The organism is Pseudobutyrivibrio ruminis DSM 9787, assembly GCF_900218035.1.
Lineage (GTDB): Bacteria > Bacillota > Clostridia > Lachnospirales > Lachnospiraceae > Pseudobutyrivibrio > Pseudobutyrivibrio ruminis.
Genome location: NZ_OBMR01000005.1, coordinates 115343 through 230685 on the forward strand (window position 1 = coordinate 115343; position 115343 = coordinate 230685).

Annotated in this window: 110 protein-coding genes and 7 tRNA genes (2 of these 117 running past the window's edge); 16 read left to right on the forward strand and 101 right to left on the reverse strand. The window is 39.7% G+C overall.

From position 1 onward, the window contains the following. The 9 genes from atpG to CRN97_RS05530 form a co-directional block, all read right to left on the reverse strand. Positions 1 to 297: the 5' portion of an ATP synthase F1 subunit gamma gene (gene atpG, locus CRN97_RS05490; RefSeq protein ID WP_044937265.1), read on the reverse strand. 714 nt of this gene lie to the left of the window's left edge; 297 of the gene's 1011 nt are visible here — the first part of the coding sequence; it begins with the start codon at positions 295 to 297; its stop codon lies beyond the left edge, outside the window. 3 nt (positions 298 to 300) lie between these two features. Next, a complete protein-coding gene (gene atpA / locus CRN97_RS05495) occupies positions 301 to 2316 on the reverse strand; it encodes a F0F1 ATP synthase subunit alpha (RefSeq protein ID WP_044937262.1) in 2016 nt (671 codons plus the stop codon). Positions 2317 to 2318: 2 nt separating this feature from the next. Continuing rightward, positions 2319 to 2801, reverse strand: a complete 483-nt coding sequence (gene atpF / locus CRN97_RS05500; protein WP_097076152.1) for a F0F1 ATP synthase subunit B — start codon at positions 2799 to 2801, stop codon at positions 2319 to 2321. A gap of 38 nt (positions 2802 to 2839) precedes the next feature. Continuing rightward, entirely contained in the window at positions 2840 to 3061 is a 222-nt protein-coding gene (gene atpE / locus CRN97_RS05505; protein ID WP_015548814.1) for an ATP synthase F0 subunit C, read from the reverse strand. A gap of 195 nt (positions 3062 to 3256) precedes the next feature. Further along, positions 3257 to 3943: a F0F1 ATP synthase subunit A gene (locus CRN97_RS05510; RefSeq protein ID WP_097076153.1), complete on the reverse strand. Its 687-nt coding sequence runs from the start codon at positions 3941 to 3943 to the stop codon at positions 3257 to 3259. A gap of 213 nt (positions 3944 to 4156) precedes the next feature. Continuing rightward, entirely contained in the window at positions 4157 to 5437 is a 1281-nt protein-coding gene (locus CRN97_RS05515) for an amidohydrolase family protein (protein WP_097076154.1), read from the reverse strand. Positions 5438 to 5463: 26 nt separating this feature from the next. Continuing rightward, positions 5464 to 5730, reverse strand: a complete 267-nt coding sequence (locus CRN97_RS05520; RefSeq protein WP_044937250.1) for a dihydroxyacetone kinase — start codon at positions 5728 to 5730, stop codon at positions 5464 to 5466. Positions 5731 to 5836: 106 nt separating this feature from the next. Beyond that, positions 5837 to 6955: a glucose-1-phosphate adenylyltransferase subunit GlgD gene (gene glgD, locus CRN97_RS05525; RefSeq protein ID WP_097076155.1), complete on the reverse strand. Its 1119-nt coding sequence runs from the start codon at positions 6953 to 6955 to the stop codon at positions 5837 to 5839. 1 nt (position 6956) lies between these two features. Further along, positions 6957 to 8096 (reverse strand): glucose-1-phosphate adenylyltransferase, encoded by a 1140-nt coding sequence (locus CRN97_RS05530; protein ID WP_097076156.1) that lies wholly within the window; start codon positions 8094 to 8096, stop codon positions 6957 to 6959. 271 nt (positions 8097 to 8367) lie between these two features. Between CRN97_RS05530 and CRN97_RS05535 the strand changes: the two genes are divergently transcribed. Further along, positions 8368 to 8439 (forward strand) — tRNA-Glu (locus CRN97_RS05535). Between the two features lie 86 nt (positions 8440 to 8525). Here the strand turns inward: CRN97_RS05535 and xylB are convergent. The 7 genes from xylB to CRN97_RS05570 form a co-directional block, all read right to left on the reverse strand. After that, complete coding sequence (gene xylB, locus CRN97_RS05540) at positions 8526 to 9983, reverse strand: xylulokinase (RefSeq protein ID WP_097076157.1); 1458 nt, start codon at positions 9981 to 9983, stop codon at positions 8526 to 8528. A 172-nt stretch (positions 9984 to 10155) separates the two neighbouring features. Further along, positions 10156 to 11640, reverse strand: a complete 1485-nt coding sequence (locus CRN97_RS05545) for an L-fucose/L-arabinose isomerase family protein (RefSeq protein WP_097076158.1) — start codon at positions 11638 to 11640, stop codon at positions 10156 to 10158. Positions 11641 to 11784: 144 nt separating this feature from the next. After that, the gene (locus CRN97_RS05550; RefSeq protein WP_097076159.1) at positions 11785 to 12405 is read right to left on the reverse strand and encodes a zinc ribbon domain-containing protein; all 621 of its coding nucleotides are present in this window, start codon (positions 12403 to 12405) and stop codon (positions 11785 to 11787) included. 126 nt (positions 12406 to 12531) lie between these two features. Then, complete coding sequence (locus CRN97_RS05555; protein ID WP_097076160.1) at positions 12532 to 13506, reverse strand: ribonuclease H family protein; 975 nt, start codon at positions 13504 to 13506, stop codon at positions 12532 to 12534. Between the two features lie 2 nt (positions 13507 to 13508). Beyond that, positions 13509 to 14339, reverse strand: a complete 831-nt coding sequence (locus CRN97_RS05560) for an AraC family transcriptional regulator (protein WP_033153513.1) — start codon at positions 14337 to 14339, stop codon at positions 13509 to 13511. After that, positions 14339 to 15097: a GNAT family N-acetyltransferase gene (locus CRN97_RS05565; protein ID WP_097076161.1), complete on the reverse strand. Its 759-nt coding sequence runs from the start codon at positions 15095 to 15097 to the stop codon at positions 14339 to 14341. Before CRN97_RS05565 ends, CRN97_RS05560 begins: the two co-directional genes overlap by 1 nt. Positions 15098 to 15107: 10 nt before the next feature. Next, positions 15108 to 16382, reverse strand: a complete 1275-nt coding sequence (locus CRN97_RS05570) for an Ig-like domain-containing protein (RefSeq protein ID WP_097076162.1) — start codon at positions 16380 to 16382, stop codon at positions 15108 to 15110. Between the two features lie 190 nt (positions 16383 to 16572). Here CRN97_RS05570 and CRN97_RS05575 point away from each other — a divergent pair, with 190 nt between their 5' ends. Continuing rightward, on the forward strand, positions 16573 to 17277 hold the full coding sequence (locus CRN97_RS05575; protein ID WP_074788719.1) for a hypothetical protein: 705 nt from the start codon (positions 16573 to 16575) through the stop codon (positions 17275 to 17277). Here CRN97_RS05575 and CRN97_RS05580 read toward each other — a convergent pair. The 4 genes from CRN97_RS05580 to CRN97_RS05595 are packed head-to-tail and all read right to left on the reverse strand — an operon-like array spanning position 17274 to position 20636. Further along, a complete protein-coding gene (locus tag CRN97_RS05580; protein WP_097076163.1) occupies positions 17274 to 17777 on the reverse strand; it encodes a shikimate kinase in 504 nt (167 codons plus the stop codon). The two genes, CRN97_RS05575 and CRN97_RS05580, sit on opposite strands and share 4 nt — an antisense overlap. Positions 17778 to 17811: 34 nt before the next feature. After that, complete coding sequence (locus CRN97_RS05585; protein ID WP_097076164.1) at positions 17812 to 19254, reverse strand: carbohydrate-binding domain-containing protein; 1443 nt, start codon at positions 19252 to 19254, stop codon at positions 17812 to 17814. Positions 19255 to 19266: 12 nt separating this feature from the next. Next, complete coding sequence (locus CRN97_RS05590) at positions 19267 to 19938, reverse strand: DUF4956 domain-containing protein (protein ID WP_074788716.1); 672 nt, start codon at positions 19936 to 19938, stop codon at positions 19267 to 19269. Positions 19939 to 19958: 20 nt separating this feature from the next. Beyond that, a complete protein-coding gene (locus CRN97_RS05595; RefSeq protein WP_097076165.1) occupies positions 19959 to 20636 on the reverse strand; it encodes a polyphosphate polymerase domain-containing protein in 678 nt (225 codons plus the stop codon). Between the two features lie 182 nt (positions 20637 to 20818). Between CRN97_RS05595 and CRN97_RS05600 the strand changes: the two genes are divergently transcribed. After that, a complete protein-coding gene (locus CRN97_RS05600) occupies positions 20819 to 21376 on the forward strand; it encodes an alpha/beta fold hydrolase (RefSeq protein WP_097076166.1) in 558 nt (185 codons plus the stop codon). 49 nt (positions 21377 to 21425) lie between these two features. On the opposite strand, the gene CRN97_RS05605 is transcribed toward CRN97_RS05600, so the two are convergent. The 5 genes from CRN97_RS05605 to CRN97_RS05625 form a co-directional block, all read right to left on the reverse strand. Further along, positions 21426 to 21794, reverse strand: a complete 369-nt coding sequence (locus CRN97_RS05605) for a desulfoferrodoxin family protein (RefSeq protein ID WP_044937227.1) — start codon at positions 21792 to 21794, stop codon at positions 21426 to 21428. A 148-nt stretch (positions 21795 to 21942) separates the two neighbouring features. After that, on the reverse strand, positions 21943 to 22926 hold the full coding sequence (locus tag CRN97_RS05610; protein ID WP_097076167.1) for an ArsR/SmtB family transcription factor: 984 nt from the start codon (positions 22924 to 22926) through the stop codon (positions 21943 to 21945). An 11-nt stretch (positions 22927 to 22937) separates the two neighbouring features. Then, positions 22938 to 23747, reverse strand: a complete 810-nt coding sequence (locus CRN97_RS05615; protein WP_097076168.1) for an ABC transporter permease — start codon at positions 23745 to 23747, stop codon at positions 22938 to 22940. Next, positions 23744 to 24733 (reverse strand): ABC transporter ATP-binding protein, encoded by a 990-nt coding sequence (locus CRN97_RS05620; protein WP_097076169.1) that lies wholly within the window; start codon positions 24731 to 24733, stop codon positions 23744 to 23746. The genes CRN97_RS05615 and CRN97_RS05620 overlap by 4 nt, the downstream gene beginning before the upstream one ends. 8 nt (positions 24734 to 24741) lie before the next feature. Further along, entirely contained in the window at positions 24742 to 25554 is an 813-nt protein-coding gene (locus tag CRN97_RS05625; protein ID WP_097076170.1) for an ABC transporter permease, read from the reverse strand. A 237-nt stretch (positions 25555 to 25791) separates the two neighbouring features. Here CRN97_RS05625 and CRN97_RS05630 point away from each other — a divergent pair, with 237 nt between their 5' ends. Beyond that, positions 25792 to 26826 (forward strand): GGDEF domain-containing protein, encoded by a 1035-nt coding sequence (locus tag CRN97_RS05630; RefSeq protein WP_097076171.1) that lies wholly within the window; start codon positions 25792 to 25794, stop codon positions 26824 to 26826. Between the two features lie 61 nt (positions 26827 to 26887). Here the strand turns inward: CRN97_RS05630 and CRN97_RS05635 are convergent, their stop codons facing one another. The 37 genes from CRN97_RS05635 to CRN97_RS05815 form a co-directional block, all read right to left on the reverse strand. Then, positions 26888 to 27481 (reverse strand): DJ-1/PfpI family protein, encoded by a 594-nt coding sequence (locus CRN97_RS05635; RefSeq protein WP_330400087.1) that lies wholly within the window; start codon positions 27479 to 27481, stop codon positions 26888 to 26890. A gap of 60 nt (positions 27482 to 27541) precedes the next feature. Further along, on the reverse strand, positions 27542 to 27946 hold the full coding sequence (locus tag CRN97_RS05640) for a GNAT family N-acetyltransferase (protein WP_097076172.1): 405 nt from the start codon (positions 27944 to 27946) through the stop codon (positions 27542 to 27544). A gap of 10 nt (positions 27947 to 27956) precedes the next feature. Continuing rightward, a complete protein-coding gene (locus CRN97_RS05645) occupies positions 27957 to 28418 on the reverse strand; it encodes a GNAT family N-acetyltransferase (protein ID WP_097076173.1) in 462 nt (153 codons plus the stop codon). Between the two features lie 226 nt (positions 28419 to 28644). After that, entirely contained in the window at positions 28645 to 28935 is a 291-nt protein-coding gene (locus CRN97_RS05650) for a helix-turn-helix domain-containing protein (protein ID WP_090485539.1), read from the reverse strand. Positions 28936 to 29268: 333 nt separating this feature from the next. Next, positions 29269 to 29571 carry a type II toxin-antitoxin system RelE/ParE family toxin gene (locus tag CRN97_RS05655; RefSeq protein ID WP_097076174.1) on the reverse strand — a complete coding sequence of 101 codons (303 nt, stop codon included), beginning with the start codon at positions 29569 to 29571 and terminating at the stop codon, positions 29269 to 29271. Continuing rightward, positions 29564 to 29827, reverse strand: a complete 264-nt coding sequence (locus tag CRN97_RS05660; protein WP_090394441.1) for a type II toxin-antitoxin system prevent-host-death family antitoxin — start codon at positions 29825 to 29827, stop codon at positions 29564 to 29566. Before CRN97_RS05660 ends, CRN97_RS05655 begins: the two co-directional genes overlap by 8 nt. 186 nt (positions 29828 to 30013) lie before the next feature. Beyond that, positions 30014 to 30086 (reverse strand) — tRNA-Lys (locus CRN97_RS05665). A gap of 52 nt (positions 30087 to 30138) precedes the next feature. Further along, a tRNA-Gln gene (locus CRN97_RS05670) sits at positions 30139 to 30210 on the reverse strand. Positions 30211 to 30256: 46 nt separating this feature from the next. Continuing rightward, a tRNA-His gene (locus CRN97_RS05675) sits at positions 30257 to 30330 on the reverse strand. Between the two features lie 28 nt (positions 30331 to 30358). Further along, positions 30359 to 30432: transfer RNA gene (locus CRN97_RS05680), tRNA-Arg, on the reverse strand. Between the two features lie 25 nt (positions 30433 to 30457). Next, positions 30458 to 30528, reverse strand: a tRNA-Gly gene (locus CRN97_RS05685). Between the two features lie 21 nt (positions 30529 to 30549). Further along, positions 30550 to 30624, reverse strand: a tRNA-Pro gene (locus tag CRN97_RS05690). A gap of 158 nt (positions 30625 to 30782) precedes the next feature. Continuing rightward, entirely contained in the window at positions 30783 to 32054 is a 1272-nt protein-coding gene (locus tag CRN97_RS05695; protein WP_179670689.1) for a metallophosphoesterase family protein, read from the reverse strand. A 252-nt stretch (positions 32055 to 32306) separates the two neighbouring features. Beyond that, a complete protein-coding gene (locus CRN97_RS05700) occupies positions 32307 to 32738 on the reverse strand; it encodes a flavodoxin (RefSeq protein WP_044937196.1) in 432 nt (143 codons plus the stop codon). 35 nt (positions 32739 to 32773) lie between these two features. Beyond that, positions 32774 to 33388: a DUF3793 family protein gene (locus CRN97_RS05705; RefSeq protein ID WP_097076176.1), complete on the reverse strand. Its 615-nt coding sequence runs from the start codon at positions 33386 to 33388 to the stop codon at positions 32774 to 32776. A gap of 193 nt (positions 33389 to 33581) precedes the next feature. Further along, complete coding sequence (locus tag CRN97_RS05710) at positions 33582 to 33938, reverse strand: ArsR/SmtB family transcription factor (protein WP_074788695.1); 357 nt, start codon at positions 33936 to 33938, stop codon at positions 33582 to 33584. An 11-nt stretch (positions 33939 to 33949) separates the two neighbouring features. Beyond that, positions 33950 to 35821 (reverse strand): heavy metal translocating P-type ATPase, encoded by a 1872-nt coding sequence (locus CRN97_RS05715; RefSeq protein WP_097076177.1) that lies wholly within the window; start codon positions 35819 to 35821, stop codon positions 33950 to 33952. Between the two features lie 9 nt (positions 35822 to 35830). Then, positions 35831 to 36049, reverse strand: coding sequence for a cation transporter (locus CRN97_RS05720; RefSeq protein WP_044937188.1), 219 nt, complete (start codon positions 36047 to 36049; stop codon positions 35831 to 35833). Positions 36050 to 36167: 118 nt separating this feature from the next. After that, complete coding sequence (locus tag CRN97_RS05725) at positions 36168 to 36869, reverse strand: GDSL-type esterase/lipase family protein (RefSeq protein ID WP_097076178.1); 702 nt, start codon at positions 36867 to 36869, stop codon at positions 36168 to 36170. A gap of 119 nt (positions 36870 to 36988) precedes the next feature. After that, on the reverse strand, positions 36989 to 38170 hold the full coding sequence (locus CRN97_RS05730; RefSeq protein ID WP_272867639.1) for an ABC transporter permease subunit: 1182 nt from the start codon (positions 38168 to 38170) through the stop codon (positions 36989 to 36991). 18 nt (positions 38171 to 38188) lie between these two features. Continuing rightward, positions 38189 to 39358: a multiple monosaccharide ABC transporter permease gene (gene mmsB, locus CRN97_RS05735; RefSeq protein ID WP_097076179.1), complete on the reverse strand. Its 1170-nt coding sequence runs from the start codon at positions 39356 to 39358 to the stop codon at positions 38189 to 38191. Positions 39359 to 39372: 14 nt separating this feature from the next. After that, positions 39373 to 40878 (reverse strand): multiple monosaccharide ABC transporter ATP-binding protein, encoded by a 1506-nt coding sequence (gene mmsA, locus CRN97_RS05740; protein WP_408633910.1) that lies wholly within the window; start codon positions 40876 to 40878, stop codon positions 39373 to 39375. 219 nt (positions 40879 to 41097) lie between these two features. Continuing rightward, entirely contained in the window at positions 41098 to 42228 is a 1131-nt protein-coding gene (gene chvE / locus CRN97_RS05745) for a multiple monosaccharide ABC transporter substrate-binding protein (RefSeq protein ID WP_097076180.1), read from the reverse strand. Positions 42229 to 42399: 171 nt separating this feature from the next. Next, complete coding sequence (locus tag CRN97_RS05750) at positions 42400 to 43437, reverse strand: sugar ABC transporter substrate-binding protein (protein ID WP_242962005.1); 1038 nt, start codon at positions 43435 to 43437, stop codon at positions 42400 to 42402. Between the two features lie 33 nt (positions 43438 to 43470). Then, positions 43471 to 45063, reverse strand: coding sequence for a response regulator (locus tag CRN97_RS05755; RefSeq protein WP_097076182.1), 1593 nt, complete (start codon positions 45061 to 45063; stop codon positions 43471 to 43473). Positions 45064 to 45068: 5 nt separating this feature from the next. Continuing rightward, complete coding sequence (locus CRN97_RS05760; RefSeq protein ID WP_242962007.1) at positions 45069 to 46559, reverse strand: sensor histidine kinase; 1491 nt, start codon at positions 46557 to 46559, stop codon at positions 45069 to 45071. Further along, on the reverse strand, positions 46552 to 47598 hold the full coding sequence (locus CRN97_RS05765; RefSeq protein ID WP_097076183.1) for a sugar ABC transporter substrate-binding protein: 1047 nt from the start codon (positions 47596 to 47598) through the stop codon (positions 46552 to 46554). Before CRN97_RS05765 ends, CRN97_RS05760 begins: the two co-directional genes overlap by 8 nt. A gap of 42 nt (positions 47599 to 47640) precedes the next feature. Further along, on the reverse strand, positions 47641 to 48651 hold the full coding sequence (locus CRN97_RS05770) for a hypothetical protein (protein ID WP_097076184.1): 1011 nt from the start codon (positions 48649 to 48651) through the stop codon (positions 47641 to 47643). A gap of 129 nt (positions 48652 to 48780) precedes the next feature. After that, entirely contained in the window at positions 48781 to 49650 is an 870-nt protein-coding gene (locus CRN97_RS05775) for a CPBP family intramembrane glutamic endopeptidase (RefSeq protein WP_097076185.1), read from the reverse strand. Between the two features lie 26 nt (positions 49651 to 49676). Next, positions 49677 to 52133, reverse strand: coding sequence for a glycogen/starch/alpha-glucan phosphorylase (locus tag CRN97_RS05780; RefSeq protein WP_097076186.1), 2457 nt, complete (start codon positions 52131 to 52133; stop codon positions 49677 to 49679). Positions 52134 to 52192: 59 nt separating this feature from the next. Then, positions 52193 to 55348, reverse strand: coding sequence for an isoleucine--tRNA ligase (ileS, locus tag CRN97_RS05785; RefSeq protein ID WP_097076187.1), 3156 nt, complete (start codon positions 55346 to 55348; stop codon positions 52193 to 52195). Between the two features lie 98 nt (positions 55349 to 55446). Beyond that, the gene (locus CRN97_RS05790) at positions 55447 to 55998 is read right to left on the reverse strand and encodes a DUF4190 domain-containing protein (RefSeq protein ID WP_097076188.1); all 552 of its coding nucleotides are present in this window, start codon (positions 55996 to 55998) and stop codon (positions 55447 to 55449) included. Between the two features lie 123 nt (positions 55999 to 56121). After that, positions 56122 to 56925, reverse strand: a complete 804-nt coding sequence (locus tag CRN97_RS05795) for an enoyl-CoA hydratase-related protein (protein ID WP_044937166.1) — start codon at positions 56923 to 56925, stop codon at positions 56122 to 56124. 79 nt (positions 56926 to 57004) lie between these two features. After that, positions 57005 to 59587, reverse strand: coding sequence for a bifunctional diguanylate cyclase/phosphodiesterase (locus tag CRN97_RS05800; protein WP_097076189.1), 2583 nt, complete (start codon positions 59585 to 59587; stop codon positions 57005 to 57007). After that, positions 59587 to 60258 carry a DUF6320 domain-containing protein gene (locus CRN97_RS05805; RefSeq protein ID WP_097076190.1) on the reverse strand — a complete coding sequence of 224 codons (672 nt, stop codon included), beginning with the start codon at positions 60256 to 60258 and terminating at the stop codon, positions 59587 to 59589. The genes CRN97_RS05800 and CRN97_RS05805 overlap by 1 nt, the downstream gene beginning before the upstream one ends. Continuing rightward, positions 60258 to 61505, reverse strand: coding sequence for a condensation domain-containing protein (locus tag CRN97_RS05810; RefSeq protein WP_097076191.1), 1248 nt, complete (start codon positions 61503 to 61505; stop codon positions 60258 to 60260). The genes CRN97_RS05805 and CRN97_RS05810 overlap by 1 nt, the downstream gene beginning before the upstream one ends. A gap of 12 nt (positions 61506 to 61517) precedes the next feature. Beyond that, positions 61518 to 62435 (reverse strand): alpha/beta hydrolase, encoded by a 918-nt coding sequence (locus tag CRN97_RS05815; protein ID WP_242962009.1) that lies wholly within the window; start codon positions 62433 to 62435, stop codon positions 61518 to 61520. Positions 62436 to 62646: 211 nt separating this feature from the next. On the opposite strand from CRN97_RS05815, the gene CRN97_RS05820 reads away from it, so the two are divergent. After that, positions 62647 to 62844 (forward strand): YjfB family protein, encoded by a 198-nt coding sequence (locus tag CRN97_RS05820; protein ID WP_033153446.1) that lies wholly within the window; start codon positions 62647 to 62649, stop codon positions 62842 to 62844. A 291-nt stretch (positions 62845 to 63135) separates the two neighbouring features. Here the strand turns inward: CRN97_RS05820 and CRN97_RS05825 are convergent, their stop codons facing one another. From CRN97_RS05825 to CRN97_RS05845, 5 genes are read right to left on the reverse strand one after another with little or no spacing between them, the layout of a single operon-like run. Beyond that, positions 63136 to 64203: a GntR family transcriptional regulator gene (locus CRN97_RS05825; RefSeq protein WP_097076192.1), complete on the reverse strand. Its 1068-nt coding sequence runs from the start codon at positions 64201 to 64203 to the stop codon at positions 63136 to 63138. 2 nt (positions 64204 to 64205) lie between these two features. After that, entirely contained in the window at positions 64206 to 65420 is a 1215-nt protein-coding gene (locus CRN97_RS05830; RefSeq protein ID WP_097076193.1) for an LL-diaminopimelate aminotransferase, read from the reverse strand. 23 nt (positions 65421 to 65443) lie between these two features. Then, on the reverse strand, positions 65444 to 66232 hold the full coding sequence (gene hisA, locus CRN97_RS05835) for a phosphoribosylformimino-5-aminoimidazole carboxamide ribotide isomerase (RefSeq protein WP_097076194.1): 789 nt from the start codon (positions 66230 to 66232) through the stop codon (positions 65444 to 65446). A 48-nt stretch (positions 66233 to 66280) separates the two neighbouring features. Beyond that, the gene (locus CRN97_RS05840) at positions 66281 to 67585 is read right to left on the reverse strand and encodes a M18 family aminopeptidase (protein ID WP_097076195.1); all 1305 of its coding nucleotides are present in this window, start codon (positions 67583 to 67585) and stop codon (positions 66281 to 66283) included. Further along, positions 67582 to 68157, reverse strand: coding sequence for a flavin reductase family protein (locus tag CRN97_RS05845; protein WP_033153436.1), 576 nt, complete (start codon positions 68155 to 68157; stop codon positions 67582 to 67584). The genes CRN97_RS05840 and CRN97_RS05845 overlap by 4 nt, the downstream gene beginning before the upstream one ends. Before the next feature lie 145 nt (positions 68158 to 68302). On the opposite strand from CRN97_RS05845, the gene CRN97_RS05850 reads away from it, so the two are divergent. Beyond that, on the forward strand, positions 68303 to 68953 hold the full coding sequence (locus CRN97_RS05850; protein WP_097076196.1) for a hypothetical protein: 651 nt from the start codon (positions 68303 to 68305) through the stop codon (positions 68951 to 68953). A 41-nt stretch (positions 68954 to 68994) separates the two neighbouring features. Here the strand turns inward: CRN97_RS05850 and CRN97_RS05855 are convergent, their stop codons facing one another. After that, on the reverse strand, positions 68995 to 69885 hold the full coding sequence (locus CRN97_RS05855) for an exonuclease domain-containing protein (RefSeq protein ID WP_179670690.1): 891 nt from the start codon (positions 69883 to 69885) through the stop codon (positions 68995 to 68997). A gap of 316 nt (positions 69886 to 70201) precedes the next feature. Between CRN97_RS05855 and pflB the strand changes: the two genes are divergently transcribed. Next, positions 70202 to 72460, forward strand: a complete 2259-nt coding sequence (gene pflB / locus CRN97_RS05860) for a formate C-acetyltransferase (protein WP_097076198.1) — start codon at positions 70202 to 70204, stop codon at positions 72458 to 72460. A gap of 63 nt (positions 72461 to 72523) precedes the next feature. Beyond that, positions 72524 to 73258 (forward strand): pyruvate formate-lyase-activating protein, encoded by a 735-nt coding sequence (gene pflA / locus CRN97_RS05865; RefSeq protein ID WP_097076199.1) that lies wholly within the window; start codon positions 72524 to 72526, stop codon positions 73256 to 73258. Between the two features lie 13 nt (positions 73259 to 73271). Here the strand turns inward: pflA and CRN97_RS05870 are convergent, their stop codons facing one another. The 11 genes from CRN97_RS05870 to CRN97_RS14120 form a co-directional block, all read right to left on the reverse strand. Further along, positions 73272 to 74894: a glycoside hydrolase family 13 protein gene (locus CRN97_RS05870; protein ID WP_097076200.1), complete on the reverse strand. Its 1623-nt coding sequence runs from the start codon at positions 74892 to 74894 to the stop codon at positions 73272 to 73274. Positions 74895 to 75047: 153 nt separating this feature from the next. After that, on the reverse strand, positions 75048 to 75752 hold the full coding sequence (locus CRN97_RS05875; RefSeq protein WP_097076201.1) for an adaptor protein MecA: 705 nt from the start codon (positions 75750 to 75752) through the stop codon (positions 75048 to 75050). 137 nt (positions 75753 to 75889) lie between these two features. Then, complete coding sequence (locus CRN97_RS05880; RefSeq protein ID WP_097076202.1) at positions 75890 to 76798, reverse strand: dihydroorotate dehydrogenase; 909 nt, start codon at positions 76796 to 76798, stop codon at positions 75890 to 75892. Next, complete coding sequence (locus CRN97_RS05885; protein WP_097076203.1) at positions 76798 to 77562, reverse strand: dihydroorotate dehydrogenase electron transfer subunit; 765 nt, start codon at positions 77560 to 77562, stop codon at positions 76798 to 76800. The genes CRN97_RS05880 and CRN97_RS05885 overlap by 1 nt, the downstream gene beginning before the upstream one ends. Positions 77563 to 77586: 24 nt before the next feature. Beyond that, positions 77587 to 78507, reverse strand: coding sequence for an orotidine-5'-phosphate decarboxylase (gene pyrF, locus CRN97_RS05890; RefSeq protein WP_090479302.1), 921 nt, complete (start codon positions 78505 to 78507; stop codon positions 77587 to 77589). After that, a complete protein-coding gene (locus CRN97_RS05895) occupies positions 78488 to 79774 on the reverse strand; it encodes a dihydroorotase (protein WP_044937113.1) in 1287 nt (428 codons plus the stop codon). The genes pyrF and CRN97_RS05895 overlap by 20 nt, the downstream gene beginning before the upstream one ends. Positions 79775 to 79863: 89 nt before the next feature. Then, positions 79864 to 81186: an aspartate kinase gene (locus CRN97_RS05900; RefSeq protein WP_097076204.1), complete on the reverse strand. Its 1323-nt coding sequence runs from the start codon at positions 81184 to 81186 to the stop codon at positions 79864 to 79866. Positions 81187 to 81269: 83 nt separating this feature from the next. Continuing rightward, on the reverse strand, positions 81270 to 82070 hold the full coding sequence (locus tag CRN97_RS05905) for an ABC transporter ATP-binding protein (protein ID WP_044937108.1): 801 nt from the start codon (positions 82068 to 82070) through the stop codon (positions 81270 to 81272). Then, the gene (locus CRN97_RS05910; protein WP_097076205.1) at positions 82071 to 83015 is read right to left on the reverse strand and encodes an ABC transporter permease; all 945 of its coding nucleotides are present in this window, start codon (positions 83013 to 83015) and stop codon (positions 82071 to 82073) included. It abuts the gene before it with no gap. Next, positions 83015 to 84076 (reverse strand): ABC transporter substrate-binding protein, encoded by a 1062-nt coding sequence (locus CRN97_RS05915; protein ID WP_097076206.1) that lies wholly within the window; start codon positions 84074 to 84076, stop codon positions 83015 to 83017. The genes CRN97_RS05910 and CRN97_RS05915 overlap by 1 nt, the downstream gene beginning before the upstream one ends. Positions 84077 to 84210: 134 nt before the next feature. Beyond that, positions 84211 to 84348 (reverse strand): hypothetical protein, encoded by a 138-nt coding sequence (locus tag CRN97_RS14120; protein WP_167541216.1) that lies wholly within the window; start codon positions 84346 to 84348, stop codon positions 84211 to 84213. Positions 84349 to 84595: 247 nt separating this feature from the next. On the opposite strand from CRN97_RS14120, the gene CRN97_RS05920 reads away from it, so the two are divergent. The 4 genes from CRN97_RS05920 to CRN97_RS05935 all read left to right on the forward strand — a co-directional run bounded on the left by CRN97_RS05920 (position 84596) and on the right by CRN97_RS05935 (position 88010). Continuing rightward, positions 84596 to 86473, forward strand: a complete 1878-nt coding sequence (locus CRN97_RS05920) for an OPT family oligopeptide transporter (protein WP_097076207.1) — start codon at positions 84596 to 84598, stop codon at positions 86471 to 86473. Continuing rightward, positions 86463 to 86807 carry a PqqD family protein gene (locus tag CRN97_RS05925; RefSeq protein WP_097076208.1) on the forward strand — a complete coding sequence of 115 codons (345 nt, stop codon included), beginning with the start codon at positions 86463 to 86465 and terminating at the stop codon, positions 86805 to 86807. The genes CRN97_RS05920 and CRN97_RS05925 overlap by 11 nt, the downstream gene beginning before the upstream one ends. Before the next feature lie 198 nt (positions 86808 to 87005). Then, entirely contained in the window at positions 87006 to 87404 is a 399-nt protein-coding gene (locus tag CRN97_RS05930; RefSeq protein ID WP_074788660.1) for a Fur family transcriptional regulator, read from the forward strand. An 18-nt stretch (positions 87405 to 87422) separates the two neighbouring features. Continuing rightward, a complete protein-coding gene (locus CRN97_RS05935; RefSeq protein ID WP_033153398.1) occupies positions 87423 to 88010 on the forward strand; it encodes an NADH peroxidase in 588 nt (195 codons plus the stop codon). Between the two features lie 159 nt (positions 88011 to 88169). On the opposite strand, the gene CRN97_RS05940 is transcribed toward CRN97_RS05935, so the two are convergent. Next, entirely contained in the window at positions 88170 to 88532 is a 363-nt protein-coding gene (locus CRN97_RS05940) for a hypothetical protein (protein WP_090479276.1), read from the reverse strand. A gap of 226 nt (positions 88533 to 88758) precedes the next feature. On the opposite strand from CRN97_RS05940, the gene CRN97_RS05945 reads away from it, so the two are divergent. Continuing rightward, a complete protein-coding gene (locus CRN97_RS05945) occupies positions 88759 to 90579 on the forward strand; it encodes a methyl-accepting chemotaxis protein (RefSeq protein WP_097076210.1) in 1821 nt (606 codons plus the stop codon). Here the strand turns inward: CRN97_RS05945 and CRN97_RS05950 are convergent. From CRN97_RS05950 to CRN97_RS06005, 12 genes are all read right to left on the reverse strand, one after another. Further along, positions 90527 to 91867 (reverse strand): MATE family efflux transporter, encoded by a 1341-nt coding sequence (locus CRN97_RS05950; RefSeq protein ID WP_044937082.1) that lies wholly within the window; start codon positions 91865 to 91867, stop codon positions 90527 to 90529. The two genes, CRN97_RS05945 and CRN97_RS05950, sit on opposite strands and share 53 nt — an antisense overlap. Continuing rightward, positions 91845 to 92315 carry a J domain-containing protein gene (locus CRN97_RS05955; RefSeq protein WP_097076211.1) on the reverse strand — a complete coding sequence of 157 codons (471 nt, stop codon included), beginning with the start codon at positions 92313 to 92315 and terminating at the stop codon, positions 91845 to 91847. Before CRN97_RS05955 ends, CRN97_RS05950 begins: the two co-directional genes overlap by 23 nt. Before the next feature lie 4 nt (positions 92316 to 92319). Further along, complete coding sequence (locus CRN97_RS05960) at positions 92320 to 93525, reverse strand: bifunctional folylpolyglutamate synthase/dihydrofolate synthase (protein WP_097076212.1); 1206 nt, start codon at positions 93523 to 93525, stop codon at positions 92320 to 92322. 5 nt (positions 93526 to 93530) lie between these two features. Further along, positions 93531 to 94367, reverse strand: a complete 837-nt coding sequence (locus CRN97_RS05965) for a DegV family protein (RefSeq protein WP_074788654.1) — start codon at positions 94365 to 94367, stop codon at positions 93531 to 93533. A 99-nt stretch (positions 94368 to 94466) separates the two neighbouring features. Continuing rightward, positions 94467 to 95672, reverse strand: a complete 1206-nt coding sequence (locus tag CRN97_RS05970; RefSeq protein ID WP_097076213.1) for a transglutaminase domain-containing protein — start codon at positions 95670 to 95672, stop codon at positions 94467 to 94469. A gap of 138 nt (positions 95673 to 95810) precedes the next feature. Beyond that, positions 95811 to 96014, reverse strand: coding sequence for a cold-shock protein (locus CRN97_RS05975; protein WP_028235478.1), 204 nt, complete (start codon positions 96012 to 96014; stop codon positions 95811 to 95813). 171 nt (positions 96015 to 96185) lie between these two features. Then, positions 96186 to 97688, reverse strand: a complete 1503-nt coding sequence (gene clpX / locus CRN97_RS05980) for an ATP-dependent Clp protease ATP-binding subunit ClpX (protein WP_097076214.1) — start codon at positions 97686 to 97688, stop codon at positions 96186 to 96188. 9 nt (positions 97689 to 97697) lie between these two features. Beyond that, complete coding sequence (locus tag CRN97_RS05985) at positions 97698 to 98669, reverse strand: alpha/beta hydrolase (protein WP_097076215.1); 972 nt, start codon at positions 98667 to 98669, stop codon at positions 97698 to 97700. Between the two features lies 1 nt (position 98670). Further along, positions 98671 to 99411 (reverse strand): glycerophosphodiester phosphodiesterase, encoded by a 741-nt coding sequence (locus CRN97_RS05990; RefSeq protein ID WP_074788897.1) that lies wholly within the window; start codon positions 99409 to 99411, stop codon positions 98671 to 98673. A gap of 34 nt (positions 99412 to 99445) precedes the next feature. Then, complete coding sequence (locus CRN97_RS05995; protein WP_097076216.1) at positions 99446 to 100777, reverse strand: MFS transporter; 1332 nt, start codon at positions 100775 to 100777, stop codon at positions 99446 to 99448. A gap of 45 nt (positions 100778 to 100822) precedes the next feature. Further along, positions 100823 to 102112, reverse strand: a complete 1290-nt coding sequence (locus CRN97_RS06000) for an SseB family protein (RefSeq protein WP_097076217.1) — start codon at positions 102110 to 102112, stop codon at positions 100823 to 100825. 112 nt (positions 102113 to 102224) lie between these two features. After that, a complete protein-coding gene (locus CRN97_RS06005) occupies positions 102225 to 103724 on the reverse strand; it encodes a zinc ribbon domain-containing protein (protein ID WP_097076218.1) in 1500 nt (499 codons plus the stop codon). A gap of 234 nt (positions 103725 to 103958) precedes the next feature. On the opposite strand from CRN97_RS06005, the gene mscL reads away from it, so the two are divergent. Beyond that, positions 103959 to 104405 (forward strand): large conductance mechanosensitive channel protein MscL, encoded by a 447-nt coding sequence (gene mscL, locus CRN97_RS06010; RefSeq protein ID WP_044937048.1) that lies wholly within the window; start codon positions 103959 to 103961, stop codon positions 104403 to 104405. Positions 104406 to 104430: 25 nt separating this feature from the next. On the opposite strand, the gene CRN97_RS06015 is transcribed toward mscL, so the two are convergent. Further along, a complete protein-coding gene (locus CRN97_RS06015; RefSeq protein ID WP_097076219.1) occupies positions 104431 to 106158 on the reverse strand; it encodes a GGDEF and EAL domain-containing protein in 1728 nt (575 codons plus the stop codon). Positions 106159 to 106361: 203 nt separating this feature from the next. Between CRN97_RS06015 and CRN97_RS06020 the strand changes: the two genes are divergently transcribed. Together CRN97_RS06020 and CRN97_RS06025 are read left to right on the forward strand one after the other, a co-directional pair. After that, a complete protein-coding gene (locus tag CRN97_RS06020; RefSeq protein ID WP_090394246.1) occupies positions 106362 to 106721 on the forward strand; it encodes a CidA/LrgA family protein in 360 nt (119 codons plus the stop codon). After that, the gene (locus CRN97_RS06025; RefSeq protein ID WP_090394245.1) at positions 106721 to 107413 is read left to right on the forward strand and encodes an LrgB family protein; all 693 of its coding nucleotides are present in this window, start codon (positions 106721 to 106723) and stop codon (positions 107411 to 107413) included. Before CRN97_RS06020 ends, CRN97_RS06025 begins: the two co-directional genes overlap by 1 nt. 41 nt (positions 107414 to 107454) lie before the next feature. Here CRN97_RS06025 and CRN97_RS06030 read toward each other — a convergent pair whose 3' ends face one another. The 8 genes from CRN97_RS06030 to CRN97_RS06060 all read right to left on the reverse strand — a co-directional run. Continuing rightward, on the reverse strand, positions 107455 to 108396 hold the full coding sequence (locus CRN97_RS06030; protein ID WP_097076220.1) for a hypothetical protein: 942 nt from the start codon (positions 108394 to 108396) through the stop codon (positions 107455 to 107457). Between the two features lie 260 nt (positions 108397 to 108656). Then, complete coding sequence (locus tag CRN97_RS14270; RefSeq protein ID WP_242962010.1) at positions 108657 to 109187, reverse strand: hypothetical protein; 531 nt, start codon at positions 109185 to 109187, stop codon at positions 108657 to 108659. A gap of 57 nt (positions 109188 to 109244) precedes the next feature. Continuing rightward, on the reverse strand, positions 109245 to 109592 hold the full coding sequence (locus CRN97_RS14275) for a helix-turn-helix domain-containing protein (RefSeq protein ID WP_242962011.1): 348 nt from the start codon (positions 109590 to 109592) through the stop codon (positions 109245 to 109247). A 28-nt stretch (positions 109593 to 109620) separates the two neighbouring features. Further along, the gene (locus CRN97_RS06040; RefSeq protein WP_143483247.1) at positions 109621 to 110577 is read right to left on the reverse strand and encodes a hypothetical protein; all 957 of its coding nucleotides are present in this window, start codon (positions 110575 to 110577) and stop codon (positions 109621 to 109623) included. A 66-nt stretch (positions 110578 to 110643) separates the two neighbouring features. After that, positions 110644 to 111204 (reverse strand): hypothetical protein, encoded by a 561-nt coding sequence (locus CRN97_RS06045; RefSeq protein ID WP_097076222.1) that lies wholly within the window; start codon positions 111202 to 111204, stop codon positions 110644 to 110646. 245 nt (positions 111205 to 111449) lie between these two features. Then, positions 111450 to 112526 carry an acyltransferase family protein gene (locus CRN97_RS06050; protein WP_097076223.1) on the reverse strand — a complete coding sequence of 359 codons (1077 nt, stop codon included), beginning with the start codon at positions 112524 to 112526 and terminating at the stop codon, positions 111450 to 111452. Positions 112527 to 112677: 151 nt separating this feature from the next. Then, entirely contained in the window at positions 112678 to 114063 is a 1386-nt protein-coding gene (rlmD, locus tag CRN97_RS06055) for a 23S rRNA (uracil(1939)-C(5))-methyltransferase RlmD (protein ID WP_097076224.1), read from the reverse strand. Further along, positions 114060 to 115343, reverse strand: partial view of an ATP-dependent helicase gene (locus CRN97_RS06060; protein ID WP_097076225.1) — the 3' portion only. It continues 1038 nt past the right edge of the window; 1284 of the gene's 2322 nt are visible here — the last part of the coding sequence; the start codon falls outside the window, past its right edge — the gene reads right to left on this strand; it ends in the stop codon at positions 114060 to 114062. The genes rlmD and CRN97_RS06060 overlap by 4 nt, the downstream gene beginning before the upstream one ends.

Consider the following 115343-nt stretch of genomic DNA (forward strand, 5'->3'; position numbering starts at 1 on the left):
GTGGTTGTATGCACCAGCCATACCCTTGTCACCTGTAAATACTACGAATCCACGCTTTTTAATGGTCTCCTGATCATCCTCAACACGGTTATCAAAATAGATGTGTCGGATGTTAGGCATTCTAACAAGATTTTCTGCAATACCTTTCTGGGTTCCTTCAAAGAATGGCAATGTCTCTTCAAGCTTTGACTTTGCCTTACGCAATTTCATTGAAGACATCATGTACATGGCTCTTGTAATCTTCATTGTATCCTGAATACTATTTATTCTATTTAGGATTTCCTTTGTACTTGCCATGGTTTACTCCTGATTCTTTTTGAACTCCTCTGCTGCGTCAACAATAGAAGCCTTAATATCCTCTGACAAATCCTTTGTTGACTCAAGCTGGCTGATAATAGCGCTATGCTCTGTTGCAAAGAACTCAAGCATATCTGCTCTAAACTTCTTAAGCTTTGAAAGCTCAACATCACTAAAGATATGAGCGTTTGCAGCTACAAGAATGATAACCTGCTCTGCCATTGAGAATGGTCTGTTAAGAGGCTGCTTCAATAATTCCATAAGGGCACGACCATGAGCCAACTGCTTCTTTGTTGCATCATCAAGATCTGATGAGAACTGTGTGAAGACTTCCATCTCACGGTACTGAGCCAAATCGATACGAATTGAACCAGCGGCTTTCTTCATAGCCTTTGTCTGGGCAGCACCACCAACACGGGATACTGAAAGACCTACGTTTACGGCTGGTCTCTGACCTGCGTTGAAAAGCTCTGACTCAAGGAATATCTGACCATCAGTAATAGAAATTACGTTTGTAGGAATGTAAGCTGAAAGGTCACCAGCCTGAGTCTCAATAATTGGAAGAGCTGTAATTGAACCGCCACCTGCTTCTGGTGTGATTCTTGCAGAACGCTCCAATAATCTTGAATGTAAGTAGAAAACATCACCAGGATATGCTTCACGTCCAGGTGAACGCTCTAACAACAATGAGATTGCACGGTATGCAACCGCATGCTTTGATAAATCATCATAAACGATAAGTACGTCCTTGCCTGAATACATAAAGTACTCTGCAAGTGCTGTACCAGAATATGGTGCAATATACTGAAGTGGTGCTGGATCAGATGCTGTAGCACTGACGATAATTGTGTAATCCATTGCACCGTTTTCTTTTAATGTGTTAACAAGCTTTGCAATTGTAGATGCCTTCTGACCGATAGCTACGTATACGCAGATAACATCCTTGCCCTTCTGGTTGATGATTGTATCAGTAGCGATAGAAGTCTTACCTGTCTGTCTATCACCAATGATAAGTTCACGCTGTCCTCTACCAATTGGGAACATTGAATCGATTGAAAGAAGACCTGTCTCCATTGGCTGGCTAACAGACTGTCTATCTACGATACTTGGAGCTGGACACTCAACTGGTCTAAATCCATCTGCCTGGATTTCTCCATTTCCATCAAGTGGAGAACCAAGGGCATCAACAATACGTCCAAGGAAGCCGTTACCTACTGGAAGACCTGCCATCTTACCTGTACGAACAACCTTAGAACCTTCTTTGATTTCTGTATCACGGCCGAAGAGGATAACACCTACTTCATCGCGGCGAACATCCTGAACCATACCTCTAACTCCGCAATCGAAAATAACGATTTCGCCGTAGAATGCATGATCAATACCGTCTACGTTGGCAATTCCATCACCTACCCAGTTAACGATACCGACTTCCTTCTGCTCTGCTTCAAGCTTGAAGTCTTCAACGTTTGTTCTGAGGATTGAAAGAATGCTCTCATCAACAGCTGAAACACCAACTGCCTTATTAATCTTTGTAGCGAACTGCTCAATACGGCCCTGCTCGCTCCAGTCATATTCTTTTGTACCCACTGAAAGAATGAAACCACTCTTTAGTGAATCGTCCTGTACTAATTCAAGCTCAATGTCTCCATTGCCTGTTTCCTTAGCAAGGAACTTCTTGATACCTGCAAGCTGCTCATCAGAAGGTGCTGTAACATAGCGAAGCTTCGCTCTGTCAACCTTTTCAGTCTTAGTCTGAAGAGATTCCTTGTATGCAGCTCTAATATCATTAAATAAATCAAAATCTCCGTTATCACATAGCAATTTGAAGAAATTGCGGATTTCATGAGGGAAGATGCTATCAATAACAACATGCTTTTTAGCGATTGCTACTGTAGGATCTGATAATTCCTCTCCAATTGCAGGTACAGCCTCTAGTATAGAAGCGGCAGACTGCAAATGTGCTTCTGCATTATCTATGCTATGTAGGTCACGGGCATAGTTTAAAGATTTCTCTGTCACTTTTATTCACCTGCTTTACCTAAAAATTCATCAAACAGTTTGCTATCGATATCAGCTCCTGTTTTGCTACCAACAACTTTTGTAGTTGCATCAACTACTATATCTGCAATTTCTTTCTTTGCACTAGCGATGATCTGGCTCTTCTCGTGATTAGCCTCTGCAACTGCTGCATCATGAATGTTCTTTGCATCAGTCTTAGCATCGTCTAATATCTTCTGATACTGGCCATCAGCGCTCTTTCTTGCTTCCGCAATAATCTGCTTCTTCTCAGTCTCAGCCTCTGCTACCTTCTGCTCATACTGTGCAGCAAGTTCATTAGCCTCGTTTTCCTTTGCTGTAGCTTTTGCATAAACCTCATCAGCCTCTTCCTGACGCTTAGCAATGATCTTGCCAATTGGCTTAAAGAAGAAGATTCTGAAAGCTACAACCAGGATAAGAAGATTGACTACTGTCCAAAGAATACTCCAAAATTGAATGTTAATCATATCTATTACCTATCCTTTATTATTAATAGAACTTGTTATTACAATACGAACATTATCATAAGAGCGATAACGAAACCGTAAATAGCTGTTGCCTCTGCAAGGGCACAACCTAAGATAAGGTTCTTCTGAATCTTGCTCTCTGCTTCTGGCTGACGTGCAATACCTTCGCAAGCCTTACCTGTTGCGATACCGATACCAATGCCAGCACCAAGACCTGTTACTACTGCAATACCTGCTCCAACTGCGATTAAAGTGTTCATAAAATTTTTCCTCCTAAAGCTCGCCGACATTCACTCTGTGTAAGCTTGTTACGATTACAAGCCTTATAGATTCTCCGCTCGACTACATGTCTCGCTTGAGAATCATAAGAGCTTGATATCTACAAGCTCATTATCTTTTTTGAGTCGGCTCTTCTACTTGATTAAAAATACCATAAAAATTTTCTTTTCGATTCTTTATTCAATAGCTTCCTTTAAATATAAAGAAGTTAAGAATACGAATACATATGCCTGAAGTAATCCATCGAACAAATCAAAGTATAATGAGAATACAGCAGGGATAACTGGTGGAACGACGATTTTGAGAAGTTCCATGATAACAAACGCACCAAGTACATTACCAAAAAGTCGCATACATAACGACAATGGTCTTGTGAATACATCAAGAATGTTAAATGGTGTTACTATAGCAACCGGCTCAACAAATGAATGCAACCATTTCTTTATGCCTTTGTGATAAATACCTGCAGCTTCTACCAAAATAATACTCATAAGAGCAAGTGCTGCTGTAACATTTACATCCTTAGTAGGTGACTTGAAACCAAACAAACCAATGATGTTAGATAAACCAATGTACAAAAGTACTGTGACAAGGTAACCGGTATATGCCTTTCCCTCTTCACCTAAGGTTGCACCAACAATGGCATTTAGTTTCTCGTAAATAAGCTCGGCAAATGCCTGCTTTTTACTGATGTTTTGTGTCTTTAGTCCCGTAGTCAAGAATATGGCTATGAGAATAAGCACGGCCATTACGATCCAGGTAACTACGACTGATTCATAAATCGGAATATCAAATCCTCCGATATGGAGCCTGAATACCTCTTCGCAATTTAGCTCTTCTACAAGCTTTTCTGCTAAAGTCAAGAAAACACCTCCTATTCATTTTTTCTCATGCCACCCATTTTATACCTTTCGCACAAAATTATAAGATACAAATTGAGCAATGTGTATAAAGAAAATGTTTGACACGCAATTTACCGGATATTTACTCCGTATGTTTTCACCATACACCTAAAAAAAGTGTCCAGTCAATGCTGGACACTTTTATTTAACACTTTTTTCAAGACTTTTTAGAAATTAACAATATACCTTTTTGCCTTTGACAAATTTATCCTTAATAATGGCATCGGCATCGTTGTAACACATTCTCTCAATACGCTCTCTGATGGACATATCTCTCATTGAATACATCTTGCTATCATCGATAACAACTGCATCGAATTCGTATCCATCCTTGAATGTACCAACCTTGCCAAAGTACTCTCCGCCACCTGCTGTAGCAAGATAGAAAACCTCTTCAAAAGAAAGTGGCTTAACATCTGTATCAACCAGGCGATAGTACATTTTAGATGCCTGCAATGTAATAAGCATTGTCTTAAGCATATTCATAGATGAACCGGCAGCCACGTCTGTACCAAGACCGACCTTGATGCCTGCATCCAAAAACTTTCTGATTGGAGCGATACCGCTTGTAAGGTTCATATTGGAATCGGCACAATGAGCAATGTAAGCACCATGCTTTTTAAGGATGCTCATTTCCTCCTCGCCTGAGTATACACAGTGTGCCATGATGGTAGGTAATTCAGCCGAACCCATAGTATCGAATAGCTCGTATGCATTTGCATAGGAAGTTGATTCAGGAACCAATTCCTTTACCCAAGCGACCTCTGACTGATTTTCAGAAAGATGAGACTGAATTCTCAAATCTCTTTCAGCAGAAAGCTTTCCCAAGCCTCTCATTAAATCATCTGAACATGATGGGATGAATCGAGGTGTAAGGATAGGCTTTGTGTTCTTATAGCGACCCTCGATGGCTTGAAGCCAATCTATAGTTGCCTGGAGGGATGCTTCGGCGCTTTCCTCCTGAAGACCTTCGCCACCGTTTCTATCCATATTTACCTTACCAACGTATGTGATCACACCAGTATCCTCTAGCTGATCCATGAGGTTGATAGTTGCTTCATTATGCATTGTTCCAAAAACAACAGCACGAGTTGTAAAGCAACGTCTTAAATCCTCTGCAAAATACCCATATGCCTTTTTAGCATATTCCATATCTGAGTACTTTGCTTCCTCTGGGAATGTGTAGGTGGTAAGCCACTCCAATAGCTCCTCATCCATACCAATTCCTCGGAATGTGTACTGAGGTGCATGAACATGCAAATCAGTCATGCCCGGGATGATTAAACGCTCGCCGTAATCATACAGCTGCAATCCCCTGTACTGCTCAGGGAGCTCTGTGAAGGCACCTTTGCAAATGCCATCCACACAAACAAGATAACCTCTATAATATGTAGTTATTCTCTTTTCTGATTCCGAGAAAGCAATGCCTCCTCGTAGTACAAAACTTTCGTTCATATAAATACCTAACAGGAAGATGCAGCCTAGCCCTGTAAACCTCTAGCCTGTCTATCCATATCCTCGACTACGATATCGTAAATCTCGCCAAGTGTTCTGCAGTACTCAAGAACCTTCCATGGCTCATTTGTATGATAGTGAATCTTGATAAGCTCCTCATCACCTACTGCAAGTAAGCTGTCGCCAACAAAATTCTCTGTGATGTAATCGTTGATTGCATCCTCATCAAGGTCCTCACCCTCGATAAGAAGCTGTGTGTCATATCTAAATTCAATTGTCTGTTCTGGTAACATATTTATTTCCTCCAAAATTATCTTTTCGAAAAACTACAGAAATACTTTACCACATCTATAAAAAAAAGGCGAGCCAGTCTGTTAGTTTAGACTGACTCGCTTTTAATTAAAGTTTATCATTACGTTTTACATATGTAGGGGTGACAGATTCTGATACAATCTTCTTGATTTTCTTCACCTCAACCCATTTATCCACTACCGCATTTTCGATATAAACTCCATCTCCAATATCAGCGTAGGAAAGAATAATTGAGTTTCTAACTACTGCCCCTTTTCCAATATGAACATTTCGTCCGATAATGGAATTTTCAACTGTACCTTCTATCAAGCCGGCATTACATACCATTGAATTGGTAACACTTGCTCCGTGGAAATATTGGGTTGGGCAAGCGTCTGTTGTCTTGGTGTAGAATGGCCAATCGCTTGTGAAAAAGTCCATTGCCGTTGCATATTCAAGCATCTCCATATTTGCCCTGTAGTAGTCATCCAAGCTTGTTATTGCTGCAAAGAATCCTTTGTGCTGGTAGCCTCTCACATCCAGTGTCTCGCACGCTAATGCAATCATGTCCGCAAGAGAATATGCTGATGATTCTTTCTTGGCCTTTTTAATCAAATCAACAAATATTTCTTTCGACATTACATAGGTGTCCATGCTGATAAGCTTTTCCTTAGCTGTACCCATGTTGCGTTCCAAAGACTGTACGCCCTTTTGCTTATTCAAGGTAACCACATTACATGCTCTGTAGTATTCCTTCGCCTGGTCTACCTTATGATAAAGCAGGGTAATATCTGTTCCAGATGCCACATGCTCGTCTAAAAGCTTTTGATAATCCTGTTTGTAAATCATGTAGCTAGGAGCCACGATTACATAGTCCTGAGGCATGCGCTCTATCTGCTCCAGGTTTTCCAGATAGGCATTAATATCTGTGTTGTAGATAGAACTGTGACCATTATTCTGTGTAAATAACAACTGGATGTTGCCTCGTTTTGAATTGATATTGTAGTGGCGTCCATCACCGATATGTTCAACAATGGAACGTGGTCTACTGTTCAAATATACGTGTATACGATTTATACCGCTATTGCTCATATTTGAGATAGGAAAATCGATAACTCGAAATCTTCCCAGAAATGAGAAAGCGCCAATTGGTCTGTAGTCATGAAGACCTTCTACTCTGATATAGTTTGCGGCGGAATTAATCACGCCAAATGCTTTGTTTGCCATATTAATCCTCCCCCTTTACATTTTTTGCAACAAGAAGGATTTCCTCGCTCTTCTTATTTCCTACTTTGGCGTTCTTTCCTATTCTAATGTTTTCAGCCACAAGAGCTCTTGTGACAGTGGCTCCTTCTTCAACAATAGCCCCCGGCATAAGCACTGAATCTATTACCTTTGCACCAGGTGCAATCTTCACATTTGAAAAGATAACTGACCTGGATACCTCTCCACCTATGTGAGCACCCTGGTTGATATATGCCCCATCGATTTTTGCCGAAGAAGCAATGTACTGTGGAATGATTCCTGTATCTTCTGTGTAAATCTTCCATGATGTATCATCCAGATTAAGCTCATTGTCGCTATCCAGAAGATCCATATTGGCTTCCCAAAGGGAATCAATAGTTCCAACATCCTTCCAATAACCTGAGAACTCATAGGCATAAAGCTTTTTATCTCCATTTAACATTACCGGAATAATGTCCTTACCAAAATCATGGCTTGAGTCAGGATTCTTCATATCCTCTATCAGAAGCTTTCTCATAGTTTTCCATGTGAAGATATAAATACCCATAGACGCCAGATTGCTCTTTGGTTTCTCTGGCTTTTCCTCAAACTCGATGATTCTTCGGTTGTCATCTGTGTTCATGATGCCAAATCGACTTGCCTCTTTCATTGGCACACCACGAACAGCTATTGTAGCATCTGCCCCCATTTCCTTATGGAAAGAAAGCATCTTATCATAATTCATTTTATAAATATGATCCCCAGATAGTACCAAAATGTACTCTGGATCATAAGCATCGATAAAATCGATATTCTGAGATATGGCATCTGCAGTACCTCTATAAACATCAAGGCCACAGTCTGCCTTCTCTCTAGGTGTAAGGACAAAAACACCACTATCCTTTGTGTCCAATCCCCATCTTCCACCTGCCGCAACATAACTATTTAGCAAAACAGATTCATACTGTGTCAAAACACCTACGATATCAATTCCACTATTAGCACAGTTACTAAGTGGGAAATCGATAATACGATATTTTCCACCGTAAGCAACGGCTGGTTTAGCAACTTTCTTGGTTAACTCATGCAGACGGCTACCACGACCACCTGCTAGAATCATAGCTAGCATACTTGTCTGAGCCATATTATCCCCCCTAACTTTCTTCTTTTATCTCCTTCTGTAAATAAACAACACACTTTATTTATAGATAATATTTTAATAGTTTTGCACAAACAAGGCAATGTTTTGAGCATTTTTTTATGCATTTTTCTGACACTTGTTGGGCGCAACATAATCAAAATATTGTTCTGTATTGTCTTAATTTTCGAATAATTCTGAATTTAAAAAAATTGTGGGTTTTCTCTTGACTTAGGGGCTGGGCCATAGTATTATATGTCTTGTCGTTAGGACATATGGTTCCTTGGTCAAGCGGTTAAGACGTCGCCCTCTCACGGCGAAAACAGCGGTTCGATTCCGCTAGGAACTGCTAAGAGCATCGCAAATGCGATGCTCTTTTTTGTTATATGTCAATATAAATAAAAAGCGCTAGCTCCTATGCTAGCGCCTTATTTATTAGAATAAACTCTTTACTGTAGGATAAAGCTTCTTGAATTCCTGATATCTCTCTTCGTATTTACGAATTAATTCTGGATCAGGCTCTACTGTTGTCTTTACCTTTACAAGCTTATCACAAGCCTCTTCTACAGTAGCGTACTCGCCGCATCCTACTGCTGCAAGGATTGCGCCACCAAGTCCTGGGCCTTCCTCATTCTCCAAAATATCAAGCTTCAGATTCATAACTGATGCAATAATCTGCTGCCATAATGGAGACTTTGCACCGCCACCGCAAATCTTGCTTCGCTCAATAATGATACCCTGGCTGCGTGCAACCTCAAGTGAATCACGAAGGCCAAAAGCTACGCCTTCAAGAACAGCCTGTGTCATATCCTCACGTGTTGTATCCATAGACATGCCGATGAACATAGCACGTGCATCTGGATTGTTGTGAGGGCTACGCTCTCCCATAAGGTATGGAAGATAGAATACACGATTCTCCCCAAGGTTCTTGATACCAGCCTGCTCTGCTGGATAATCCTTTGTCTTGAGGATTTCATCCATCCACCACTTATTGCAAGATGCTGCTGAAAGCATACAGCCCATAAGATGATATCCACCATCTGCATGATCAAATGAGTGAAGTGCATTTGCTGGGTCTACTGTAAAGTTCTTGCTTGAGATAAAGATTGTTCCAGAAGTACCAATTGAAAGATTGCACTTGCCCTCTCCAACTGTACCTGTACCAACAGCAGCGGCAGCGTTGTCACCAGCACCTGCGATAATCTTTACATCATTTGTAAAGCCAAGCTCTGCTGCAACCTCTGGCTTAATTGTGCCAACTACTTCATAGCTCTCATAAAGCTTAGGAAGCTGAGACTCAGAAACATGGCAAATATCCATCATTTCCTTGCTCCAGCATCTATTCTTAACATCAAGTAAAAGCATACCACTGGCATCAGAATAATCTGTGCAGAAGCTTCCAGAAAGCTTGTATGCCAAGTAATCCTTTGGAAGCATAATCTTTGCTACCTTAGCCCAAAGGTCTGGCTCATTTTCCTGCATCCAAAGAATCTTTGGAGCTGTAAATCCAGCAAAAGCAATATTTGCTGTGTAGGCAGAAAGCTTATCTTTTCCAATTACATTGTTGAGATATTCTGTCTCTTTTCCTGTACGTCCGTCATTCCAAAGAATTGCAGGACGAATAACATTGTCATCTGCATCAAGTGTTACAAGACCATGCATCTGACCACCAAAAGAAATACCAGCAACCTTTGTCTTATCAACCTCTGCTGTAAGTTCCTTCAAGCCAGCCATAGACTGAGCCCACCAATCCTCTGGCTTCTGCTCAGACCAACCTGGATGTGGGAAGCTAAGGTCATATTCCTTTGAAACTATTTTTGCAATCGCGCCATCCCCTGACATCAGGAGTAGCTTAACTGCAGATGTTCCTAAATCTACACCTATATAATACATAACTATAATCTCCTTATAAAATAAAATAGTGACTGACTCATAACCTTGGCAAGCGCGAGCAGGGAAGTATCATGCCGGGGAAGGAGGGTGCCCCTTTAGGGGAGTTTCCTTGCCCGAGTATGAGGGGTGCCCTGCGGGAGCACGAAAGACTAAAAGTCAGTCACTGCTTATATTATCTGAATGGATTCTCTGTTGGGTAACGTACGCCTGCTGGCTGGTTGTATCCGATTTCATCTACCTCTACTCCGATGTACTTGAATACTTCGTAGAGAGCCTTTCCATAGTGACCGAATGCAACTGCTCCGTGATGTGGGAATCCCTTTTCGATTAACCAGTGACGATAGAAGCGTCCCATTTCTGGAATAGCAAATACACCGATTGAACCGAATGACTTAGTACGTACATCAAGAACCTCGCCCTGTGCGATGTAAGCACGAAGGATGTTGTCTGCTGTAGACTGAAGTCTGTAGAATGTGATTTCACCTGGAGCGATGTCGCCTTCAAGTGTTCCGTTTGTAACTTCCTCTGGAAGTGTACGAGCCATAATCTTCTGGTTTCTCATCTCACAGAATGCAAGCTTCTTAGAGCATGTATTTCCGCAGTGGAATCCCATGAATGTATCCTGAAGTGTGTAGTTTGTCTTACCCTTGATTTCCTCGTTGTACATATCCTTTGGTACTGAGTTGTTGATATCAAGAAGTGTAACAATGTCTTCTGAAACAACTGTACCGATGAACTCTGAAAGACATCCATAGATATCAACTTCGCAAGATACAGGAATGCCTTCACCTGTTAATCTAGAGTTTACATAGCAAGGAACGAAACCAAACTGTGTCTGGAATGCAGGCCAGCACTTGCCAGCGATTGCTACGTATTTACGATATCCCTTGTGATCTCTTACCCAATCCTTAAGTGTAAGCTCGTACTGAGCAAGCTTTGCAAGAACCTCTGGCTTCTTGTTTCCAGCGCCAAGTTCTTTTTCCATATCTGCAACAACCTCTGGAATACGGCTGTCACCTTCATGCTTATTGAATGCTTCGAAAAGATCAAGCTCTGAGTTCTCCTCGATTTCAACACCAAGGTTGTAAAGCTGCTTGATTGGTGCATTACAAGCAAGGAAGTTAAGTGGACGTGGTCCAAAGCTGATAATCTTAAGATCTGAAAGTGCGATTACAGCACGAGCGATTGGCTCGAACTCATGAATCATATCAGCGCAATCCTCAGCATCACCTACTGGATACTCTGGGATATAAGCCTTGATGTTACGAAGCTGTAAGTTGTAGCTAGCGTTGAGCATACCGCAGTAAGCATCGCCTCTACCATCAAGAAGGCTGTTGCCTGACTCTTCTGCTGCTGCAATAAACATCTTTGGTCCTTCAAAGTGCTTTGCAAGAAGTGTCTCTGAAATCTCAGGACCGAAGTTTCCAAGATATACGCAAAGTGCGTTACATCCTGCTTTCTTAATATCCTCGAGAGCCTGTACCATGTGGATTTCGCTCTCTACTATACAAACTGGACACTCATAGATGTGATCTGCACCGTACTTCTTTGTATAAGCTTCAATAAGTGCCTTTCTTCTGTTTACTGATAAGCTTTCTGGGAAGCAGTCACGAGAAACTGCTACTACACCAATTTTTACATTTGGCATGTTGTTCATTGTAATTACCCTCCTTTAATAACGCGGCTCCTTTTACATAAAAATAAAGCCCCCAAAACGTTTTCGATAATCAAATGATATCAAACAAAACATTTTGGAGACTTTTAAATCTTTACTATGTGATGTCAATTTTTTGACATTTATTTAGTTAACATATACATCGCGTCTGTTGTTGAAGTATGTACGGTTTACAAAAGTCATAACGATAGAAACAATAACTGATGAAACAACTGATGCATCCCCAGCAAATGAAGAAAGGATGATTGAACCTGCAACAACATAAACAAGTGAAAGAACTACCTGTGCAGAATATACTAAACAAACCAATAATCCTGTCTGCTTCTTGCACTTAATGATAGATAAAGCTGCAAATACATTCAAAGCAACTGTACCAAGTAAGCAAACACCATAAAGAATGTTTAACACCTGAAGTCCTGGGAAGTAATCATAAATAAAACTAGCATCGCCATTGTAAATCAAACCAGTGATAAATGAAATACCTGAACCAAGATTTACAAGTGCGCCTGCCCACAAAGCAAAGTATCCAAGGAAGTGTGCCCATTTCAAACCAAGGACTGGCTGTGGTGTGTAATACTGTGTTGAACCATCAAACTGTGGTGCTGGATTAACTGGAGCGCTAGCCTGTGCTGCACTAGCCTCTGCCTGTGTCTGAGCTGTATCATTTGCCTGAGCTACAGGATTACCGCAGTTTGGACAAAATAATGTACCTTCTTCTAACTGTGTACCGCATGAACTACAAAACATATCATTTTCCCTCTTTTCTTTTATTTTAGATCTGAATTCGCCCTTCAAATCTATCTGCTGAAATTATAATATACTATATTGAAATAAATATCAATACCCAACTTTAAAAGTATTTAAAAAATACCATTAATTCCTATAATCCGCTAATCTATCAGAAACTCCATTCAGGAATTCTGCCATTTCAAAGGATACTTTTGGTATATCCTGAGATTCGTAAACAGCCTTTCCTTTAGTAGCTTTTGCCTTATCTTTGTAGGCTGCATGCTCTGATGGCACATAAAGGAAGTTGATTTCCATGCCCTGCTTCAAGTATTGAAGACTGGCATTAATAAATATCTGAAGCATGTAGTCATCCATCTTATGGATTTTCTTGAAAGCTCCAGAGAAATATTTAGCTGGAAGATTGTTATCCTGATAAATGTGGATTTGTTTCAATCCCAGACGAGCTGCTATATACATAGCAAACAATGCAGCAAGCTCCTCTCCTGCCACATTTGATGCTCTAAACAGCCAGTCAAAGTCTGTACCTCTTTCAAGGGCATATCTGTATAAGCTGAATTTAGAATCCTCAGCATTATAGAAAACTACGCCAAAGAGAATTCTAGTGCTTTCGAAATTGGCGCCCACTTTATCGCCACCACCATCTACGAAGGCAATATTTACATCCGATGAAACACTGTTAAAATCACATCCATAGCGGGACATCAAAGTCTTTACATCCTCATTTGCGCTAATATCATCAATAGAAACTGGCGATGCAAATGCAGTCTTGAAGGCTTTTGTAATAAGTGCCACCTTGTCAATGCACTGCTCCTTAATCTGGGAATCCAGAATGCTGTATTTGCCGCCATCCTCTACAGTTACCTTTTGAAGATTCTGGAAAGCATCAGCTGCAGTCACAATATCATTTTTTACAGCTGCAGATTTAGACGCTCCACCACTAACAGAATCCCCCTTCATAAAGGCCTCCGCCTCTGCCATAGATGTAAAGCCCTTAAATACAGGCCCCTTGAAGCCATCAACTTGCGCCTTAGCCTCATCCCATGTGTGATATATTCCAGGCTTTCTACCTACTCTGACTGCATATACTTTCTTTGCCATTATTATTCATTACTCCTTCTGTACTCACTTGGGAGTACTCCGTATTTATCTCTGAATGCATTTGAAAATGCCTTTGAATTTGGGAATCCATTTCCCAGAGCAATATCTACAATCTGGCCATTTGTCTCTTCCAATTCCCGGACTGCATGCTCCAAACGGATGCCAAGCAGATAATCCTTAAAATTGATTCCGGCATGCTTCTGGAACATTCTGGAAAGATATGATGGAGAATAATTAAACTGCTCCGCCATAGATTCCAAAGAAATGCTTTCCGCATAATGGTCCTTCATGTATCTTGTGATATTAGAAAGCTTTTTCAATTGCTTACTGTTTTTAAGTATCTCTTCGTTAACATTAAACTTTCGATATTTTGTAACCAAAATATAAAGAAGCTCATAGTATAAGCTAAGAACCTGAAGCTTGTTTGCTTCCTCTCCATTTGTATAAATAAGATACATCTCCTGCAAAAGCGTAAACACACGATGGTCTGTTTCTCTGTCTCCATGTGAAAACCAGATAAACTGCTCATCTGTAAAATACTCCGCAAATGTATCCTGTGGAATCTGTAATACCACAGTTTTATTAACATCTGGAGCTGCTATACTATGAACCTCGTTGCTATTAACTATAACAAACTCGCCACCGTTAAGAGGAAAACGCTTTTCTTGGAGAGTAAATTCCAATCTGCCCTCCCATACAGCGAAAATCTCGATTGAACGGTGCCAGTGTTTTTCCCTTACATAATTTCCATTCTGACCTTCAAAAGCAAAAAGCTTGAATGGAAGCCCCTCATCAGTCACTACTACTTCATGCTGATAATTCTTTAAATCCATTACAAAATCTCCCTAAAATACCTACAATCTCCATCAGTTTCGTATCCCACAATAACGAAACCGAGTTTTTCTAATAAATGTCTGCTGGCTAAATTTTCCGGATCACATCTAGCAATCAAGCTTGTGAGCCCATATTCATCCCTAGCCAGTTCCATTATCTTTGAGCAAACCTCATAGGCCAGTCCCTGCTTCCATCTGCTGGATGCAATAGCAAAGCCCATTTCCGCCTGGTTTTCTCTATCGCAGGTTTCCCGCACTTCTAAACCTGCTCTACCTATTAATTTACCTGTGAATCTATCGAAAATCAACCACATTCCAAAACCATACAGCTTGTAAATATATTCTATATAATTTTCCTCGTACTGCTTTTCTTCATCGTATTCAAAAAGCGGTTCCATATAGTCGGTCATATGTGGTTCAGAATACAATTCAAAGAGGTCGTCAAGGTCATCCATGCCAAACTCTCTGATGAAGCATCGATTCGTATATGCGATATCCCATGGTATACCAGCGCATCGTCTGTAGATGTTTTCAAAATCGTCGTCTTCTATTTCATCCACATCAATCAGTACCTGGGAGCAGTGGATAGGCTGTGCCCCCTCATCTTCGTATGCCGCCACCGGTATGTGCCTGACTGTGCACTCATCAACAACAGCCTGGCTATTAGTCAGCACCAAAGTGCCAGGCTCATAGTCAGGCTGTAAATCTGTTAAATCGTTTATTATTATTTTTCTTTTAAGGAATCTTTCCTGTGTCACACCTCTACTCCTAGGTCACATCAATACGGCATGTCATGGTATAAGTTTTGCCATTTGATTTCTTCATTCTTACAGTCAATGTTCCAGTTCCTTTTGCAACCGATGTAATCAGTCCATTGGAATCAACAGTGAACACACTGGCATCTGAAGATTTATAAGTAATATTATACTTCTTATCTGTACTATTTAAGTAATCAAGGTCAATTGCAACCTGAGCAGTGCTGCCATTGCTCATAGAATATGCTGCATCATCTGGCAAAGTAATATTTCCTATATTGGTACCATTATTGGCATATTTCTTTGACGAAGTAGCCTTTGCTGTAGATGTGGATGTCGATGCGCTACTAGAGCTATTTGCTGCACTTGTCTGGTTCGATGATGTATTATTGCTTGTAGTATTATTTGATGTTTCTTTTTTAGCCGAGTCTGTTGTAGATTTATTTGTCGACTGGTTATCAGAAGTAACAATAGTATCGCTAGAAGATGTATCTGTATTTCCTTCTGCTTCCGCAGCCTTTTCCTCGTCAGTCTTACCAAGCTTTACGTACATAGCTGGTCTAATTCCATCACCTAAATAGTAATATTTTCTTTCAATAAGCTTCTTTGAGTCGCTGACAAACAATCCCTGAGCTGGATCATCATAAGCATTTGTTCTGAGAGGCCATGTGTTGTTGCTCTCATATTTCATAGTCTCCTTGTACTCTGTATACTCATCAGAAGAAAGGAAGAATATGTAATCAGAAGTTGTACTCTGATTATTGTAAATATTCATATTAAGCGAGTTCTTTACATTTCCTGCAAGGTAGTATGCATCCAAAGTAGTGTCGTGATAAAAATTCATAAGACTTGCCTGAGCAGCTTCTTCTGTAAGAGAAGTCTTTTGAATAGTAGCTTTTTCAGCATCTGTAAAGCACTGATCATAGAAAATCTGATTTAACCAGCCTCTCCAGTAGTTGTCTTCCCATCTAACATATCCAGCACTTGTCTTAGAATCGTTATACATCTTGTTAATAGAATCTCTATATGCAATAACTGAGTTTGAATGAAGAGTCTTTCTTGAGACAATCAATGCAACCTTTGTAGTATCGTCGTATTTGAGGATAGTCCAGTTAATTATGTGCCCATCTAGGGTTCCAAAAGCTATATCATCGCCATCCGCATATGTGCTTGATGACTTCTTTTTAGCAGCGTCTGCCTGCAATGACAAACCAAGAACCGCCACCCCCATAAATACGGCTAGCGAAAATGCCAATATTTTCTTTGAAACGTTGATTGCTCTTCTCATATATTTAATCTCCTAACGCAGAATTTTGTGCATAATTCCCTTTATAGTTTTATAGTAATATCGGCCTTTTTCAAAGTCAAATAAATATTGTAAAATTAACAAATTTATCATCTTTGATAATTGTAAATTTCAATTTCAGTTGCTATACTATCCTTCTGTATAAAGTTATATCGAGTTTTAAGGAGACATAATGACAAAGAAAGAAATGTTTAAAATGTTGCACGATGAAGAACCTGTTCTTCGTGCAGAAATCACTGCATTGTACTCAGTTTTAGATCACAAGCTGGGGCTCCACGGTGCAGAAGTTCCAATCACATTTGGAATGGACGAAAAGGCCCTTGGTTCTTATCTTCCACCTTCATATGATGATGAAGAACAATTCCAGTTTTCACTATTTTTCATCGGCTTCTGCTTAAATGAGCAGCTTTCAAAGTCCGATCGAATCAATTTATATAAGCATGAATATGCACACTACATGACACGTCACATCAGCATCCCAAGCGAATACACATGGCAGCCAGGAGTTCACGGCAGCGCATGGAAATACTGCTGCAGCCTTATCGGCGCCATCCCTGCAGATTACTACGTAGAAGGCCAGAGCCTTAAAAAGGTAGACTATGATTCAGTTTTAAAGCGCCCTACAGTAGACCACAAGCAGGTTCAGATGCTTGATACTTATCGCACACAGCGCGCTTACAAAAATATGGAAAATTCGAAAATACGATATGAAGTAGGCGATGTTGTTTCTCATCCAAAATTTGGAGAGGGAACAGTCAAAGAAATTGAAAAGCAGCCATCATCTGTGAGACTTCACATAGCCTTCGGAGACGAAGTAAAGATTATCGACCAGAAGTGGCTTGTAAAAACTGGCTACAAAAAAGTTTCGGAAACCTAGGTTTCCGAAACTTTTTTCATAACCGCATCAAGTGTTTCCTCGAGGCCGAGGCCGCCCTCATCTACGGTCACATCTGCATATTTTTCATAAAGGGGAATTCTTTCGTCGTAAAGAGACTTAAGATTCTGACCATCTTTTAGCACAACCCCACGGCCCTTTAGGCTGCCGAGGCGACTATCAAGTGTTTCATAATCAAGCTTAAGATAAACTACAGTTCCAATTTCCTTTAGGTGCTCCATTGCCTCTGCACCATAGATAACACTACCACCAGTTGCAATGACTGTTTTTGCGGATGAAATGCTGGCATTCACATCGTTTTCTATTTTAAGAAAACCTTCCACACCCTCTTCAGCAATAATCTCCTTAAGCAAACGCTTTTCACGCTTCTGGATAAGTAAATCCGCATCTACGAATTCAAATCCCAGTTCCTTTGCCAATACAACACCCAAAGTACTTTTGCCAACACCTGGCATACCAATTAGAACTACGTTTTCTTTCATTTTAATTATGTCTCCTAATCATTCACTATAAATGTTAGGGGTATTGTACACGATTTCCTTTTCCAAATCCACCCATTTGGCCCATGCCACCCATTTGGCCCATGCCACCTGCTGTGGCCTCTCCTGCAGTAGTTACCACATCTTCAAGTGTAACTGTCTCGGATTCATCACCTACGCAGATTGTATAAGTTTCACCTACAGTTAAATCCGGACTACTAATATTAATTGAAGAGAAGCTATATGGAACTTCCCATGAAATAATTTCATTTCCATCTGCATCTACAACCGAAACTGTAGTTCCAGCTTCCATAGAAGCGCTAGTTGTGTAAAGTATAGATGCCTGTGTGGATGTACTATCAAAGGATTCTGCCATACCGCTACTTCCAGCAGCAATAATTGTTCCTCCTGTGATTACTGCAACACCACCATTTTCACTTGCGTAGTCAATCGCGTTATTCATTCCGCCATCAGTTAGACTTACAAAGATCGTACCACCTGATATACGAATATCACCGTTAGAATCAATGCCATCTGCGTCATTACCACCTTCATTAAATATTCTTAGTGTTCCACCACTTATACTAATGTATGTTTCTTCATCTTCTGTCGAACCTCCATTAGCATTTATGCCATCATCTGTTGAATAGATAGTGATATCTCCATCTTCTATTTCAACATTGACTGCTTCAATTCCTTCATAGGAATTGCTTATGAGAATTGCGCCTCCGCCAATGTATACACTGGTATCGCAAGTGATGCCGTCATCTTCAACATCAATAGTAATATCTGCATCTGTTATATTCAGAGCATCATTTGCTTTCAAGCCATCACCAGGAGCTGTCACGGTGATTGTTCCACCAGTAATAATCAAATCATCCTTTGAAACAATGCCATGTGAATAGCCGGTTGTAACAGTCAAGCTACCACTTCCATTTATAGTCAAATCATCGTGGGAGAAAATCGCTCCATCTCTATCATCTTCAACTGCTTCTTCGGAATACTCGCTACCTGTCTCAATTGTGTTTTCAGAGCCTTCTGCCAAAGTTAAAAATACCTTATCTGCCTGCTCTACGATAATTCCTGCATCATCTTCGCAGTAAATATCTACCCCATCAAGCATGATCCATACCTTTGAGTAGTCTTCAGCAGCAACAACAATACTTCCATCTGTAAGCTCTCCGCTTACCACGTAATAACCCGACTGTGCAATATACACACTGCCATCATTTACATAAGCTCCTGACCCCGAAACAGTTATGTCGTCTCCTTCTAATGTAATAATTGTCGCCTCGGAGGTATTCCAGTCCCCATCCATGTCATTGGTTGTAAAATATGACGATGTGGTGGTTGTTTCTGAATCCTCATCAACCACCACTGTAAGTCCAAGCTTCTCACCGTTCATAAACAACACTGTAAGGATGATGGCCAGTATCAAGACCACTACGCAGATGATGTCAATTCTTTTATTAGTTGACATAATCTGTCCTCCTTATCCCATGTAATCGCCGTTATAGCTTACAAGTACTGCACTTTCCACTCCTGTCATATCTGATAACTCGTTAATGAAATCTGTGTTATCTTCCTTGAGTCTGATTTCAAGATTCAGTTCGATTTCACCCTTTCTAGCAGTCTTGCTCTTAACCACACACTTAGTTGTCTTCTCGTTTAAATACTGCATTGCCTCCTTCTCTGTAAGAGAATCCTCGCAGCGAAGAACTACAATATATGGATTAACATTTGATTTACGATTCGCAAATACGGTAATCATCACGCCGATGATCACACTACCAAATACTGCAAGTGGAATCATTCCTGCCGCAAGTACAATACCTGCTGCAATTGCCCAGAATAGAAAAGCAATATCAAGAGGCTCCTTGATTGCTGTTCTAAAACGAACGATTGATAAGGCACCGACCATACCTAACGAAAGAACTACGTTACTGGTTACTGCCAAAATAACGAAGGTTGCAATCATTGTAAGAGCTACTAAAGTCACTCCGAAATTTGATGAGTACATAACTCCTGCGTATGTCTTCTTATAAATAAAGAAAATAAATAAACCAATTGCAAATGATAATGCCATAGCTATTACCATATCTAAAACAGTTACACTTGTTACATTGCTTAAAAAGCTTGATTTAAAAATATCGCTAAATGTCATAATCTTCACTCCTTCTATCCTTAACCATAAATCCTACACTGTGCATATTTTGAAAATGCCTGTACTCTAGTTCCTGGGGTTTGAACTGCATCTCTAATGATTGCTGGTAGATATGCATCCCATTTCACTTCCAGAATAATCGGGGCATCTCCTGCTGGAATTGTTACACACTCCGGATTTAAAAAATCCGTCTTATTCAGCCCTGTTCTAATGTCATAATCCAGCGTTACTCTTACATTTCCAGGCCCATAAATAAATGGCTCTCTGGTGTAATCAACAATTGTCATAGGTTTCATTCCCTGATATCTCATCTTGCAATACAGCTCCTGAATAAGGGAATGTGGGGAATCAATCATCCAATCAATATCTCCATCAACAATTTTTTGTGCTTCCTCTGGTGTTAATGGAGCGCTGTATTTGGTTCCCAAACCATTTAATTTACTTTTCTTTTCAAGGTGAATAATTCTTGTGTCGAAGTTGTAATACCTTATGCGAAATTTCTCTCGCATATTCACGCCGTCCACTTTTTCACGAAGAGCCTTGTCATCCAGATTGTCAAAATAAAGACTTCGTATAAGATATTTTCCGTCGATTGTATGTGGATCAGGTGTGGCTATTACCGACATCCTCTGCCGTATGGCAAGTAAGTCAGCATAGGTAATAGCGTGTTTCCATTCATGCCTGTACCTCTTTTCCATAATTCGCTCCTATCTGTTGCTACTTCTGTATCATTTAGCGGTATATTAATCCCGTCAAGTGTGCGCAACATGATTGCAATGTGAACAAATCGGTACAGGTTTTGTGTTTTTTAGGTTTTTCTAAGGACTTTTGATTGCTATAATAGATTCGTAGAATTTTTCTTATTAATGAAAGGAACACTATGGATAAGAATTTAGCTGTAATATTTCCAGGAGTTGGATATCACTCAGATAAGCCACTTTTATACTATTCAAAAAAGCTTGCCAAGAATCATGGCTATGAAATAAAAGAAGTTAAATACACTTTTTCTAAAGATTTGAATTCTATTAAGACAGATGCCTTGCAGGCTGAAGCTGCAATCAATGAAGCTTTGGCGCAGGTTGTGGAGCAATTAAAGGATGTCGACTTTTCTTCCTATGATAATGTAATCTTCATCGGCAAAAGCATCGGTACAGCCATCGCTGCCAAATACGCCTTTGACTACGGCATCGACGCAGAAAGCATAGTTTTCACACCAATCGAAATGACTTTCGCCTATATCAATGCTTGTGAAGGCTTTGTCTTCCACGGAAGCGAGGATCCTCTTTGCGATACTGATATGTGTGTTCAGCTTTGTGATGAGCTTTCCATCACATATGCCGTCATTCCAGATGCAAACCACTCTTTAGAGACCGGTGATGTGGATACAGATATTCAAAACCTTCATAGAATAATGAAAATAGTTGATGGATTGTTTTAATAAAAAAAGAGCTTTGGATTATCTCCAAAGCTCTTTGCTTTTATTAACATTATGATTTCCATAATCCGTGTAAGTTGCAATATGCATAAGCTGCAACCACTGAATCGCCATCTGTAAGAGCGAACTGAGCGCATGGCTTCTGACCTGGCTCGAGGACCTTTCTCTGAGCTCCCTGCTTTGTTTCGATAGCAATCCACTCAATGTAGTGCTCTGGAGCCATTGGATGCTCTACAGAACCAACCTCTACAGTCACCACATTTCCCTCTACCTTGCATACAGGAACATGCTTTTCAACTGCACCATCAGATGTACCAGGAACAAGTTCCTTCATCTTCTGACCACAACATGACATTGGAGCACCGGACTCCTTAATCATACCAACAAAATTGCCGCAAACCTCACATACATAAAATTTCATACCTAGCCTCCTTTTACAAGATACTCCCCAACTGTAGCTTCATTGTAACATATGGGATTCCAATAGTCTTTAACTACACAAAAAACTCACAGATTATTGTGCGAAATATAGTTGTGTTAGTGATTAGGGCTATTATAATCACACATAATCACATCAAGTATTCATATATCCTATAAGTCAAGAAGTCTAATGCCTCCTCGGCTACTGAATAGTACATATAGTTTCCTTTTCTTTGTTTAGTGACTAGTCCACCTGCGCTTAGCACTTTCAATTGTTTTGAAACTGCCGCCTCTGAGATTCCAAGCTTTATGGCAAGATTTTGGGTGGTGTCTGGACGATGCTTTATAATTCTCAGAATCTGTAATCTGGTACCATCAGCAAGACCATTGTATAGCCGCACTAGTTCCTCTGGAGGACATGTCTGCACATTCTCCGCATAAAAATGCTTCACTGTCTGAAGAGATAAATTGTTGTCGCTACCCATAATCAGATGCGGACTTAAAAATACGCTGCCAGTCACGAAAATCTTATTTATCTCATCATATTTAAAGTGAAACTCTCTATTTTTAACAAATACAATCCCACTCTCGTTTACCTTTAATCTCTCATGAATATGTGATAATGATTTTGCAATCCCCTCTGCCTCCCAGGCCTTAAGCATTTTCTTAAGGGCTGTATTCATAAGGGGCTCCAAAATAATTATTTCCTGATAAAAGTAGGATTCATAAAATCGTCTTGATACATTGATGATTTTCTGCTTTTGTGTAGGCGTCACGCTGGTGCCATTATCACTAAAGACCTTTTTCCATTTATTGATTGAATAACCTTCTAGCGTGGTTAGCGCTTCCTCAATATTCATATCCCTCACCGGGTACGTGTCGAATGTGACAAAATCCATAGGTGCAAACCACTGATTTGTACACTCAGACAATTCCCTTATATCAGAAACCAGCTGCTCATCTACTATTTCTTTCACGCGCTCCCACCAATGAAGTCTCGCCGTATGATGTTCAGGATTGCAAATAACATGCATAGCTGCAAACATTTCAAAAAGTGGAGAAAAAAATATTTCTCCACTTTTCATATAAGTATACGAATCTTCAATTCTATCTGTACAGATGCCTATTTTCATATATATTCCTACTAAAACAGTACAACGTTACCTGTCTTTCTCATATGTTTTTCTACAACAACTATTGTAATCAAAGTTGCTGATAAAAGCACCACTATTATTGCAACACACGCAAATATCGTGTTTGAAATAGACGATATGCTTGCGCCATTTAACAGCACCTGTCGCAATGCCTCAAGAACATATGTAAGCGGAAATATTAAGCTTATGATTTTGGCCCATGCCGGGAAAATTGCTATAGGCACCTTCACCCCTGCAAAGATTTCCATAGGCTCTTCTAAAATAGTAAACAGAAAATCTGTATCCCTTGAATATAGAAAACAAGCATTTAAGAATACACCCCACAATAATGCCATTATAATAAAAAGCAAAAGTACTATTGATACACCTATCGTATTTACGTTAATGGAATCGCAATTACTAAATACAATCAAGAGTCCAAATATCAGCATTACTATAGAGCTTTCAAATACAGATGACAGTGCATTCCCCATTAATACTGCCAGTCTATTGGCTGTGGATAAATAAATGTATTCCAAAGTACCACTCTGCCGCTCCCTCGAAAAATTCCAAGCCGACTGAACAACAGATCTAAAAAAGCTCATAGCCATATAGCCTAACATTAAAAATACTAATATGTTCTTACCATTTATGTACGAAACCAGCGTCCCTTCCACGTCAAAAGCACTATAGCTATAATATGCTGATAAAAAGCTAAATAACGGCCAGATAAAAAGGGAAATGTAAATTGTACGATTATTAAAATAGTTTTTATGTTGTTTAACTGCCTCAGCCCACACAACCTTTAGGAAATATCTCATGCTATTTCCTCCTTTTGCATATCTTTGGAAAGTTTTATGACAGCCTGTTCTAAAGAAGGCTCCATCTTATGCAGCTCATTGATAGTCAGCATTTCTTGTATTGCAAACCCTGCCAGTACAGATGACAGTTCCATTTTTGATTCGATTACTGTTTTTCCATTTTCGAAGCTTATTTCTGCCTCGTTATCCACATGGCAAATATGACTTTTCAACTTTTGGTAAATAGCTTCATCCATACCTTTGGTTGAGAACTCATACTGATTACGCAAGAATACAAAATCTGTCAAATCCTTCTTGATCCCCTCAACCACAAGTTCACCGCTATTTACAAGATAAATATAATCGCATAATTCCTCTACCTCAGATAAGTAATGAGAAGTGAGAAGGATTCCCTTTCCATGTTCTTTTGCCAAACTCTTTATTTCACGATGTAGCTCCTGGGTAACCACTGCATCGAGACCTATAGTAGGCTCATCCAGAAAAATATATTTAGGATCATTTATGAGGCCTCTGGCAATCTGCAATCTTTGTTTCATTCCCTTTGAAAATGTTTCTACTGGAAAATTTGCTCTATCCTCTAATCCAACCAGCTTCAAAAGCTTCTCTATACGCTGCTTTAAAACAGCATTATCTATGCCATATAGCTGACCGTAGTACCAAAGATTTTCATATGCTGTAAGCCTCCAATAAATCATTCGCTCTCCGCCAGCAATCATGTTGATTTGCTTCTTAACCTCTGATGGATGTTTGATGGCATCCATTCCATCAAAACTATATGTTCCTGATGTAGGCTCTATAAGTGTTGTAAGCATCTTTATAGTAGTTGTTTTACCGGCTCCGTTTATTCCCAGCAATCCAACAATTTGCCCCGCATCTATTCTCATAGATATATCTTTTACAGCCTCTATTCTCTCTCTATGAGATTTGAAGAGCCCGTCTCTTCTTTTTACATCATATGTCTTTTTTAAATTTCTAACCTCTATCATCCTTTGACCTACCCTTCCATTTTTTCTAACGCTAATCTTTCCGCCTGCTTCATTAGAGGCATTCCGAATGCTATATAAATTGTTCCACTAATCAATGCCATCAAAGCTGTTTGGGTGAATTGACCTTGTCCCATGCCACCAAGCAATGCTGCTCTCATAAGAGAAACGCAATCTGTAACAGGGATCAGCTTTCCTAACAGTCTAAGACCGGTCGGTAAATACTCTATTGGAAATGTAATTCCACAAACCAAAAACATTCCTGTGAATAATGTGTTTTGCGTAATATAAGTATTTCTAGTATAAAGCATCACGCATCCCAGCATCAGTGATACCCCAAAGAAGCAATATAGCGACAGGACCACTGCTATCCCGAATTCTATTATGTTAAACTCATGTATTCTAAGGCCAAAGAATACTCCAATAAGTGTTGCTATTGCTGTTTCTCCAAAAGTGGTGATTGTCTGAAGCAACATATTGCCTAGGAAATATGCCACTCTTCTAAATGGAGCAAGCATCAGGCTTTCCAACGTACCTTCCCACAGTTCAGTCATCAAGGTTCTGCTAACATTCAGACATGTTCTAACAACAAACAGATACATAAGACTACCTACTATAGCGTAGCTCATATAATCACTTGTGCCTGTCAAGCCACTGAAGCTATCCGACAGCTGTCTTCTAAAAAAATAGTGATACATCAACCACGCTCCAAAGGTAGTGTAAAAAGAAGTCAATATACACCCCACCATAAAGCTGATTGGATAGACCCGCAGTCTTACTTGAAACTCCTTTTTAATGGTTGCTTTCAATACTTTTAGTTCCATTAATCCTCCTCTTTGTAATTAACCGTTTGGTTAATCATATTTTGTTTTTCAAAAATATATGGGATTATAAAGATGCAGAATTAGAAAGTCAATAAGAATTTGAGATATTAATGCATATTCCCTACGCTGTTTTTTAACAATTATATGATACTTTTATTTTGGATTGCTGCATGATGTAAGTAAAAAGTATTGTAATTACAATATTCTCATATATATGACATATGGAGGAGTACTGCAATGGTAATGAATTTAAGAAACGTTAAAATCATGGGAAGCATTTTTTCTTTCAATTTCATGGTTATCCATGCTATTTTCCTTTTTATATTTATCAAGTATTCAATTCCACCGATGGCAAAAATAAACGTTATCAGCGTATTGTTTTATTTCTTTTTAATATTTGGCTGTCAATTTGGATGGCTTAGATTATTTACAGTGGGGATATATCTTGAAGTTATTATCCATATGTTTTTTGCTGTAATTTATACTGGATGGGATAGCGGATTCCAATACACTATGCTTGGTATGAATGTAGTTGTTCTTTATTCTGAGTATGTTGGACGAAACTTAAAGATGAAAAACGTTATTCCAATGATGCCATTTGGCTTTTTAGGACTGGCTCTTTATCTTAGTTCATATATTATTGTTTATTTTAATGGCGCACCATATTCTCTGCCAAAAAATATAAACTTTTTCCTAAATATTATTCTAGGTATAGTGGTTGTTTCTATCACCCTGATTGTAGTTCAGATATTTATCCTGATTGTAATTTCTTCAGAAAAAAAACTAGAGTTTCAATTATCTCATGACCACTTGACAGGCCTTCCAAATAGATATTACTTTGCTGACAAAGTTAAAGAAATAAAGGAAGAAGAAGGATTAGAAGGATATTGGTGTGCTATATTTGATATTGATAATTTTAAAAGCATAAACGATACCTATGGTCACAATTGTGGTGACTACGTATTATCTACGCTAGGTGACATGGTCTTAAAAAGCGAAATTGATAATTGCTGCCGCTGGGGTGGCGAAGAGTTTGTGGTACTTGCAAAATTTGATAGTGAAGATGATGCATATGCCTATTTTGATGAGAGGCGAAAAGAGGTTGAAGCCTATGACTTTAAATTCAACGGATTTCCTTTAAAGGTAACAATAACCGTAGGTATGGCTGCTTGTACAACTAGCGACGCCCAGGGAAATGAAACCTGGATTAGCGAAGCAGATGAAAAGCTATACTACGGAAAGAACCATGGAAAAAATCAAGTCGTGAGATAAAAAGAAAAAGCCTCAATCTCCCAAAACGAGAGATTGAGGTCTTTTTTCGTTTAGTAATGAGTTAATAACCCATGCCCTGTTTAATTACATTAACTTTTTCTTCACCTATAAGAAGTTCCATTAACTTAAATGCTACTGTTGGTGCAGTCTGTGGGCAATAAGATGTGATGATATTATTATCAATTACAACCGGCTTATTAATAATGGTTGCTCCAAATTCTGCGAGCTCTTTTTGTCGATAACCATCTAATAAATGGTACGTTGTTGCATTTCTACCAACAAGAGCTCCACTTTTACCTACTGGAAGGGCTCCAACACAAACACTGGCTATTATTTTATTATACTCATTAAACTCTTTTATAAGAGCTAAGAATCTTTCATCGTAAGCCTCTGAGAAGTAACCATATACATAATCACCTCCAGGAATAGCTATAGCATCATAGTCAGCAACTTTTACTTCTGAAATTATCTTATCAGCGGTAATCTCTGCATTCCCAAAGGCACTTTTTATTTTATAATCAAATCCGCATATATCGATTTGCACATCATAATTATATTCACTTTTAGCCCAACCAGCTACATCGTAAAACGGAGCAAATTCCATCATTTCAAATCCATTGCAACAAAATAGTAAAATATTCATATCTGTAGCCACTCAGACTACCCCCTTCATAAATCTAAATTATCATAGAAGTTCCATATTTACAGAAAAAAATTATGTCCACAAGGATGTTATGAACATAGGTGATGCATCCTTACTTTTTTCAAAGCCACAGTTGTTGTAAAAGTTCATTTCATTGTCATATGCAATTACAGCTATTCTAAGATAGCTTTCGTACTTTTCTTTAATCATATCAATCAACGTTCTGCCAATCATTTGATCCTGATATTCAGGATTTACTAGCAAATAATGGACGTATGCATTCATCACACCATCATCCATGGCACATACCATTCCAACAAGTTTATCATTATCATAAGCTGAAAAAACGGTATTAAAATTTTTCATTGCAACACAGAGTTTTTCAGGATAATGACCTGACGACCAATCCACTGATAAAAATAATTCTTCTAGTTCATTTTTATTAAAGTTATGCTTATCTGTATATTTGATGTTCATTGTTGTCTCCTTAAACTAGTTCCATTTCAGATTCCATTTTTACAAAACCATATTTTTCATACAAAGGGCGTCCCATTTCAGTTGCCTCTAATGAAATTTGGTTAATCCCACGTTCTTTTGACACTTTAACAAGCATATCTAATGTTTTATATGCGATACCTTGACGTCTATAATCTGGAGACGTATACATATTCATGATATAAGCCTTCTTGCCGCTAGGGTTATGATAGGTAGGCATCACACTATAAAAACTAACGCCTCCAGCTCCTATGAATTTATCGTTCTCCATGACGAGAATTGCATAATGGGTATTATCCTCCAATGCTTTTTTGTAATAGTTATAGGATTCCTTTTCTACATTTGCCATATCCGTAGAAGCATCTAGCTTATTTGCTGCTCTTAAGACTTCAATACGAGATGTAGTCAATAAATCAAGATCATTCAATGTTGCAACTCTAAATTCCACTTTTATGTCCTCCTATGATTGTTTATGTTTTCAAAAGCATACACTAAGAAGTTGAATAAAACAAATATTTCTTGACTTGTCTTCCAATAAACTGTATAGCCTAACAAAGGATGTAGCCCAATCTGACTACCCCCTTCATAAATCTAAATTATCATAGAAGTTCCATATTTACGGAAATAATTTCATAGGCGCTGGTTAAACCATAGGTTAAACCTAATTTTCAAAACAAAAATCATTGTTTTGCTGTTCGTGGTACAAGTTCTAACTTCAACTGCATACCCAACCCTTCTGCAAGTCTTTTTACCATAGCAAGGCTAGGGTTACGTGTTCCATTCTCAATACGGCTAATATCAGCTTGTGTAATACCTGTTTTAGCTGAAAGATCCTTCTGAGTCATATGCTGATTAATTCGAGCATCAATCATTGCCTGAATTATATCGTACTCTGCTTCAAGTGAATCATACTCCGACTTTACTTCAGGGTCTTTTAATGCTTTTTCTTTATATTCTCTATAACTGCTCATTTACAATACCTCCGCTCATAATCAGCTTTATACTTCTTCGCTAATTCAATTTCTGCCTTTGGAGCCTTTTGAGTCTTCTTCTAGTTATAATATGTCGTATAGAACATATTGTCAAGTTATCCACTTTGCAATTATCCTTACAAATATAATTATAAGATACAGTTGTGTCCGTTTATATATACATGCGAAAAAGACCTTGAAGCAAAAGCTTCAAGGTCTTTCATTGCTGAGGCTGAGGAGGCTCGAACTCATCTCGGTCTCAAAAAATATTGAAAGAAAGGCATTTGTTGCCTCTGCATTTATAAGTTAAACCACAGGTTAAACCTATTATCACTATATATCTCTTCCCTGATACTGCACAGTAACAACCAAAACTCTACCATTACCTTCATCAATTCTAAATATAGCAATATAGTTATCAATAATTAATTGTTTATATCCTTTACCTGCATATCTACCAGTTATTCTATCTTGATGAGATTCAGGCAATGTATCGAGTCCGAGTATAGCTTCCTTTATTCTGTCAATCTGCCCCTTTGCATTTTCAGGAGACAACTTTTCATAAGCAATATACGCATATATTTCTTCTATATCCCTATATGCTCTTGGCATTAATTCTACACTATACTTATTCAAAATACTTTTTCTCCAATTCTGCAAAAGCATCCTTTGCATCTATTGTCTTACCAGTTTCAGCAAACTCCTGCTCCGCCTCAAAAATAGCCTGATCAATGCGATTTTCCCTTGCAAACTTCTCGTATAATTCTGCACTCATAACCACAAGATCACTATATCCATTTTTAGTAATAAAAATAGGTTCTTTTTTTCTATGTGCAATTTCTGATATTTCACTTGTATTTCTTAAATCTCTAATAGGCATAATTGTTGGCATAATAAACACCTCCTTATTTGTCTTTATTGTAGCATAATTATGCTACACTGTATATGTTTTTAATTTCTTAGTTGGTTACAACCTGTAACCAACTCGTGACAAATTGTCACGCTTTGAACTATCCGGATTTTGCGGATAGTTCATAAAACAAAAGCACGTAAGACAATCTTACGTGCTTTTCTTTGCTGAGGCTGAGGAGGCTCGAACTCCCGACAACCTGATTAAAAGTCAGGTGCTCTACCAACTGAGCTACAACCCCATATTAAATTGGTATGCGACTATTTCCAAAAGAAAAAGGCATAGACTAGAAACTGGGCTAGCTGGATTCGAACCAGCGAATGCCAGAATCAAAATCTGGTGCCTTACCGCTTGGCGATAGCCCAACAAAGGACTTAATTGCCCTTATTCAATTTGTTGCTATCGCAACAGGGTGGGTAGAGGGGTTCGAACCCTCGACCTTCGGAACCACAATCCGACGCGCTAACCAGCTGTGCCACACCCACCATACTGATAAAATATAAACCGTATAAATGTGCCAGAAGGGATTCGAACCCCCGACCCACGGCTTAGAAGGCCGTTGCTCTATCCAGCTGAGCTACTGACACATATGCAACATATTAGAAATTAAAAAGCGGGTGATGGGAATCGAACCCACGTATTCAGCTTGGAAGGCTGATGTTCTACCATTGAACCACACCCGCATAAAATGATTAATTTCCAAGTCGGGGTGACAGGATTCGAACCTGCGACCCCCTGGTCCCAAACCAGGTGCTCTAGCCAAACTGAGCCACACCCCGAAATAATTCGTTCTGCGTTTGTTGCGTATCTCTCTCGCGAACAATAGAGAGTATATATGAGAATCAAGGCTTTGTCAACAACTTTTTCAAAATTAAATTGTTAGATTTTATCGCGAAATATCAGATATTCCGACAACTTTTATCTGTGGCATATACCCTTACCATTTGATGGTGTATTCGCTGAAATTTTGCTGTTTTGACGCCTCCATTTCATCTGCTACTACCTGGAAGTATACTGGGACAAAAGAATCAGTTTCCTCCCACTGTTTATTTAACTCAGAATCCCACTGAATAAGATCTGGACGCCCTGCAATATAGTTTACATTAAAATCCGCAAAATACCCCGCCAAATCCGCAGAATTATCCTGTGTCTCCACAAGCTCCATGGCTTGCCTGTATGCATTAGTCCAAAGGAAGCCCTCAGCTGCAACAGACAGTTTTTCATCTGTGATGGTAGGAACCGCTTTATATGTCATTCTGCGCCCATTAAGGCTAATTTCTCCATGATAATTAGGAGCAGTCATAAGTGCCCCTGTCGCTATCTCTACAAAGCCATCATTGGACTCTTTAATGTGTTGTATATGCATATGGCCGGAAAGGTTCATAAGCACATCATATTTCTCATATAAATCTAATAGCTTGTCATTATTAATGAATGTCATTCCTTGGGATGTCAATTCACTGTGCTCAAGAAGAGTTTGATGAGTCACGCCTATTACATAAGCCTTATCTTCTTTTGCCTGTTTCAACTGCTCTTCTACGAAATCTAAGGTTGAATTTGTAAGTATTCCAGACATTCCTGGAACTGTGTTTACATCCACTACAAGAACTCTAAGATTTGGCGCAATCTCTGTTACATAAGAAAGAGATGTATCATCCCTGGCAACAGCGTTACTAAAACCATAATCACTGTATATGTCCAAAAATTCCGATGCATCTATACTATCCACAAGCTCATATGAATCCCCACTGAATTTGGCTGCCCTGCCTACAGTTAAATCATGATTGCCCGGTAGGGCTATAACTGGAATACCTGCATCACTAATAGCCTTAAGCTTATTTGCTAAGGCAATATGGCTGTCACGGGCGCCATTGAAAGTTATATCGCCGGACAAAATCAAAGCCGATGGATGAGCTTCTATTACCTGGCTTATGAACTCATCTGTAATCTCCTCACAGCCATACATATACTTGCCATCTCCTGACTCTACCATACGTTGATAGTACTCGCCGCCGTCTGTAAGATTAGGGTCGATGTAGTGAATATCTGTGGCCAGCCAGATGGAGATATTGTCTAAGTCACTATATTCCTTATATTGCTCTACTTTTGATGAATCTGATGTTTTTCCACCAATTCCAAAGCACACCAAAAGGATAGATATAATAGATGCTATTATAATAATTGTATAAATTAAACTTTTCCTATTCATATTGTAAAATATAATAGCATGCAACCAGAAAATCAAGTTTGAGTTTACAAGGACAGTCGCAGCCATTTAAAATTTGCCTTCGGCAAAGGCTGCTCCAGTATAACTTCAACTCAAATCAAGTTTGAGTTGAAGTTATATATAAATAAATACCTCCAGGCACTGGCATACCTGGAGGCTGTAAAAGGAGTCTAATAACTTCCCCAAGAAACCCGGTTAGAAACTCAGGGAAAGGAAATAAGCTAAAATATGAAATTAAACTGCTGCTAAAGCTTTACCAAGCTCCTGGCATGCAGCTTCTGCTGCTCCGTCTGGAGCGTCCTGGCAAATAACGCCTTCGCCGTTTACTACTGTTGCGCCTGCTGCTGTCATGCGATCAACCCAGTCGCGCATCCACTGACCATCTCCCCAGCCATATGAGCCGAAAAGACCGATTGTCTTACCTGAAACAAAGCCCTCTAAATCTGTAACAAATGGCTCCATCTCGCCTTCCTCAAGAACCTCAGCGCCCATCGCTGGACATCCAAGTGCAAATGCCTTTGCATTCTTGAGCTCATCTATAGAAGCATCACCAACGTATACTACGTTAGCCTCGCCGCCTGCTGCTGTAACACCAGCACCTACAGCGTTTGCCATACTCTCTGTATTACCAGACTGTGACCAAAATACAACATTAACCTTACTCATGACTTTAATCTCCTTTAAAATAAGATATTTTGACGTTAAACTGCCAAGGATATGACAGGCTTTGCATACGTATTTACGATATCTTTTAATGAATATCCTTTAAATACCATGCGAACCATATCATCTTTTACAATGTCAAATTTTTCAAATAACTTCTGTGCCTCAGTCGCATTTTTGTAAACCTTCCAATACCCCGACAGCACAAATCCGTCTCCTCCGTTTTGAATGAAGCCTACTACATCACAAAGCGGATATCCGAGGAACACTCCCATCTCATGAGGAAAATTATCCCTTTTATGAACATAAGAATCATATCGATTCTGGAAATTTCGAAGTGAATACCCAAAGGCATCTGTACGATATCCATAAGAGGAAAGAAATTCCTTTACCTCTGGCTTTGCAAGGTAGCTTATGAGCTTATCCCTATTAAAAACCAAAAAGATAACGCGATGTCTATCGTACACGAGGCGATACCCCAACAAGCCTGAATGCCTAAGAACAAATCTAACCTTATCTTCCTGATCTTTCGGAACAATGAGAAGATTTGAAGTTTTAAGGCCAGCTAATGTGGGAGCACACTGCAATACAACTTGCAACTCTACACATCGCCTGTCCATGGCACATATCATTTCAAATACTTCTTCGCACATAATGTTAGCTTCCTGTTCATATTCTAGTTAGCCCTTGCTAACTGTGGTTATCTTATACTAATAGAAGTTCGAAGTCAATACTTTTTTCACATTTTTTTCTTATTGATAAATTGTTTCGTTACAGCCTAAAAATTCAATAAAAAAGCTTCCTGTTCCTCAATCAAAGAACAGGAAGCCAACAACATTCTATATATTATTCTAAGATGTGATTTAAGCCTTGTGCCATAATGGTAACCACATGCTCATCTGCCAAACTATAATAGATTTGCTTGCCTTCGCGACGGCTCTTTACAAGCTTGTTTGTACGAAGAATCTGCAGCTGATGTGATACAGCTGATTGTGTCATACCAAGAGCTTCTGATATATCACATACGCAAAGCTCTGCCTCGAATAAAGCAATCAGGATTCGTACCCTGGTACTATCACCAAAAACCTTGAAAAGCTCTGCCAAATCGTATAAGACATCCTCATCAGGCAAATCGTTAAGTACATTTGCTACCAATTCTTTATGTACACACTGCTCTTCACAGCATTCTGCATGTTTAACCATTGTCAAACCTCCTAAATGTTCTTCACACGTAATGCGCGGATTGCGTTGAGAACTGCAATAACCATAACACCAACGTCTGCAAAAATAGCATACCACATATTTGCAATACCAAGCGCACCAAGTATCAAACATAATACCTTAACTCCGATGGCAAAGTAAATATTTTCATATACTATACGCATACATTTTTTAGCAATTCCAATTGCCTTTGAAATCTTCATTGGATCGTCGTCCATAAGAACTACATCTGCGGCTTCAATAGCTGCATCACTACCAAGAGCTCCCATGGCAATACCGATATCTGCTCTTGAAAGAACTGGAGCATCATTTATACCATCACCAACGAAAATCAACTGTTCATTCTCTGATTTGGATGCTAATAGCTCCTCTACCTTCTGGACCTTATCCCCAGGCAAAAGCTCTGAGCAAACACTATCAAGTCCTAAATCCTTTGCAACAATATCTGCTACGCTCTTGCTATCTCCAGTAAGCATAACTGTCTGTCTCACACCGACTCGCTTCATGTTTTCGATAGCTGCCTTTGAAGTAGCCTTAATCTGATCAGATATAAGAATGTAACCTTTATACTGTCCATCAATGGCTATGTAAATAACTGTACCTGGCTCATTTGCCTGGTTGAAAGCTGTGCCAACAGAAGCCATAAGCTTCTCATTTCCTGCATTTACAGTCTTTCCAAGAACTGTAGCTCTGATTCCATGTCCAGAGATTTCCTCCACATCAGTAACGTCGTTTGTATCGATAGGCTTTCTGTAAGCCTCCTTCAAGCTACGTGAAATAGGATGATTTGAATATACTTCAGCCATAGCAGCATACATCAAAAGCTCATCCTCAGAAATATCCTTTGGAACAATCTTTGTAACCTTGAATACGCCCTCCGTTAAAGTGCCTGTCTTGTCCATCACAGCGATTTTGGCCTTTGAAAGCATATCAAGGTAGTTTGAACCTTTTACAAGGACACCTTCCTTGCTGGCGCCACCAATACCTGCAAAAAATGTAAGTGGAATGCTGATAACAAGTGCACATGGACAACTGATAACAAGGAATGTAAGGGCTCTATAAATCCACTGGCCCCAGTTAGGATTAACACCGATAATAAGTGAAATCACTGGTGGAAGTACTGCAAGTGCTACCGCTGAATAACAAACAGCTGGTGTGTACACTCTGGCAAATCTTGAAATAAAATTCTCTGGCTTTGATTTCTTTGAAGATGCATTCTCCACCAAATCGAGAATCTTTGATGCTGTAGATTCGCCGAATTCCTTTGTAGTGCGGATAGTGAGAACACCTGACATATTGATACATCCGGAAATAACCTCGTCCCCAGGCTTTGCGCTTCTAGGAACGCTTTCACCTGTAAGGGCTGCAGTATCAAGAGTAGCTGTACCGTCAATAACCACACCATCGATAGGTATCTTTTCACCAGGCTGAACGATGATTTCGCTTCCGATTTCTACTTCGTCAGGATCAACCTGTGTAAGCTGACCATCCACCATTATGTTTGCAAAATCAGGCCTAATATCCATAAGCTGGGAAATGTTACGTCTACTCTTTCCAACAGCATATGACTGGAATAATTCACCAACCTGATAGAAAAGCATAACCGCTACGCCCTCAGTGTATTCCCCAAGTGCCATTGCGCCAATAGTGGCAACAGCCATAAGGAAATTCTCATCAAATACCTGCTTATTTTTAATTCCCTTAAATGCCTTCTTTAAAATGTCATATCCAATAGTAAAATATGGAATCAAAAACAGCACAAAGCGGATCCAACTGCCCTCTTCCAAAGGAAGCAACAACAGAACAGCCATCATCAAAGCTGCTGCAATTATTCTAATTAGTACCTTCTTCTGCTTTTTGTTCATATCAAACTCCTATAAAAAAATCTCGCAATCGTCCTCTACCTTCTTGCAGTTCTTAAGAACTTCTTCCATAACAGCCTTAACATCTGCTCCATCTTCGAACTCAACGTTCATTTTAAGTGCCATAAAATTAACTGTAGCATCAGCAACACCTGCTGTCTCCTTAGCAGCCTGCTCCATCTTGTTTGCACAGTTTGCACAATCTACATCGATTTTGTAAGTTTTCTTCATGATAAATTCCTCCGTCCCCCATTGGGTCTTCTTTAAATTTGAATATATGAATGATTGTTCATATGTTTGATTAAAATATAAACCTGCTAACATAAAATGTCAACAGGTTTATTGAAAATTATTTTAAATTAGAATATACCTCATCAGCTATAAGCTCATATCCCTTAGCATTAAAGTGAATTCCATCAGTATAAAGCTCATCCTGGCCTTCAGTAATTTCATACAAATCAATCACTTCTACCCCAGTCTCAGCCGCAACCTTTTCAACGATTCCACCCAATTCATCAGATACAACTACAGGCTGAATATCATACTCAGCCACATCACTTCCATCCAATGAATAGCAATATGGACTACGCATCAAGTACACTGTAGGCTTAGTATCCAGCTGCTGATATGATTCCACAAGCTCCTTCAGCCCTGTCTCATAGTCTGATGCATTCCAGTTATAAGTCTTTGTATCATTTGTTCCAAGCATAAGCACAACGATATCAGGCTTAGACTTCAGGGACTGCTGATACTCCTCCGACTCCACATAAGGCAAATCCCCAGATGCAGATGCCGTAGCATTACGCAGTCCAAAATTTGAAACAAGATGATCTGTCCCCATCTTTATCTGCAGCTGTGCTGGATATGCATCCGTATCCCTAGTCTTCAGCACTCCACTTCCATAGGTAAGACTATCGCCCACGCATGAAATCTTAATTCGCTCATCCTTGCCCCCAAAGAAGCCCGAATTAAACAGCACAAAAAACACCAGTACAACCGCCGCCAGTAATATAACCATTTTCCTCTGTAAGAATCCTTTTATTATTTCCATACCTAAAATATTAGCACTCTTGGCCTGACAAAGCAAAAGCTCGCGGCCAATGGGAGGTCGCGAGCTTTTAGTTATAATAACATTAAGAGAATATAATGAAGAAAATAAAATCTTATGTATTACTTTGTTGCGCTTTTCTTGTTGTTGAGGATTTCGAAGACTACGGCTCCGAGAAGTACTACGCCCTTAACAACCTTCTGCCAGTTGGCATCGATACCCATGAGGGACATACCAAGGTTGATTACACCGATGAGGGTAGCACCAACAATCATTCCGAATACTGTACCTGATCCACCGTATGCAGATACACCACCTACTACGCAGGCTGAGATGGCATCCATCTCGTAGTTTGTACCAGCTGTTGAGTTTGCAGCCTGGAAACGAGCCATTGTAAGGAATGCAGAAATAACTGTAAGTACAGCCATGTTCAAGTATGCGATAAACATGATTCTCTTTGTATCGATACCTGAAAGTCTTGTTGCCTCTGAGTTACCACCGATTGTGTAGAAGTAACGTCCGATATCTGTCTTTGATGTAATGAAACTGTAGATAAGTACGATTACTGCTACCCAGATGAGTGAGTATGGTACACCACCTGCAAGTGAGAACTTGTATGCAAAGAGCATGATTACAAAGTCGATAAGTACGCACTTAACGATTACTGCTACAAGGCTGTCTGCAACATAGCCCTTCTTAAGCTTGTTTGCACGTGATCTGAAAAGAAGAACTACTACGATGATTGAAGCGATAAGTCCAATTACAATACTTGTCATGTTGTACTGAACACCACCGATTCTTGGACCACCGAAAAGGTCATTCATCTTGCCAGAGAATAATGCACAAAATTCTGGTGGAAGTGGGCTGATGTTTGATGAACCGTTAAGTAATGCAACGCCCCATCCACGAAGTGCAAGGAAACCTGCAAGTGTAGCAATCCATGGTGGAATATTGATGTAAGCAATTACATATCCAAGTAAGCATCCATAGATGATTCCGATGAGGAGCATTACAAGGATTCCAACAGGTGTTGAAGCACCCATGTTTACCATTACTTTTGCTCCGATGATACCTACTAAGCAAACAAATGAACCGCAGGAAAGGTCGATATTGCCACCTGTTAACATACACATCAACATACCTGTTGCAAGAACATATACATATGCGTTCTGTGTAATCAATGCGTTGAACTGGCTTGGCATAAGCATTGTGCCATTAGTTGTAAAGTTAAAGAAGAGAACAACCAGGACCAGAACAATGAGCATTGTGTTTTCTTTTAATATTTTAAAAATCTTGTCTTTCACTTTTTCGCTCCTCCCTTCCTACTTTTTCTCTCTCTTAGACATAACATCAAAGATAACCGCTGCAAGAAGTACTAAACCTTTAACTACCTTCTGATAGTTTGCATCAACACCCATGATCAACATACCCTGGTTGATAACACCCATCAAAAGAGCACCAATGATTGCGCCGAATACTGAACCTGTTCCACCGTATGCAGATGCACCACCGATGAAGCAAGCACCGATTGCATCCATTTCGTAGAACTGACCGTATGTAGGCTGTGCAGAAGCTGCACGTGCAACTGTAAGGATACCAGCGAAAGCTGCTAAGAATCCCATGTTTGTATAAGCGAAGAAGTAAACCTTCTTTGTGTTGATACCTGAAAGCTGTGTAGCTTTTTCGTTACCACCTACTGCATATAAGTAACGTCCGATTGTTGTCTTTGTTGTGATGTAGTTGTAAACAAGGACAATAAGGATAATCCATAATAATGATGTAGGAATTCCTTTGTAACCAGCAAGCTTATATGCTAAGAATAAAATTACAAGTGAAAGAATAACGAGCTTTGCATAGAAGCTAGCTGCGCTTGTTGTAACGTAGCCCTTTCTAGAAGCTGATATTCTGTTTTTAATTGAGAGTAATACATAAACTGCAACTGCAATAAGACCTGCAAGTAAACATGTAATGTTGAGGCTTTCTCCATGGAAGAAATCAGGGATGTAGCAATCAGCACCACCACCAAATACATTAAGGAATGTTGTATTTGAAATAGAAACTGCATAACCATTTAATACTACATTTGATAAACCTCTGAATGCGTACATACCAGCAAGTGTTGCAATGAATGGTGGTACATTTATGTATGCTACCCAGAATGCCTGCCATGCACCAACTAAAACACCAACAAGGAGCATTACAAGAACTGCGAACCATACGTTCATTCCCTTGCTCATCATTACTGCTCCAATACCACCTACGAAGCAGACAACTGAACCAACAGAAAGATCGATGTTACCACCAGTTAAGATACAAAGTAACATACCAGTTGCTAACACAAATACGTATGCGTTCTGTGAAAGCAAGTTGTTTACGTTCTGAGACAGAAGAATTGTTCCGCCTGTTCCAACGTAGAAGATTCCGATAATAATCACCAGGGCGATAACCATGGTGTATTTTTTTAATGTGTCTTTAATATTAACTGAGACCATGTTTTCTCTCCCTTCTATGACTTCAAGATGCAAGACATAATGCTTTCCTGTGAAGCTTCTGCCCCTGCCATTTCGCCAACCATTTTACCTTCGTTCATAACGTATATACGGTCTGACATACCAAGTACTTCTGGAAGCTCTGATGAAATCATTATTACTGATTTTCCTGCTGCAACCAAATCATTGATGATGCAGTAGATTTCGTACTTAGCACCAACGTCAATACCACGTGTAGGCTCATCAAGAATAAGTACATCTGGATCTGCAAACATCCATTTAGCAAGAAGAACCTTCTGCTGGTTACCACCTGAAAGGTTTCCAACGTTCTGCTCAACTGTAGGACATTTTGTCTTGAGCTTATCTCTGTACTCCTCTGCTACCTGATACTCTTTATCCTGATCGATAACACGCTTAGAGCAAAGTGATGAAAGGTTTGAAAGAGTTGTATTAATCTTGATTGGATTTGTAAGAACAAGTCCATTGCCCTTTCTATCTTCTGTTACGTATGCAATCTTATGCTTGATTGCATCCTTGATATTCTTTAAATGAACTTCTTCACCGTTTAAGAAAAGCTGACCTGAAATGTTAGTTCCATAAGCCTTTCCGAAGATACTCATTGCAAGCTCTGTACGTCCAGCACCCATAAGACCAGCGATACCAACTACTTCGCCTTTACGGATATTCATTGATACTCCATCAACAACCTTACGCTCTGAAAACTGTGGATGGTAAACTGTCCAATCCTTAACCTCCATAGCGATGTCACCGATTTCTACACCGTGGCGCTTAGGGAAACGGTCTGTCATTTCACGACCAACCATGCCTTTAATGATTCTATCTTCTGAAATATCATCTACACTCTTATCAAGAGTTTCGATTGTGGAACCATCACGGATAACAGTAATCTTATCTGCTACATAAGAAACTTCGTTTAGCTTATGAGAAATGATGATAGATGTCATTCCTTCCTGCTTGAATTTAAGAAGTAAATCAAGAAGTGCTCTCGAATCTGTTTCATTAAGTGATGATGTTGGCTCATCAAGAATGAGGAGCTTAGCATTCTTTGCTAATGCCTTTGCAATTTCAACAAGCTGCTGTTTACCAACACCTATATCTTTGATTAAAGTACGGCTGCTTTCTGATAAACCAACCATCTTTAAATATTTGTCTGCTTCTGCGTATGTTTTGTCCCAATCAATAGCTGCCTTGCTTCCCTGTTCATTTCCAAGGAACATGTTCTCACCTATAGACATATAAGGGATTAACGCCAATTCCTGATGAATGATAACGATTCCTTTTTCCTCAGAATCCTTGATTTTTTGGAACTGACAAACTTCACCATTGTATACGATGTCTCCAGTGTAAGATCCAAATGGATAAATACCACTTAAAACGTTCATAAGAGTAGATTTACCAGCACCATTCTCGCCTACAAGAGCATGAATTTCGCCTTCCTCTACCTTTAAGTTTACGTTATCAAGGGCTTTTACTCCTGGGAACTCTTTGGTGATTGATTTCATCTCAAGTATTGTTTTTCCCACTTAAGTCTCCCTCCTTAAAATAACTTTTATTTTCTTAAAAACATTCTCTTCTTTAAAATAGGGCGAGCTAGGCTCGCCCTATCTAATTTCCCTTTATTATTTTCGGGAAGAGCAGCTATTATAATTGGGCTTCGCCCAATGTGAGCTGCTCGTGGCAAATCATATTTCCTTCGCCATAGCTAGGAAAATAATTTGCTTTTACTGAAGCTGATCTTCTGTGTAGTAACCAGAATCGATAAGAAGTTCTTTGTAGTTGTCCTTATCAGCGAATACTGGCTCGCAAAGGTATGAAGGAATAACTCCTGTACCATTGTCATATGTCTCAGTATCGTTAACATCTACTTCTGAACCGCTGAGGATCTGACCTACCATCTTAACAACCTGTGAAGCAAGTGTACGTGTATCCTTGAATACTGACATAGACTGCTTTCCAGCGATCATGTTCTTTGTGTTCTCAATATCGCAATCCTGACCTGTGATGATTGGATATTCACCCTTGTAGTTTGCTGCAAGTGCGTTCTCAACACCAAGTGCTGTAGAATCGTTAGAGCAGAGGCAAACATCAAGGTCTTCGTTAGCGTAGTTAGAAGAAAGAATTGTCTCCATACGTGACTGAGCTGTTTCTGTAGCCCATGCTGGAGTAGCAACTTCTGCGAAATCTACCTGACCAGACTTAACAACAAGTGTACCAGCCTCGATGTATGGCTTAAGAAGATCCATAGCACCATCATAGAAGAAACCAGCGTTGTTATCACCTGGGTCACCAGCTGTGATTTCCATTGTGAATGTCTCTGATGTGTTCTCAAGATCAAGCTGATCAATGATGTACTGACCCTGAACCTGACCTACCTTGTAGTTATCGAATGTTGCATAGTATGAAACTGCATCTGAGTTCATAATCAAACGGTCATATGCGATAACTGGAATGTTCTTCTCAGCTGCCATATCCATAGCTTCACCAAGTGATGAACCTTCGATAGCTGCAACTACAAGAACGTTACATCCTGAGTTGATCATGTTTTCAATCTGTGAAACCTGAGTCTGAACATCGTTTGAAGCGTACTGAAGGTCTACTTCGTAGCCAGCTGCTTCAAGCTCTGACTGCATGTTAGCACCATCCTGATTCCATCTCTGGAGATCCTTTGTAGGCATTGCAACACCAACCTTTGTTCCGCCTGCTGTTGTAGCACCACCATCATCTGTTGTCTCTGTAGCTGTATCCCCACCAGCTGCACCTGTGTCTGTTGTCTCTGTGCTAGTTCCGCAACCTACAAACATTGAAGCTGCAAGAGCACCTGTCAAAAGTACACTTAATAACTTTCTCTTCATTCTTTGAAAACCTCCCTTTCATTTAGGTTTGTTTGTTACTATAGATACGATATCATGAAGATGTCTGAAAATGGTTGTCACTTTCTTCACATTTTTGTCTAACTTTATTCACACAATGAAAAATGACTAGCACATTTTTGTGCTAGTCATTTTTTGTCATGCAAAAATTTGCTATTCATTTTCACCGGATTCCTCAGAAACATTCATATAAACGTCCTCTTTTGAATGAAATCCGCTGTCTATAATCACTTCATCGATATTGTCTCTGGTCACTGCCACTGGCTCCGTAGCCACATAAGGGATTTCATACTGCCCGTCACTTATTGTGGAATCCACATCAATATCATCTCCACTGGCAAGCTGTACTGAAAGCTGCGCCGCCTGCTCTGCAAGCTTGCTCACTGGCTTAAACACTGTCATCAGCTGTGTTCCCTCAACAATGTGCTGACACGCAGGTAAATCTGCATCCTGGCCAACCACCGGCTTTACACCTGCCAGCTGGCATACAGCCAAAGCTCTGATTACAGATGTAGCCACATCATCATTGCCACACATTATGGCATCCGCCTGCTTGATAGTGTCCAAATTGTCATAAACATAGGCACCACCTAACTCAGCCTTCCAGCCCTCGCAATAGTATGTGTCCAGGATTTCGATATCGTTTTCATTCATAACTGAATAAAATCCGTCGTTTACCATAGGCACGTTACCATCAGTAAGTGGACCGCAAATCATTACCACGCTTTTTGCACCAGAATCTGCCAAAGACTCTCCAAGCATTTTGCCTACCATGTTATTGTCGAATGATATGTAAAGGTCTGTGTCTGAATTTGGGATAATTCTATCGTAACAAACCACAGCAATATCTTTTTCTTTAGCGGTTTTGATTACATCTGTTAGGGCTTCACCATCTACTGGAATTATTACCAGACAATCCACGCCCTTATCTATCAGATATGTAATCTGCTCGATTTGTTTATCCACATCACCGTTTGCATTTTGAACATTAACCGTCGCCCCTAAAGATGATGCTGTATCCACAAACACATCTCTATCCTTCTCCCAGCGCTCTATTACAAATGAATCAAAACACAAGCCAATTTCAATACCATCTTCTTTATTAGAAGAAGTATTTGCGCTATCTGCAGAGCTACTAGCGCATCCTGAAAGCATCGCAAGGGATAGTGTCATCACCACTATCTTTTTCATATATCCTTTCATTCTTATTCACCCCAATAATTATTAGTTACATTTCGCGTAGTCTGTAGGTGTCTTTCCAGTATACTTTTTAAAGTTACGTGAAAAGTAGTTTGGATCCGGATATCCTACCTCCGCTGATATCTCCTTCATGGACTTGCTAGTTGTCTTAAGCAGCTTCTTAGCCGCCTCGATACGTAGCTTTGTAAGATAGTCAATGAAGTTCTCACCTGTCTCCTCTTTAAAAACCTTTGAAAAGTAATATGAACTGATATTAACCATTCGGGATATATCATCGAGAGTTAATTCCTTCATATAGTTTTCATCTATGTATTGCCTTGCTTTATTGACAACACTCATGGACTGCTCTTCCTGCTTGTTTGCCACCCAAACAGCAGCAGCCTTCATCTTTTCAATAAACCAATGCTTTACTTCGTTTAATCCCCCAAGATTCAATAGCTCTGACAAATAATTTGCCCTGCTTTTAAACTCGTATACACGAGCTGTCTTTTCATAAGATAGATGCTCCGCCCAAAGAACGAACTCCAAGCATTTCAATCGAACACTGTCATTATCATTTGCGTAGTTTTCTTCCATCCACTCAAAGAACGCCTGTGATAATGCCACCGTCTCATTAACATTTCCAAGGGATATTTCATTAAACAAACGCTTTTCCAAATCCATTGGATAACTTTCCTCGTACTGACATGCAACAGGCATATCATCCACGTGGGCCACATGGCTTGTGGTTGCAATCAGCACTGAGTTTGCCTCCTCGTATGATTCCGCCATTCTATCCAGCGGCTTCACCGAACCAAATCCGATTCGAAAATCCATATCAAATCTATCTGAAAGCTTTCGGCATAGTGCTCTTGCACTTTCTACCACATTATTTCTTTCATTATATGGCAATGTGCTACTGTCTGTCGGAATAAGGATTGGTATTTTATTAGACATTACCGCTCCCATAATTCCCTTTATATAGTCCTCGGTTATGGTGTGAATCTCTCGATATGATTTCTGAGCCTGAATGGAAACCGCTACAGCACTGGTCATGTAGTTTCCCACCATCTCTCTACCAAATACCATGCAGGCCATGTATCCATATTCCGAATCAATTCCAAGCAGAGTTTTGTAATTATCAATATCCTCTTTAAAGTATTCCTTGAAAAGTAAATCCTGAATCAAACCATTTTCAATAATTGGCACTACAGTCTCCAGCTTTTCTCTAACTCGAAGGTCATTGCTTCGCTTTGCTCTTTCACCATCGATTTGCCCCATGGCTTTATTTAGAATGGTGATGATTCCATCTCTACTAACCGGTTTGTTTAGGTAGTCCAAAACCCCCAGGGAAATAGCTTCCTTTGCATAATCGAATTTGTCGTACGCAGTCATTACTATAAATACAATATGACTGTTGGTCTTTCGAATTTCTCGCATAGCTTCGATGCCGTTGATGCCAGGCATCTGAATATCCATAAAGGCTATATCCGGCTGATACTCTTCTGCAAGCTCAATGACCTGTCTACCGGTTTTGGCTGTACGGATATCGCACTTGCTTCCGAATTCCTTTTCTATTATGAATTTCAATGAATCGATGACTATTCCCTCGTCATCCGCCAACATTATTTTATACATTACATTTATTCCTTCTCATAATCCTTCTTTGGAAGATAAAGAATTGTCTCCGTTCCCATCTTTTCTCCCTCAGATATAATATCTAATACATCCTCACTTTCGTAGAAGATGTTAAGACGCTCAATACAGTTGTTTAATCCAACTCCATTGGATGTGGATTTAGCAGGATTGCTCTTATATGTGCCATCCAAAACCTGCTCAATCTTTTCCTGTGTCATTCCAATACCATTGTCTTTGATGCTGACACATATATAATCACCCAGTTCATACACAGAAAGCTTTATTTTCTTGGTCCAATCAATATTTCTAAGGCCATAGTTGATACTGTTTTCAACAATAGGCTGAAGTATCATACTAGGTATCTTTACCCCAAGAAGTGACTCATCAATCTCCTTAGTGAACTGGATTTCCCCTGCGAATCTTACATTTATGATGTAAATGTAAATATCTACCAGCTCAATTTCCTCACGTAATGATACAACATCCTTGTTCTTTTTGATGTTGTATCTAAAGAAATCGGCCACTCTTTGAATGTAATTGCTGGTCCTGTCTGCCCCCTCCATCATGGCAAGCTGGGCGCCGGCATTCAAAGTATTAAACAAGAAATGTGGATTAATCTGTGACTGCAAGTATCGAAGCTCTGCATCCTTAATATGGTTCTCCATTATCAGCTCGTTTTCCTTGAGGCGACGTTCCACTTCCATAGATTCACGAAGCTTTTCGATATAGTTCTTTATAGATACAACCATTTTGTTGAATGCTTTTGTTACTACGCCTACCTCATCATTGCTTTTAACAGGCAGAAGCTCTACATTGAAGTCTCCCTGGGACACACTGTTGGCTGTAGCTGCCAGCTTTATAAGTGGGTCTGCAATAGTTGATGCGATAAGTACTACGAAAAACAAATTGGCAATACCGATAATTACAAGTGTTAAAATATTCAGCTCTTCCAGGGTTTGAAGGGCTGTCATCATAGCTCCATAGGATTTAGAGTTGTTGATGAACTGCTGATTGTTGAGGTTTGTAATGCTGGTATCTATGTAGCCATATGTTCTGGCAGCCTCCTCATAGATACTCTTATATTTTTCTACATTACCACCACGTTTACTTTCAACTGCCTGATTGGTAAGCTCCAGGTAGTTTTCCGACATATTTTTAATATTTCTCTCAAGGACTCTGTTTTCATTATCATCCTTGTTGTCATCCAGATCATCTACTAAATCAGAATACTCTTCTTCGTAGATATAGTACTGTTCCAACGCATCACTGGTTTTGGTATTTAAATAGCCTGCTGTGGCATTCTGCAAACGGTCCAGGCTCTCACTTAAATTGTTCAGTGTATTATTGCTGGCGTAGATAACATCCAGAGAGTTAAGCATCTGGGCAGTTCCTAAGTACAGCATCATGTTTACAAGGAACAGCAGTACCGTAGGAATACAAAATGACATAATCATCTTTTGTCTGAGGGAGATAGATTTTCGCTTGATTCTACTCATTTTCTACCTCCTCCATCGCTTCATCGATGTTGGTGGCATCGATTACATTTGCGTCAACACTGATGTAATCAGATACATATCCTGCATCCCTATATTCGATATATGCTTCTGCTGCAGATACGCCAATGCTCTGTGCATCCACATATACTGTGCTAAGAATAACCCCCTGTTTTATTCCAGTAAGAATGGTAGGTGAAACATTACTTCCTAAAAGCATTATCTGACCAACTTTGTTGTAGTCAATCATGGCCTGATAAAAGCTTTCTGTAGATTCCTGGTCAAGACAGATTACAACTGGCGCCAAATCATTTTCCTTAAAGAGATTTTGGATATACTCTTCATTTGCAAAAGCATCCTTGCTTTCAACCGTGCGTACTTCAAAATCCAAGTTTCCATTTGGCAATTCACGACCGTCCAATGCCGACTGCATATTATTAACAAAAGCACTTGCCTCAGTAGGATTGACTGTATTACCAGCCAAAACCATTACCTTCTTTTGCTTTGCGAGATTCTCAATTAAAGACTCTCCGTATAAGCTGGCGATAGTATAGCTATTAGCTCCAATATAGCTAACGCGATTTGCCATATCGATATCTGACTCCAGTGTGAATACAGGAATATCTGCATGCTTTGCCTTTGCCACCATTTCGGCTGTCTCTGGAGAATCGTCTCCCTCTAGAAAGATGGCGTCACAATTGGATTCGATGGCCATCTCCATATACTCCGCTTTTGAATATGATTTGTCGATACTGGTAGAAAGCATATCCACATACACACCCTGTTCAGAGCCATACTCCTTGGCAGATTTATATACATCCTGCCAAAAGTCCGATGAATCATTTGAAGAAATCATAATTACATAGGAATCGTACTGCTCATACTCCGCCTCAACCAGCAATTCCTTAGCTTCATCCATGCGTTGCTGATAGATTCCTATACTGATAACCGTAGCTATAAACATAAAAGCAACAGCACAACCTGCTGCAATAGCAAGTGCACTGTTGCTCTTTAATCTTCTTTTGCCCCCGAATATTTTCATATCATTAAACCCACCTAAAATACTTAGGTCAATTATAGCAGATTAGGTGGCAAAATCAACGTGCTGAACACTTCCGGCATGTCCATCTGACTCATGTAAAAAGATTCCTGTCTCACGCATTGCTGCCATTGCTTTGTGTTCATCATCATGCTGCACAAAATCTGTTCCTACACGGCCAAGATAGATTGCTCCCACATCAGACTGTTTTAATGTGTAAAGCTCCATGTCTCCTTTTTCATTCATGGTCCAAACTCTTAGTTTCTCGAAGATGCTGTCATTTTCATCAATCCATCCGTTGCAGTCCTCATCAAAAATTTCAAGCTCTCTAAAGCCATCTCCTGTCGTTGCTCCAAACAGCTCTTTTCCATCATTGATTTCTCCGTCTTCATTTCTATCAAGTGCCAAGAATCCCGAGCCTGCTTCTAACTGATGAAGATTATCTTTCTCCCCATCTCCATCCAAATCAAAATAGAATGGTTGATCAGATACCTTCGTTGGATTGTCATTAAGATTTACCACCAATGGATCAATATATCTTACAAAGTTTTCCTCTACAGATTGGAATTCTTCCTTAAATGATTCCGACATTGCAAAACCATAATTGAAGTTCAGATGTCTGCCATCTGCAGTAACTGCAGTACCTACAGCTGAGTAAGCCAGCTCTTGACTTTCACTGTATTCGTAGTTGATTGTGGTTGTTTGATAATATCCCTCATTGCTTTTAAAAATTTCCTGCAACATACTCTTGAATTCAGAATCGTCGCCGAAAATCTTGCTCATCAATATAGCCCTGAGCAAATAATGCATCGTCTGCATTCTGGTTTGCATATTTGCAACTACTGATTCTGTAGGAGATTTTTCTCCTGCTTCCTGCACCTCCCCGTTTTGGTTCAATTCATAGTTCAGCGATGAAAGGAATCCTTCTCCATCATCTGCCATCACCACATTGCCCAGCTTGATTGCCGGCCGGATAGTGTCCTCATACTCCACTTTCGTTGTTGCAGTGAAAGTACTTTTTGCGGCCATTTTGACCTCGGAATTTTGAATTACCATGCTCTTTCCTCCTATAAATGAAACTTAATTTATAAAGGGAAAGTCCGTTTTCCTTATCACAGTTTCTAGTAAAAAGAAAAACCAGGAAGGCGTGCCTTCCTAGTCCTGTGATTATTATCGTCCGTGTAATTATATATCGGCTGTAAATTCCTTTTCCTTAACAGATGAAGCCCCTTTTCTGAGAAGAATTATTGAAACGTAAGTAACAACAAGGGAACCCAGCATCCACAAGAAGAATCCGATAACTGTATCGCCACCGTATGGCAAGAAATCTGAGCCATAGGTGCCAATCAAGTTGAATATCATATGGATAATAATTGTAACAAATATATTGTTGTATAAGTGCATTACATAGCCCATTCCAAGTCCAAGGACAAATGCATAGCAGCCTTGGATTGCATTCATATGGAAGGCACCAAAGAGGATTGCCTGTACAATGATTGCAAGGTAATATGGCATAACCTTTTTAGCTGCGCTAAATGTAACACCTCTGAAAATAAGCTCCTCGCATATTGGTGCAAGAACAACTGCATATATGCCCATGATAAGTGTAAGGCTGTCATCCAGGCCTGCAGTCTCCATAAGCTCTTCGTATTCCTCAAGCCATGATGGAAATGCACTCGCTAATGCAGCTGTAAGGTAGTTGCTAACGTATTGCATGCCTAAGCAAAAGAGCAATACGCCTGCTATTGTAGCTGGAACATTCTTTGATACCTCTGATAGCTTAGTCTGCTTATCATCACTAAATATCTTCTTCTGCACGAATGTAAAAATAATGATTCCAGCAACAGCATATATGATATAAAGAACATTTGCTCCATCCGATAGCATTGCATCTACAAGCGCATTAACAAGATCTTCGTAGGTACTGCCATTAAATGTAGCAAGTACATAAGTAACGATTGCTTGAATTACGAATAAGCTGGCTCCAACCTGCAAAACAAATGCAAGAATACATGGAATAAATATCCAAGGTATATATTTTCTTTTGTCATTCATAGTCTGTAAACATTCCTTCTAGGCACTTATTTCAAATCAAGCTTATCCAAGTGCCAAATATCATCTACATACTCCTGGATTGTTCTATCTGATGAGAACTTGCCAACATGAGCTACGTTTTCAAGTGCCATCTTTGCCCATTTATATTTATCCTTGTAAGCCTCCTGAATCTTTTCATGAGTCTCACAATAAGATGCGAAATCCTTTAATACAAAGTATGTATCAGCCTTTGCTGTACACTGTGTATTTAAAAGAGAATTGTAAAGTGGGCGGAACAATTCCGGATTATCAATACTGTAATTGCCATTTACAAGCTGCTGCAATACCTTTTGAATGTGATGATTTCCATTCATAACATCTACTGGATTGTAGTCATTATTCTTTTCGTGAGCAATTACCTCATCTGAGCTCATACCGAAGATGTAAATATTCTCTCCGCCAAGCTCCTGGTACATCTCTACATTTGCACCATCCATTGTACCGATTGTAACGGCACCATTAAGCATGAACTTCATGTTTCCAGTACCAGATGCTTCCTTTGAAGCTGTAGAAATCTGTTCTGAAACATCAGCTGCTGCAAATATCCATTCAGCATTTGATACACGATAATCTTCAATAAAGACAACCTTGATTTTATCGTCGATTGATTTATCGTTGTTGATTACCGCTGCTACATTGTTTATCAGCTTGATGATAAGCTTTGCATTTTCATAACCTGCAGAAGCCTTAGCACCAAAGATAAATGTAGTTGGATAGAAGTCCATCTCTGGATTTTCCTTAATCTGATTGTAGAGATACATTACATGAAGAATATTTAAAAGCTGACGCTTGTATTCATGTAATCTCTTAACCTGAACATCGAAAATCGAATTAGGATCAACCTCGATTCCATTATGCTCTAATATATACTTAGCCAGACGCTTTTTGTTATCGAGCTTGATAGCCATAAACTCATCAAGAGATTTCTTGTCATCAACAAAGCTCTCTAACTTCTTCATCTGAGATAAGTCTGTAATCCAACCACGGCCAATCTTTTTGATTACCCAATCTGAAAGCTTATAATTGCCATGCATCAAGAAACGTCGCTGAGTAATACCATTGGTCTTGTTGTTGAATTTCTCAGGATACATTTCGTAGAAATCATGAAGAGAAACATTCTTCAGGATTTCTGTATGAAGAGCTGCAACACCATTAACACTGTAGCTTGCGGCGATTGCCATGTGTGCCATCTTGACCTGGTCGTCTGCAAGGATTGCCATACGATGTACTCTCTCCTCGTCACCAGGGAACTTGGCTCTGATTTCATCACAGAATCTGCGGTTGATTTCCTCAACTATCATAAAGACACGTGGAAGCAATCTCTTGAAGATATCCTGTGGCCATTTTTCAAGAGCCTCTGACATGATGGTGTGGTTTGTGTAGGCAACACAGTGCGTTGTAATCTCCCACGCCTCATCCCAGCCTAAGCCATGTACATCCATAAGGATACGCATAAGCTCCGCAACTGTAAGTGTTGGGTGAGTATCATTCATCTGGAATACAACCTTTTCAGGAAGCTTCTTGATATCCTTGTGATAACGCAAATACTTTGCAAGAGCTCTCTGAATAGATGCAGATACAAAGAAGTATTGCTGCTTCAATCGAAGCTCTTTACCCTGAATATGATTGTCGTTTGGATAAAGAACCTCAGTAAGGTTTCTTGCAAGGTTCATATCCTCAACCGCTCTGCTGTAGTCACCCTTTTCAAATGAGTCAAGTCTGAACACTTCCTTTGGTTTGGCATCCCAAATCATAAGAGTGTTAACCATACCATTATCAAAACCAGTGACAGGTAAATCATAAGGTGTAGCTATTACAGCATTATATCCCTCATGAATATACTTTGTTGTGCCATCTGGCTGACTATCATAGCGAACCCATCCGCCAAATCTAACTTCAAATTCATACTCGGTACGCTGAAGCTCAAATGGGTATCTAGTCTGAAGCCAATTATCTGGAACTTCCTGCTGATAGCCATCCTCGATTTTCTGCTTGAACATACCATAGTGATATCTAATACCGCAGCCATAAGCTGGGTACTGTAAAGTTGCAAGAGAGTCAAGGAAGCATGCTGCAAGTCTACCAAGACCACCATTTCCAAGTGCTGGATCTGGCTCCTGGTCCTCTACTTCGTTTATATCAACCCCTAATTCATCCAGGGCATCCATAACCTCTGTATATCCACGCATATTAATCATGTTGTTTCCAAGAAGTCGACCAATCAGAAACTCCATAGACATGTAATATACGCACTTTGGATCCTGCTGCACAAATGATTTTTGAGTAGTGAGCCAGTTATCAATTACCACGTCGTTGACAACTTCGGCGCAAGCTCTATAAATCTCCTCCTTAGTTGCCATCTCAAAGTCCTTACGGAACATAGTCTTGACGCGGCCTACTATCTCCTGCTCAATCTCTCTTGTGCTTGGCATCTGTCTCTTCATATCTCAAAACCCCTCCTAATGGCTCGCTCGTCACCTACGAGCTATCTTTAGTGTACGAATTACTTACGTGTTACGGCTAAGGTTACCTTCTCACCGTTGATGTTCCATTCTTTAACGTGTGAGCCTGTTTCGCCTACGATGATTTCGTCAGCGAGAACTTCCCCAGCGATTTCAGCCTTATTCTTTTCGAAGATTGTGGCAGCCTTTTCGTCAGCCTTGTACGCTACTGTGATGCGGTCCATAACTTCGAAATCAGCTTCCTTACGCATTGTCTGAATCTTTGAAACGATTTCACGAACAAAGCCTTCCTCAAGGAGCTCTTCTGTAAGGTTTGTATCAAGAAGTACTGTTACGTAGTTGTCTCCATCTGCTACGAAGCCTTCTGTCTGAGCCATAGAGATAAGTAAGTCTTCCTCTGCAAGCTCGATAGATGCATCAACCTCAGGCAATTTAATAACCCCATTTGCCTTAAGCTCTGCATATGCTGCGTTTCCATCAAGTGATGAAAGTGCCTTCTGGATGCCACCCAAGAACTTACCATACTTAGGTCCTACTGTACGAAGCTGTGGCTTGAATGAGTATGATGTGAATGCTGAAACATCCTCTGTGAATGTAGCTTTCTTGACATTAAGCTCATCCTCGATGATGCTAACGTACATTTCAACAAGCTCATGCTCAGCCTTGATGTACATCTGACCGATTGGCTGACGGTTCTTGATGTTGGCTGTATTTCTACATGCACGACCGTGAACTACGATCTTTAAGAGCTCATCCATATCCTCCTCAAGCTTCTTGTCAATGAATGATTCATTAACAGTTGGGAAGTCGCAAAGGTGGATTGACTCTGGTGCAGTCTTGTCTACTGAGCGAACCATGTTCTGATAGATTTCTTCTGTCATGAAAGGAATCATAGGTGCTGCTGCAAGTGAGATATCCTTTAAGCATGTGTAAAGTGTCATGTAAGCATTGATCTTGTCCTGCTCCATGCCCTTTGCCCAGAATCTATCACGGCAACGACGAACATACCAGTTAGATAAGTCATCTACGAACTCATCAAGAGCTCTAGCTGCCTCTGGAATCTTGTATGAACCAAGGTTGTCATCAACAGCCTTGATTGCTGAGTTGAGACGAGAAAGAATCCACTTATCCATAACTGCAAGCTTGCTGAAATCAAGCTCGTACTTTGTAGGATCAAACTCATCAATGTTTGCATATAAGATATAGAAAGCGTATGTATTCCAAAGTGTTCCAAGGAACTTTCTCTGGCCTTCCATAACTGCATTCTCACCAAATCTCTTTGGAATCCATGGTGCTGAAGATGTGTAGAAGTACCATCTAATTGCATCTGCTCCCATTTTCTCAAGTGCGTCAAATGGATCAACAGCATTGCCCTTAGACTTAGACATCTTCTGTCCGTTTTCATCCTGAACGTGACCAAGTACGATAACGTTCTCATATGGTGCCTTATTGAAGAGGAGTGTTGATTCTGCCATAAGTGAATAGAACCATCCACGTGTCTGGTCAACAGCCTCAGAAATGAACTTAGCTGGGAACTGCTGCTCAAATACCTCTTTGTTCTCGAATGGATAATGGTGCTGAGCAAATGGCATAGCACCTGAATCGAACCAGCAGTCGATAACTTCTGGTACACGCTTCATTGTGCCCTTACACTCAGGACATGTGCATGTAACCTCGTCGATGTATGGACGGTGAAGCTCGATTGTCTCTGCGTCAGCACGTCCTGAAAGCTCTGCTAATTCCTTGCGGCTACCGATTGAAATCTGCTTGCCACAGTCTGGACACTCCCAGATGTTGAGTGGAGTTCCCCAGTAACGGTTACGAGAGATACCCCAGTCCTGAACGTTCTCAAGCCAATCGCCGAAACGTCCCTTACCGATTGAATCTGGAATCCAGTTTACAGTGTTATTATTCTTAATCAGGTCATCCTTAACTTCTGTCATCTTGATGAACCATGACTCTCTAGCATAGTAGATAAGTGGAGTGTCGCATCTCCAGCAGTGTGGATACTCATGCTCAAACTTTGGTGCTTCGAAAAGCTTGCCTTCAGCATCAAGATCCTTAAGTACGTTAGGATCTGCATCCTTAACGAACTGACCAGCATATGGTGTCTCAGCTGTAAGCTCACCCTTACCATCTACGAACTGAACGAATGGAAGGTCGTATTTACGTCCAACCTTTGCATCATCCTCACCAAATGCAGGGGCGATATGTACGATACCAGTACCATCTGACATAGTAACGTATGTATCACATGTAACGAAGTGTGCCTTTTTATGCTGCTTTGTAGCTGCAACGCCAGCACACTCGAAAAGTGGCTCGTACTCTTTGTACTCAAGGTCTGTACCCTTATATGTCTCAAGTACTTCGTATGCCTTTTCGCCTTCTTCAGCAAGCTTGCCTAATACTTTGTCTGCAAGTGCTTCAGCAAGAATATATGTATATCCATCAGCTGCCTTTACGCGGATGTATGTCTCATCTGGGTTAACGCAAAGTGCAAGGTTTGATGGAAGTGTCCAAGGTGTTGTTGTCCAAGCAAGGAAGTAAGCATCCTCACCTACGATTTTGAAACGAACGATTGCTGAACGTTCCTTAACTGTCTTGTATCCCTGTGCAACTTCCTGTGCAGAAAGTGGAGTACCACAACGTGGGCAATATGGAACGATTTTAAAGCCCTTGTAAAGGAGCTTCTTGTCCCAGATAGTCTTGAGAGCCCACCACTCTGACTCGATGAAATTGTCATCATATGTGATATAAGGATTGTCCATATCTGCCCAGAAACCTACTGTGCCAGAGAAATCCTCCCACATACCTTTATATTTCCATACAGATTCCTTACATTTCTTAATGAAAGGCTCCATACCGTATTCTTCGATTTGTTCTTTTCCATTGAGGCCAAGAAGCTTTTCAACTTCAAGCTCAACTGGAAGACCATGTGTATCCCAACCAGCCTTACGAGGAACGAACTTGCCCTTCATAGTCTGATATCTAGGAATCATGTCCTTGATTGCACGAGTCTCAACATGCCCAATGTGAGGCTTACCGTTTGCTGTTGGAGGGCCATCATAGAATGTGTATGTCTCTCCTTCTTTTCTTGAATCCATTGATTTCTGGAAGATATCATTTTCCTTCCAGAACTTTTCTACCTGCTTCTCCCTTTCAACGAAGTTCAGGCTTGCGTCTACCTTGTTGTACATATAAAAGTAATTCCTTTCTAGAGGATATCCTTTCTCGTCAGATATCCCTTCTCTTATTTAAATATGCCAAAAAGTGCTAAAAGCACCTCTAACCAAAATTATAATGTATCATCCTCATCTAATGAATGAAGCTCGTCCTCTAATATCTGATTGTCATCCAGATAATTGTCCAAGTAGTCCTCATCGTACTCTTCGTAATACTGAAGAATATCTTCGCTTGCGTCATAAATGTTTGCAATATTTGCAATAATAAATACATAGCAAACCACGCAAAGAACAACACTTATAATTGATGTGACGATACCTGCAATAGCGAGGCCTTGGTTACCCTTTTGTCCTTTTGCCTGTGATAAATAAATGCAACCAAGAACTATTGAAACCAAAGCTAATAAAATATTAAAGAATGATAAGAATAACAGCAAAGCAATGATGCCTAATACCAGTGATGCTATAGCTAAGCCATTATCTGCCTTTTTAGGAGGCTGCTGATAATAGTATGCCTGCTGATTATATCCGTAGTTTGGATTGTTGTATTGATTATTGTACTGATTGTTGTACTGACTATTATTGTACTGATTGTTATATTGGTTGTTTGTATTCTGCTGTGATGATTGTTCATTTTCATCTTCAAACATGTAATCGTTACCCATAATATCTCCTAAATTATATAATTAACCTAATCTTAATTATGATAACTGTTTATGCCCTATTTTACAAGCAAAACCAAAAAAACCACCCTTTTTGCAAGGGTGGTAAAAAATCAATTAATTTTATTAGAAATCTGTAAGATTTGCAGCACGTCTCTCAAGGAATGCACCCATGCCCTCTGCCTTGTCGTGTGTAGAGCATGTAATACCAAAGAGGTTAGCCTCCATCTCAACTGCATTCTTGATGTCCATGTCGTAACCATTGTTGATTGCAGCCTTTGCAATAGAAACAGCGTAGCTTCCCTTTGAAGCAATCTTCTTAGCCATTTCCTTAGCTGTGTTCATAAGCTCTTCCTTAGCAACAACCTTGTTTACAAGACCAATTCTGTATGCCTCGTTTGCATCGATTGAATCGCATGTGAAGATAAGCTCCTTAGCGCGTCCCATACCAACAAGACGAGCAAGTCTCTGTGTGCCACCGAAACCTGGGATAATTCCAAGGCCTGTCTCTGGCTGACCAAATGTAGCATTGTCAGCAGCGATACGGATATCGCAAGCCATAGAGATTTCGCAACCACCGCCAAGTGCAAAGCCGTTAACAGCAGCGATTGTAACCTGTCTCATATTCATAAGCTTAAAGAATGGAACTGAAGCCTTCATACCAAATGCACGAGCCTCAGCTGCTGTGAAGTTAACCATCTCAGAGATGTCTGCTCCAGCAACAAATGACTTGTATGGGTTATCCTTCTTATCAGGACCGCCTGTAAGGATAAGAACCTTTACATCGTCTCTTGCTTCGATTTCTGTTAATGCAACATCGAGCTCATCGAGAGTCTCGCTGTTAAGTGCATTAAGTGCTGCTGGACGAGAGATAGTAAGTACCGCAATCTCATCAGCAACTTCAAGCTTTAAATTGTTAAATTCACTCATAGTAATCCTCCTCTTTGTAGGGCATTCCCCTTCGATTTTTCATGATTACTATATTAGAGCATTGTTAAAGTTTTGTCAATCATTTTTGTTTCCTATTTTTAATTATTTCTTTCATCTTCTTTTTGTTCTCGTACATAGCAGAATCTGCCCTGTCAAAAACGTCGGAAACAAATCTGTCTTCCTTGCTAAATTTCGCCCAGCCAACAGCCATTGTCACGCTATTAGCCTTATCGTTTCTTTTATTGGCCCTATCAATTTTGCCAAGTCTGTTTTCAATCATTTCATAGTCTTTGCCCTGGGCTATGGCGACAAATTCATCACCACCGATTCTATATACAGGACTTCTTGCAAAGGCATCGCACAAAATCATACAGCCTTCTTTTATATAATCATCACCTGCCTGATGTCCCAGGTTGTCGTTAACCTGTTTTAATCCATTTAAATCACAGATAATAATGGCAAATTTCACTTCTAGTCCCGCCTGTATCTGTGTATTTAAATGCTCCTCCTCATCAGCGTATGCTCTTTTGTTTTTTACACCTGTAAGCTGGTCTTTTGTGGCCCTTTCCTCTGCTTCAATAAGCGAAGTTGCATATTCTCTTTCTTGAACCACTTGCTTTTCGATGTTCATAACACCTACAAGAAGTCGTGCTTCATTATCCTCTTGTATAAGGGTTGCTCTCAAACACCAATGAACCACCTGTTTTTCAACTATGACTCTATATTTGTATACAAAAATCCCATCCTCTTCTATTCTTTTAAGAACAGTTTTTTTATCAAAGACCTTTAAAAAGTCCTTAATGTCATCTGGATGGAAAGTGCGCCAAACATTTCGTGCAGTCTCCTCAAAGAAATCTTCACCCTTCATCGCCAGATTAAGCCTTCCATATTCTTCTGAGGAATTATAGCTGACATAATTATTAGTGACAGGATCAACAGAGTAGATGTTTATAAACTCACCAGACAACGCCATGATACGAGAATAAGCTTTTCTCTCTTCTTTTATCTTCTCAATCGCCTCGCGCTGTTTCACCTGGTCATCAACATTATTGATACCTATCAGAATATAATTATCGTCTTCTCTGACCTTTACTGCCTTCAAGTTGACATATATAGGTTCACCGTTCACTATACGTCTATAGGTTATTGAAAATGTACCCTTATTCTTTAGACTCTTTATAATTTTATCCTTTGTAAAGGATTTATTCATCATATCTAAATCTTCAGAATAGATTCTGCTAAAGAAGTTCTTCAAAGTTTTATTGAAGAAATCAGTTCCCTTCTTTTCAACAGATACATCTCTATTGAGGCCATCCGGATTGTATTCCACAAACTCATCAGTATCCATATTTACATAGAAAAGATTAATATAATCCTCTGATAAAGCTCGCGCTATATAGTTGTATGTAAGAGTGTCTGCCTGATTTATCGTTTCTCCAATTTGAAGAATTACAACAGCCACTGCGGCAACTTTCGTGACAGGATTTACAGCTACCCTTTGTAACAGCAATTGAATCGTCTTTTTATGCCTTGTTCTATCATCAAAGATTACCCTTTTCCCATCTTTAGCACATTTACGTATCGCATTTACGGTATATTCTCCAGCACTTTCTTTTGCATTTTCTTTGACTTTGTAGATAAAATCTCTTCCTTCAATTCCGGAATTTGAATATAAGAAATTTCTAAAGGCATGGTTTTCTCTAATTATTTTCAAAACATCCCCATAGCTTTCAACGATTGCAACTGGGAATGTATCAAAATAGTTATCCAAATCCCCATTCTTTCTTGCAAAAGAAATGTCATAAAGGTTTATCTTTCCAATTGACACATAATAATCGGTTTCCTTTGGATTCTCAAAACCAATTTCCAATCCTTTTTCATAACGTTCAAAGACTTGGCTAACTGAAATAGGCTTGCAGTAATAGAATCCCTGCATACGGCTACATCCAATTTCATTTAAAAAGTCAACCTGTTCTGCCGACTCAACGCCCTCTACTACAGTCTCCATACCTAGTGACATAGCCATTCTGACAAGCTCTGTCAAAATGATCTTGGCACTTTCACTGTTAGCAATTTGTCTTACGAAGAATATGTTTATTTTCAAAAGGTCAAAATGCATTAGCTGAAGAACCGCTGGTGCAGCATCTCCACTGCCATAATCGTCAAGCCATATTTGGAATCCCAGCTCCTGCAACTGCTCCAATTGAGAAATGATAAAGTTATCCCCTGGATTAATGGAATCTTCAGAGACAGAAATAGCTATCATATGCTTTGATATTTTAGATTTTTCCACTCTTGTTGCTATTTCATCTACTACGTCACAAGTGTAAAAATCCACCTGTGAAAGATTAACAGATGTAGGAACAACAAAAAGACCTCGCTTTAGCTGCTCTTCCATTTTCTCAAGTGTTCGTTCCAGCACAAACAGGTCCAACAGGTGGACTTTATTTACTGCCTCCATGGCAGGAACAAAATCGATTGGATTAAGCATCCCAAAGACAGGGTCTTCCCATCTAACAAGCGCTTCCTCACCGCAGACTCGACCATTAGATGTACGAATTATTGGTTGATAGTACACCTCAATCCAGCCCTCAGAAAGCGCTCTGTCGATATTGTCGACAATGTATTTATTTTTGTTAAACTCTTCCCCGAATACTCCCATTAAACGTTTAGTCTCCTTTGGATTTCGCCAACCACTTCACGTCCTTTGAATATTATTGCGCCTACAAAGAGAATAACGCTCACCAGCAAGCATATAATCCATACTAGAGGACAATCTCTTTCAGCAAAATAAAATACAATGTAAGGTAAAATTCCAACCACTAAATTGGTTAGAAGATATACCATTGAATTTCCATTTTTATCAAGCATCGCCAAAACAAAATTTGCAATCAGAGTACCCATGATTACAATAGGCGCTACCCATTCAGCTATAACCCATAACTGGCCTATATAGTATGATGTAATTCCCAACATACCTATGACAATAAACACAAACAGCGTCATTATTCTTGATGAACTAATACCTTTTTTGAATAATCGCATGATGCCAAATTCAAAAACAATAAGCCACATGGCCACAATCAAGCTCCAATGTATATGAGCAAGTGCTGGCCAAAGCTTTACTCCAAAAAGAAAATCTACCCCTAAGCTTGCAATTACAATGGCCCAAATGATAAACAATTGAACCTTGTAAAAAAATGATTGTAACTGAAGTGTAGTCTGCTTTGGAAAATAAGGAGCCTCTGCTTCTCCATTTAACTTACTTTGGCATAGTGGACATTTTTTAAGGTTGCCACCTACCTCTATCTTACAATAAGGACAGTTCTTCATTATCGAATCACCTCCGTAGCATAAACTCTAATGTTGATTCCCTCGTCCGTCAGTCCGCGTACCAGATTCTTAACAACTCTGGTGTTGGAGTAAGGTGATGATATTCCAAGTGACAAATCCCCATTGTAGCTAGACATTGTAGAGAAAAGATTTCCTGAACTACAGAATGCACTATAGTTCTGAATCTGCTCTGCCACTTCCTTTGGTGGTTTCTGAACTCCCAAATTAGAAAGAACCATTGAAACCTTTTTATCTGTAATCTTTGAGCCGTAACGAACTACCCACTGCTTTATGAAAAGCGGAACAGCTCGAACCGGAGCCACATACTCCATAGTCTCAAAGTTATCCATCTGCTTTTTAATATTTTCCTCAGTAAGATTTGCCTTAAGCTTTTCATCGAATTCCTTAACCAAATCCTCAAATGAAATATCCTCATCAAAGACATGGGAAACATTAACATTGTTGAAGAAGTTTCTGGATGTCTGACTTGGATAGTAATTTCTAAGGTTTACAGGCATCGACACATTTATAGGTGTCTTGCGCTTTCTAGGAGGCATATCCTCCATGATTGCCAGCATAAATCTGGCGCCGATGTAGCTTGTAAGGGATACTCCAAGCTCCTTTGCCTTTGGCAGCAGCTGCTCTGTAGGCATGTGAACCTCGAAAAACTGAAGCTGATCGTATGGAAGCTTTAGTCCACTTGGATGATATGCGTACTTAAGGGATGAACCTTTAAGTCCCATACTTCCAAAGAACTGCTTGTAACTATCCTGATTCAAGTCATCCTCTGACGCTCCAGAGTGGATAGTTGTCTCCTCGTATCTTCCTGGATATTTTAGCTTTAAATAATCCAAAACTATGATATTTAAAAACTCTAGTGCACCTGTTCCATCAGAAATTGCATGGAACAAATCTAGATTAATTCTCTTGCCGTAATAAGTAACTCTGTAATGAAGCATTGGCCTGCCAGGAACATAAAGAATCGGACAAACTCTTCCGTGTTCTTCTGTAACAACTGGCTGAATATCTGTGTCCTCCATATAGTGCCAGAAAATGCCTCGGCGAATTCTCACCTGAAACTGTGGTCTTATTTGAATTGCAGAAAGCACTGCTTCCTGAAGTAAATCTGGATCAATGTCCTCCCATAATGTACAGCTGACCCTAAGAGTTCGCGTATCTCTCTTTGCTGCCGTAGCAAGAAAAACCTTCGCGACATTGTCAACCTTATACCAATTATCTCTACTCATTCTCTCTTGTCCTTACTCATATATTACACTTGTGACGAACCGTGATAGGCGCTTCATAGCTCGCCCAGCCATTGGCAATGGCATCTGCTGATACACATGCCATCCGTCTTTTTCGGTATCTAAAGTCACCTGTGCGCCAGCCTTATGAATCTTTTTTGACAGCTGTGCGCTATCCTCATAAAGGATTTCATTTTTACCAACCATAATGAGGGTTGGTGGAAAATCCTTGAAATCTCCATATAAAGGGCTGTATTTTGCATCAGCCTTATCTGCCTTCACACCTATATAGGCATCTCGCACTCCCTCAACATAATCCTTTGTAAGGATTGGATCCTTATCTTTGCAGGATTCATAGGATGAAGATGTAGCTGTCATATCTGTCCATGGGCTAAACAACAACAGTGCTTTAGGCCCAATTCGACCTTCTTCTATAAGCTTTTGTGTCATACACAATACAAGATTTCCTCCTGCTGAATCTCCTGCAAGAAGAATCTGTTTTGCTCCATAGCCCTGCTGCACAAGATGATTCCATACAACCATTCCATCATCCAAAGCAGCTGGATATTTGTTTTCAGGGGCGAGTCTATACTCGAACGAGACTACAGAAAAGCCTGTGGATATAGCTAATTTTGCTGCAAGAATCCTTGCATAACCAAGACCACCACAGGTATATCCACCGCCATGCGCATATAAAATTATGTAGTTTGGATTATGGGCCAAATCTGGTTTAACCCATTCACAAGAAACGCCCTCTGCAATAAAGCTTTCTACAGTAAACCCATCGTTTGGAGTGGCAAGCTTGCTAGCCAATTCCATAGAAGATCTTTGCTTTTTAAGATCCTCCTGGGTAAGCGACTTACCGCCAATAGAGTTGACTGCCTTTATTGCTTTCATCAAAGGATCGTTCAAATTGATTTTTAGTATAGCCATGTTTCCCCTCTAATTATAACTATGTTTATTATAATTATTCTTTTTTCATTTTTCTACAGTGCACATAAAAACTACACTTATTTCTCACACTTCTGCATAATTCACAGTTTGTTCACATATTAGTCACAATTTGGCACCAAATAAAATATAGCAAATGATACACTAAAATAGAAATGAAAAAAGATTCAGTCTTTTTTAGGGGAGGCGCCATATGGATATAGCCGAAATTTCTATGAGCCTAAGTCAAAATCAGTTAATGTCAGCAGTGGGGACTGCTATGCTCGGTAAGACATTAGATCTTGTAGAAGGACAGGGTCAGGCGCTAGCACAGAGTATGAGTATGAATACTCCTTCACTAGAGAGCTTGGTCTATCCCACTTCCGGCACCATGATAGATGTGCGCGTATGAGTTAATTTAATGTATTTGGTGTTTTTATTAAAGCTGGTACGATGGTACCAGCTATTTGTTTGCAGAGTATTTAGTTACATGCATTAACATATTTCTATTATTCCACACCATCGGTTAGCAATTCACAAATACTATTTTTATTTTGCATTCTTTATTCACATATTTTCCATTGTTCCTTCAGAAATTGATTGTATTATAATTACATCGCAAGACAGAAGCGATGAACCATTTTTTTCATAACATTATTCTCCCTTTTTAAAAAAGACGCCCCGCCGGCGTCTTTTTTACTGCTTAAAAACAAGATTTTCTTTCTATTACTTTTGGCTCCAATAATATGTGAGCTTCTTTTTTCGAGATACTTCCATCGATAAGCCCCAATAATGTCTGGGCTGCTTTCTTTCCTAACTCCTCCTGCGGATGAGCAATTGTGGTGATACCTTTGCTGTGTGCAAGCAGAGAGTTGTCAAACCCTGTCACCGAAATATCATGAGGAACATTTCTGCCTATATTGGTCAAACCCTTTATTACATCTGCTGCGATTTCATCGTTGTAGCAAACTACTCCATGACAAGGAATTCCGTTTTCAAAAATCCGGAGAAGCCCTTCCATAGGCTTTGTAGTTTTGTCCTTTGTGTGATACCACACAACTAAATCAGGATCATAGGCAACGCCTGCAGAAGCCAACGCTTTTACATATCCCTTGTGTCGAAGAATCCCCTGCGTATCATCTGCCTTGAAAATGCCTGCAATCTGTCGATGTCCTAAACCAAGCAGATGCTCTGTGATAAGCTTACCGCCTTCCACATCGTCAAGCATTACATAAGGCCTGTCCATCATAGCCTCATAGCATCCCTGAATAAACACATATGGTATTCCCATGGCATCCATTTGCTCATAAAGCACCTGGTGTTGACAGCTAATGGCGCTTTGGCTAGGTTCAATAATCATGCCGTCAATGTTTTTAGACAAAAGCTCTTCCATACACCAAGCCTCACCCTTACGGGAATTGTTGGTGGTTTTAAGAAGGATACTATATCCATTTTCATCCAGAACCTGATTTATGCCCTGAATAACTCTCGGGAAAATATAATCCGACATGTAAGTCGAAACCACAGCAATATTTTTGCTGTGGCCTCTTTTTGTTTTGGGACGGGCAACAAAGGTTCCGCTTCCATGACGTGCATAAAGATATCCCTCAGAAATAAGCTGCCCTATGGCTTTTCGTACCGTTTGTCTACTAACACCATACTTTGCGGCCAGCTCATTTTCCGAAGCAATCTTTTCATCCACTCCATATTTGCCGGAATTGATTGCCTTTTTTATGTCTTTAATTATTAGTTCATACTTAGTATTAACCATATTTATAAGTTTTTGATTCGCTCAATAGCTCTAACTGTATTTTCAGCTGAACCAAAAGCAGTAAGTCTAAAGTAGCCCTCACCTGATGGTCCAAAGCCAGCACCTGGTGTTCCAACGATTTGAACATTCTCAAGAAGATAATCAAAGAAATCCCATGATGTCATGTTGTCAGGTGTCTTTAACCAAATATAAGGAGCATTAACTCCACCATATACCTGATATCCAGCATCCTTAAGACCAGTGTAGATTGTCTTGGCATTGTTCATGTAGAAGCCAACCTGCTGCTTAATCTGAGCCTGACCTTCTGCAGAGTAAACTGCCTCTCCTGCTCTTTGGATGATGTAAGGTGCCCCGTTGAACTTTGTACCGTGACGACGAGCCCACATACCGTGAAGTGACACCCCGTCATATACAAGATCCTTTGGCACTACTGTGTATCCCAAACGAACGCCAGTAAAGCCAGCATTCTTAGAGAATGAATGAATCTCGATAGCGCAAGTCTTTGCACCTGTACATTCATAAATAGAATGAGGAACATCTGCCTCTGAAATATATGCTTCGTATGCTGCATCAAAAATGATGAGACATTTGTTTTTGTTTGCATAGTCAACCCAAAGCTGAAGCTGGCTCTTTGTAAGAGTAGTTCCTGTAGGGTTGTTTGGAAGACATAGATAGATTACATCTGGTGTCTCCTTTGGAAATTCTGGAACGAAATTGTTCTCAGCTGTTGTTGGCATGTAGATAAGATCTGACCACTTACCAAGAGTAGCATCATATGTGCCACATCGTCCTGCCATAACATTTGAATCAACGTAAACTGGATAAACCGGATCACAAACAGCGATTTTAACATCTGCTGCAAATAATTCCTGAATATCAGCTGAATCTGATTTAGCACCATCTGACACAAAGATTTCATCTGCTGAAATATCGCAGCCTCTGCTTTGATAATCATGCTTTGCAATTGTCTCGCGAAGGAATGGATATCCTAAATCCGGTGCATAACCATGGAAGGTTTTAGCGTCTCCCATTTCATCAACTGCACTGTGAAGTGCGTTAATCATAGCTGGTGCAATCGGTTGTGTTACATCGCCAATACCAAGTCGGATAATGTCTGCATTTGGATTAGCTTCTTGATATGCAGCTACTTTTTTGGCGATTGTAGAGAATAGATAGCTGCCTGGGAGTTTTTGGAAATTTGTGTTTACTTTAAACATGTGTACCTTCCTTTGTTGCCTTATTACCTAGTTACTATTCGTTTCACTATTCTTTCGTAGGATAAATCTCCGCCGAATAAATCCAGGCATGAGCCTACAGTGAAATCCATATTATTATCAGATAGATAGCTAATGAGTTCTATATCTCCGTAATCTGATACTCCACCTGCATATGTAATTGGAACACGCTTGTAACCTGATAAAAAACCAACTAAATCCCTATCAATACCGCTCTGTCTTCCCTCCACATCTGCTGCATGAATCAAAAACTCATCGCAATAGTATGCAAGTCTATCAAGGAAATTGTATGTAATAATCTCCTTGGAAACCTTCTGCCATCTGTCTGTAACAATGACATATTTATCATCTATTCTGGTACAAGATAAATCCAGAACCAAATGCTCTCTTCCAACGACCTCTGATATGCGCTTCAAAGCATCGTAATCGACTCTTCCATCGTTAAAAACATAAGAAGTAACAATAACATGGCTGGCACCAGCAGATATAAAATCTCTAGCGTTTTTATCATCTACTCCGCCACCATACTGCATTCCACCAGGATATGCTCTAAGAGCTTCCATAGCTTCTTCCTTTGAAGCCTCATACTCTGGTGTGCCTTTCATATTCAGATTGATGATGTGTCCGCCTCTAAGATCATCTGACTTGTAAAGGTTCGCAAAATAAGCTGCACCTTTATCCGCTACAAAATTCTCCTTCGGCTGACCATCTGATTTCCCCAAATCTGAAATAGTTGAACCAACAATTTGCTTTACCTTACCGTTGTGAATGTCAATGCATGGTCTGAATTTCATCTCATTTTCCCCCAAGTGTCAATATAAGTGTGTCCAAGCCTTCAAAAATTAATCAAAATTATAATCTGAGCCTGAAACATTTTCAATGACAGTTTCGTAAAATTTCGTAGCAATTTTAAGCAAATATTCGGTATCTTTCACACCTGCTGTCTCATATGGAGAATGCATAGCAAGCTGAGCTAATCCGATATCAACACCATTGATTGAAACATGAGCGTTTGAAATGTTGCCAAGTGTAGAACCACCAGCTACATCTGAACGGTTTACAAATGTCTGGTAAGGAACCTTTGCCTTGTTGCACATTTCTGTGAAAATTCCAAATGCCAAACCATCTGTCATGTATTTCTGATTTGCATTGAATTTGATTACAACACCTTCATTCATATAAACCTTGTTTGTTGGGTCACTCTTTTCTGCATAGTTTGGATGTAATGCATGAGCATTGTCTGCAGAAACCATAAATGAATTTGCAATTGCTGTGAGAAGGCTTGAGTTATTGCCACCCATAGCTTCGTTAATGCGAACCAAAGTATCATATAAGAATGTAGAATCAGCACCCTGCTTTGTACCACTTCCTACTTCTTCATTATCAAATGTTACGTGAATCTGAGCTGCTGTGTTTGAATTCTTAGCTGCAAGAAGTCCCATCATTGAGCTGTATGAGCACTGAAGATCATCAAGTCTTCTGATAGAAATAAATTCTTCGTCTGCACCCCAAACCTTACCTGGCTCTCTGTTGTAGAGGAATAAATCAGAACCTAGGATTTCCTCTTCCTTAACTGAAAGCTCTGCTGCAACAAGCTTCTTAAGATTAAAGTTTTCATCCATAGATACAAGTGGAAGTAAATCCTTCTGTGGATTGTATTTGTAACCATCGTTTGCTTCTCTGTTCATGTGGATTGCAAGTGAAGGAAGCATGCAAAGATCTCTGTCGAAATCTATAAGCTTTGTCTCGATACCATTTTTGCTTCTGACAATAACACGACCAGCGATTGAAAGTGGTCTGTCAAACCAAGGAGCCATAAGCATTCCGCCGTACTTTTCTGTATTAAGCTTTACATAGTGGCCCTCTTTCATTTCTGGCTGCTCTTTGATTCTGAATGTTGGTGAATCGCTGTGTGAAGCCATAATCATGAAGCTCTTAAGTGAATCCTTAGGCATTCTAAATGCAAGAATTGATGAACCGTTTCTTGTAACGAAATAGTTCTTACCAAGCTCGATTTTCCACTCTTTAGCTTCGTTTAACTCTACGAAACCAGCATCTAAAAATCTCTGTCTCTCGTTTGCCACAACGTGAAACTGAGATGGGCTCTCCTCTATAAATTCAAATAGTCCTTTTACTGTCTTGTTCATTTTTTCTTTCCTTCTTTCTTTATTGAATATCCAAAGGTACCCTTTGGATTAGTAAGACCAAAATATGTGCCATGGCAGTATGCCAATGGATCTGATTCCTCAAGTTGGAACTTTCCTGTTTCATTCATATATTTCTCATCTGCGTGCACAGCAAGAACATCTGCAACGAACATAGTATGGCTACCATATTCATGTGCTTCTCTCACCCTACATTCGATGTTGACTGGCGATTCAACTAGCATAGGAACATTGACTTCATCAGCCATTTCCTTGTGAAGGCCGCAAGCTTCGAACTTATCTACATCCCTACCACTTTTAACACCACAGAAATCTGTAGCGAAGGCAAGCTCCTCTGTAGTCAAGTTGATTACAAATTCACCTGTCTCTTTTATCATATTGTATGAGTATCTGCTAGGCCTAACTGAAATGTATGCCATAGGCGGATTGGTACATACTGTTCCTGTCCATGCGACAGTAAACACATTATCATTCCCTTCCTTGTCACGGCATGTAATCATTACAGCTGGAAGTGGATAAATCATATTACCTGCTTTCCACCTTTGTTTTCCCATAAAAATCTCCTTATAAATAAAGAATCAGTCGCTTATTAATATACTCCAATTTACCCATGATTCCTAGTGATTTACATTTTTTAATTGTTATGCTAGACTCACTTCTATAAATAATAATTCACATTTTTGAGACAGGGAGTAAAACATGCGTAAGAAACTAGCACTTATTCTCTCCACAGTTATGATTGCCGCTACCACACTTACAGGTTGTGGAGAAAAGAATATTTCAGGAGAATACACTTCAACAATCAATGTTGTAGACCTAGTAGACCCAGAAACAACCACTTATATGGCTGAAATGGGAATAGATATCAGCTCACTTACTCTAGGAGTTAAGCTTTCACTTGATGAGGAGCACAACTACACAATGGAGCTTGATCCTTCAAATTTTAAAACAGATTTTTCTGATATCGTCACAAACAACATGACAGCAATCCTTGATAATATTCTTGCTGCTGAAGGACTTTCCAGGGCTGAGCTTACAAATGAACGTGCCCAGTTCATGGGATATGAATCTGCAGATGCTTTCATCGCTGATTTAACAAATCAAATGACAACATCACTTACTTCTTCTATGGATTCACTTGATCAAAAGTTTAAGGATGAAACCATTACTGGAACATACGAAGTTACAAAAGATTCTGTTGTTTTCAAAACAAGTGGTGATAACAACCAAATAGAGTTGGGTACTGCCACCCTTACAGAAGATGGTACTATCACAGTTAGCGCCACAAGCGACACCGGTGCAGAGCTTTCTCTTACATTCAATTCCACATCAACCGAAAAAGATAAATAAAAAATAAGCTGATGCCAAATCAATAGCATCAGCTTTTATTTTTACATATTCTTTTCTTCCATCATCTCTGAAAAAGTCCCCATATATACATTTCCCTGACCGAGTAAAAATCCTAAATCATCCATAAAAGCTTTTGTCTTAGGATTGTTTTCAAATCCCTTTGCCTTAAGCTCCTCTAAGAATTCAAAACCTAATTTAGAATCGATAGTTAATTCATCATCCTCTTCCACATCACCAAAGCTTCTATTTTTAACATATTCGCCTCTGAACTTTTTATATTCAGCTGCTCGTACCCCATCGTACTTCATCTGATCCTGTTCGATGATTCTGATGCAGTTAAGCATGTCTTCAGCGTCTGCAAGAGCGTTATGCTCCACATAACCGCCAAGGCCACAGATTGTTTTCATATCTGCAAGGGAGAGATTTGCATCTAAGCCTCCAGTAACATCCAAGCTGACTTCTTTTTGAATATTGTCAAAAGTGCTAATAAACTTTGCAACGCTTCGCTTAAGTGGCTTTTCCAGATTTCTAGATTCATAGTCTCTTTGAAAGCTGTTTTTATCTCCACCCCAAACGCAAATCTTTCCAACCTGAAACTTTCGAATGCGAGTGATAAGCTCAGTCATAACATCCTCGTAAGCTGGAGCGTCCTCTAAATCTTCATTGGTAAGACCAGTGAGCTCCGTAATAAGTGGCGGTAATTTATGGCCAGGTCTTAGCTGAACTGTTGAGTAGAATCTATCAAGCTCCTCATGGGCTGGATTTGTGATAATTACGCCCACAGAAATAACATCCTCAATGGAACTCTTTTTATATCTCGCACTAAGATATTCCGCATCAAGGAATGCCTGATTCTTGCCTTTGTATCCTGCAGGAGCAGTCTGACTAGGCCCTTTTACTTTGTTTTTTGTACTTGTATTATTTGTAGCCAAATTTATCTCCAAACTTTGTAAATTAATGTGAATTCATTGTACCAAAAAAATCTCTACTATACAAAACGACATCTATTATTAATTACGTACAATTTGTTTTTGCAGAAATACATCCAAAAATGTTTTTATTTTAATACATTGTGAATTTTTTGTCACTCCTATGGTATATTATTAGAGGCTAGATTGTTAGACGCAACTAACTGTCCAAATTGTGGCTAATATAACCCCACTAGCCGGCGTTTGTAAGGCTTCCACCTAGCTTACAAACAGAACTATAAATTTTTATATTTTTATAAACAGAAAGGGAAACAAATCAATGGCAAATCATGATTTCGCACAATGGAATGGTTTCGTCGGTCGCGTTTGGAAAGATAACGTTGACGTACGTGACTTCATCCAGAACAACTACACTCCTTATGATGGAGATGAGTCTTTCTTAGCAGGTCCTACAGATGCTACTAACACACTTTGGGGTAAGCTTCAGGAACTTCAGGCAGCTGAGCGTGCTAAGGGCGGCGTTTTAGACATGGAAACAGAAATTGTTTCATCTCTTACTTCTTATGGCCCAGGTTACATCTCAGAAGATACAAAGGATCTTGAAAAGATCGTTGGTCTTCAGACAGACAAGCCTCTTAAGAGAGCTTTCATGCCATACGGTGGTATTAAAATGGCTGAGCAGTCTTGCAGAATGTACGGTTATGAGCCAAGCGAGAAGCTTCACGAAATCTTTACTGTTTATCACAAGACACACAATCAGGGAGTTTTCGATATCTACACACCAGAGATTATGAAAGCTCGTCACAATAAAATTCTTACAGGTCTTCCTGATACATACGGCCGTGGTCGTATCGTAGGCGATTACAGAAGAGTTGCTCTTTACGGTATCGATTACCTTATCGAAAAGAAGCAGATTGACTTCGCTAACACAAATCGTCAGGGTATGAGACGTTATGACTTCCAGCTTCGCGAGGAAATCACAGACCAGATTAACGCTCTTAAGGGCATGAAGGAAATGGCTGCTTCTTACGGCTTTGATATTTCTAAGCCAGCTGCAAACGCTAAGGAAGCTGCTCAGTGGTTATACTTCGGTTACCTTGCAGCTATCAAGACTCAAAACGGTGCTGCTATGTCAGTAGGACGTGTTTCTACATTCCTTGATATCTACATGACACGTGACCTTGCAAACGGTGTTATCACAGAGTCTGAGGCACAGGAAATTATCGATCACTTCACAATGAAGTGCCGTATGGTTAAGTTTGCTCGTATCGAGTCTTACAACCAGTTATTCTCAGGTGACCCAGTATGGGCTACACTCGAAGTTGGTGGTATTGGTCTTGATGGACGTCACCAGGTTACAAAGACTTGCTACAGATTCCTTCACACACTTGAAAACATGGGTCCTTCACCAGAGCCAAACCTTACAGTTATGTACTCTAGCCGTCTTCCTGAAAGCTTCAAGAAGTACGCTGCAAAGATTTCTGTAAACACATCTTCTATCCAGTACGAGAACGATGATGTTATGAGAGTTACATGGGGCGATGATTACTCAATCTGCTGCTGTGTATCTGCTACAGAAACAGGTAAGGAGCTTCAGTTCTTCGGTGCTCGTGCAAACCTTGCTAAGTGTCTTCTTTACGCTATCAACGGCGGTGTTGATGAGAAGTCACATGATCAGGTTGGTCCTGAGTACACACCTATCACATCTGAGTACCTTGACTACGATGAGGTTATGCATAAGTTTGATCAGATGATGGATTGGTTAGCTCACATGTATGTTGGAGCACTCAACATGATTCACTACATGCATGATAAGTATTACTATGAAGTTTGCCAGATGGCACTTATCGATACACACGTACGTCGTTCATTTGCTACAGGTATCGCTGGATTCTCACACTGTGTAGATTCACTTTCAGCTATCAAGTATGCAAAGGTTAAGGCTATCCGTGATGAGGACGGAATCACAAAGGATTTCGAAATCGAAGGTGACTTTCCACGTTATGGTAACGATGATGACAGAGCTGATGAGATTGCTGTATGGCTTCTTAGAACATTCATGACAAAGCTTCGTCATATCCACACATACAGAGATTCAGAGCCTACAACATCTATCCTTACAATTACATCAAACGTTGTATACGGTAAGGCAACAGGTGCTCTTCCAGACGGAAGACCAGCAGGCGAGCCACTTTCACCAGGTGCTAACCCAGCATACGGTGCAGAGAAGAACGGTCTTGTTGCTTCACTTAACTCAGTAGCTAAGCTTCCATATGAAGAGGCACTTGACGGAATCTCTAATACACAGACAATCAACCCAGGTGCCCTTGGACACTCAGAGGAAGAGCGTGTTAACAACCTTGTTAACGTACTTGACGGATACTTTGATCAGGGTGCTCATCACCTCAACGTTAACGTATTCGGTAAAGAAAAGCTTATCGATGCTATGGAGCATCCAGAGAAGCCAGAGTACGCTAACTTCACAATCCGTGTATCTGGATACGCTGTTAAGTTCATCGACCTAACAAAAGAGCAGCAGCTCGACGTTATTGCACGTACATGCCACGAGGCACTTTAATTTATAGGTAGTTTTTGTTGCGGCCGGCCCAAAAGGCCGGCCGCTTTTTTATGAGGTATAATCATGAGTGAAATAATCGGATACATAAACAAGTTCGAGAGCTTCGGTGCCGTAGACGGTCCTGGAGTGAGATATTTGATTTTCTTAAATGGATGCAAGATGCGCTGTGCTTTTTGCCACAATCCAGAGACATGGGCTGAGCATCAGGGCGAGCAGTATACTGCCGATCAGGTACTTGAGAAAGCACTTCGCTACAAGCCTTACTGGAAGAAAGATGGAGGAATCACTGTCAGCGGTGGCGAGCCACTTCTTCAGATTGATTTTGTATTGGATTTATTTAAGAAAGCCAAAGCTAAAGGTATCACCACCTGCCTTGATACTGCCGGCCAGCCATTCACTCATGAAGAGCCATTTTACAGCAAATGGAAGGAATTAATGAGCGTTACCGACACTGTTATGCTTGATATCAAAAACATCGATCCTGAGGAGCATAAGAAGCTCACAGGGGTGCCTAATGACAATATCCTTCAGATGGCAAAAGAAATCTCTGATATGGGTGTGAGAATTTGGATTAGACATGTGCTTGTTCCTGGTGGAAGCGATAATGATGAACTGCTCCATCGCACCCGCGAATTTATTGATACACTTAAAACTGTAGAGCGTGTGGAAGTTCTTCCATACCACAGTCTGGGAGTTCCAAAGTATGCTGAGCTAGGCATACCATATCGCCTTGAAGACGTAGAATCACCAACCCCAGAAAGAATAAAAAATGCAAAAGAAATCCTAGGTGCAAATTAGCACCTAGGATTTTTTAATATATCGTATATGCGGTAGGACTTGTAATTTTAATGGTCATTGTTTTTCCTTCGTAGCTTCTAATCACATTTATTGCATTATCATCTTCTACTATTGATATTTCTCCAAGCTGTAATACTGGATTCTTCCTTAAAGCTATTAAGCTCTTTACCTTCTCTAAGAAGTCCAAATCCCACTCTTCTTTTGTCCAATTAAAACAGCGTCTGCAATCAGGGTCATGATTCCCCTCCATAGCCTGTTCTGTTCCATAGTACAAACAAGGTGCCCCCGGCATAAACATTGTCATTGCTATTGCTGTTTCCAATTTCTTTTTATCTTTGCCTATAGCAGTAAAGAAGCGCTCTGTATCATGAGAATCAAGCAAATTCAGCATCATATAGTTTACTTGCTTCATGTTACGCATCAAAATTCCATTTAGATGCTGGACAGTTTTTGCCTCATCACATATTCCTTTTGCAAAATAATCAAGACATATCTTCGTATATGCATAATTCATAATGCTATCCTGCTGGTCACCTTGCAAAGCTGGGTATGCATCATGCCAGTTTTCTCCGATGATTACGGCATCACTCTTTTTCGCTTTTACAGCCTTTCTGAACATTCTCCAGAAATCGTGAGATACCTCATCTGCAACATCGAGTCGCCAGCCGTCAATATCAGCTACATCAATCCAATAAGTCGCAATATCCAGCAAATATTTTTGCACATCAGGATTCGCTGTGTTAAGTTTTGGCATGGACTTTGAATATGCAAAGCATTCGTAATTACGATTTTCTACGTCTGCCTTATCTCCATCAATAATGAACCAATCGTGATACTTTGATTTACGTCCATTTTTTACTACATCCTGAAACTGCTCCATCTTTGTGCTGCAATGATTAAAAACTGCATCCAGCACAAGTCTAATACCTCTGGCATGAGCTTCCTTTACCAGTTCTATCAAATCCTCCGTCGTACCGAACTGTGGATCTATAGTTTTATAGTCAATAATATCGTACTTGTGATTTGATTCCGATAAAAATATAGGCGTTAAATATATTCCTGATATGCCAAGATCCTTAAGATAATCAAGTCGCTTAATAATGCCTCGAAGATCGCCACCAGCATGGCTTTTAGGGGTAGGTTTATCTCCCCATCTCATGTCGATATAGGACATATCCTTGTTCTCATCACCAACGCAGAATCTATCAACAAAAATCTGATAGAAAACAGAACCTGGCATCCATTCTACAAGTGGCATTACATCATTTTCATTGATATAAGGCAACTGGAAGAAATTATAATAACAATCGTCGTAATTATAGCTTTCAGTAAGGCCATCTTCGCTGTAAAAATATATTTTGTTATTCTTCTCCAGCTGGAAAATATAAACAAATCGAACGTCGTTTATTTTCAGCTGGATTTCATAGTAAGCGAATAGCTCATCTTTATATTTAAGTGGAACATCCACAGTGTATCTCTCTTCTTTATAATCATACTTAACACCGTAGATTAAGCTTACCTTAAGTCCACTTTCTGCATCTTCTCTGGCAGTTCTAAGTCTAAGAACTATTTCATCCGTCGATAATGGAAAACAATATCTTGATTCTGGTATGTGTAATAATGCGTGTCTGTTCATAAAACTCCCTTTACGTAATACAATATCAATAAACTCCTTCTAATAGTTTATCGATAAATGGCGATTTATCAACTGGTTATGCCGTTAACTAAACTTTTATTTTTCAATAAAAAATAGTCAGGAGATAATCTCCTGACTATTGGTATTTTTGTATTAAATTTGTGATAAAACATTTGCACAATCTTCGCAAATCAAATCGCCGTGCTCTAATAGAAATGCTCCATCAAAGCTTTCTGTAAACATCTGATTTGCAAACTCTGCGATTACTAAAATCACAGCTGAGATTTGTCTGCGTGTAAGCTCAAAATTCAGCTTGATGTAGTAGTCATCTCCGTAACGGTACAAAGTACTCTTAATTCCGTCGTACTTTGGAAGATGCTTGCAAAGTAAAATTGCTGAATCTAAATCATCAAGTATTGCCCAAAGTGGAGTGTCCAGATACTGATCTGTCACCTCATCACTTTCGTCTGTAATAGCCTTTGCAGGCTGTACTGGAACATCCGATGTACTAGCTGAAATTGCTGCACTCTGAGGTGTTTTCGTAGTTGAAAGCGTCTCCTGTAATCCTGTGAGATGCTTTTTTAATTCTTCAATTGCTGTAGCCAGTCCTGTGCTTGAATCTGGAGATATAAGTAATGCAACATCACCCTGTGGCATCACTGTCATTTGAACGCTGTACGCCTTTGCATGAGTCTCAATTCCGAGGGTCTCACAGGCTTCAGCAAGAATATCCCTAATAAAGCTCTGGGTCTTTTCCTGGTCACTGACGAAATCACCAAGCTCCATGCCGTTCTGTTCCATTTCTTCTTTTGTGATGACACATCTAATCTTGTCCTCACCTATCTTCTTGAACTTCATCAGCTCCCCTCCTTTCAAATTGTGGACGTAAATAAAGTTTAGCAAATGAATTTGAAAGTGTCACGGAAAAATCTGAGTATATTGTGAGAAATTTCCGTGAACAATGTAACCATTCAATTATTATGTGTAGCAAAACCTTATTTCACTATGCCTATTATATCGTTGATATCCTCAATACCCTTCCTCTCCATGTATTCCTTCATTCCGTTAAGTATATCCAGTGTTGCTGTAGGATTGTAGAAATTAGCTGTACCAATTGAAACGGCAGTTGCCCCCGCAAGCATCATTTCAATTGCATCTTCCCATGTTGAAATTCCACCCATTCCTATAATTGGAATTGAAACTGTAGAAGCACACTCATAGACCATACGAACAGCTATAGGATGAACAGCAGGACCTGACATACCACCGGTCTTGTTTGCCAGTACAAAGCTTTGACGTTCAACATCGATTTTCATCCCTGTAAGAGTATTAATAAGGGAAATGGCATCCGCTCCCCCAGCTTCCGCAGCTTTTGCCATAACTTTGATGTCTGTAACGTTTGGAGAAAGCTTCATGACGATTGGCTGCTTTGCATGAGCTTTCACAAGTCTTGTGATTTCCTCTACTGCCTTAGGATCCTGACCAAAAGCGATTCCGCCCTCTTTAACGTTAGGACAAGAGATGTTGATTTCTAGCATATCAACTCGCTTTTCATCTGCCAATCTATCTACCACTTCAATATATTCTTCGGCTGAATGACCGCAAACATTAACCACTACCTTTGCATCTTTGTACTGTTCAAGGAATTTTAAATCTCTTTCACAGAACACCTCAACCCCTGGATTTTGTAGGCCGATAGCGTTAAGCATACCTGATTTTACCTCGGCAATTCTTGGTGTTGGATTACCTAGCCAAGGCACATTTGCAACTCCTTTTGTAACAACAGCACCAAGCTTATTTAAGTCTACAAATTCTGAATACTCCATACCTGAACCAAAGGTTCCTGAAGCTTCCATAATAGGATTCTGAAATTCTACTCCTGCGATAGTAACCTTTGTATTCATTACAATTCCACCTCCGTAGATAAGAAAACTGGACCGTCTTTGCAGACTCTTTTATTTTTAACGTGGCTGTGATCATCTACTTCTTTAGCCTGGCATACGCATCCCAAGCATGCACCAACACCACATGCCATTCTCTCTTCCATTGAAACATAGCACTTGATACCTTTTTCAAGGGCATACTGTGCAACACCTCTAAGCATAGGCTTTGGACCACAAGCATAGATAACATCAGCAGTCAATTCGTTTTCTTTCATTGCATCAACAACAGTGCCGTGAACTCCCACTGAGCCATCATCTGTAGCGATAATTACATCAGCTGCTGCATCAATGAATTCATCAGCAAGGAATAAATCATCGTTGCGATATCCCATTACTGCTGTAACAGAGCCCTTCAACTGCTTTGCAAGCTCTAGCATTGGAGGCACACCAATTCCACCACCAACTACAATAGCCTTTTCACCCTCAAGTGGAAAACCATTTCCAAGAGGACCAAGAATCTCTACAGTGTCGCCAGCTTGAAGCTCAGAAAACTCCGTTGTGCCTTCGCCTACAACTCGAAATACCACTCGAAGAGTATTATTTAACTCATTGATTTCGCAGATGCTGATTGGACGAGGTAACAGCTTGCTTTTATCATTTGAAAATATATTTATGAACTGACCTGGGACGGCATATTTGGTTGCATTTGTCTCAAGCTCAAGGCTGAATACACCTTCTGCCAGTTTTTTCTGGGCTACTACTGTAGCTCTTTCCTTTACCTTCATATTTTATTAAACTCCTAATTTAGATTACTTAAGTGCTCCGCGGATATCAGCAAGCATGTCCTCTACAGCTGCTCTACTTGCTCCTGCAAAGTTCTCTTCCCCATACTTCGCATATTTCTCCTGCTGGTATGCTGCGATGATGCCACGGCTTGAGTTTACAATAGCGCCAAGGCCATCCTCATTGAAGAAGTTTACAAGATCAGCACCCTTACCGCCCTGTGCACCGTAACCTGGCACAAGGATATATGTGTGAGGCATAAGCTTACGAAGCTTTGCGCCCATCTCTGGATAAGTTGCACCAACTACCGCACCTACATTAGAGTAGTTGCCCTCGCGAGTGTCTGCACCCCACTCTTCGATTTTCTCAGCCATGTGCTCATAAAGTGGTCTGCCGTCAATAAGCCTATCCTGAAATTCTCCTGATGATGGATTTGAAGTCTTGCAGAGTACAAAGATTCCCTTGTCCTCTTCCTTGCAAACATCAACGAAAGGCTTTACGCCATCTGTTCCAAGATATGGGTTTACTGTAGCCATATCTGCATCAAAGCCCTGATATTTGTACTCGCCCACCTGAACTGAACCAAGGTGTCCAAGAGCGTATGCTGTAGATGTGGAGCCAATGTCACCACGCTTGATATCTGCAATAACGATAAGACCAAGTTCCTTTGCATAATCAACTGTTTTCTTGTAGGCAATCATACCTGGGATGCCATAGCTTTCATACATGGCAATCTGTGGCTTTACTGCTGGAATCAAATCTGCAGTAGCATCCATAATCTGTCTGTTGTAGTCGAACATAGCCTCGCCTACTGCCTCAAGTGTCTGGCCGCATTCGCCTATCCACTTATCAACAAGTGACTTTGGCATAAGCTTCATAGTAGGATCGAGTCCCACAACTATTGGTGCGTTCTTCTCCTGAATCTGGTTAATTAGCTTCTGAATCATATACAACATTACCTCCAAATATAGTTTTTACAACTTTTCCCTGTACCTTACGATTCTCATAAGGCATATTCTTTGACTTGCCAACAAAGTCGGCAGCATGAATTTCATATTCGATAGTTGGATCAAAGATTGTGATGTCTGCTGCTTTGCCAACAGATATATCACCCAAATCCTGTCTGCCAAGGATTCTAGCTGGATTGCTACTCATATATGCAGCCATTGTAAGCGGTGTAATAAGACCTGATAATACAAGCTCTGTATAAGCAAGGCTTGCCGATGTTTCAAGTCCAACTATTCCAAATGGTGATGCAAAGCCCTTGGCTTTTTCTTCCGCAGTGTGTGGAGCATGGTCTGTGGATATTACTTCAAACACTCCTTCTGCAAGGCCACGTCTCAGTGCCTCTCTATCTTCAGCTGTACGAACTGGTGGATTCATTTTATAGTTACCGTCGCCTGGAACGATATCGTCTTCTGTAAGTGTAAAATGATGAGGACAAACTTCGCCAGATACCTTGATTCCTCTAGCCTTTGCCTCTTTAAGAATGTCATAGCTTTCCTTTGTGGAGCAATGACAAAGATGAAGTGTAGCCCCTGTCTCTTCTGCAAGCATAATGTCACGGGCTTCAATGATATTTTCTACTGCGTTGCTGATTCCTTTTTCTCCCATAGAATCAGATTTTGTTCCCATGTTCATAACGCCGCCCTGAACAAGATTGATATCCTCGCAATGAGCAAGAACCGGAACATTTTTCTTAGCTACGATTTTCATAGCTTCACGATACAAACCGGAATCCATAACCGATTTGCCATCCTCGGAAATAGCTGGGATGCCGGCATTTATCATACCTTCTAAATCAGAAAGCTCCTTGCCTTCCATTCCCTTTGTAACCGAGCCAACCTGAAGCACTCTGCATAGGCCAACTGACTTGCCCTTATCATGGACATAGTTTACAAGCTCTGGATTATCAACCACCGGCTTTGTATTTGGCATGGCAAGAACAGTGGTAACGCCGCCTCTTGCAGCAGCCTTTGAACCAGTCTCAATGTCTTCCTTGGCAGTCTGCCCCGGATCTCTGAAATGAACGTGCATATCGATAAGACCAGGGAACACATAGCAGCCCTTTGCATCGATTACCGTATCAGAAAAAACGGGAACAATTTCAGCCTCAATAGCTGAAATACTGTTCCCGTCTATCTTAATATCTAATATTTCGTCTGTGTTTGTAGGTGGATTCAAAACCCTTCCGTTTTTTATTATAAGGCTCATATTGTACCTTCCTTCCTAAACTGTAGGTAGTATACCATATTGAGCCCTTTGAGGAAACAAAAAATTCACCCATTAACAATCATATTTTTCTATAACTTTGTAGTTACAAAAATATCATAGATAGCTTTCACTGCTGCTTCAAAATCTGCATTTTCTACACCAATTATGATATTAAGCTCAGAAGAGCCCTGATCAATCATGCGAACATTTACATGGGCATGGCTAAGGGCTGCAAAGATTCTGCCGGCAGTACCACGAGTGTTTTTCATACCACGACCTACTACTGCAATAAGTGCAAGGTCTGATTCGATTTCGATAGAATCTGGTGAGCAGTTTCTGTGAATAGCTGAAACTACAGCCTGCTCCTTGTTAATGAACTCATCCTCATGAACAACAACAGTCATAGTATCAATACCTGATGGCATGTGCTCGATACAAATTCCATTGTCCTCAAATGCCTGAAGTGCCTTTCTACAGAAACCTACCTCAGAGTTCATAAGAGACTTTGTAATAAGAACTGTACAGAATCCCTTCTTACCTGCAATACCTGTGATAACGTATTCATTGCGCTGTCCTGTGCTTTCAACAATCCATGTACCTTCATCATCTGGCTTGTTAGTATTCTTGATGTTGATTGGAATACCTGCTGAACGAACAGGGAAAATAGCATCTTCGTGAAGAACTGAAGCGCCCATATATGAAAGCTCGCGAAGCTCTCTGTATGTGATTGTCTGCATAGCAACAGGATTCTTTACAATACGTGGATCACAAATCAAGAAGCCTGATACGTCTGTCCAGTTTTCGTATACATCCACCTTGGCTGCTCCAGCTACGATTGAACCTGTAACATCGGAACCACCACGTGAGAATGTCTTTACTTTGCCATCCTTACCGCATCCGTAGAAGCCTGGAATAACAGCATGTGGATGCTCCTCAAGTGCCTTTGACATTGTCTTTTCTGTTTTATATGCGTTGAGCTGACCTTCTTCGTTGAAGAAAATCACATCCTTAGCATCGATGAAATCATAGCCCAAATACTCAGCCATAATCTTACCGTTAAGGAACTCTCCGCGGCTTGCTAAATAATCTAATGAAAGGTCTTCTTTAATATCGGCGGCAATCTTCTTAAAATCTTCATCAAGAGAAAAGCCTTTTAAATCAAGACCTGTAATAATCTCATCGTATCTAGCCTTTATAGCTGCAAGGTTTTCAGCAACATCCTTGCCTGCCTTTGCTGCCTCGTATGTGGCAATAAGCATGTCTGTAACCTTTGTGTCCTTGCTGTTTCTCTTGCCTGGTGCAGATGGAACTACGAATACTCTGTTTTCGTCTGCACGGATGATGTCCCCAACTTTCTTAAACTGACCCGCATCAGCTAATGAACTTCCGCCAAATTTAACTACCTTTTTCATTATTATTTCCTCTTCCTAAATTTTATATAGCTTATATAATACTAGAACACTTTAGTGATTTAAAGTGGTAACTTGCATAAAAGTTATGAAAGTAAAACCCTATCATTGTCTAATTCTTCCCCAGCGCCAGTTTTAAACTTCTCTAACAAATCTGCAACTGTAAGCTTGGCTCTCTCTTCTCCTTCTGTATCAAACACAATGTGACCAGCATTCATCATAAGTGTACGATTGCCAACCTCCAATGCCTGATGCATATTGTGTGTAACCATCAGACAAGTTATTCCCTGTTCCTTAACAATTGATTTCGTAAGATCCAAAACCTTTTCTGCTGTGGCTGGATCAAGAGCTGCAGTATGCTCATCTAAAAGTAAAAGCTTTGGAGTAACAAATGTAGCCATTAAAAGTGTAAGAGCTTGTCTTTGTCCACCTGAAAGTAAACCAACCGGCTGTTTCATTCTATCCTCTAGTCCCATTCCAAGCAAGGATAATTGTTCTCTAAATCGAGATTTGTCCTTTGCACTAATTCTAGAAAAGAGTTTTCCTGAAGAATGAGATGCCCTGAGATATGCTAAAGCCATATTTTCTTCTATGGTCATATTAGGGGCTGTGCCTTTCAATGGGTCCTGGAAAAGATGACCAATGACTCTGCTTCGCATATATTCTTTTTTGAAGGTGATATCCTCATCGTCCAAATAAATATTACCTTCATCAACAATAAATGTGCCTGCAATTGCATTAAACATTGTAGATTTTCCAGCTCCGTTTGAACCAACGATTGTGGCAAAATCTCCATTCTTTAGCTCTAAAGAAAGATTTGTTAGCGCAGCTTTTTCATTAACTGTACCCGGGTTGAAGGTCTTAGAAATATTATCGATTTTCAGCATTTACTTTACCTCCCCCTTTACATTGCCTCTATAGTTGGCAAACTCTCTCTTTTTAAGGGCAACCTTTTTCTTTACATAAGGAGCCGCAATTGCAATAGCAACGATAAGTGCCGATACAAGCTTTAAAGCCTCTGCTGGTACAGAAAGTCTAAGAGCTATTGCAACTATAAAACGATAAAGCACTGATCCAAGAATTGTTCCTAAAATCCTGCGCAGCATGCTTCCCTTATTTCCAATCAAGGTTTGACCAATGATTAAGGAAGCAAGGGCTATGGTCACCATTCCTGTTCCTATATTAATATCTGCTGACTTTTGATACTGGGCAATCAAAGCACCAGAAAGTCCTGTAAATGAGTTTGCTAAACAAAGTCCTACTGTGATGGTGAATGTAGGATTGATAGATGATGATCTAACCATATCTGCATTGTCACCTGTAGCACGAATAGACATACCTAAAGTGGTGCCAAGGAACCACCATAAAATAGAAGATATCACTGCCACAATGAGAGCTACCAAAATAACCTTATACCAATCTCCGAGGAATGTGCTGCCGAGAGTATCCTTTCCTATAGAAAATATAGTGTCACACCCAAAGAGGTTTGCTATAGAAGAAAATCCCATAACAGCAATGTTTATTGTATATAACCCGGTATTAACAATGATACCTGCAAGAATTGATTCTACACCAAGTTTTGTCTGCAAAAAGGCTGTGACAAAGCCAGCCATTGCACCTGCCACCATGGCAGCAATTAGCGCAAGAAATGGATGGCCAGCTAAAGTAACCATAGCACCAACGGCGCAGCCTAATGTAAAACAGCCATCTGTTGTTAAGTCTGCAATATTAAGTATTGTAAAAGAAATAAAAAGTGCCAAAGCAACTAGGGCGTATATACACCCTAGCTCTAAAGCACTTTGAAAAATCGACACTGTAAAAATACTAGACATTAATCAAATTCCTCCGCTGTCTGCACTTCAACTAATCCATCGCACATATCGCGAAGCTTATCATAATCTAGATTAAGAGCCGCTGCTGTTTCAGTGTTAACAGTAGCTGTTCCATTATCAAGAGTCTTAACAGGAAGTGTTGCTGGATTTTTGCCTTCTACAAGGATTTCTGCAACCATGTTTGCTGTCTCCTTGCCAAGTGTCGCATAGTTTACACCATAGCCAAGGTAAGCACCATTAAGAGCGAATGAATCAGCACCACAGTAATGTGGGATTCCAGCTTCAATAAACTTTTCATAGATTCCAAGCTCTGCTGTCATGATAGTGTTGTCAGTTGGTGTGAATACTGCTTCTACCCCTTCTGCAACAAGTGCATCTGCAGCAAGCATAACCTCATCATTTGTGTTTCCTGTCTTCTCAACATATTCAATACCAGCAGCCTCTAGGTACTTCTTTGCATCCTTGATTGGTCCTGCTGATGAATCCTGCCCCTTGTCGTAAAGTAAGCCTACTTTATCTAAGTCTCTATTCTGCTCAAGCATTAAATCGAGAACTGCCTCTGTATTTAACGCATCTGATGTTCCTGTAACATTTGAACCAGGTGCATCATTGCTCTCTACAAGTCCTGCTGCCTCTGGATCTGATACAGCTGCAAATACAACAGGAATCTGATTATCCTCTGTTGCTGCCTGGCAAATCATTGCTGTAGGAGTTGCAATTGGAACAAGCACATCCACTTCATCATTGATAAGCTCAGTAACAATCTGGTTGATTGTTGTTGAATCTGCATTGCCATTATAGTAGTAATCTTCGTACTCAAATGTGCATCCGTTTTCCTTTGCAAGCAAATCAAGCTGTGACTCAATGTTGGCTACAATCTGATTTAAAGAAGCATCGTCTACATACTGAACGATACCAACCTTGTAAACCTTTCCCTCAGCGTTAGCCGCAGTTTCCTCTTCTTTGATAGTCTCATTATTATCTGAAGATGCACCACAACCAACTAACATTGCAGTTGCCATAGCCATACTTAAAACCATCGATAAGACTTTCTTTTTCATATATCTCTTCTCCTTTACCCAAAACTTATCATGTGATTCATTCTATCATATTACTTTAGTAAGTTAAAGTGTAAAATTAAATCAACAATATAAAAAGACCGATGGATAATTCCATCGGCCCATGCATTTCGGATTTATTTTGTAGTAACGCTGACAACCTTTAATGTGTTACGTGCAACGAATACTGTTTTTACTCCTTTTTGAAGTAAGTCCTCTGCTCTTCTGTACAAATCTTCAGGACTTGTGCAAGTAATAATTTCACCAATAGCCATTTTTTCATGCCTCCCCATCTATAAATTTATCGTCTATACAGCGAACTTCTATATAATAGTCTCACAACTCAGTTTTGTCCATAGGCATTTTGTGAACAATTAATGAACTTTTTAGCCTAAAACGTTTAAGTTTCAAGGTTTACCGGTTGCACTTTAGCGCTTTAATACTTTAATACATCAATTTGCATCCACTTTAAAGTGAATATATAATGTAAAAACTGTTGTTATTATAAGGAGACAAAATATTATGAATCAGGAATTTAAACCTTACGTTCCTGCTGACAAGGTAACTCCAGAGATGACTCTTACATCTATTATTATGGGTCTTCTTCTTGCTGTAATCTTCGGTGCAGCGAACGCTTACTTGGGACTTAGAGTTGGTATGACAGTTTCAGCTTCTATCCCAGCCGCTGTTATTTCTATGGCAGTTATCCGTGTTATATTAAAGAAGGATTCAATCCTTGAAAGTAACATGGTTCAGACTATCGGTTCAGCCGGTGAGTCACTTGCTGCAGGTGCAATCTTTACAATGCCTGCACTTTTCCTTTGGGCAAAGGAAGGCGTTATGGAAACACCTTCACTTGTTACAATTACTGTAATCGCTTTATTTGGTGGTTTACTTGGAGTATTCTTCATGGTTCCACTTCGTAGCGCACTTATCGTTCAGGAGCACGGTGTTCTCCCTTATCCAGAAGGAACTGCTTGTGCAGAGGTTCTTCTTGCAGGTGAAGAGGGTGGCTCATCAGCTAAATCCGTTTTCATTGGTATGGGAATCGGTGCTGTAGTAAAGCTTCTTGTAGATGGGTTTTATGCTATCCAGGGTGTAGTTACACTCAAGCTTGACGCTTTAAAGACAGAGCTTTCTGCAGAAGTTTATCCAGCTCTTGTTTCTGTTGGTTATATCTGCGGTGCTCGTATTTCAGCTTACATGTTCGCCGGTGGTGTAATCGGATGGTTCGTTCTCATCCCAGCAATCGTTACATTTGGTGGCGACATCGTTATGTATCCAGCTAGCGTTTCTGTTGCTGAGCTTTATGCTACTGGCGGTGCTTCAGCTATCTGGGCAAGCTACATTAAGTATATCGGTGCAGGTGCCGTTGCTTCTGCTGGTATTATCAGCCTTATCAAGACACTTCCACTTATCGTTAAGACATTTATGGATTCAATCAAGAGCATTAAGAATGCTGGTGCTACAACAAACGAAAGAACAGCTCTTGATATGGATATCAGATTTGTACTTGGTGCTATCGTAGTACTCATCATTGCTATCTGGCTTGTACCTGCTGTACCAGTTTCATTACTTGGTGCTATCATTATCGTAGTATTCGGTTTCTTCTTCAGTGCCGTTTCTTCACGTATGGTTGGTCTTGTAGGTAGCTCAAACAACCCTGTTTCAGGTATGACAATTGCTACTATCCTTATCGCTACAATCTGCTTAAAGGTTGCTGGTGATACAGGTGCTCACGGTATGCAGGGTGCTATCGCAATCGGTTCTATCATTTGTATCGCAGCATGCATGGCTGGTGATACATCACAGGATCTTAAGACAGGTTACATCCTTGGTGCTACACCTAAGAAGCAGCAGTACGGTGAAATCATGGGTACTATCGCAGCTGCTCTTGCAATCGGTGGTGTTATGATTCTTCTTAACTCTGCTTACGGTTTCGGTACAGACGCTCTTGCAGCTCCACAGGCTACAATGATGAAGATGATTATCGAAGGTGTTATGAATGGAAATCTTCCATGGGCACTTATCTTTATCGGTGCATTTATCTCAATCGCTGTTGAGATTCTTGGTATCGGTGCACTTCCAGTTGCTATCGGTCTTTACCTTCCACTTGAGCTTTCATCTACAATCATGCTTGGTGGTCTTGTAAGACTTTTCACAGACAAGAAGCGCGCAGCAAAGAACGAAAACGGAAAGGGTATCCTCTTCTGCTCAGGTCTTATTGCTGGTGAAGGTATCGTCGGTGTATTACTTGCAATATTCGCTGTAACAGGCCTTCTTGATAAGATGAACCTTTCATCTGTTATTCCATCAGGAAACGTTCAGGCCTTCATCCTTTTAGCTCTTGTAGTTGCTGCAGTTTGGTATGCTGCTAAGGGAAAGAAAAATGAAAAATAATAAATCAGACAACTTTTTAGATTATGTATTCGAAATTAAAAATGGACTTACCTGGACCACGGATGAATCTGGTGAAGTTATAGTAGATATGGAAAACACAGGCATTACAAATCGTATTGCTCAAAAATTTTTTCATAAGCCAGCTATCTCCCACATTCATCTTGAAGGAATGGGTAGCTACATTTTCACTTGTATTGATGGCAAGAGATCTGTTTACGAAATTGGACAGCTTGTCAAAGAAAAGTACGGTGAAGAAGCTGAGCCACTTTATGAGCGACTTAGCGTATACATGAACAATCTAAAAAATGTAGGATATATTACACTTAAAGCATAAAGAAATCCCGAATCCATTTGGATTCGGGATTATTTTTTTATTCTATTGAGAGCTCAATGAATTTTTAGACTAACTAAAATTAGTTTTATAAAATAGTAATTGTTCCTATTTTTATATTGACTTTCTACGCATACATGATATTATATAGATAATCATTATTGATTTTGCCAATGTAGTTTTAAAAGGCAGGTGCATTTTATGAATTATAGTAGACAAAGAGAATCCATAAAAGAATATTTAATGTCTACCAAGGAGCACCCTACAGCAGATGTTATTTATCAGCATGTCAGGGAGGAAAATCCAAAAATCAGTCTTGGTACGGTTTATAGAAATCTCACTCTTCTCGTCGAATTAGGAGAGGTACGAAAGATTTCAACTGGCGATGGAACCGACCACTTCGACGCTGATACTTCAGCTCACAGCCATTACTTTTGTAGATGCTGTCATAGGCTGATGGATGTGGATGTTACTCCTAGTGTAGATCAAATTCTTGCAGCATCTAGCGCCGGAATTGGCACAGTTGAGCAGGCCTCACTTTTATTTACAGGCATTTGCAAGGACTGTGTAATTAATAATGAAACAAATAACAATGGTTAATGTGAAAGGAGTCTAATTATGGCAAAGTATGTTTGTTCTGTATGCGGTTATGTTTATGAAGGTGAGAATCCACCAGAGGAGTGCCCTATCTGCCATGCAAAGAGCGATAAGTTTAAGAAGGTTGAAGGCGAGCTTACACTTGCTGCTGAGCACGAATTTGGCGTATATGCGTCTACAGTAAAAAATAATCCAGAGATTTCTGATGAAGATAAGAAATATATTTTCGAGCAGCTCAAGTCTAACTTCGAGGGCGAGTGCTCAGAGGTTGGTATGTACCTTTGCATGGCTCGTGTAGCTCATAGAGAAGGTTATCCTGAAATTGGTTTATATTGGGAAAAAGCTGCTTTTGAAGAAGCTGAGCATGCAGCTAAGTTTGCAGAATTGCTTGGTTCTGACTTAGAAGTTAATATGACAGATTCTACAAAGAAGAATCTTGCTTGGCGTGTAGATTGTGAATACGGTGCTACATCTGGTAAGTTCGATCTTGCAAAATGTGCAAAGAAGAACAACCTTGATGCAATCCACGACACAGTACACGAGATGGCTCGCGACGAAGCTCGTCACGGTAAGGCACTCGAAGGCTTACTCAAGCGCTACTTTGGATAAAGGCTAGCCGTTAATGTAGCGGCGTCGTCTTTATTATCATAGAGTAAATAAAAACAGCCTGTAGACATCAAGCTCTACTATTTCTCAAGCGAGGCATTCCCGCCGAGCGGAGAAATCAGTAGGCTTGTAGTCGTAACAGGCTGTTTTTTCATTACACTATTATGAGTAAAGACGACGTACGTTGCTTTCCACAATGTTGTCAGCTTTGATTGTAAAATCTCCGTTAAGGAAAGATTCAAGCTGTCCCTTAGTGTTGATTGCCTTGCCATTTACTAAAATGATGAATGGCTTCTGACCATCTGAGTTAAGAGTCATTCTGTAATCAACTCTGTCTAATGCATACTCAATGCTCATTTCGTATGAATCAAAATAGCATCTAGCATTTCCTAATGTGTGATCAGATGTAATCCAGTACTCTTCTACTAAGTTAATCTCTGGCTCAACCTGAGTCATCTTTATAAATTTTTCATTACTCTCTTCACGAAGTAATTTGTACTCTTTATTAAGTGTTGTAAGTTCCATATTTCACCTCACAATAAAACCTAGTCAAAATATATCATTACTAAACCTAGAGCACTTTATCATGATTATTGTTATATGTCAACAATTTTTTCACATAATTTTTGTGAATATAACCTATTTTCTAAAAAAGGTTATAAAATGCAACAAAAATGTCGAAAAACATAGTAAAATGGAGCTACTCACTAGATTATTGTATACATAATTATGAGAAGGAGATTAATGTATTATGGAAAAAAAGTCTAGGGCTGGATTCAGCCTAAATGCACTATTGCTCACAATGGTGCTTCCCCTTATTGTTGCTTTATTAATCAGTAATCTTGTAAGCGGATACCGCCAGTCAGAAATCATGCTTCAAGATGAAAAGGTCTATTTTGACACCTTATACTCAATAAGCAACCTTCTTACAAATGCGGATCGTGATTTTTACCAGGCACAGTTAGCAGGAACTCAATACAACGCTTATGAACGCTACGTAGATAACGCTACTGCGCAGCGCTACCTTGATGAGGTAGAGGAAAACAATGCTGAAGTTTTAGAGCGTGTAAATGAGGCTGTAGAGCTTGCCAAGACAAATGACTATCTGTGGAATCAGGTAACATCTGAAAACGGCAACACAATGTCTACTCTCTACGATGATTTCAACACTAACTACGCTCTATGGGAAAAGGACTATGACTTTGTTACAGGCCAGGGCGATTTCATTACTTGGATTAATCACTTTTCAGCAGCCCGCAATGCTCTATCTGAAATGAGCGATATTGTAGAGCTTTGGGCTGAGCAGGAAAGAGAATATAACCATACAAATGCTACTATCGCAATCCTTATAACACTTGGTGTATTTGTCGTGATTTCACTCATACTTTTACTCTTCTCAATTTTCATAATCATGACTATTAATAAAAACCTTAAGAACATTAGAGCTTCTGTTGACACAATCTCTGGCGGAGATTTCGTCACAAAGATTCGTCCAAACTCATTTATTCGTGATTTCAACGCCATCGGCAACTCACTTGAGTCAATGCGCCACGATTTGAGAAATGCTCTTGTAAGAGTTATTGACCACGCTCAGGATGTTAATTCAAAAGCAGAAATTGCAAAGGACAACCTTTCCGCTTCTCAGCAGACAACAAACAATATCAATTCTGCTGTTTATGATATTGCAGAAAGTGCTACAGCTATGGCACAGGATGTTAGCAATGCTTCTGCTATCACAATTGAAATTGGAGAAGCTGTTGATAAGGTTCTTGAATCAGCAAATAACAACCTTGAAAACGGCCAGATGGTATATGACAAGTCTTCTAAGTTGAAAGAGATGCTTGAGCAGATAAAGATTCAGGATCAAAATACAGATACAGTTGCTAGCGAGGTTTCAGATTCTGTTGGTGAGACTGCAAACGTTGTATCCCAGATTTCTGCTGCTGCAGAGGGTATCATCAACATTTCAAGCCAGACAAACCTTCTAGCTCTTAATGCTTCTATCGAAGCAGCACGTGCAGGAGAAGCCGGCCGTGGATTTGCAGTTGTTGCAGATAACATCAAGAACCTGGCAGAGGAAACAAATACACTTGCAGGTGAAATTACAGGCATGTTATCAACAATTACACACTATTCTGAGAACAATAAACAGCTTGCTGAAGAAATAAAAGCAGCAACCACTACTGAGGCTGCTGCTCTTGAAGAAATGAGCGTATCATTTGATGAAATGCTTAACCTGCTTCAGGAAACCGAAGCTGGCAATAATCAGATTGTTGAGCTTGTAAAGAATGTGGATGATGGTAAGAATAATATTCTTCAGTCTGTAGATTCTCTATCTTCTATTTCACAGGAGAATGCAGCATCTACCGAAGAAACCAGTGCATCACTATCACAGCTTGATGAATCAATGACAGCTGTTGTAGAACAAGCAAATGAGCTCCAGGCAATTGCTGAAGCTCTTACTGAAAACGTACGATTCTTCCAGGTGGAATTACCATCAGAAGAAATCAAAGTTACAACTATTCAGAGAAATGATCGACCTGTTTCCAAAGGCGAGGAAGCGGCAGTGTAAGCAAGGTTGCCTTGATTACATTGTCAGCAATCATACAAGTCCAAACATAAACCAGTCCCTGGTTGAAGAAATGAATTCCGAGGTATGTGGCAAGTATTCTAACAAGCCACATACCTCCAAATTCTATTACGAATGGATACTTGGTTTTGCCAAGTCCATAATAAATACCTTCTGAGATTACATACATTCCGTAGAAAGGTTCGCTGAATGCGACCATCTTGAGAACCGTAGTGCCCAGTGCAATAACGCTGGCATCTGTAGTGAAAAATCCCATCAATGTTTCTGCAAAAATGAATAGCAAAACACCGCTGAGCGTCATAACTGCAAGGGTACAAACTATACTGCTGACGCACACAGCATGATACTTTTCATGATTCTGCTCGCCATAGGCAATTCCAACCATAGTATTTGCTGCGGATTTGAAGCCATATCCACCTATATAGAACAGCTCCTCTGCACCAACTGCAATGCTGTGTGCCGCAAAGATGATTGTACCCATGTGTGATACTAATCCTGCAAAAACAACATAGCCTGATGTTGATGCAACGTTTATTAGCAGAATTGGAAGAGATAGCTTCCACATCTTCTGAGTAGTCTCTTTGTCTTCCTCGAAAAGATTTCCCTTAAATGACAACAACGGATTCTTGAAGAACACGATTAATGTGAGGATTCCACCTAATGCTGCTGATATACAGGTAGCATAGGCAGCTCCATCTACTCCAAGTCCTAACATGTATATGAATATATAATCCAACACAAGGTTTACAGCATTAATAGAAATGCTGATAACCATTGGTGTCTTTGTGTCTTTTGTGGCTCTGATTGCAGATGCCAAAATGTACTGTACTGACTTTAAAATTACTGGTACTGATATCCAGAAAAAGTATCGTGTAGCTGCAGGCCTAATTGCCTCTTCTGCTCCCATCCAAGTGGCAACAAATGGAGATAGCGCAAGGCAGATAACCTCTAACACAGCACCTACTCCTAGAGCAAATACTAAGCTTCGCTTAGCCACAAGCTTTATCTTATGCTCTTCGCCCGCTCCAATCGCTTGCGCAATAAGTGTCATTGCAGCAACACCAAAAGCATATGGCATACTGCCTACTAACCATGTGATTGTGGTAGAGGTAGACACAGCTGCTGTAGCATTGGCACCGAGACGGCCTACCATGGCAGTATCAACATATTGCATAAGTACAGATAGAATCTGCTCTAGCATAGTTGGTAAAGCTACCACCACTACCGACCAAAATATACTTTCTTTTTTATTCTTTATTACTTCCTTCATCTTTTCCTAAACCATTAGCCCATACCATGGACTGTATTGCTCGTGCAACGCGGATAGCATCTATGGCATCCATTGCACGTTTATAATCTTCATCCTGTTTCTTTACCTTTGCAGAGAATTCCTTCTGCTTTTGCTCGAATTCCTCTGCCTTACGCTGCTTTTGCCTAGCAGCTTTCTTTTGGAATGCTGCATAATCTGCATTGCTAGCTGTTGAGCGTTTGCTTGTCTTACCAAGAACTTTGCTGTGAACAAGAGCCTTGCCATCATTGTCTGCCTGAAGGTACTTGTACGCCTCTACGATTTTGTTGTAGACAGTAGTATCTGCACTTCCAGTAGCATCAGGATGGAATCTCTTAACCAAATCCTTATATGCATTTTTTATCTGAGCCTCTGTAGCGTTTGGAGCCAATCCAAGCTGCTGTAACGCCTCTTGTCTAGTTCGAAACATATTCTCATCCTTTCATGCCAAGCACTTCACCTATAAAATACAACGAACCAAATGCAACAACCTTTTCATCCTGCGACAGGGCCTGATTTAAGGCATCCTGATAGGAATCACAGGATTTTGCATCTATACCAAGCTCTCCTATTGCATCAGCCAATTCCTTGGCCTGTAAAGCTCTATCTGACTCAACCGTAACTGTATAAATCCTTTGGGCAATAGGAGCCATGATTTTTGCCATAGACAAATAATCTTTATCTGCCATTACTGCCATTATAAATGATATTTTTTCCTTTGGAAATTCTGTACGCAAGCTTTCATATAAAGCCTGCACTCCAGATGGGTTATGAGCTCCATCCACCATTATAAAAGGATGTTCAGATATGATTTGCATCCTTCCAGGCCAAACTGCTTTTGCAAGTCCTGAATCAATGTTCTGATTATTAATGGCCAACTCAAGGCTTTTTACAGTCTCTATTGCTACCGCAGCGTTTTTTCTCTGATAATTTCCAAATAGTCCTAGTTTTTTATCCTTCGAAACTTCACCTGCCATAGTGTACGGGCAGCCAAGTTCCTTACACTTGTTTATTATAACCTCACTGGCTTCATCAGGCATCTCACCGATAACAACAGGCACACCTGTTTTAATGATACCCGCCTTCTCTCCAGCAATTTCTCCAAGTGTATTTCCCAGGTACTGAGTATGTTCCAAACCGATAGAAGTGATTGCACAAACCTCTGGCTTTACACTCAATCCATTGGTTGAATCTTTTGCTCCACCAAGTCCCGTTTCGAGCACCACATATTTGACATTTTGCTCCTTAAAATAAAGCATTGCCATGGCTAACCAATAGTCAAACATAGTTGGTTCTAGATTCAACTCCAGTGATAACAGGCGTTCACCCAGTCTTGTAACATCTTCTCTAGAAATCTGCTTTCCATCAATCTGAATGCGCTCTGTGTACTCAATAAGATGAGGTGATGTAAACAAACCTACCTTAAAATGATCCTTAGATGCAAAAGAAGCAGCCTGCAAGATACTACTCACAAAAGCTGCTACTGAACCTTTGCCGTTGGTTCCAGCGATGTGAATGATATGTAAATCCTTTTCAGGATAGTCCAGAGCTTTCATTAGCTCCTTTGTTACATCTCTTCCACATGCTTTGCCAAATCGGCGTTTATTATCAATTGTATAAACTATTTCTTCGTATGTCATTGCAATTAAATGACCATTATCAAGCCTCCGTCATTGGCATACATGCTGCTGACGCCGCGTGTATCAACAATGAAGATTTCCTTGAACTTAGCCATAGACTCCATTTTTTCCTTTAATGATAAAGCACGCTCTAAACAGTTGCAATGAGATATTGCAAGAATCTTTTCCTCGCAATTTTCTGTAACGTCTACAAGACACTGGCCCATTTTATCCAAAGCCTTTACCATACCTCTGGCCTGACCAAGCTGCTGAATGCTTCCCTCGTCGGTAGAGCCCATAACAGGCTTGATATTTAATGTGCCGGCAATAGCTGCCTTAAGATTAGAAAGACGACCTGCCTTTCTCAGTGTTTCAAGTGTCTCAAGAACGAAGAATGTGTGCTGTCCAGCAATGTATTCTTCAACTGTTTTTACTACCTCTTCAAAGGACATTCCTTTGTTTTCACACTCGGCGATTTTAAGACCGATAAGTGTTTCACCAATGGATGCTGACTTTGAATCAAACACATATATCTGCTTTGACTCATCGTCTTCTTCGTATAAGTCCTTTGCTAAGCATGCACTATTATATGAACCAGATAATTGTGCTGAAAGTGTAACTACGTAGATTCGCTCTGCGTCGCACTCCATCTCTACCATATAGGCATTTGGTGAAGGGCAGGCTGATTTAGGAGATGTGCTACATTCTGCAACTGCTTTAAGAAATGATGCCTGATCAAAACTCTCGTCATCGATAATCTGCTGGTCTCCTACCTCCAGAGTGAGAGGGACGTTAACAAAATGTCCATCCTCCTGCATTTCTTTCGTTAACTCTCCACAACTATCAATAATAACTCTATACATGGTATACAATTCCTCCGTGGTACTTATTATAGCACCCCTATTGTTCCACGTAAATAGTTTTTATTAATTCAACATGTAGTTTTTAAAACCACATGTGTATTATCTCCATTTTATTGTTATTACATTTGAGTTTTCATCCAACAAATAATATACGGACTCAAGCTCCTGTATATAGTCGGAAATATGCTTCTCATCAAAGAAATAGCTCTGCACTCTAGTATATAAATCGGAATTGCTAAACTTTAATGATATCTCTTCATCTCCGGCACTATATGACGCTGCCAGACGATTACCTATAGAATCAACGCCGAACCAATCATAATAAAGGCCTTTTTTCACGAAATAATTATCAACATTAGATAAACATTCTGGGACCTCAAATGAGGATGTAATAACATGATTTTGGCTTATTTCCTCGGTAGTCATAGCAAGGTAAGCATAGTTTATTCTTTTTGATGTGTCATTGTTGTCGTCAAGGTACTTGCTATTTCCCCATGTAACGTCCATATAGTAATATGCATCATCTAAATAAACCAAATTCCATGCATGGCTTTCATTATTGGCTGTTCCTGTGACTATGGTGCTCTTAATGCCAAGCTGATCCAACAGATACCAAGCTGCATCTGCATATCCCTGACAAACGGTAGACTGATATATAAATACGCTTAAGATATTCTGATTTTCCTGACTATCAGCGTCATAATCTACTTTTTCTATCAATGTTTCAAATACATAAAGAGCCTTATCAAAATCGGTAGCCTCTGGATTGATGCCATATAGCCAATCTGCCACCACTGAATCTATCTTAACCTGATAGATGTCCCTCTGCTCCTGATTCATTGTGTACTTAGGCTCAAATTCCAGCCCTAAGATATTGCTACCAGAAGCATATGTATTATACTGATAGCCACTTATCCAAAACAGATTACCATAGTCCGCCATCACTCCCTCATAGGCCTTGGCTAACACATCTTTATCCTTTGTGGAAAGAGTGACCTTGTCCTTGTAGTTTATGATGCAATCATATATCTGATCGTAGGTTTCTTGTTCCTCTTCTGACAAAGTCTGGTATACATATCTGTCATAGGATACAGATTCCACAATGACTGGCTCTCCAATCATTGCTTCCATTGATTCTCCGTTATACCATTCAACTAAATCCGAAACACTTCTAACGCTGGTAAGTCCCTCTAAATCAAAGTCCTCTTTGGTAAAGCTGAGAAATAAACAAACTGCAATAAACAGACCTGTCATTATCAACAACGCAGCTATTAAATTAACAATAGTGTGTATAAACCTTTTCAAACTTTCTCCTTAAAAAAACAAGGCAGCGTAATTTCTTACACTGCCTCTCCCCTTAATCTTTTTTGTATTGCCTTAAAGCTTGTTTTTCATAACATAACCAAAGGTATCCGAAAAATAGATTAATGATTAAAAAATTGATTAACGTACAACTGTTACGTTAACAGCCTGTGGTCCCTTTGCCCCATCAGTTACTTCATACTCAACTGTAGCACCTTCTTCGAGAGTCTTGAATCCCTCTGAGTTGATGCCGCTGAAGTGAACGAATACATCGTTTCCAGCTTCGTCTGAGATAAATCCGTAGCCCTTTGAATTGTTGAACCACTTAACTGTACCTTTGCTCATGCTAAAGTACCTCCAATATATTACTTGCCGAGCTTTGCTCGACTAAACTTAGTTTAACAGAACACTTATTCAAAGTAAAGAAAATGTCCGAATATTTTGAACAAATTTTTATTTTCGTTACTTAATGCCTGTTAACACCAAATAATACCGGAGTTACATAACAGTAAGTTCTTAATTAGCAGCTGCTTTTTCAGGTATCATTCCTGTTGTCCTAACAAGTATTCTAGGACCACCTTTTTTCTCTATATAATCCTCAGTAATGATTACCTGGCCAATATTATCGTCCTTTGGAATCTCATACATGATATCCAGCATGAATTCCTCTATGATAGAGCGAAGACCTCTCGCTCCAAGTTTTTTATCAAGAGCCTTTCTTGCAATGGCATGGAGGGCCTCGTCTTCGAAGTCAAGCTTAACCTCATCAAGCTCAAGCAGCTTCTGGTACTGCTTGATAATTGCATTCTTTGGCTCCTTAAGGATACGAACAAGCATATCCTCATCGAGCATCTCTGTAGCAAATACAATTGGAAGACGTCCGATGAATTCTGGAATCATACCGAACTCTCTTAAATCCTCCACTGTAACCTTCTGAAGGATATTTTTGTCATCGTCGTATTTATCCTTAAGATCTGCCATAAATCCCATAGATGAATGCTTATTAAGACGAGCCTTAATAATTTCATCCATAGCTGGGAAAGCGCCACCGCAAATAAATAGAATGTTGCGTGTGTTGATTGTAGTGGTAGGCACCATAGCATTCTTGCTTGAAGCTCCGATAGGTACTTCAACATCTGCACCTTCAAGAAGCTTGAGCATTCCCTGCTGTACAGACTCGCCACTTACATCACGCTGATTTGTATTTTTCTTTTTTGCAAGCTTATCAATCTCATCGATGAAAATGATTCCCTGCTGACAACGTTCAACATCGTTTCCGGCTGCTGCAAGAAGCTTGCTAACTACTGATTCGATATCATCGCCAATATAGCCTGCTTCTGTAAGAGATGTGGCATCTGTAATAGCAAGAGGCACATCCAAAAGTCTTGCTAATGTACGAACAAGATATGTCTTTCCCGAACCTGTAGGTCCAAGCATAAGCATATTTGACTTCTCGATTTCAATATCATCCATTGTGCCTGTAGCCACACGCTTGTAATGGTTATAAACAGCAACAGACATAACCTTTTTAGCATAATCCTGTCCAACCACATACTCATCAAGCATTGCCTTGATTTTGTGTGGTGGGATGATATTGTTGATGTCGATTGCTGGCGCTGGTCTATCCTCTGCCTTTTGGCTTGCAGCACCGTGAGCATTCTTAACCTTTGGTCCCTCGCCAAAGAGGCTTCCAAGGTTCAAAAAGCTGATGTTAGGAATCTTGTTCATATCAACATTGCTCTTTGAATTGTCTCCTCCGCCGAAACCAAATCCACCCATAGAATCGAATGTGTGCTGCATACAATCGCGGCATACGCTCATTCCAGGAGCCATTTTGATTAATGGGCCTGCAATATTATCAGGTCTGTGGCAGATATAGCAGAACTCGGTAGGCTTATCCTCATGATCTACCTTATCCTTATTCATTTCCTGACCTGTAACTTCCTCTATAACCTCGTCTGAGATATCTGTAGTAGATTTCTCATCTGGGTCAAATTCTCTAAAATCTTTATCTGACATTGCTAACTCCTATTCTAAACCCTGCATAAAACTAAACACTTCGTTGTAATACTCAAGGATAATGTCATCTGTAGCATTGAATATTTCATGCTTGCTACCTTCAAATCTTTTAAGCTGACAGTTCTGTGCACGCTTTGCAAATTCGTTTTGAGCCTTTGGCATTACCAAGGTATCCATCGCTGCTTGCATTATTATAACAGGAATTTTTACTAGGCTTGCGTTTTTTAGAATTTTTTTAGAAACATTAAATGCTTCTCTGGACCAACCAAAGGTGCATCCGTTTGTACGATAATGCTTCTCTCTTTCTCTCTCCTCGTATTGGAATGTATATCTCGCCTTTGATAAAGCTGAACATCTAGGATATTTGAATGTGTGATCATAATCATGATACCCCGGCAAATATCTCTTTTTAAAGAAAGGTATGTACGATAGCAAAGCTAGCATCTTAACAATTACCTTGCTGGTATCACCAGTAGAAAGCTCTATCATAGGTGATGAAAGAATAGCCTTTTTAAACACGTCTGGGTATTGCTCTAAGTATAATGCACCTATTCCTCCGCCCATTGAATGTGCAAACAGAATCAAACGCTCCGTAACACTTTCCGGTCTAACTATCTTTTCAATGAATTCATTAAAATCTGAAATGTAATCTTGAAAACTATTTACGTGAATTTTGTAATAACCTTCCACTTCTCTATCAGAAAGACCATGTCCTCTGTGGTCCAAAATGAACACAGAATACCCCATCTGATAGAAGTAATACAACATTTCCGAATACTTGGTTGTGAATTCGCAATAGCCATGAGAAATAACAATTGATGCCTTTTCATCTGGGCGCACCATCATTGCATAATGCAGTTGCATACCATCCTTATTCTCAAAATACCCTTCTTTTGTTTTATCCTTTAGAAAAGGAAGGACTTTGCCCTTCATAGTGTTGGCAAAATCCTGCTCCTTAATAAATATATCTTCAAATTTCATTTTAGTCCCAATTGTAGCTGTTTACTATTTCTAATGCCTTGTCTGGATAGTTTGTGATGATTCCATCCAATCCCATTTCGCATGCCATGTGCATATACTGCTTAGAATTAACAGTCCATGTGTTGATTTTCAATCCAAGCTCATGACATCTCTGTACGTAATTAGGATACTGCACATTATAAAGAGCAGGGTGCAATGCTTCCACACCATGTTCCTTACCATATTCTGGCATGTTTAAAGTGCCATCCATATAGAGGAATCCTGTCCTAGCAGTAGGATCAAGCTCCTTTATTTTCATAACACTATAGTGATTGAAGGATGAATAGATTACTCTGTCTTCCATGCCAAATTCCTTAGTCATGGCAAGAATATCTGCCTCTATCCCCTCATAAAAAACGATTCCGGTTTTAAGCTCAATATTGATTATTAGATTAGTTGGCTTAATGAGCTCGAACACTTCTCTCATGGTAGGAATAGGAGCTTCCTTACACTCTGGATGAGTAGCATTGTAATTGAACTTTCTAAGCTCCTCCAAAGTAAAATCCTTAACATCTCCCTTACCATTAGATGTTCTGTCTATTTTTTCATCATGAATGACAACAAGCTGGCCATCCTTTGTTTTGTGTATATCAAGCTCTATTCCATCTGCCCCCATTCTAACTGCCTCTTTAAAGGCAGGAATAGTGTTCTCAGGGAAATAGCCACTGGCTCCCCTGTGAGCAAATACTAATGGTTTATTCATTGGTTTATTACCTCTTTTCCTTGCTTTTGTAACATCAATCCATATCTTCAAAAGCTTCCAAGCCGCGTTTAGCCTCCACATTTCCGTCTCCATGTTTTACAAACATCATTGTAATAAATGCCATTATCGCAAATACGGTAGCATATGGGAAAAGTGTGATATATCCCACATGTAAAAGCAGCCACCCTGCAACAATAGGTGTTACGATTTGGGCTGCCATTGAGAATGTGTAGTAGTATCCTGTGAATTTTCCGATATCTGAACCCTTACACATTTCTACAACCATTGGAAGTGAATTTACATTGATAAACGCCCAACCTATACCTACACATGCAAAAAGAACATAAAGCAGTGGCGAAAAGCTTGGGTGAATCAGTGTAAATATGAAACCTGCAAAAAAACTTCCTCCCAGGATTACGATTCCAAGAAGAATTGTTTTCTTTCTGCCTATTTTAGATGCCACAATACCTGATGGTATAAAGAAAACAATAGCACCTGCTGTAGCTACAAGAAGACATAACGAAGCATCTCCAAGAGCCATATCCCACATTCTGACAGCGTATGTTGTAAACCATGTCTCCATGCCATTGTATGCGATGAACCATAACGCTACTGAAATAAGTAAAAATACTAATGAACGCTTTACCTCTGTAGGAAGCACTTCATTTCCAGATTCATCCTCTATAGTGAACACTTCCTCTGGATGAAGAAGCTCATAGTTTTCTACCTGTTTGTTAAGTGCCACCTCATCTACAGTAATCATTACAATGCATAAAGACACAAGCATGATTCCTGCTACTACTGCAAAAACCAATATGTAATTTACGTGCTCCAAATCCTTTATCTTTGAAGCAGGATATAGCACTGCTGCAACCCCAAGATAAATGATTCCTCCTATGGCCCCCATCAGATTGATGATGGCGTTGGCCCTTGAACGAAATGGCTTGATAGTACAATCTGCCATAAGAGCAACGGCTGGGCTACGATATGTACCCATTGCCACAAGAAGCGCACCAAGTATTCCAATAAATAGAATCTCTTTTTCGATTGTTGGATTAGCAAAGTAGCTATTATCAACAATTGGAAGCAGCATCATAAGAATAACTGCTGCGATAGTTCCAAAAAGAATGAATGGCTTACGCTTGCCCATCTTGCTTTTGCACTTATCTGATATAGCACCAAACATTGGTAGTAAGAAAAGTGCAAGCACATTATCCATAGCCATAATCACCCCTGATATGGTCTCATTAAGATGGAATGTGCCAGTGAGTACAAGCGGAATCAGTGCGTTGTACATCTGCCAAAATGCGCAAATCGAAAGAAATGCAAACCCCATTTGCACTGTCTTCTTAACATCTAATTTCATTATTTAATTCCCCCCTTAAATACGCTGGTTACGATAACAAGCCTACTATTTCTCCGCTCTATATATCAGCATCTGCTGCTCATGCTGCTCGACTACATCATCGATAGCCTTTATGCGCCCCTTTATTGCATATTCAATCTGCTTGATCTCCTGTGCAAGCGGATTGAGTTCTTTGTAGATTGCTTCCATATGCTGCTTCATATTTTCTGTTTCGTACCCCTCTGGAAACTCCAATACTACTAGATGGCGAACAACCTTTGTATCCTCTTCAACCTTTGTAAGGAAGCTGATAGATTTAATATCATCGTGCTCCTGTCCATATTCCTCAAGCTTGCTACGAATAGCAACAACCTCTTCTGTCTCCTTTGGAACACCAAGAAGTATTCTCTTTCCTGCTGGAATCTTCTGCTCCTGAACAGCGCCTGCTCCATTTTCCTTGATTCCGAAATCGTTTTTGTAGCCCGGTGTGTTTGTGATAGTGTCCAAATAAGGAATTGGAAGTGTACATGGAACTTCGTTAAATGGATTAACCGCAATTCCGGAATAAACATTTCCACGCTTAAGCATTCCGTAAACATCCTGGAATGAAAGAATTTGAGTATGTACTCTCTGTCCATCCTTTGCAAGATTCTTCCATCTGCGAAGTGATGCCCAGTCTGTAAATAGTGGAAGTACTAAGCTATCTTTATCCTCTGGTGTGCCAGTAAGCTTAATCTGAGACTTAAGCATGTAGAATCCGATTTTTGTATCCTTGCTGATTTTTGCAACACCATTTTCATTGAGCTCAGGCTCAATATCCATTTTGATTGGTGTAATGAAATGACCATGGCTGAGCCAGTAAGCAAGTGTTGCATGGAAGCCATTATCCTTGCCAAACTTAACCATACCATTAATAATTCCTGCTAATGCTGGATTTTCGATAGAAACCCTTGGGTCCACCTTTTCCTGTGGCTTAAGATTTGTGATGACAGCATACTTACGAACTGCCACCTCGTCTGGAAGATTGAGCTGCAGAGAAACTGATGTGTTCTCTGCCTCATCTACGATTGAAGTCTTTTCTTCAACAAGAGCTTCAACAGCCTGAATTTCACATTCTGCAACCTGTGCATTGGCCTGATATAAATATACCTGGTCGCCCTTGTGGAGCTGGCCGTAAAGCTGTCCTGAAATGATGCTTCCATTTCCATCAAGCATTGATGTGACACCCTCAACCAATACGAAGAATCTATTGCTAGTATCTACCTTGTCAGTCACGTCAGTATCTTCGATATTGAGGTTTTCAGCTGCCTTTGTGTTAACCTCTTGTTCTTTTTTCTTTTTGTCAAATAAACCCATAACAAATTCTCCTGATTTAATAATTCGATTATTCTATTATAATCGAAACCAGCATAAAAAAAAACCTCTCACACGCCTGTGTGAGAAGTCTTTCTTTGTTAGTTAAACTGGCTTATAAAGCCTCACCGAATGTGTTTGAAGTAACCAATCCATAGTACTTTACATACCAGTCAATTGCCTCTTCGATTTCTGCTTTACAATCGGCTTCTTTTTCATATCCATAGTAATTAAACTTTTTGTCAAACTTTGTTTTGTATTGTACTGTTGTGGTTGTTGTACCAAGAATCTTTTCGTAACCACATTCACCCTTTTCATTGATGCTAACATTGTTGATTTCAACATATGTATAGAATGTAAATGAATCAGTATCTAATGAATCTGAATCAGACAGCATCACTGAGCACTCAAAGACAGCAATTACTTCATTTCCTTCAGAGTAATCTGCCTCCTGGAGAAGGTATGAACCTAAGTACTTTATGCTCTGCATTTCCTCCATTGAACTGAGGCGAGAAACATCCTTAATCTTCTTTTCGCAATCTTCGATTACAGAACCCATGCTCTCCTCAGTAATCTCTGTAGAATCCTTAAGAAGATGACCAAGGCCCTCTACCTTATAATCCTTTGTAACTGCAGTAGGAACCATTCCATATTTCTCTGCACACATTTCTGCAAGCTCATCCTCGCTGTATGATGGTGCGTATGTTACGGTAATGATATCTCCCTCTGATAAGTAGTAGCTCTGGCTTGATGAATATGAGAAGTCGTTATAAACTGCATCTTCCTTAACTACCTTGATAGATGCCTTACCATCACCTTCAATACCTGTATAAGAAATTTCGATTCCATCGAATGGATCGAACTCTTTAAGCTCTTCAAGCTTTTCTACTGTGTATGAAGCATCCTCGTACTCAACCTTTACGCCATATTTCTTTTCGATTGAATCAGCCTTAATCTTCCAAGAAACAGTTACCTCATCTCCGTTTGAAAGCTTTTTCTCTGGGTCAACGTCATAACTGATTTTCTTTCCAACAGCCTCTTCCATATAGTCTGCAGGGCCATAGTGCGAAGTGAATGACTTCTTCACCTTTGATTTATCTTCAAATCTAGATTTGTTATATAAATCTTCCCAGAATGACTCATCGATTGTAACTTCAGCCTTGCCCATTGAATCATATCCTGTGAATTCTACAGTCATGTAATCATTTACATTGATAGTCTTTGAGCGATGCAAAACAAATACTGCTGCTACCGCTGCTGCAACCACTAGTACTGCAATAATAATCCAAACAAAAACTGGTGGCTTTTTACTTCCGCCTTCATTATTTGCCTTGGCAGCTTTCTTGGCAGCCTTAGCTGCTCTCTTTTCAGCCTTCTTTGCTTCCTTGGCAGCCTTTTTTGCAGCTTTCACATCCACCTGCTGAGGCATAGGCTGTGGCTGTGGAACTGGAGTTGGTTGTGGTTGTACTGGTGGAACTGGCTGTTCTACTGGAGCCTGTTGTACTGGTGGAATTGGCTGTGGTGCTGGCTGCTCAGCTGCTGGCGCTGGTGCACCGCAACCTGTACAGAACTTTGCACCAGGCATAATTTCTTTACCGCATTTTACACAAAACATTTAGATTAATCCTCCCTCTAAATCTGTTCGCAATTAGTATATTATGATTTTGCCAAATATTAAGTATAAAATCAATACTTATTTTTCAATTTTTTATATTTTTACAATTTGAACTAATTTTTATCGGTTTATCTAGATATTATTGGTTAAGATTATTGCTAATATACTTTTAAATCGGTAAAATAAATGTGATAAAAATATATTTCACACTTTTTATTAATAGGGAGGTAATCTATGAGCAAAAAGAATGGTTTTATTTCTGAATTTAAAGAATTTATTCTTCGTGGAAATGTAATGGACATGGCTGTCGGTGTCATCGTAGGTGGTGCTTTCACAGCTATCGTAACTTCCCTTAACGAAGATATCCTCACTCCAATCCTTGGAATCTTTGGAGGAACAGATTTTTCTGAATTAAAAGTTACCCTTGGAACTGGAGAGGCCGCACCAGTTCTTACATATGGTAATTTTATTACAGCAATTATCAATTTCCTTATTACTGCTCTTGTAATCTTCTGCATTATCAAGGGTATCAACAGAGGAACAGAAAGAGCCGCTGCTCTTTTAAAGAAAAATAAAGAAGAGGCTGAAGCAGCAGAGCCAACCGAGAAGGATTGCCCATATTGCTACAGTAAGATTCATATCAAGGCAACTCGTTGCCCACATTGTACAGCTCAGCTTTAATATTGATCAAAAAATGCAGTGGGAATTATTCTTCCCACTGCATTCCTTTTTCATACATTCTATCCAACATCTCATTAAGAGGCATAGGTTTTCCGAAGTAGAAGCCTTGAGCCCTTTCACAACCAACTTCCTTAAGGAAATCATAATGTTCCTTAGTCTCAACGCCTTCACATAGAGGAGATGCTCCCAGCTGATTTGCGGTCTTTATAATATAACTCATTAAAGTTTTAGTCTTTGGATTTTTATCTGCGCTTCGCAGGAATACCATATCAAGCTTAAGTACATCGAATTGATAATCCGCCAATGTGGTCAGTGAAGAATAGCCACTGCCAAAATCATCAATCCATATCTCGTAGCCTGCCTCGCGAATTCTGCCTGCCTCTTCTTTGATTAGTCCAGTATTATCTGTAAAAGCACTTTCTGTGATTTCCACATCTATCATGTTTCTTGGAACTTCGTATATTTCACAGAAGTCCGAAAGAAGCTTATAAACATCGCATATTTCAAAATCCAGTCTTGAAATGTTTACTGATATTGGAACTAATGATTCCCCCTCATCTGCAAGCTTTCGATAATCCTGGCATACTTTTTTTACAACAAATTCATCAATAAGATGAATCAAATGAAAATGTTCTAGGGTCTCAATAAAGTATCCAGGAGGAAGCATTCCATTTTCAGGATCTACCCATCTTACAAGGGCTTCATATCCACATATCTTTCCTGTGCTAACTCTTATAATTGGCTGATAGAATACCTTTATATAATCCTTTGCAATGGCCTCATCAATATGGTCAACAACAAACTGCTGACGGCGCAGGCCATCACGAATAATATCATCATAAACACAATAATTTATATCATGTCGACTTTTTATACTATTGCAGGCAAGTCTTGCATGGTCGCATGCTAATCCAACTTCTGCACGGCGGTCTTCCATGAAATATATACCTGCTTTTATTTTTACTTTTTTATTTACATCATCTGTGAGAAGCATCTTGCGATATACTTCTTCTACGCATTCGATAACTTCTTCCTTTGGTGCTGTACAGTATACTACAAAGTGATCATCGGAAAATCTTGCAACAGTTCCGCCATAAAAAACTTCACTTATCGTTCTACCAAAATCGCACAAAAGCTCGTCGCCCATCTTGAAACCATGTCGCTCATTGTACAGTTTAAAATTAGGAATATCAAAATGGACAAAGGATGCCAGCTGCCGACGTGATTCAGGGGCAGATAACAGCAACTGAACCTTATTATAGAAATAAGCCATGTTTAATAGTCCTGTCAGCTCATCGGTCTCTCGATTTGATGACAGAACCTCAGCCTCAGCATATGAATTACTTGTGGTGTTCAAGTATTCATTTTGATCAACGTCAACTATGAATACAGAATAGTAGCTCTTTCCATCACCACAGTGAAGAAGATGCCCAAAATCTTCAATATAACGTAAGTCACCCTGTTTGGTAATGATTCTGTAGCGTACATAATCATGTCTTTTTTCCGCATAGATAGTCTGGGCCTCGATTTGATTCTCGATTTTATACAAATCATCCGGGTGAACCATGCCTTTAAAATTGCCACCAACCAATTCCATAAAATCATCAAAGCTATCACAACCAAATAGTCTTACTACGTTTGGCTCAGCAAATACTATATTTTCATCACCGCCTGCTTCATATACAAAAAATCCGCCAGGAAGTCCCTTTGGAATTTTTCCAGACATCATGGTGTCGTAGTATTCTTCTCTCATTCTTACCCCCAAAGTATGCAAAATAAAGATAGTTTACCAGTTTACTTACATATCCTTTTTTGATTCTACTATACAATTGTGTCTAAAAAATGGAGATTTCCGACTATTATGTTCTTTATGTGAATTAATATACACCCCCTTGTTTCTTTCAAAACATAGAGTATAATGTGTAAGAACTTTTAAGTTATATTGAGGTAATACCAATGAAATATTTAAAACAATTCTTAATCATTCTTGCAGTTTCACTTCTTGGAGAGATTTGCAAAGCAGTTCTCCCACTTCCTATACCTGCAAGCATTTACGGCATGGTCTTTATGTTTATTTTTCTTCTCACAGGAATTCTCAAGCTTGACCAGGTTAAAGAATCTGGAAAATTCCTAATTGAAATTATGCCTGTAATGTTTATCCCAGCAGGAGTTGGTCTTATGTCATCTTGGAATGTACTTAAGCCTGTTCTCGTACCAGTTTCAGTAATTACTGTTATCACAATCTTTACAGTAATGGCTGCTACAGGATTAGTTTCACAGGGAATTATTCGCATGGGAAAGAAGGAGGAAGCATAATGACAGAATTTATGGCAACCAGCGCTTACGCTGGAGTAACTATCAGCCTTGTTTCCTATGGTTTGGGTGCATGGTTAAAGAAGAAATTTGGATTTGGATTCTTTAATCCTCTTCTGATATCTATCATATTTACAATCATTTTCTTATGTACATGTGGCATCAACTACGAAACATACAATGAAGGAGCCAAGTATTTAAGCTGGCTTTTAACACCTTCAACAGTATGCCTTGCAATTCCACTTTATGAGGAATTTGAGCTTCTCAAGAAGAATGCCAAGGCCGTAATTCTTGGTATAACAGCTGGTGTTCTTACTAGCCTTGCCACCGTATTTGTATTAGCAAAGCTTATGGGACTATCCCATGAGAACTACGTTACACTTCTTCCAAAGTCAATCACCACAGCTATCGGCATGGGTGTTTCAGAAGAGCTTGGCGGATACGTAACAATCACTGTAGCAGTAATCGTAATCACAGGAGTTATCGGAAATATTCTTGGCGAGTTTATTTGCAAGATTTTCAGAATCCACGAGCCAATCTCTAAGGGACTGGCACTTGGTACTGCAGCCCATGCTATTGGAACAGCAAAAGCTATGGAAATCGGTGAAATCGAAGGAGCCATGAGTTCTCTTTCAATCGCCGTTGCCGGAATCCTTACAGTTGTGTTTGCCACTGTATTTGCTGGATTAATTTAATGTTTGAATAATAAAAAAGTGGTCGAAATCGACCACTTTTTTTATAGCTTTGTATATCCTATTTCATCAGCTCTATCTTGCAACACTGCATCAATTCCGTCTGAGTCATATATCAAATATCCTTCATCTTTGAATCGAACTCCAAGCTCAGCCAAATCAGCCTTTCCCTCTTCAGACTCCATTTTGCCATAGTTATCATCTATAGTATAAAAAGAATAGAAGTATTCTCTATCCTCATAATTCTCTTCGAAATAGTACTCTAGGACAGCTATATGCTCAGCATCAAGGCCTTCGGTTGAAATGGATATCTTTGAGTCACCTTTGTAAATATCATAAGTATCAAATAACGAAAGCGTTTCTGTAACACCATAGAAAAACTTATATTCTCCGTCTGCATCCACAAAAGAATATTCCGCATCATGAATATTATAAGCAGAACTCAAATAACGTTCGATTGTTCCATCTTCATTGATTTTTTCCGTTGCTCTATCTGAATTGTCCCTGGCGTAACAAATAACAAATTTATCATCTACTTTTTTTATTATCATATCCAGGCTATACATCGCACTAAGCTGCGCCTCAACAAGAAGCTCGCTCTCACCATCACTGCCACAATCAATTATTGAGTATGTTATATCTGCCTCGTTCTGAAAATCTTCTATCTGATTTAAAGCTTCACAAATTTCATCTATGGTATAGCTTTCACTTTCGGTCAGAACCTGTGATAATTCTAAATAAACTGTGCTATCCCCTTTTCCAGTATATTCAACCTTTGCATTCCCACTTTCAACATCCGCGTATACTGAATCATCGATATTATCCTCTGTGCTATCTGTTGATTGTTCAGTGGCATCTTCTGTATGTTCTACTGCATTATCTACTATGTTCTCGCTAACATTTTCTGATGCTTTTTCTCCACATCCAGCCATTGTAACTGCAACAAGTGTAGTCATTACTATGGCCATATATTTTTTTCTTTTCATATTCTTCTCCCTATTAAATTTAGTATAGTCTTTACTATACCACACTATATTTATTATGAGGTACTATATTCGATTTCTTCAATCATTTTATTAAAAGCCAGGCGATCCACAGTGGACTTGCCTGACTTTCCTGCATCCTCATACTCTCCTTTGTCATAAATATCCCCTTCCTAAAATAATTCTAGAAACTATTGACACAAGCCATTTTCGTCTTTATTATAATAATCAAGAAATGGGTTTTTTACCGTACGTGTTAGAAACTAACAGCCAAGCGGGTTGCTCGTTTCTTTTTTTATGTTTATTATGTCGTATAAATACTTCTTGCCATCTAAATCATGTCTAATTATCAAATTTACATTAAAGACGTTATACCTTTCCACTTTATTATCAACTCCATATACAGGCAGAGCAAAACAAGAATCATAACGATACCAACCATTAGCTCCATCAATATTATGTTTTTTCTTTTTATTCTCTGTATGCTTCCCATTTGTTGCTATCTCAATTAACTCTCCTAATCCTTGAGCTGCGTTAGCTTTTGCCTTAGCAACTGCACCTTTCAAGTTATAGGTATAATCTGAACCAGTATATTCATCGGGTAAATCAGTTCCAATATAAACAACTTCATTAGAGCCAGCTATAGTGTAATTATTTCCAACAAATCCTTTTAAATACTCCTTTACATCATCCCAATTCATTGATCGCTTTCCCTTAAAAGCGATATCATTAATCATTACAATATTATTTCCATCTGCATCTTGAATCACCGACACATTTACATTATTCTTCAATCACTAAAAATCCCTTTCATATTACTTCTTTGAGTTCACAAATTGTGACCTCAAAAATTAAATATCCTCTAGCTTCGTCAGCTCCCCCAACTTCTTCGCATAGGTCAGCAGTCTCTTTTGCGCGTCCTCATTTAAGCCTTCATATTCCAATAAAAGCTCCTTTTCCTTATAATCCACCTTAGTCTCCTTAACCTCAGCTTCATCTATACCTTTACCAGTAAGAAGAGCCTCCGGTGATACTTCTAATACTCTGCATATATCCATTATCTTATCAGCAGAAGGAGTATGTCCTTTTGTCTTCCAATCACTGATTGTACTTGGTGCTATACCAGCTGCTTTACCAAATGCATTTTGACTCATACCTCTAGCCTTAATTAAATAAAAGATTCTTTCTGTAATAGTCATATTTCTATCCTCACCTCATCAGTTAATCCTAAATCGACTTATCCTCAAGCGGCGTAATATATTTTGAAAACTCAAAATCCTCAACACCATCTATTAATATTATATTACTGTACTGACTTGGCGAAAGCATTTTTATCATTTCTGTTTGCGATATATAAAAATCAATTCCTAAGTGTTGACAATGCATTAAATCCACCCCAACATCTTCAAACTCTTTATTCGAAATAATATACAGAATATTTTCAATACAGCTATAATTACTGTAATCTCTACCTGAAATATCATGTCCATAATTTTTTTCAATAAATGAGTCTTCGTACTCATCATAAGTAGGGATGACTAAATCTCCATCTATAACTTTTAACTCATCAAAAGCATAATCTGAATCATATAAAGCAAAAAAGATTCCGTTTCCGGCTAAAAATGGTTCTACATGCAATCCATGTTCATTTATATGCATATATTGTATCAGTTTGATTTTGTATTTCTTCAGAACATCATAGTCCACCAAATCATCAATCTTCTTTTTTGTATTCTCCATAGAACTGATTAAATCAGCTTTTCGAATCATTGTCGCTTTTTCTTCATTAAGCTCCTCAGGGTACTCCACATCATTTATATATTTTTCTACTGATTCATAACCTGCGTCATATGCTTTACGTTCCATGATTCCACCTGCTAGCATAAACTTTAGTGGATAAAAACTTCTAAGAGTTTCCGCTCTGCTTCTCAAAGTATCCACCCTTGTATATTCCAAATGCTTTATCCTATTTGAAAGCTCTACGTCACTTAATATAATATTGTTATATTTAGTTTCTTCTACAAGTTTTGGAAGTCCATTCTTTTCAACAATCAACTCTGGAAATGCATTTGCAAAACTTTTAAGACTATCATACCCCAATTTTTTAACCACATCCTCGGCTAACAAAAACACCTTATTTTCGACTATTACTCTGGTTTTAAATAAATATTCTTTTACCATCATTATTCTCCTCGCAAAAATTACTTAAAAATCTATTGACACAAACATATTTCAACTTTAATATATGAATCAAGAAATGGGTTTTTTGTCTGGTAAGCCTTTAAGGCCGAGAGGGTTGCTCGTTTCTTTTTTTATGTCTATAACATCGTACAGATACAGTTTATTATCACTAGCATGTCTTATTAACATCGATGCATGATACAAATTGTAACGCTCAATTCTTCCATCATCTGCAAAGACTGGAAGCGCAAATCTCGAATCATATCTATACCAACCATATTGTGCATCTCTTAAATGCTTCTTAGTCGTATTTTCTCTATAAAACTTTCCTGTTGCTATATTTAATAATTCTGGTATTCCTTGCGTAGCATTTGCTTTTGCTTTAGCATTACCTCCTCTTAAGCTTTCAGTATATTCAGAGCCGGTGTATTCGTCTGGCAAATCCGTACCTATGTATACATAATCATCAGTATTTGATATTTCATATATATCTCCAACATATCCATATAAGTACTCTTTGACCTCCTTCCAATCGACTTTCCTTTTTCCTTTAAACTGAATATCATTAATTAATACAATATCATTTCCTTTAGAATCCTTAACAACTGATACATTTCTGTTATTATCCAATTAAAATAATTCCTTTCATTATTTCCTCGTTTTGTTTCATTCCTCTAACCTTTATTAAATAAAAATTTCTTTCTTAAAATTCATTTCAAAATCGTCTTTATAATAATCTTTACCAATTCTATTAACATAAGCCTTTTTCCGGTAAAACGTATATAATCATTACGCTATCACGTATATATTATCATTAAAATTCTCCTTCTTCAATCAAAAAAGCTCCGGCACTTTCACCGAAGCTTAAACGTACATTATTCTTTCTTCTCCTTTTTTATTCCCAGAACACACCACCTTATGAAAGGTATGCGGCTCATGATTTCATACAGAAGGTAGGAGCCTGCGAATGCTGCTATTGCAACCAACAGGTATACGATGACAGGGGCAAGGAACGGACATAACGTATGCAGATACCATCCGCTGACCGCTATCATCAGATAATGGAATACGTAGAGGCCCCATGATTTTCGGCACATCCACTTCGAGAAAGCATTCGTGAAATTTCCCCATTTTTTCATGAAGGCAAGGATACCGAGAGTTCCAAACCATGCGTATACATTGCACATGATTGTGTCCAGAACTACGTGATCCGGATAAGGCTGACCTTTATATAAAATCACAAAGGCTATGCAGGATGCGAGGGCAAGGACGCTCAATAACAGCCAGTTTTTGCCAAGTCGATTCATCACGACCTCATGGGACAGTACAAAGTAGCCGATCAAAAAACCCAGTCCGTAGATACCGAATCTGTACACCACAATTATCGGTGTGTTAAGTATCTGCGCTGCTCCGTATACGGGTATAACAAGAAGTATAAGTATCAAAAGATTGGCTTTGCCGCAGACATTATAGAATCTGTCTTTTTCAATCCTTCTGATCAGTACCAGCATCAGGCTAAAGAGCCATAGCATCTGTATGTACCACAGAGGCCCTGAGCCGCTGACTGCCATTATGAGGAAAAGGATTGGCCCCGGTACATTGCCCATGGAATCAAATGCACCAGACATCAGCATGTTGTAATAGCCAAGAACCCAGCCAAAAACCAGAAGACCGATTGTTGATGGCACAAGATATTTTCTCGTCCTTACTCTGATGAATTCCTTTTCTGTTCGTTTAGTTAGTTCATAGCGGGCTGACATGCCGGATACCACAAACAGAAGTAACATGAACCAAGGATATACAATGTACTGATATGTATCCTGGGGCTGATGCTCACTGAATGGACCGATGATTCCATGTTGTATTACACCGTTGAATATGTAGATTACATGATAGATGACAACCAGCACTACTGTTATCCAGCGAATATTATCCAAGTACACCTTCCTCATATTTCTACCTCCTTTGTCAAATATTTTAGCACTTTTTCTCAATCATAAAAAAGTAAGCTCCACCTGTCTACCAAGCGAAGCTTACATATTTTGCTATTTTTTGTTAAATTTGGTTGCGAGCGCATAGTTTTATATGATCATCTGGTTTTTACTAGGACAGAAGAACAACCGTCTCTACATGATAAGTTCCTGGGAACATATCAACGCAGGCAAGACGTGTTACTTTGTATCCGCGGGTCAAGAATACCTCAAGGTCACGAGCAAGACTTGTAGGCTTGCATGAGATGTAGACTAGTGAATCTACACCATAGTCGATGATTTTATCGAGAGCCTTTGGATGGATACCATCACGAGGTGGATCCAGGATGATGTAGTCTGGCTTTTCTATGATGTCATCAAGAACCTTCAGTACATCGCCTGCTATAAAATCGCAGTTTTCAAGGCCATTGAGCTTGGCGTTTTCCTTTGCAGCCTCAACTGCCTCTGCGATGATTTCTACTCCAGTTACATGCTTAGCTGCAGGTGCGATAACCTGAGCGATGGTGCCTGTACCTGAATACAGATCATAAACCTCTGCTCCATCAGCGCCTGTAGATATAAAATCACGAGCTGTGCTGTAAAGCACCTCTGCTCCCAGGGAATTTGTCTGGAAGAATGAAAATGGTGTGATGGTAAATGAAAGTCCAAGTAACTCCTCCTTAAACCAGCTCTGGCCGTAAAGGATTTCTGTGCCTTCATCTGCAACTACATCTGCTTCTCTATCATTCTTTGTGTGAAGGATTCCAGCGATTTTGCCGTCCCACTCAGTGCAACTTACAAGAGCGTCCTTCCAGCCTGCTAAAAGGGCAATCTCATAAAGAGATGATATCTGTGTGCTTGTAACTAAGTCTATGAGGATTTCGCCTGTTTTGGCTGCCTTACGGACAAGCAAATGGCGAAGATAACCCTCATGTGTATTCTTGCGATAATATGGCTGCTCAGCCTTTGTAAAATACTCAAGAGTCATTGTAAGGACGCGACGCATATCAGCATCGATAATCTGACATCCATCTACTGTGACAACATCATAGAAGCTGCCTTTTTTATGCATACCAAGGGTAAGTGGACCATCCTTCACTTCATCGCCGAAGGAAAATTCCATTTTGTTGCGGTATTCAAACTGCTTTGGGCTGGATTTGATGCCTTCGTAAGTGGCTGTCCAAACATCCTCGCCAATAACAGGTGCCATCAAATCGTGAATCATGCCCTCTTTAATTGAAAGCTGATTTTCATATGAAAGTGACTGATAGGTACAGCCGCCACACTTGCCAAAGTGAACACATGCTGGTGTGTCCATTTCGAGTGGTGATGGCGCATCCACTGAAAGAAGATTTCCCTGTGCCTTTTCCTTTGAGGATTTCTTTACACGAACCGACACCGTCTGGCCAGGCAACACGCCCTTCACTCTGAGCTTGTCACCTTCTGCAGTCTCCATTATTCCTTTGTTTGGAAAAGATACTTTTACAACCTTTCCCTGTACTATTTCTCCACGTTTCATACTTTCTTTAATTTTGCAAAGGATGCAAACATTTTCTTGGTGCCTACGCCATCGAAGTCGACTGTAACCTCGTAGTCACGGCCTTCATCGATGATATCCTTTACTGTACCTTCCTTAAATTTGATATGGCTTACTCTATCGCCTATGCCATAATCCAATGTAGTCTTTTCGATTTTAGTGCCATTTTTATTGGCAACAGCTGTGGTAGAGCTTCCTACCGTATATACGTTAGAACTGTATGTATTTCTAACTGATTCGTTTCTAGCGCCATAGCTTGTAGCTATAGTAGGTCCCTTGCCTGTAGGACGCTGATATACTGAATACTCTCCAATTGGAGTACTAGAGTAGTCGTCCATTGGCTTTGGCTCCCACAGATTGCCCTTAACAAGTTCATCAGGAATTTCCTTAACGAATCTGGAAATCTTATGGAACTGGGTCTCGCCGCGAATCATACGCATGCGCGCACTTGTCATTGTAAGGTGTTCCTTGGCACGTGTGATACCAACGTATGCCAAACGTCGCTCTTCCTCAAGCTCTGAATCTGCACCACCGCCATCAAATATAGCTGCTTGCCCTGGGAATAATCCATCCTCCATGCCAGCCATATATACGTATGGGAACTCCAATCCCTTTGCTCCATGAAGAGTCATAAGTACAACGTAGTTGTCACTCTCCTCGTAGCTATCTATATCTGCAACAAGTGCAACATCCTCCAAGAATCCAGAAAGTGAAGGCTCCTCACCATCATCCCTAGCATCCTTTTCGTAGGCAAACGCCTTTGTAAGTAACTCATCGATATTTTCAATACGAGCCTTTGCCTCGTCTGTGCCCTCCGCCTTAAGCTCTGCAACATAGTCTGTCTGATCAAGGATTTCCTCTACCAATGCAGATACTGACTCCTCAACAGCGATTCTTTTAAGCTTTTCAATAAGGTCTGTGAAGCCCTTTATTTTGCTGGCAGCTTTTCCAATAGATGGAATATCGTTTGCATGTAAAAGTGCTTCGTAGAAATTCAAACCATGCTCCCTAGCATAGTCTGAAACCTTTGTGATAGTGGTAGCTCCAATTCCTCGTTTTGGAATATTGATAATACGCTGAACTGCAATATCGTCATTACCATTATCTACTGTCTTTAAATAGGCAAGAACATCCTTGATTTCCTTACGGCTGTAGAAATTTACACCACCAACGATTTTGTATGGGATGCCCTCGTAAATCATTTTTTCTTCTATAAGACGTGACTGGGCATTGGTACGATAAAGCACGGCACAATCACGATA

Coding starts and splice junctions, on each gene's coding strand:
- atpF (WP_097076152.1), bottom strand. CDS start 2,801: ATGATTAACATTCAATTTTGGAGTATTCTTTGGACAGTAGTCAATCTT.
- atpE (WP_015548814.1), bottom strand. CDS start 3,061: ATGAACACTTTAATCGCAGTTGGAGCAGGTATTGCAGTAGTAACAGGT.
- CRN97_RS05515 (WP_097076154.1), bottom strand. CDS start 5,437: ATGAACGAAAGTTTTGTACTACGAGGAGGCATTGCTTTCTCGGAATCA.
- CRN97_RS05520 (WP_044937250.1), bottom strand. CDS start 5,730: ATGTTACCAGAACAGACAATTGAATTTAGATATGACACACAGCTTCTT.
- glgD (WP_097076155.1), bottom strand. CDS start 6,955: ATGGCAAACAAAGCATTTGGCGTGATTAATTCCGCCGCAAACTATATC.
- CRN97_RS05530 (WP_097076156.1), bottom strand. CDS start 8,096: ATGGCTCAGACAAGTATGCTAGCTATGATTCTAGCAGGTGGTCGTGGT.
- xylB (WP_097076157.1), bottom strand. CDS start 9,983: ATGTATTATATAGGTGTAGATTTAGGAACATCTGCAGTTAAGCTACTC.
- CRN97_RS05545 (WP_097076158.1), bottom strand. CDS start 11,640: ATGAACAACATGCCAAATGTAAAAATTGGTGTAGTAGCAGTTTCTCGT.
- CRN97_RS05550 (WP_097076159.1), bottom strand. CDS start 12,405: ATGTTTTGTAGTTCATGCGGTACACAGTTAGAAGAAGGTACATTATTT.
- CRN97_RS05555 (WP_097076160.1), bottom strand. CDS start 13,506: ATGGCAAAGAAAGTATATGCAGTCAGAGTAGGTAGAAAGCCTGGAATA.
- CRN97_RS05560 (WP_033153513.1), bottom strand. CDS start 14,339: ATGGATTTAAAGAATTATCAGCATGAAGTAGTAGTGACTGATGAGGGG.
- CRN97_RS05570 (WP_097076162.1), bottom strand. CDS start 16,382: ATGAGAAGAGCAATCAACGTTTCAAAGAAAATATTGGCATTTTCGCTA.
- CRN97_RS05575 (WP_074788719.1), top strand. CDS start 16,573: ATGACAAAGAAAGAAATGTTTAAAATGTTGCACGATGAAGAACCTGTT.
- CRN97_RS05580 (WP_097076163.1), bottom strand. CDS start 17,777: ATGAAAGAAAACGTAGTTCTAATTGGTATGCCAGGTGTTGGCAAAAGT.
- CRN97_RS05585 (WP_097076164.1), bottom strand. CDS start 19,254: ATGTCAACTAATAAAAGAATTGACATCATCTGCGTAGTGGTCTTGATA.
- CRN97_RS05590 (WP_074788716.1), bottom strand. CDS start 19,938: ATGACATTTAGCGATATTTTTAAATCAAGCTTTTTAAGCAATGTAACA.
- CRN97_RS05595 (WP_097076165.1), bottom strand. CDS start 20,636: ATGGAAAAGAGGTACAGGCATGAATGGAAACACGCTATTACCTATGCT.
- CRN97_RS05600 (WP_097076166.1), top strand. CDS start 20,819: ATGGATAAGAATTTAGCTGTAATATTTCCAGGAGTTGGATATCACTCA.
- CRN97_RS05605 (WP_044937227.1), bottom strand. CDS start 21,794: ATGAAATTTTATGTATGTGAGGTTTGCGGCAATTTTGTTGGTATGATT.
- CRN97_RS05610 (WP_097076167.1), bottom strand. CDS start 22,926: ATGAAAATAGGCATCTGTACAGATAGAATTGAAGATTCGTATACTTAT.
- CRN97_RS05615 (WP_097076168.1), bottom strand. CDS start 23,747: ATGAGATATTTCCTAAAGGTTGTGTGGGCTGAGGCAGTTAAACAACAT.
- CRN97_RS05620 (WP_097076169.1), bottom strand. CDS start 24,733: ATGATAGAGGTTAGAAATTTAAAAAAGACATATGATGTAAAAAGAAGA.
- CRN97_RS05625 (WP_097076170.1), bottom strand. CDS start 25,554: ATGGAACTAAAAGTATTGAAAGCAACCATTAAAAAGGAGTTTCAAGTA.
- CRN97_RS05630 (WP_097076171.1), top strand. CDS start 25,792: ATGGTAATGAATTTAAGAAACGTTAAAATCATGGGAAGCATTTTTTCT.
- CRN97_RS05640 (WP_097076172.1), bottom strand. CDS start 27,946: ATGAACATCAAATATACAGATAAGCATAACTTTAATAAAAATGAACTA.
- CRN97_RS05650 (WP_090485539.1), bottom strand. CDS start 28,935: ATGAGCAGTTATAGAGAATATAAAGAAAAAGCATTAAAAGACCCTGAA.
- CRN97_RS05660 (WP_090394441.1), bottom strand. CDS start 29,827: ATGCCAACAATTATGCCTATTAGAGATTTAAGAAATACAAGTGAAATA.
- CRN97_RS05695 (WP_179670689.1), bottom strand. CDS start 32,054: ATGAATAGGAAAAGTTTAATTTATACAATTATTATAATAGCATCTATT.
- CRN97_RS05700 (WP_044937196.1), bottom strand. CDS start 32,738: ATGAGTAAGGTTAATGTTGTATTTTGGTCACAGTCTGGTAATACAGAG.
- CRN97_RS05705 (WP_097076176.1), bottom strand. CDS start 33,388: ATGTGCGAAGAAGTATTTGAAATGATATGTGCCATGGACAGGCGATGT.
- CRN97_RS05710 (WP_074788695.1), bottom strand. CDS start 33,938: ATGGTTAAACATGCAGAATGCTGTGAAGAGCAGTGTGTACATAAAGAA.
- CRN97_RS05715 (WP_097076177.1), bottom strand. CDS start 35,821: ATGAACAAAAAGCAGAAGAAGGTACTAATTAGAATAATTGCAGCAGCT.
- CRN97_RS05720 (WP_044937188.1), bottom strand. CDS start 36,049: ATGAAGAAAACTTACAAAATCGATGTAGATTGTGCAAACTGTGCAAAC.
- CRN97_RS05725 (WP_097076178.1), bottom strand. CDS start 36,869: ATGGAAATAATAAAAGGATTCTTACAGAGGAAAATGGTTATATTACTG.
- mmsB (WP_097076179.1), bottom strand. CDS start 39,358: ATGGTCTCAGTTAATATTAAAGACACATTAAAAAAATACACCATGGTT.
- mmsA (WP_408633910.1), bottom strand. CDS start 40,878: ATGAAATCAATCACCAAAGAGTTCCCAGGAGTAAAAGCCCTTGATAAC.
- chvE (WP_097076180.1), bottom strand. CDS start 42,228: ATGAAGAGAAAGTTATTAAGTGTACTTTTGACAGGTGCTCTTGCAGCT.
- CRN97_RS05750 (WP_242962005.1), bottom strand. CDS start 43,437: ATGAAAAAGATAGTGGTGATGACACTATCCCTTGCGATGCTTTCAGGA.
- CRN97_RS05755 (WP_097076182.1), bottom strand. CDS start 45,063: ATGTATAAAATAATGTTGGCGGATGACGAGGGAATAGTCATCGATTCA.
- CRN97_RS05760 (WP_242962007.1), bottom strand. CDS start 46,559: ATGAGTAGAATCAAGCGAAAATCTATCTCCCTCAGACAAAAGATGATT.
- CRN97_RS05765 (WP_097076183.1), bottom strand. CDS start 47,598: ATGAAAATATTCGGGGGCAAAAGAAGATTAAAGAGCAACAGTGCACTT.
- CRN97_RS05770 (WP_097076184.1), bottom strand. CDS start 48,651: ATGGTAATTCAAAATTCCGAGGTCAAAATGGCCGCAAAAAGTACTTTC.
- CRN97_RS05775 (WP_097076185.1), bottom strand. CDS start 49,650: ATGAATGACAAAAGAAAATATATACCTTGGATATTTATTCCATGTATT.
- CRN97_RS05780 (WP_097076186.1), bottom strand. CDS start 52,133: ATGAAGAGACAGATGCCAAGCACAAGAGAGATTGAGCAGGAGATAGTA.
- ileS (WP_097076187.1), bottom strand. CDS start 55,348: ATGTACAACAAGGTAGACGCAAGCCTGAACTTCGTTGAAAGGGAGAAG.
- CRN97_RS05790 (WP_097076188.1), bottom strand. CDS start 55,998: ATGGGTAACGATTACATGTTTGAAGATGAAAATGAACAATCATCACAG.
- CRN97_RS05795 (WP_044937166.1), bottom strand. CDS start 56,925: ATGAGTGAATTTAACAATTTAAAGCTTGAAGTTGCTGATGAGATTGCG.
- CRN97_RS05800 (WP_097076189.1), bottom strand. CDS start 59,587: ATGGGAGTATTCGGGGAAGAGTTTAACAAAAATAAATACATTGTCGAC.
- CRN97_RS05805 (WP_097076190.1), bottom strand. CDS start 60,258: ATGAAGAACTGTCCTTATTGTAAGATAGAGGTAGGTGGCAACCTTAAA.
- CRN97_RS05810 (WP_097076191.1), bottom strand. CDS start 61,505: ATGAGTAGAGATAATTGGTATAAGGTTGACAATGTCGCGAAGGTTTTT.
- CRN97_RS05815 (WP_242962009.1), bottom strand. CDS start 62,435: ATGGCTATACTAAAAATCAATTTGAACGATCCTTTGATGAAAGCAATA.
- CRN97_RS05820 (WP_033153446.1), top strand. CDS start 62,647: ATGGATATAGCCGAAATTTCTATGAGCCTAAGTCAAAATCAGTTAATG.
- CRN97_RS05825 (WP_097076192.1), bottom strand. CDS start 64,203: ATGGTTAATACTAAGTATGAACTAATAATTAAAGACATAAAAAAGGCA.
- CRN97_RS05830 (WP_097076193.1), bottom strand. CDS start 65,420: ATGTTTAAAGTAAACACAAATTTCCAAAAACTCCCAGGCAGCTATCTA.
- hisA (WP_097076194.1), bottom strand. CDS start 66,232: ATGAAATTCAGACCATGCATTGACATTCACAACGGTAAGGTAAAGCAA.
- CRN97_RS05840 (WP_097076195.1), bottom strand. CDS start 67,585: ATGAACAAGACAGTAAAAGGACTATTTGAATTTATAGAGGAGAGCCCA.
- CRN97_RS05845 (WP_033153436.1), bottom strand. CDS start 68,157: ATGGGAAAACAAAGGTGGAAAGCAGGTAATATGATTTATCCACTTCCA.
- CRN97_RS05850 (WP_097076196.1), top strand. CDS start 68,303: ATGCGTAAGAAACTAGCACTTATTCTCTCCACAGTTATGATTGCCGCT.
- pflB (WP_097076198.1), top strand. CDS start 70,202: ATGGCAAATCATGATTTCGCACAATGGAATGGTTTCGTCGGTCGCGTT.
- pflA (WP_097076199.1), top strand. CDS start 72,524: ATGAGTGAAATAATCGGATACATAAACAAGTTCGAGAGCTTCGGTGCC.
- CRN97_RS05870 (WP_097076200.1), bottom strand. CDS start 74,894: ATGAACAGACACGCATTATTACACATACCAGAATCAAGATATTGTTTT.
- CRN97_RS05875 (WP_097076201.1), bottom strand. CDS start 75,752: ATGAAGTTCAAGAAGATAGGTGAGGACAAGATTAGATGTGTCATCACA.
- CRN97_RS05880 (WP_097076202.1), bottom strand. CDS start 76,798: ATGAATACAAAGGTTACTATCGCAGGAGTAGAATTTCAGAATCCTATT.
- CRN97_RS05885 (WP_097076203.1), bottom strand. CDS start 77,562: ATGAAGGTAAAGGAAAGAGCTACAGTAGTAGCCCAGAAAAAACTGGCA.
- pyrF (WP_090479302.1), bottom strand. CDS start 78,507: ATGATTCAGAAGCTAATTAACCAGATTCAGGAGAAGAACGCACCAATA.
- CRN97_RS05895 (WP_044937113.1), bottom strand. CDS start 79,774: ATGAGCCTTATAATAAAAAACGGAAGGGTTTTGAATCCACCTACAAAC.
- CRN97_RS05900 (WP_097076204.1), bottom strand. CDS start 81,186: ATGAAAAAGGTAGTTAAATTTGGCGGAAGTTCATTAGCTGATGCGGGT.
- CRN97_RS05905 (WP_044937108.1), bottom strand. CDS start 82,070: ATGCTGAAAATCGATAATATTTCTAAGACCTTCAACCCGGGTACAGTT.
- CRN97_RS05910 (WP_097076205.1), bottom strand. CDS start 83,015: ATGTCTAGTATTTTTACAGTGTCGATTTTTCAAAGTGCTTTAGAGCTA.
- CRN97_RS05915 (WP_097076206.1), bottom strand. CDS start 84,076: ATGAAAAAGAAAGTCTTATCGATGGTTTTAAGTATGGCTATGGCAACT.
- CRN97_RS14120 (WP_167541216.1), bottom strand. CDS start 84,348: ATGGCTATTGGTGAAATTATTACTTGCACAAGTCCTGAAGATTTGTAC.
- CRN97_RS05920 (WP_097076207.1), top strand. CDS start 84,596: ATGAATCAGGAATTTAAACCTTACGTTCCTGCTGACAAGGTAACTCCA.
- CRN97_RS05925 (WP_097076208.1), top strand. CDS start 86,463: ATGAAAAATAATAAATCAGACAACTTTTTAGATTATGTATTCGAAATT.
- CRN97_RS05930 (WP_074788660.1), top strand. CDS start 87,006: ATGAATTATAGTAGACAAAGAGAATCCATAAAAGAATATTTAATGTCT.
- CRN97_RS05935 (WP_033153398.1), top strand. CDS start 87,423: ATGGCAAAGTATGTTTGTTCTGTATGCGGTTATGTTTATGAAGGTGAG.
- CRN97_RS05940 (WP_090479276.1), bottom strand. CDS start 88,532: ATGGAACTTACAACACTTAATAAAGAGTACAAATTACTTCGTGAAGAG.
- CRN97_RS05945 (WP_097076210.1), top strand. CDS start 88,759: ATGGAAAAAAAGTCTAGGGCTGGATTCAGCCTAAATGCACTATTGCTC.
- CRN97_RS05950 (WP_044937082.1), bottom strand. CDS start 91,867: ATGAAGGAAGTAATAAAGAATAAAAAAGAAAGTATATTTTGGTCGGTA.
- CRN97_RS05955 (WP_097076211.1), bottom strand. CDS start 92,315: ATGTTTCGAACTAGACAAGAGGCGTTACAGCAGCTTGGATTGGCTCCA.
- CRN97_RS05960 (WP_097076212.1), bottom strand. CDS start 93,525: ATGACATACGAAGAAATAGTTTATACAATTGATAATAAACGCCGATTT.
- CRN97_RS05965 (WP_074788654.1), bottom strand. CDS start 94,367: ATGTATAGAGTTATTATTGATAGTTGTGGAGAGTTAACGAAAGAAATG.
- CRN97_RS05975 (WP_028235478.1), bottom strand. CDS start 96,014: ATGAGCAAAGGTACAGTTAAGTGGTTCAACAATTCAAAGGGCTACGGA.
- clpX (WP_097076214.1), bottom strand. CDS start 97,688: ATGTCAGATAAAGATTTTAGAGAATTTGACCCAGATGAGAAATCTACT.
- CRN97_RS05985 (WP_097076215.1), bottom strand. CDS start 98,669: ATGAAATTTGAAGATATATTTATTAAGGAGCAGGATTTTGCCAACACT.
- CRN97_RS05990 (WP_074788897.1), bottom strand. CDS start 99,411: ATGAATAAACCATTAGTATTTGCTCACAGGGGAGCCAGTGGCTATTTC.
- CRN97_RS05995 (WP_097076216.1), bottom strand. CDS start 100,777: ATGAAATTAGATGTTAAGAAGACAGTGCAAATGGGGTTTGCATTTCTT.
- CRN97_RS06000 (WP_097076217.1), bottom strand. CDS start 102,112: ATGGGTTTATTTGACAAAAAGAAAAAAGAACAAGAGGTTAACACAAAG.
- CRN97_RS06005 (WP_097076218.1), bottom strand. CDS start 103,724: ATGTTTTGTGTAAAATGCGGTAAAGAAATTATGCCTGGTGCAAAGTTC.
- mscL (WP_044937048.1), top strand. CDS start 103,959: ATGAGCAAAAAGAATGGTTTTATTTCTGAATTTAAAGAATTTATTCTT.
- CRN97_RS06015 (WP_097076219.1), bottom strand. CDS start 106,158: ATGAGAGAAGAATACTACGACACCATGATGTCTGGAAAAATTCCAAAG.
- CRN97_RS06020 (WP_090394246.1), top strand. CDS start 106,362: ATGAAATATTTAAAACAATTCTTAATCATTCTTGCAGTTTCACTTCTT.
- CRN97_RS06025 (WP_090394245.1), top strand. CDS start 106,721: ATGACAGAATTTATGGCAACCAGCGCTTACGCTGGAGTAACTATCAGC.
- CRN97_RS06030 (WP_097076220.1), bottom strand. CDS start 108,396: ATGAAAAGAAAAAAATATATGGCCATAGTAATGACTACACTTGTTGCA.
- CRN97_RS14275 (WP_242962011.1), bottom strand. CDS start 109,592: ATGACTATTACAGAAAGAATCTTTTATTTAATTAAGGCTAGAGGTATG.
- CRN97_RS06040 (WP_143483247.1), bottom strand. CDS start 110,577: ATGATGGTAAAAGAATATTTATTTAAAACCAGAGTAATAGTCGAAAAT.
- CRN97_RS06050 (WP_097076223.1), bottom strand. CDS start 112,526: ATGAGGAAGGTGTACTTGGATAATATTCGCTGGATAACAGTAGTGCTG.
- rlmD (WP_097076224.1), bottom strand. CDS start 114,063: ATGAAACGTGGAGAAATAGTACAGGGAAAGGTTGTAAAAGTATCTTTT.